Genomic DNA, 115,343 nt, shown 5'->3' with positions numbered 1-115,343 from the left:
CAACGAGCTGGAACGTATTTCGGCCGATACAGGATTAAAGGTTCCCGATAGCGGGACAGCAGATAAAAGCATTTTTGGCGTTCTGAGAGGCGTGTCGGAGGTGCTGGAAGGAGCAAGAGGCGAAGTGAAGGCTTTAGGTCCGGCGGCAAAGAAGGCGGCGGGAGCGGAGCTATGGGAAACCGGCGATCATCTTGCAGTGCCGCTAATAGGAGCTGGGGTTCCCGAGGAGGATGCCAGACATTATCATGATGAGGTTGCCAAGGGACGGTTTCTTGTGCTTGTCCAATGCGGCAGCGAATCGGCCGGAGAAGTAAACGAACAAATGAACAAATACCATAGTTTGCCGATAGACTAAAAAAGAAGGGGAGTACGGCTTGTTGACAGGCCTTTAGTTCTTGGAAATTAAAAAAATAACCCGGATCTCAGGATCCGGGTTATTCGGCTTACAGCAGACTGATGGCCAGCAGCTCATAAAGGACAAGCGGAAGAATAAAACGACCGGGATTATAAAACGGGTGCACATAAGGGTAAAATGGGGGACGCGGAAATCCAAACAGGGCTCGCTTGCCCGTGTAAGGATCGATAGCTGAGGACTGAGGAACAACACTTAAATACAAGTGTCCACCGTCCAAAGCCATGATGTTTCCTTCGAAGACATGGCCGTCCATCGTCTGCACGCTGACATTATGGTTCAAATATTTGCCGCAGCACTGATGAAGCTGTTCACGGATTCCTTGCATAGAGTTTGCCGTGTCGGGATGGAGCTGATAAATCACGGATGGGCCATTGGTTTGGGCTGACATCACAGATAACCTCCAGAGATATATTTATTCACTAGATATTACAATCTATGCGTCTGCCCACTGAAATGTCATAACCGTGCGTTACGTCGACTCAGTTATTTTTTCTTGCGGTTTTTAGCTCCACGGGATTTGGATTTGGAGATGCCGGCGCGTGGACCAACCAGGCCGGGACCAGGACCGAATTCTGGTCCTACTTCTGTTGTGTTATAAGTAAAACATTTCTGGTACACAGGTACGCAGTGGTGTTTCTGAACAATTTCAATCGGCTGGATGACAGGCACCAGTTGAGGATGGTAGAAATCTTGCACTGAAACGATGGGGTCCAGAACAATCGGGCTTACAGGAGGGCAGCAAAATTTATTCATGATGAAATTCAACTCCTTAAACATTAGATTTGATGCAGTATATTTTCGAACTGGAGCATTGTCCTGTTCTTTTGTCCCATACCCAGGAAATTTTATAGGGAAATTTATCAGGTACAGCTGCCGAAAGCTTCTCTAATGCATGTAAAACAAGGAAAAAGGGGAATGTTAGGGGAGGAAGGAGGTGCGAGGATGAAGAAGGTAAAAGAAATCATGACCCAAAGTCCGGTGACGGTGACTCCGCTGGATAATATTTATGAAATCGCGGTTAAGATGAAAGAGCATGATACGGGCTTCATACCGGTCGTGGACAATCCGGGAAGCGATCGTCTGATCGGGGCGGTAACGGATCGTGATTTGGTTGTCCGCGGCTACGCGGAGAAACATTCCGGCTCCACGGCGGTGGATAAGGTAATGACCAAAAACCTCCAGACAGCGACAGCCGATATGTCCGTAGACGAGGCTGCCGAGCTAATGGCGAAACAGCAGATCCGCCGTTTACCGGTCACCGAAGGCGACCGCCTGATCGGTGTTGTTTCTCTCGGTGATATGGCAGTTGAGCATATTTTCGCGGACAATGCAGGCGATGCGCTCAGCAACATTTCTGAGCAGCATTTGCACTAAAGATTAAAACCAAGACCAGGGGAACCTGGTCAGCTCGAAGCAGCCCTGGCGGGCTGCTTTTTCGTTTTTACAGAAAAGGAGACCGAAGCAGGCAAGTTGAATACATATAGAGTAAGCATTTTTCTGATCTAATCAGGAAAAAAGGAGCTGAATCATTGATGCAAAACAACCGTAATCTGACCAGCAGGATCCTATTTTGGATTGGCATCTTGGTTTTAGCGTTTGGTTTTGTAAGCGGTTTTGTCGCAGGCAGTATAAACACGGACGAAGATACCGGATTCCATTTTACAGTTACTTTATCGATCTGGGCCTCCTATATGATTCCGGGCTTTCTGATTATCGGCTTCTCGGAGGTCATTCGGCTGCTCCAGGACGTCCGTGACGATTTGATCCGGTTTAGAAGGAATGGAAAGCTGGCCCCGCATCAGCCAAAACAAGGTTTTGAGGGGATAAATGAGGCTGCTTTTTTCCCGAGTGAGGGTATATCGGAAGACGGAAACTTTAAAGCCGGCCATGCTGCACGGCCGTTTCCCCGATTGAGCAAAGAGCCCCTGTTCGCAGACGCTAACAAGGCCGCCCAATATTATAAATTGATTAAACGAATCAATGCTTTGGAGTTTTATTTTGAGGTAGAAGATAAATTAATGATCGAAGCCAAGCTAGGGGATGTCAAAAGACTCTACTTTGAAGTCAAACATCTGGTGTTCAAAGCCGGTCTGGAGCATCATCCAATTTGGTTGAACGTGGTTGAAGCCGTCCGTTATATTGAGGATGAATTTGCGCGGATGGATGGGAAATGAGAGAGTGCTTATAAAGGTCACATACCCCTATACCAATCCAGCCTCTCTTTAAAAGAAAAGCACGGAACCTCCCATAAAAAACAAAGAAACCTTGATCTCTCAAGGTTTCTTCTTTATAGGACGGATGGGGATCGAACCCATGACCCCTACCCTGTCAAGGTAGTGCTCTCCCGCTGAGCTACCGTCCTTCAGTGAGATTTATAATATCATATATTTCTCAGTAATGGCAAGACAATTTATTTAGCAGAGCTGGTGGCAGTTGGTCTATTTCCTCCTTCAGCTGAAGCCGTGTATAAACCCCCTTTCTCATGCAAACACTGGAAATACGAGAAATTGGAGGGGGATCCATGAAACGGGAGAAGTTGTTAAGGATTAAAGACCTTAAACTTGGGCGACTGGCTTGTATGCTGCTGCTAAGCTCGGTGATCTTGAGTATCACCGGCTGTGAGCCGATGGTTCCCAGCCAGGAAACGCTGCTAAGGCAGACTGAAAATGATTTGATGGATGACGGTGAGGATTCCGACCTGCCTGTTGTTGAAGATGTGTACCACCAATCGGTGCATGACGATGTCTATGGCTCGGATCAGCTAAAGCTTCCTTAAACCGGGCTAAACCGGTATACAAACTATACATTTTTATGTATAATAATTCGACTCGGGATGGAGAAGCGCAAGGAATCTTTTGGCGAGGTTCGTATGTGCTGCTGACTTGGGTAGAACCTATTTTAGGAGGCTTTTTGTCATTATGGCTGCAGTAATTATTCCAGTAAAGTCTGAAGACCGTTTGCAGAACTGTCTGGACATCAGAAGAGAAGTTTTCGTAGAAGAACAAAAGGTGCCGATTTCCCTGGAGATCGATGAATTTGATCATATCGCGGACGACGCCCATCATCTGCTGATCGAGCAGGACGGAAATTATGCGGCGACAGGCCGGATTACTTATTATAAGGATAATGCCGCCAAAATCCAGCGGGTTGCCGTACGCAAAGCTTTCCGCTCCAAAGGCATCGGCAAAGTGCTGATGATTGGTCTTGAAGAGCTGGCCCGCGAGCTGGGTTTCGAGAAAGCGGTGCTGGACGGGCAGCTTCACGCTGTGCCTTTCTATGAGAAGCTAGGATATGTTGTGACAAGCGAGGAGCCATTTGACGACGCAGGCATCCTGCATCACCGGATGGAGAAAAAGCTGTAAAGAGCCGCATAAACTGGCACCTTTCGGACAGAATAAAGTCATCCTTCATCCAAGGAAATTCCACATCAAGGAGAGATGATGATGGCATTACCTACAAGAGAGACTTTTATTGCTGTTCAGAAAAATGGTGACGGCGATCTGACCGCCTTCAAAACGTCAAGCGGCCGGGTATTGAACTATGAAGAGGCGCTTCGTGAAGTCCAGGCCGGGGCTATTGCCGGTGTGAACACATTTAAAGGCCGGGACGGCGAGTTTTATATCCGAGGGGACGCCGACGGTGATCCAACGAACAATTTGGATGCGCTGCCGGGTTTTTAAACCTTGTGAAATTAGAAATGGATGTAATTAATAAACAAGAAGCAGGCATTTTCGACTCGGTCGGAAATGCCTTTTTTATGAGCTGAAATGGTCCTTATGTCTGCACTGATTTTGACATCAAGGGTTGATTTTTGGCTTGCTTCTTCTTATAATTATCAGAAATATTTGGAAAAGTCGTAGATCGGGAGAGTAACCGAAACGCCGATGTTCAAGCGAGCCGGGAGGGTGGAAGCCGGTACGGAGGTTTTTGGCGAAGCGGACCCGGGAGACGGGCAGCTGAACGTGCATGAGGTAAGCTGCCACGGCGCAAACCGTTATTTGTTCAAGCGGCCTGACCGGCACGTAGGGTTCTTCCTACACAGTTTTTCCGGTTACGGCAACAAGAGTGGTACCGCGAGTCCCTGTCCTCGTCTCTTATCAAGAGACGGGGATTTTTGCTTTTTCAATAGGCATGAAAGGGGATTTGTTATGTTGAACACTTGGGTACAGCAATTCGTGGAATTTGGGGTGAAAGAGGTGCTTCACGTCTCGGGCCAGGAAGACCAGCTGGAACAAACGGAAGGAGACGCGTCTGGCCCGCTCTGGACCGTACAAATCGAGCAGCCAGCAAAGCTGGAGCACGGCGATTTCTCAACGAATATCGCCATGCAGCTGGCGAGGCTGCTGAAACGCCCGCCTATGCAGATCGCGGAGCAAATCCGCGCCGAGCTGTCGACCCGGATTGAGGGGCTGATCGCCAAAGTGGAGGTTGCGGCTCCGGGCTTTATTAATCTGTTCGTGAACTGGGGGGAATGGGTCAAGTTGGGGCAGCCGGCCAATCCGCCGGCTTCCCTGAAAATTGTTGTGGAGCACACCTCGATAAACCCCAACAAATCAGCGCATATTGGCCATCTGCGCAACTCCTGCATCGGGGATACGCTGGTCAGAATGCTTAGAAAGAGCGGGGCTGAAGTCGAGGTGCACAATTATATTGATGATCTCGGGAATCAGCTTGCGGATACGGTGGTCGGCCTGCTGCATACCCCGGCAAGCGGCGATCATAAGAGATTCGGCGACTTTTGCTGGGATGTTTATTCAGGCTTGCACAAGCAGGGGCAGGACAGCCCGGGGCTGACCGCAGAGCGCACCAAAGTGCTGCACGGTTTGGAGCAGGGAACCGGGAACCTGGCCTGGCTTGGTTTCATTACGGCCTCGCAGATTGTGCGTGAACATTTGCAGGAGATGCGGGAGTTTGGCATTGGCTACGACCTGCTGGTCTGGGAGAGCAGCCTTGTCCGCGAGGGCTTCTGGGACGCTGCGTTCCAGCGTCTTCAGCAGACGCCGAATTTTATGCAGGAAACATCAGGTAAGCTGGCCGGTTGCTGGGTGCTGAAGCCCCAGGTGCAGCTGAGTGAGGCAGGGGCGGAACAACAGCAGGACGAAGCGCCCGAAGCGGATGGAGAAGAGATGTTGGACTCGGAATCCGTTCATACCCAAGACAAAGTCCTGGTACGCTCCAATGGCATTTTGACCTATACGGCCAAAGATATTGCTTATCATTTATGGAAATTTGGGCTGCTGGGCAGGCAGTTCCGGTATACGCCATTTGCAGATGGGATCTGGTCGACAACAAGACAGGGAACGGGAGGAACTTTCGGCCAAGCTGACAGAGTGATCAATGTAATTGATCGCAGGCAGGAATATCCGCAGGCGATGGTTCGTCAGTCGCTGGAGCTGATGGGGTACGGAGAGCAGGCCGCCAATCTGCTTCATGTCAGCTACGGCGTCGTGTCGCTCAGCCGAAATGCCGCTAAGGAGCTGGGTATCGATATTTCGGACGGGAAAGCTTCTTATGCCATGTCCGGCAGACAGGGAATCGGCATGAAAATATCCACGCTGCTGGACCGGATGGAACAGGTCATTGCGGGCAGCCGTCCGGATCAGGATGGACTGCCCAGCCGGGTAATTGCAGCAGCAGCTATCCGGTACTATCTGCTGCGCTTTAATTTGCAGACGGAAGTCGTGTTTGACCTGCAGCAGGCGACCGAAGTTTCCGGGAACACCGGCGTGTACCTGCTGTATACCTATTCGCGTTCGCTCAGCGTGCTTAACAAAGGAGAGGAGCAAGGCCGTGCTGGAAAGGCCGGGTTAAGGCTGGATTCGATTCAGGGAGAATCCGGCGACCATGGACCGTCCTCTTCACCACCTTATCGTTCCTGTGCCGTAGACGTAGACACCATGTCCGATGTTCCATCTGACTGGCCGGAATCCCTGGAGCCGGCTGAGCATGCTCTGCTGCGGCAGATCGCAGCGTGGCCCGATTTGCTGCAGTCCGCCTGCAGCGGACTGGCACCGCACATGATCTGCGGTTATGCGTATGAGCTGTGTTCGCTGTTTAACAATTTTTACGGCGCGTGCCCGATCATCAAAGCCGCTTCAGGCAGGAAGGAATTCCGCCTGTGGCTGACCGGCCGGTTCAATGCCGTGCTCAAGGAGGTGCTGGACAGCTTGGGGCTCCCGGCACCCGAGCGGATGTAGAAACTGCAAATCGGCGGCGGTTATTTTTCTGGACCCTTATACTTCCCAATCCTGTAAGCTCTCCACCTCCCTATTAATGGTAGATTTCCCGGAAGGTAGGGCGTAAAACCGCCTTATGGGCGCCGATGCTGAAAAATTGAGAACTTTTCCCTCGTTCACCGCAACTCGTATCCTCTTGGACTCGTATAATTAAGCAGCAGCGAAGATAGATAGGAGGATGACGGTATGGGTTGGAAAAGAACGGCAGCGTTTGTGCTTTTATTTTCCCTGGCGAGCAGCACGCTTTTGTATGCGGACGGCACCTCGCAGAAGATCAAGGTTCTGTTTAACAGCCATGAGCTGACCGACGGGGCTTACATCATTGACGGAAAAACTTATGTACCCATCCGCGAACTTGGCGGTATGGTGACTTACAATGACGATTCCAAAACGGTTAAATTCAACAAACCGAATGTGCATATTTTTCTATTTAAGGGGGACACCCCTTTCGGCAATGTCAATGTCGGCAAATTGAAGTTTAATGTCTTCTGCCAGATCGACAGCTTGACGGCGGACATCAGTTCGGTGAAGGTGGCGATTACAGCGCCGGACGGCTCGGTTAAATCGATTCAATCCCAGGAGATAGGCAATGACCAGAAAGATAACTTCTGGTTCCGCACAGAGGATTTTACTTACGAGTTTAAATCTGCGGGGAAATATTCGGTCGGTTTTTATATGAAGGTAGCCGGGGAGGATAACTATACTCTGATCTCTCAAAAGGTCATAACAGCTATAGGCAATTAACCCGCGGCAAAATTGACCTTAATGATGGAAAATGTTACGATACGGTGGTAAACCATAGACTGTTTATCAAATGACCGAAAGTAGGTAGAATCCATGAGCGATCACAATCATGTACACGGCGAGAACTGCGATCATGATCACGACCACGAGCACGAAGAGTTCGTGTTAACTTTGACTGACGAAGACGGCAACGACGTTGAAATGGTATTGGTTGAAACCTTTGACGTTGGTGAAAATGTCTACGCCTTGCTGCTTGAACGCAACAACCCTGAAGCCGACGGCATTATTTTGCGTCTCGAAGAGCAAGACGAAGAAATGGTGTTGACCAACATCGAAGACGAAGAAGAGTGGGCCCGTGTAGAAGAAGCTTACAACGAGCTTGTATCTGCACAGGACGAAGGTTAATTTTCTAAATTCATTTAACCATGAGAAAGGCTCCCCAACCGGGGAGCCTTTTGTGCGTTCACTTTGTTTCGCTGTTGCGTTTATCTTTCGTTCTCTTATAAACGGATCAGAAGATGGGGTCGGCTTCGATGATGACCTTCACGTTGTTGATGTAACGATCTTCCGGACCTTTAACCGGCAGTCCGACCTCAACATGATCCACAATATAATCGATGTTCTCCTGAGTAATAACTTCCCCAGGCAGCAGAATCGGAATGCCTGGCGGGTACACGTAAATGAACTCGGCGATAATCCGGCCTGCAGATTCCTTAAAAGGTATTACTTCCGTATCGGCATAAAAAGCGTTGCGCGGAATGAGGGACAGCTGCGGGATTTCCGGCGTCTTGACAATGAGTTCCTTGACCTCGCCTTTCTGATGATAAGCCTCGGACAATTCACGCAGCGCGCCAAGCAGGGTGTCGATCGTCTCGCGCGAATCCCCGGTAGTAACCAGGCACAAAATGTTATACATATCCGAAAGTTCGACTTCAATGTTGTAATGCTCGCGAAGCCAGTTTTCCGTCTCATAGCCGGTTAGGCCCAAATGGCGGACATGGATGGTCACCTTGGTCGGATCCATCTCATAAGCGGCTTCACTGCCCAGAATTTCCTTGCCGAACGAATACAGACCGTCGATTTTGTTCACTTCTTCGCGAAGGTATTCGGCCAGCTTGATGGCCTCCGTCAACAGATCATGGCCGTTTAAGGCCAGATTGCGCCGTGCCGCATCCAGGGAAGCGAGCAAAGGATAAGACGTGGAGGTCGTCGTCAGCATGCTGATGATCGTTTGAACCCGCTGCGGGTTAATCAGTCCGTTCTTCGCGTTGATGTTCAGCACGGAGCTTTGAGTCATGGAACCGCCAAGCTTGTGCACACTGGTGGCGGCCATATCGGCGCCGGCCTGCATAGCTGATACCGGAAGATCCTCATGGAAATGAATGTGTACGCCGTGCGCCTCATCCACAAGCACCGGGATGTTGTGGCTGTGAGCCAGCTCCACGATTTCTTCCAGATGGGCTACCACTCCAAAGTAGGTAGGATTGATAACCACAACCGCTTTGGCGTCCGGATGACGTTTGAGCGCACGGGCGACAGAGGAGGTCGTAATGCCATGATCGATGCCTAAATTATGGTCTTGAGCAGGCGATACAAAGACTGGCTTGGCACCAGCAAAAATAATAGCGGACATAATCGATTTATGGATGTTCCGCGGCACAATGATTTTGTCGCCGGGAGAACATACGGACATAATCATCGTCATAATCGCACCGCTTGTCCCCTGTACGGAGAAAAAGGTATGCGTAGCGCCAAACGCGTCGGCGGCGAGTTTTTGAGCTTCTTCAATTACACCCGTAGGCTGATGAAGGTCATCCAGGGGAGCGATGTTGATCAAGTCGATGGACAAGGCGTTATCGCCGATAAATTCACGGAATTCTTCGTCCATTCCGAGTCCTTTTTTATGCCCCGGAATGTGAAATTGTACGGGATTGCCGGCCGCATGGGCTTTCAATGCGGTGAAGAGCGGCGTGCGGTTGTGATCCATTGTGGCCGTCACTGCCTTTCTGAAATGAAATATAAACAAAGTTGAGTATAACAAAAAGAGTCTGGAATGCAAGCATAAGCTTGTCCCCGTGTTTGTGACGGCCCTTCTTTTGCACCCGTATGGGTTAAAATTCCTTGCCGGAAGGGCAGACTGTATAGCAGGAAGCCCCTTTTATTCTACGCAGCGGGAGTTGGACAGAAGATGAAAATGGAGGTCAAAGGTTTTGAAAGAAAAGTCCTGACACCGACATTCATTTGTTTATGGCTGATTATGTTCCTGATCGAAGTGGTTAAGAGCGCTCTTCTGGTCACGATTTTGCCAGTTTATATGGGGAGTGTGCTGGGGCTGTCGGCTTTTGCGATCGGCGTTTCTCTTTCCCTGCAGTACATAGGGGATAATTTCTTCCGGAGTCCGGCCGGCTGGCTGGTTGAAAGGGTGGGATTCCGTCTTACGATGCTGGCGGGTCTGGTCCTGTCTTTGGGGGCCGTCGCATTGATTGCCTGGGGGGAGCGGTCTTTGATCATCGGCCTGGGCTGCACGCTGCTTGGTGTCGGAACGGCTCCTTTGTGGCCGTGCGTCCTGATGGGAATCACGGAAATGACGGAAGGCAAGCAAAACTTTGGCACAGCTATGGGCATTATTCAAATGTCTACACTGGGCGGCACCGGCGTGGGACCTGTGGTCATTAACCTGTTTATCCGCAGATCCTATGAAGGCGTGTTCTGGATTCTGCTCGGCTGCCTGGCAGTCGCCCTGCTGCTGGCCATGCTGCTCCCGGGAGTTAAGTTGGAACGGGGAAGGAAAGAAGAGGCACTGAAGAAGCCGTCTGTTTCAGCAGGAGGGCTCCGAAAGCTGGGAGCGAATTTAAAGCAGACCTTCACGGAAATCCGAAATAATCTGCAGGTGAGCCGCCTGCTTTATCCCGCTTTATTTCTGCAATCCTTTGCAATCGGCCTGTTAACGCCGATCATTACGCTTTATATCCGGACCGTGCTGATGTTGTCCCCGGCTATGTTCAGCGTACTGCTCGTTACCGGAGGTGCGGTGACGGTGCTCGGATTGATTCCAATCGGCAAGCTGGCAGATAAATACGGGACCCGGTTGTTCCTGAACACCGGCTTTCTGCTGGCCTTTCTGTCCATATTGGGCCTGGCTTTATTCCGCGATATGACGGCTGTCTGGATTCTTGTCATCTGCATCGGGGCCAGCTATGCGTTTATCCTGCCGACTTGGGATACGATGATTGCCAAACAGCTGCCGGAAGGCGAGAAAGGGACGGTGTGGGGATTTTTCCTAACGATTCAAGGCTGCGGCATGGTGGTCGGTCCGGTCATCTCCGGCAAGCTGTGGGACCTCTTTGGCCCGTCAGCTCCGTTTCTGGTGAGTGCAGGCTCGATGGGCGCGCTGCTGCTTATTCATCTCTGGATTTCCAGACCGGGCCGCAGAACCCATCAAGGGCCCGCCATCCGTCAGAAGACGGGCGGCAGACCCTTGAATGACAGAAGCGGGCCCAAGGCCCGACTTCGTTAAATGGCTTTAGAAAGAAATTTTATACAGTGGGAGAAGTGCTTCAAAGGTGCTGCGGATGAGCTCGGCAAGGTTGTCGCCGTCCCTTAATGGCTCCGACGAACGCGGCAGACTGAGACCGCACAAAATTTCCGATTTCTTCACCTTTTGCAGCTTCCGGCCCATTTCGGACAGCTCCTGCTCCGTGATTTCGCTGTTCAGCTTCCCGCCCGGCGTCATATGGTCCATCGACCAATAGTATTCGCCCGGAACCTTCGCTTTAACTTCAGAAGCGTGCTGCTCCAGATAACGGCCGATAATTTCTTTGTTGGAGCTTTCGTAAATGACAGCCATCACGATGAACAGATGGGTTGAGAACAAGCCGACCTGAAAATGCGGCAGCGCCTTGTAGCCGCGTTTGCTGCTGCTCCAGGCGACCCAAGTATCGTTTGGCGGATTAATCGTTCTTCGTGCGTGTTTGGCAACGTGCGGGAACATTTCATCTCCGGTTAATGCAGAAAGAAACGGTTTGATTTCGGTTCCGATCTCTTCCAGCTTGGGACGTACGTTGGCAATTAAGCTTTCCATACGGGGCTCCAGCCCCGGAATGGCCATCGTATCAAAATCCTGCGTCGTAAAACCTGCTATTGACATGGGACAAGCCTCCTGATTGCGTTAAAAATCGGCTCGAACTTCAGCGAGCTTATCCCGATTATAACACAAGCCCTGGGGTGGAGGACTACCCTGCACCCCGGACCATCGGCCGGAGGACAGTTATGGACGGTCTTTTCTGGGCCTGCCGGAGGGGGTCCGCCTGAATGAATCCGTTCTGCTGCGTCACAGGGGCCTTATACCGGGTAAAAATAATCATTAATCCAAGTTACCTTCACATAGGATGGAGTATAAGATAATGTAAATTCTGTTAAATGAGCTGTGAGCAAACCATGGTTTTGCATCCCTGCAAAACGCCAGAGGAGGGCGTGCCGTGAACAAGAGCTACGAGGTCGAGTACTGCAATCTGGATCTGCGTTTCGAGCGCCGGCACCTGCAGCAGTTAATCCGCGACCTGATTCAGGACGGATATTCGCTGTATTGGAGCGAAAACGAATCGATTTTTATTATTTCCGTAAGAACCGGACGCAAGCTGACCAAACTTCGTTTCGAACGGGTAGGCCAGGGCTACAAGCTTGTCGGGGACTATGTAATTAAAGATGCAAAGCTGGCGGACTGGCTGGAGAAGCTGATCGGAGATCTACGGGGTCATGCCGTCGTGAAGCGTATTAAGGACAGACAGATTCTGATTGAAAATATTCTGTTCGGCGAGGTGATCCGCCAGGTCGAAATCTCGGGGTTGGAGCACAAGGTGCTTTACCAGAAGGAGCCGCTGCCGAGTCTCGCCAAGATGAACCGGATGTTTCACTCCAGACAATCGGAGCAGCGGACGGAAGAGCTGCTTGAGGAGCTGGATGAACAGCTGGAGAAGCTGCATCAGGCGCTGGAGTCCGGTGATACAGAAGAAGCGGAAGCGATCAAGAAAGTTTTGGAGCGCATTCGGCGTAACCTTATGGAGCTGGAATGGAAATAGTACCGCTTGCCCGGTTAAAGGGGACATTGCTGAAAATTGCAAGCATAAACACCTCGGAAATGTAAAATTCCAGGGGTGTTTATGTTGATTTGATGAAGCCTTGCCAGTCAAGTGGATATTGCCATTTGAAGATGATATATTGGAATCGAATTGGAATCCCCAAATTTGTTTGCAAAGGATGGAGAAAAAATGTCTAAACAGCAAATTGGCGTTGTCGGACTAGCCGTAATGGGTAAAAACCTTGCGCTTAATATCGAAAGCAAAGGGTTCACCGTGTCGGTATTTAACCGTTCCCCACAGAAGACACACGACCTGCTCGAAGAAGCAAAAGGCAAGAACCTGGTCGGCACTTTCTCGATTGAAGAGTTTGTTGCATCCTTGGAATCTCCGCGCAAAATTCTGATTATGGTACAAGCCGGTCCGGCTACGGATGCTACCATTGAACAGCTTGTTCCGCATCTGGATCAAGGCGATGTCATTATAGACGGCGGCAACGCCTTTTTCCCGGATACACAGCGCCGCAGCAAAGAGCTGGAAGCCAAAGGCCTTCGCTTTATCGGAACCGGCGTATCTGGCGGCGAAGAAGGAGCTCTGCACGGTCCTGCTATCATGCCGGGCGGTCAGGAAAGCGCCTATAAGCTCGTTGAGCCGATCCTGACGGCGATTTCGGCCAAAGTAAACGGCGACCCTTGCTGTACATATATTGGTCCCGGCGGTGCCGGCCACTATGTGAAAATGGTGCACAACGGCATCGAATACGGCGACATGCAGCTGATCGGCGAAGCTTACCATCTGCTCAAAGATGTGCTTGGCCTTGATGCCAAAGAGCTGCACGAAACGTTCTCCGAGTGGAACAAAGGTGAACTCGACAGCTATCTGATCGAAATCACCGCCGACATTTTCTCCAAATATGATGAAGAAACCGGCAAACCGATGGTGGATGTCATCCTTGATGCTGCGGGACAAAAAGGCACCGGCAAATGGACAAGCCAAAGCGCTCTGGATCTGGGCGTGCCTTTGTCGATGATTACCGAGTCCGTGTTCTCCCGTTTCTTGTCCGCGATGAAGGAGGAGCGTGTAGCCGCCAGCAAAATTCTGAGCGGACCTGCTGCGAAGTCCTTTGACGGCGACAAGGCCGAGTTTATCGAAAATGTGCGTAAAGCTTTGTTCGCAAGTAAAATCGTTTCCTACGCCCAAGGCTTCGCCCAAATGCGCAGCGCTTCCGACGAATACGGCTGGGATTTGAAATACGGTAACATCGCGATGATCTTCCGCGGCGGCTGCATCATCCGTTCGCAGTTCCTGCAGAACATCAAAGACGCTTACGACCGCGATCCGCAGCTTAAGAACCTGCTGCTGGACTTCTATTTCAAGAACGTCGTGGAAAGCTATCAGGACGCTTGGCGCAAAGTAATCGGTACAGCCGTTTCCTACGGTATTCCTGTGCCTGGCTTTTCCAGCGCGCTCTCTTATTATGACAGCTACCGCACGGAACGTCTGCCGGCGAACCTACTGCAGGCGCAGCGCGACTATTTCGGCGCCCACACCTTCAAGAGAGTGGACAAGGAAGGCGTCTTCCACCATCAGTGGTTCTGATTGCCCTAGCCCTAGATTCCCCTTGATTGCCCTAAATCGAGCATGACAGCAAATGCCCGCTTTTCAAAACGGGCAAGGATAAGCGTCAGGAGCGGCCGTAAGGCCTTCCCTGACGCTTTTTTGTGCATGCGGACCAAGGCCGGTTATCGGCAGGAGGGAACAAGCCGGGAGCCCCTTCAGTACTCTCTCACCTGTCTCTATCGGCAAAAGGATGCCAGCTTTCAAGACATGTGATATGATATGAAAAATGTTAACAGCAGAAGGTAGGTGCGTCATATTGCCGGAGCAGGAGAATTGGATTCTTATCGGCATGATGGGAACCGGCAAATCCACGGTGGCGGAGCTGCTTGCGCATAAGACCGGCAGAAAGCTGGTCGATCTCGACGCGGAAATCGTCAAGGCTGCAGGCTGCCCGATTCCCGAAATTTTTGAACGGCAGGGCGAAGCCGCATTTCGTCAGCTGGAGTCTGTCGTGCTTGCCCGAATATTGGAGGACAAACCGGTCATCCTCGCTACAGGCGGCGGTGCGGTGCTGAATCCGGACAACTGCAGGCTGATGCTTGACAAGGGCTGGGTGGTGGCGCTCAAGGCCGACGCCGACACGATATTGAGGCGGGTAGGGGAAGACAGCAATCGTCCGCTGCTGGCCGGCGGGGCGAGGGAGAGAATTCTCCGTTTGCTGGAAGAACGCAAGAATGCGTACGACTTTGCCCATTGCACAGTCGATACGTTTGCATTGGAGCCCGAACAAGTGGCAGCTCACATTTTAATGCTTCAACGCGTTTAATCACATTGGTGGAAGGGGCTTTTTTTACTATGGATATTATTGTAAGGCCAACCCCGGAGCTTAAAGGGGAAATACAGGCGCTCTCATCTAAAAATTATACGACCAGATACCTGCTTGCAGCAGCGCTGGCGGAAGGGACAAGTATTGTCCGTTATCCGGCCCACAGCCAGGACAGCGACGCGATGCGGCGCTGTATTGCCGATTTGGGTGCCGTGCTGGAAGAGACCGACGAACAAATCGTCATTACCGGCTTTGGCGGCAAGTTAAGTCCCGTTAAAGAACTGAACGTTGGGAACGCCGGAGCTGTGCTTCGCTTCCTGATGGCCATTGCCGCATTATCACCGGAAATCACGTTCGTAAATGCTTATCCGGATTCCTTGGGCAAACGCCCGCACGATGATCTGATTACGGCGCTGGAACAGATGAATGTTCAGGTCGAGCACAAGAATGGCCGTTTGCCGATCACCATTCGCGGCGGCCAGCCTAAAGGCGGGAAAATCACGGTCTCCGGCGAAGTCAGCTCCCAATACCTCAGCGCGCTGCTGTTCTTGACGCCGATGCTTGAAGAGGACAGCGAAATTACGGTGACTGGCGATCTGAAATCGAAGGTCGTTGTCGGACAAACGCTGGAGGTGCTGGAGCAGGCCGGTATTCAAGTGGAGGCCGATCCGGATTATACCTTGTTTAAAGTTCCGGGCAAACAGAAGTACCAGGCACGCACCTATGTTGTACAAGGCGATTACCCGGGATCGGCTGCCATTCTGGCCGCAGCTGCAGTAACCCGTTCCGACGTGACGGTTCACCGTCTGGAGGAGCGCAGCAAGCAGGGCGAACGTGCCGTCGTAGACGTGCTGCAGATGATGAACACGCCGCTGCGTCACGAGAACGGCAGTGTCCGTGTGCAGGGCAATCATCAGCTCCGGGCGGTCGAATTCGATGGTGACGCGGCAACGGATGCGGTACTGGCCATGGTGGCGGCAGCTGTGTTTGCGGAAGGCACCTCACGTTTTTACAACGTGGAGAATCTTCGTTATAAGGAATGCGACCGCATTACCGACTTCGTTACGGAACTCAGAAAAGCCGGCGCCGACGTGGAAGAGAAGCGGGACGAAATCATCGTTCACGGCAAACCGTTTGGCGTGGAGGGCGGTGCCACGATCGACGCACACTATGATCACCGGGTGATTATGGCGTTAACGGTTGTCGGCCTCCGTGCCCGCAATCCAATTATTATCAAGGACGCCCATCATGTGGCGAAATCTTATCCGCAGTTCTTTGAGCATATCGCCGCGCTTGGCGGTTCCGTAGAATGGGTAAAAGAATAATTAGAAACAGCCCTTGAATCTATGTCTCAAAATCAGGAAAGGCGGGATAATGAATGGCTTTTGCAAATCCGGATCGAGAGCAAATTAAAGCTATTTTGGAACAGGCCGGCACGATTGCCGTGGTCGGATTATCGGGCAAGCCGGATCGGACCTCTAATATGGTAGCCCGGGCCATGCAGAAGCGGGGATACCGGATTATCCCGGTCAACCCGTCTGTGCAGGGGGAGATACTAGGGGAGCGTTGTTATGCTTCTTTAAAGGACATCGAGCAGCCGATCGACATCGTCAATGTGTTCCGCCGCAGCGAATTTACGCCGGACATTGCCAAAGAAGCGGTCGAGGTAGGAGCAACCACCCTGTGGCTTCAGCAGGGAATCGTCAATGAGCAGGCGGCGGAGATTGCCGCCGAAGCCGGTTTGAACGTAATTATGGACCGCTGCATCAAGGTGGAAGACGCCGTTTTGAAGCCGGAGCGGCAGAACAAGCAATGACAGGTCTGGTCAAATGTTTCCCGTTCCATGTTGATTTCAGAACCCTTCGGGGTTCTTTTTTTTGGACTTTTTTCCGGGGACGCTGGATAAACTAGTTACAATCTCCGTTACTTTTTCCTTTGACAATTAACAGGTCCAAAGTTACCATAACTAGGGTAGAAAGAGATAAACATCTAACAACTGCAAAGTTGAAGGGGTCTGAGTGCATTATGATACAAGGAATTGGCGCTGCTGCTGGTGTAGCCATTGGCAGAGCTTTTGTGCTGCCTGCATGGGAAATGGATATTCAGGACCGGCAATTGGAGACGATTGATCTCGGCAGGGAGTTCGACCGGTTGCAGGAAGGCATTGTGACCTCCAAGCATGAAATTGAAGAGATCCGCAACGAAATTCAGCAGATGGTGGGCAAAGAAGAGTCGACGATTTTTGATGCGCATCTGGCGATTTTGGAAGATCCGGTCTTTATGAGCGAGATTCGCGGCATAATCGAACGGCAGTATAAAGCGGCCGAGGTTGCCGTCAAGGAAGCCATCGACCATTTTGTCACCATGTTTGATCTGCTGGACGATGAATATATGAAAGAACGGGCATTGGACATCAAGGATGTTGGCAATCGCCTGCTGAAGCATTTACTAGGGACGCCTGAAGTGACTTTGCCTAAAAATAACGAGCCCTACATATTGGTTGCGCATGAGCTTTCTCCTTCCCAGCTGGTGCATTTGAATCCGAACCATGTGCTGGGCATGGTGACGATGGTTGGCGGCAAATCCTCTCATTCAGCCATTATGGCAAGAGCGCTGGGGATACCGCTCGTGTCGGGCTTTGAGAACCGGCTGGATCCGATGATTCAGACCGGCGACCTGCTTGTACTAGACGGGAGTACGGGAGCTTTGTATATTAACCCGGCCTCGGAAATCATTGAGCGGCATACGCTTGTAGCCGAGAAGCAGAAGCGCCGGAAGGAGCAGCTGCAGCTTCTGGCCGCAGAGGATGCGGTAACGCTGGATGGCATGCATTTTCATTTGGCCAGCAATATCAGCTCCTCGAAAGAATTCGAGCTGGCTATCAAACACGGCGCCGAAGGTGTAGGGCTGTTCAGAACGGAGTTTATTTATATGGACCGGGCGGCGCTGCCTTCGGAGGAAGAGCAGTATGATATTTACCGCCGGGTTGTGGAGCATGCCGGTCTTCATTCTGTGGTTATACGGACGCTCGATATTGGCGGAGATAAACAGCTGGAGTATTTCCCGCTGCCGGAAGAAGAGAATCCGTTTCTCGGCTATCGGGCCATCCGGATCAGTCTGGATCGGCACGATCTGTTCAAGACGCAGCTTACGGCTATTTTGAGAGCAAGTGCCCACGGCAGTGTCAAAATTATGTATCCCATGATTACGTCGGTGGAAGAAATCCGCAGCGCGAACCAGATTCTTGCCGAAGCTATGGCCGATTTGGACCGCCGGGGGATTTCGTACGACAAAGAGATTCCCGTAGGGATCATGATCGAGGTGCCTGCAGCAGCGGCTTCTGCCGAACTGCTGGCCGCCGAATGCGACTTCTTCAGCATCGGCACCAATGATCTGGTGCAATACGTGCTGGCGGTGGACCGGATGAACGAGAAAATCGCCCATCTTTACCGGCCTTTTCATCCGGCTGTGCTGCGCATGCTAAAAATGACCGTGGATGCTGCTCGCGCGCATCATATTCAGGTTAGCGTCTGCGGTGAGATGGCGGGGGATGAACGGGCGCTCCCGATCTGGTCTTATCTCGGAGTCAGCCATCTGAGTATGTCCCCGCAGGCTCTGCTCCGCGTCAAGCATTCGATTTTGAATATTTCGGCTAAAGAGGAAGCGGACATTGGCCGCAGCTGCTTTACTTGCCGGACTACATCTGAAATCGAGGAGCTGTTATCTGCACGGACTCATTTAGAGGTCTGAGGATTAAGCTTATATCCTTCATATATTTAGGTATTTAGGGCTTGTCATCCATCCGGAGGCAGGCCTTTTCTGCGGGCGGCTTATGACGCCGCACAGTCAGTTTACGTTGCATGCTCCGATGTACTTTTTACCTTTCCAGGACCAGCCAGAGCGGCTGCAGCGCTGTCCCTCCCTACCGTCAGACCAGCCATAGAGCTTCTAATCCGCGTATTCATCCTTCCTTGGTATTAGAATGATACACCAGATAATCCCAAATTTGAATTCGCCTGTATAATTTATCTATTGACGAAAGCCGTTTTCAATTATTTAATGGTATCGACAAGACTAGAACTGACACAAAGGATGAGGTGGTACGGTGGACACCCCTTGCAACTGCGGACAACATAAAAGTTTAGGATTCAGAACGGTAATTCATGGCAAGACAACAAAAATCAAACGTGTTCCTGTCTGGGAATGTGAGCAATGCGGCCTTTATGAGCTGTTCCCGTGTATTAAACAGGATCTGCGCGAGCTCCTCGTACAGCTGAAGGATGAGGGCGGCGTTTGCGTGTCCTTTAGCGAATATAATGAACTCGCGGATGTCATGTATGAGGTTTATAAGGAAACTCGTTTCAAGGAAAGCGAAGCCGATGTTTATTTAATGGAAGTAGAAGCACGCTGCAAAGAGCGGATTAACCTGCTGCTTGATGTATACGGATATGCCAAACAAAACGAAGACCACAAATGGATGAAGCAGTTGATGACAAGGCTGTCCCAGCTGACTTTTACGCCGGCGGAAACTACATAAAGTCCCTTTTTCCGGCATAGAAAGCGTTTGATCTGTATAGTTCTACAAAAGAATTTGAACGTTTGTGAAAAATTTTCATGAAAATTGGCTTTTTTCTTTTCTTTTTGATAAAATAATTTGAAAGTTCGTTTATTTATTCGTTTTATATTTTCGGAAAGGGGTTCAATTCTATGTCTGCATTGACAAAAATCACTTCTACCGAACAACTTCAAAATGTTTTAAATTCTTCTTCTGACCGACCTGTATTACTGTTTAAACACAGTACACGCTGCCCGATCAGCGCGCGTGCAAATCAGGAAGTGTTGAAATACTTGGGCGAGCAGCCTAATGAAAACGTAACCTACGGTTTGATTCATGTCGTGGAGGATCGTCCGGTTTCTCTGAAAGCCGCCGACTTGCTCCAGGTCAAGCATGAATCTCCTCAGGCGATTCTGATTGAGGATGGAAGAGCGGTTTGGAATACCTCCCACTCCGGAATTACGGCTAACGTATTGAAGGAAATTCTCCAAAAGTGAAGCGTTATCATTGCGGATTGATGATTTTTGTCGTATCATAAAACCTAATTAAACTCCTTACGAAACCCGAAGAACGAATGAAAATTTATTGGCAATGGAGAGAAGAATGTGACGGTTACCATTTATGATGTGGCACGCGAAGCAGGAGTCTCGATGGCCACGGTTTCCCGGGTGGTCAACAACAATCCGAATGTAAAACCGCAGACCCGCAAGAAAGTTTATGAAGCAATTGAACGTTTGGGTTACCGTCCAAATGCGGTTGCGCGTGGTCTAGCGAGCAAGAAGACAACTACGGTGGGTGTAGTTATCCCTGATATCTCGAACTCGATTTTTGCGGAAATTGCGCGGGGGATCGAGGATATCGCCAACATGTACCACTACAACATTATTTTGTGTAATGCCGATAAGAAGAAAGAGAAAGAGATCCGTGTCATCAACACGCTGCTTGAGAAACAAGTGGACGGGCTCCTTTTCATGGGCGGAACGGTTACGGAAGAGCATATTCAGGCTTTCCAAACCTCTGCGGTTCCTATCGTGCTTTGTGCAACAAGCGATGAGAACGGTCTGATTCCTTCCGTCGATATTGATCATGAAGCAGCTGCGTTTGATGCTGTAAGTACCCTGATCCGGCATGGACACCGCGAGATCGCGATGATCAGCGGAACGCTGCAGGATCCTGCGAACGGCTTTGCCCGCTTCCAGGGTTACAAGAAAGCACTCGAGAAAGCTGGTATCCAATATCAGGAGGACCTCGTGCGCATCGGTAACTACCGCTACGAATCCGGCGTTGAAGCGATGAAATATTTCATTGGTTTGAAGAAACGCCCGACGGCTATTTTTGCCGCTACGGATGAGATGGCGATCGGCGCGATTCACAGCATCCAGGACGAAGGGCTGAAAGTGCCGGACGACTTCTCGATTATCAGTGTGGATAACACTCGAATGGCTTCTATGGTACGTCCTCAGCTGACAACGGTTGCACAGCCGATGTATGATCTGGGCGCAGTAGCGATGCGTTTGCTCACCAAATTGATGAAGAAAGAGAACGTCGAGAATACGCGGGTTATTTTGCCGCATGAAACGATTCTCCGTTTGTCTGTAAGTCACTTGTAATTCAGCCAGTGTTTCAGTTGACTGTATTTTAGTTAACCATATATATCAATTGAATAAACGGCTCGGAAAAAAGCTCCTGTTCAGGGGCTTTTTTTTGAGACCAGAAAGAGCTCGATGAGCAGTAACTTTCAATCAGAAAGGAGCAGGGAATAACATGACTTATATCGGAATTTTGGGAGCCATGGATGAGGAGATTAAACTTTTGCTTGAGCAGATGGAAGAGAAGGACACGCAGGTCCAAGCAGGAATCCGCTTTATTACCGGAACACTGCTCGGAAGGAATGTTGTAGTCAGCAAATCAGGTGTCGGCAAGGTCAATGCGGCCGCAACGACCCAGTTAATGATCGACCGTTTCCAGGTCTCATCCGTGTTGTTTACAGGCGTGGCAGGGGCGGTAAATCCGAAACTGCAAATTGGCGATATTGTCATTTCCTCCTCCTGCCAGCAGCATGATATGGATGTAACCGCGCTGGGCTATGAACGGGGAATAATTCCCTATCAGGAGATTTCGGATTTCCCTGCGGATGATTCGTTGGTGAAGCTTGCGATGGAGGCGTGCGAAAAGGTGTGCAAGGATCATCAGTTCCTTGTGGGCCGAGTGCTTTCAGGGGACCGCTTTGTGGCAGATCGCGATGTGGTACAGGATTTGTACGAGAGCATGCATGGGGCTTGTGTAGAAATGGAAGGAGCGGCTGTTGCCCAGGTATGCCATATGAACAACGTCCCTTATGTGGTGCTTCGGTCGATGAGCGATAAAGCCGACGGCTCGGCTCATGTGAATTTTGCGGAATTTACAGTAGAGGCGGCCAACCGTTCCTATGCCATTCTGAATGAAATGATCGGCAGCCTCTAATACATAAACCGCTGATGGAACCGGATGCGGTCGAACTGTTCCTGCGAGGATAGCGGCACATCCCGGCCCATACGGACCATCAGGCAGTTGGCCGGATGCGAGCAAATCTCCGGATCATCCGTAGCATACCAGACCATGTTTACGGTCTGCATCAGTTTCTCCATCATCCGCCGGTATTCCCAGACGGAGAGACCGCTCTTTTTCAAATCCCAATGCCAGTAGTATTCTGTCGTAAATACAATATAAGATTCAAGCTGCTCCTGTTCGAAGGCCGTGCGCAGCATAGCGGAACCTAGTCCGCAGCCGCGGTAGGCATCCGCTACCTCAATAGCGCCAAGCTCAAGAAGATCCTCCATGCTGCCTTCAGACCACCTTTCCATTTCATCGGGATAATGAAAGGTGACGTAACCGAGGATAACATTGTCCTGTCTGGCGATTATGATTCGACCTTCCGGCAGGCCGGCAATTTCCAGCAAAGCTTCAAGCTGCTCCGAGGGGGGACGAAAGGCGTCAAGGTCAGGGTGCATGACAAGCCTCCGCAGCTGATCTGGGGCCACAGGGCCTTCCACAATGACATATCCCGTTTTCTCGGACAGATCGTTTATAGACGGCAGTGGCTGCTCTTGACGAACATGGATTTTATAATGGATCATGCCTAATCGTCCCCCTTCCACCCTTTGACTCACTTATAACAGAAAATCGAAATTTTGAAAAGTTGTAGCGCTTACATTTTGGGTATGCTATAATGCTTTTGACATAAAAAATTCACAATATTTGGTTAGTCCAAATAACCTCATTTTATTTTTCATGCCTTTCTTCTTTCATTTGTAGAATTAGCCGCACTTTATTTCTAACCACTCATCGTACTTCTGTTTTCTTCAATTGGAAATTCAAGAACCTTAATTTTAGCCTGAATGTATCTCCTGGTGTCATTATTGTCTTAATAGTGTTCGTTATGCAGCAAGCTGCTGTTTCTTCTCGGAGAAACATGTGAACCAGCTGTACTATAAATATAGCATTGAATTAAATCCGTTTTCATTTGAGAGATTGCCTTGTGTAATGAACATTTGAGGAGGATGAAGAGATGAATTCCATGCAGGGAGAGCTTATTCCGGCTACAGATGCAAACACAAACCTGGGGGATTATGAAACCGCCCGCCATTCTTTTCAATGGGAGGAAGTTGAACAGCAGTTCAGCTGGCACCGGACCGGGTTCATTAACTTGGCTTATGAAGCCATCGACAGACATGTGGAAGAAGGTCGAGGGGACAAGACGGCGCTGATCTACTGTGACGCCGAGCGGGAGGAAACTTATACTTTCGCGGAGCTGCAGTCCTGGTCGGCGAGGTTCTCCAATGTGCTTCGCAAACATGGCGTAACCAAAGGAGACCGGGTTTTTGTTTTTATGCCGCGTTCTCCTGAGCTTTATATTAGTATTTTGGGAGCCATCAAGGCAGGAGCGGTGGTCGGACCTTTATTTGAAGCCTTTATGGAGACGGCCGTGAAGGATCGTCTTGAAGACAGCGGCGCTTCCGTTCTGGTGACTACACCAGCGCTGTTAAAGCGCGTGAAACGCGAGGAACTGCCGGAGCTGCGGGCGATCTTTGTTGTCGGAGCTACCGCGGAGGAAGCGGAAGCTGAAGGGGCAGGCGTATACCCTTTTGAGCAGGAAGTGGTTTCGGCCTCCGCAGATAATGCGATTGAATGGGTGGAACTGGAGGACGGGCTGATTCTCCACTATACCTCCGGTTCAACGGGGAAACCTAAAGGCGTTTATCATGTGCATAATGCCATGATCCAACATTATTATACAGGCAAGGTAGTGCTGGATTTGAAGGAAGATGACATTTACTGGTGTACAGCAGATCCTGGCTGGGTAACAGGGACTTCTTACGGGATTTTTGCCCCGTGGCTGAACGGGGTCTGCAACCTCATATTGGGCGGACGTTTTGATCCGGGGGCTTGGTATTCGGCGATTGAGAAATATAAAGTGACCGTCTGGTACAGCGCTCCAACGGCTTTTCGCATGCTGATGGGTGCAGGGGAGGAAGCAGCGGGAAAATATGACCTGTCCAGCCTGCGGCACGTGCTTTCCGTGGGCGAGCCGCTTAACCCGGAGGTCGTACGCTGGGGGCTTGCCGTCTACAAAAGACGCATTCACGATACATGGTGGATGACGGAGACAGGCGGACAGCTGATTTGCAATTACCCGTCCATGGCGATCAAGCCAGGTTCTATGGGCAAACCGCTGCCGGGAATTGAAGCGGCTATCCTTGATGATCAAGGAAATGTGCTGCCGCCAAACCGGATGGGGAATTTAGCGGTACGTACACCATGGCCTTCGATGATGAGAACGATTTGGAATAACGAAATGAAATATGAAGAATATTTCCGGATCCCGGGCTGGTATGTATCTGGCGATTCGGCTTACCAGGATGAAGACGGCTATTTCTGGTTCCAGGGCCGCATTGATGACGTCATCAATTCCTCTGGGGAACGGATTGGACCGTTTGAAGTGGAGAGCAAGCTGGTAGAGCATCCGGCAGTAGCCGAAGCGGGAGTAATCGGCAAACCCGATGCTGTACGCGGAGAGATTATTAAAGCCTTTGTGGCGCTGCGGGACGGCTATGAGCCGACAGAGCAGCTGAAGGCGGAGATTTCCCGCTTTGTCAAAGAAGGGCTTTCCGCCCACGCGGCTCCTCGCGAAATCGAGTTCAAAGACAAACTGCCCAAAACCCGGTCAGGCAAAATCATGCGGCGCGTGCTCAAAGCCTGGGAGCTCGATCTGCCAACCGGTGATTTGTCTACGATTGAAGATTAACCGGAAGGAAGCATCGGAAAGAAACTATAAGTAAGAAGAACAATTGAGAACAACAGGTTATCTACTCTGATTTGAAATAACAACAGCCCCTCTGGCAGTTTAGCCGAAGGGGCTGTTTCATGTGTGGGGAATCAGCTGCTAGAGATTATTTCCTCTCAATCCTTAGTGGACTGGAAGGAGGCGATTCTCCAGTGCTGTTTACGGCTGTAATACAGACAAAACCGCTGATGTTTTGTCCCTGGTAATCAAACTGTGTTTGATCAGTCGATCCGACCAGCACGTAATTTCCGTTTTGTTTGTCAGAGAAATAAATATTGTAGCTGCTAACCTGTTCCTCAGCTGCGTTAGCACTCCAGTTGATCGTAACCCCGGCAGGTGTAATAGTGCCTTGAGGTTGACCCGGAGCCGATGGAGCCGTCATTGTGCCTGCCGCAGGATCTCCAGGCTGTCCGCCTAGATCTCCACCGTTTAAAGGATCGCCCGGAAGTCCAGGGCCGCCAGGCGCAAACACGCCATTAGCAACAACAATATTGCTAGGTGCAGATTCTTTGCCGGCAACGTCAACGGCTGTCACATAGAAGGCATAACTTTCCTGTGAGGAGACCGGCACATTAAACTGGGTGCCTGATCCCAGCAGCCTGGATTGGTCATAAGCAAAGGCGCCTCCGTTAACCGACTTGTAGAGACGATATCCGACCACATCAGCTTCGCTGTTGTTATTGAAGGAAACGGCCGCCTCTCCGGTGACAGAGCCGAGAGCGACGCCCTGAGGCGCTGCCGGGGGTGCTCCGTCATCTTTACGGGGATCTACTTCATAAGGAGCATCCTCACCCGCATCCTTCGGTATATAATAATCGAGCGTTTTATGACTGCCTTTCATGTTCGCAAAAGCGTTCTCCAGCTGTTTGATCAGCTCGGAGATCGGCGGATCACGCTTCAGAACCACTTTCTCCTGCAGCATATCCGCAGGTGTTCCCTCTTGCGGAATATAGTTGACGTTGTTGTAAGTAATATACTTGGCGCGAATAAGCACATCATCCGGTTTGGTTGGTACATATTTCTCGTTGAAGATGTCCGTGTTCGTTTTGCCTGCCTGCTCGGTCAAAGCTGTAGGCAGCAGGCCACTGTATCCGGAAACGGTCTTCTTAACGATGCCGTCCGGTTTGGCAAATTCCTTAGTTTTGAACAGCTCCGGTTTGGCTTCCGTCACTTCGTTCATGACCTTGGCCCAAACCTTGCGCGCTCGTGCCTTGCCGGCATCGGAAAGGGTGTTTGCAGGCTCGGAATAACCGACCCAGATGCCGAGCGTAACGTCAGGCGAATATCCTTCAAACCAGACGTCTGCATAGTTCTGGGTGGTACCGGTTTTGCCGACAACCGGGATTTTGCCGTATTGCTTAAAGTCGCTTGCAATCGAGTGGCCCGTCGATCCGCTGGCCGAAACTACGGTGCGCAGCATATCCGTCATCAGGAAAGCCGTTTGAGCTGAGAATACACGTTTAGGTTCGGCTTTGTGCTGATAGACGACGTTTCCTTTGGCATCTTCAATTCTTTCAATCATATAAGCATCGTTAAAAATGCCCTGGTTGGCGATCGCGCCGTAGGCGTTGGTTATTTCCTCCACGCTTACGCCGTGTGCCAAACCGCCGAGTACGCCGGTGGTAGCCTGGTAATCCGAGTCTTCAATGGTCGTGATGCCGAGATTCTTGACAAAGGCCCAGGCCTTATCGATGCCGACCACGTTGTTGAAGAGCTTCAAGGCGGGAACATTTCTCGACTCATTAAGCGCAGTCCGGGCGGTAACGAGGCCCTTATAACCGCCGCTGGAGTTCACCGGAATATGATAGCCCTTCTGGTAGTCCTTCAGAATAATCGGCGAATCGTCAATGATGCTGGCCGGTTGAATCAGCCCTTCCTCCAAAGCGGGGAGGTAAGCGGCCAAAGGTTTCATCGTGGAGCCAGGCTGGCGAACCATCTGCGTCGCATAGTTCATCTGCTCCGTATAGAAATCACGGCCTTCAATCATGCCTAGGATAGCTCCTGTTTTATGATCGATCATCATGCCGGCTACCTGCTCAAGCCCTTTGGTTTTACTTTCCGGCGAGAAGTTGTCCTTGTTGTCGGACACTTTATGCATCGCACTATATACTTTCTTATCGATCGTTGTGAAGATCCGGTAGCCGCCGGTCATCAGCTGCTGTCTGCCTTCCTCAAGCGCTTGAGCATTCTCCTTGCTGGATAAGTCCTCTTCGGTTAAGGTTGGGTCTTTCAGCATAGCCATAATTTGGGCGCCCTGCCGCTCCGTTTCAAGCATGAGATAAGGATAAGTGTCGTATGCTTTTTTGGTTGTTGGGGCAAGGGCTGACTTAATATCGAAATTAAGCGCTTCGTCGTATTCAGTCTGATTGATTTTGCCTTCCTCCAGCATGCGCTGAAGCACGAGATGCTGACGCTTGACTGCGCGGCTGAAATTATCAGGATTAAATTCCCCTTTGCCGTTGAAGGCCGAATAGGAACTCGGCAGCTGTGGCAGTCCAGCCAGATAAGCGGATTCGGCGATGTTCAGCTTGCTCAGGTCGCTGATGTTAAAGATGCCTCTGGCAGCGGCCTTAATGCCATACAAATTGTAACCGCTAGATCCGTTCCCGAAAGGAACCTTGTTGAGATAGGCGGTCATGATCTCCTGCTTGGACAAGAAACGTTCCAAACGGAGCGCCAGCAGAATCTCTTTGAACTTGCGGTCTTCTGTACGATCAAGGCTCAGAAATACACGTCTTGCAAGCTGCTGAGTCAGTGTACTTCCGCCGGTCTGGACGTCTTCCTTGAGAACACGCTGCTTCACAGCGCGGAGCGTTCCGTTCAGATCGACGCCTTTATGCTCGTAAAAATTGTTGTCTTCAATAGAAATGACAGCGTCAATGACGGAAGAGGGAATTTCCTTGAATTCTACAGGCCGTCTGTCCTCTTCAGAACGGAGCTGTCCAATTCCCGAACCATCTCTAAAATAAGCAAAGGTCGTCATGTCATTATGATTGATCTGCGCTTCAATATCGGCGCGTGATCGGACCGGGTCGTCCTTGACGATGGCGGACACATACCCGAACGCAGTGCCAAAGGTAAACAGCACACCGGCCAAACCTGCAAGAAACAACCCAATAATCACGTTAAGTATGATCCGTCCAGTCCTTCTTCGTTTGGGGGGCGTGACTTGCTGTTCCGGACTGTTGTCTTTATCTAAAGCCATGAGCATCCTCCTTTTTAACAAGCAACATTATAGCACAAATTACGGGCTTTGAACCCTCATTTCGACCGAATTCCATAGGAATGAAGGCAGTTCGGAGGTCCCTTTCTTGACTTACTGATTTGATCTGTGTTATAAACAAGCTTAAAGCTGCATATTTGAAAAGCTGGGAAGGACAACAGTAAAAGGCGGATACTCTGCTGCTCAGAGAAACGGTGGTTGGTGCGAACCGGGAAAGCGGGCCCCTTTGAATTACAGTCTGGAGCTGTCCGGGGGAAAGCATGCATTGCAAGTAGTCCGGTACCGGGGAACCGTTATGGAAATGAAGTGAAAACCGATGCCGCAGGCAGGGTATGGCGTGAAGTCATCGGTTTTAATTAGGGTGGTAACGCGAGCGCTCCTTCTCGTCCCTTGGGATGAGAAGGAGCTTTTTTGTGTTTTTTGCCTCTGCGGTGCACCCGCCGAAAGCGAACTTTGCAATTCGGAGCGAGCTGCATGTTGAGGCTATTTTACCCGGGTTTAGCGGGATAAATAACTATTTTTGAGGGGGACAACAAGTGAAGTGGGATGAATTGACACTGCCGCAGCGTGAAGAAGTAGAACGCCAGCTGGCCATCTTGGGCAGAGGTGTTGTCGAAACGGTTCCTGAAGAAGAATTGAAGCAGAAAATCATGAAATCGGTGGCAACGAATACGCCGCTCAAAGTAAAGCTGGGGCTTGATCCATCAGCTCCGGACATTCATATCGGCCACACTGTGGTTATGCAGAAACTTCGCCAGTATCAGGAGCTTGGCCATCAGGTTCAGCTGATTATCGGGGATTTTACCGGGATGATCGGTGACCCGACGGGTAAATCCGAAACCCGCAAACAGCTGACTAAAGAAGATGTGCTGCTGAATGCCGAGACTTATAAGAAACAAATTTTCAAAATCCTTGATCCAGAGAGAACGCAGGTCTTCTTTAACTCTGAATGGCTTGGTCCTATGACTTTTGAAGACGTGGTCAAGCTTGCAGCTAAAGTGACGGTAGCCCGTATGCTCGAGCGTGATGACTTTACGAAACGGTACCAAAGCGGCCAGCCGATCAGCATTCATGAATTTTTCTATCCTTTGATGCAGGGGATGGATTCGGTTGCGCTGAAGTGCGATGTCGAGCTTGGCGGAACAGATCAGAAATTTAACCTGCTGATGGGCCGTACACTCCAGAAGGAATATGGCCAGGAGCCGCAGGTTATCATGATGACGCCGCTGCTTGAAGGTTTGGACGGCGAGAAGAAGATGAGCAAGAGCCTTGGCAACTACATCGGCATCGATGAAGAGCCTAACGAAATTTACGGCAAAGCGATGTCGGTGCCGGACGAGCTGATGGTCAAATACTATGAGCTGGTAACGGATTTGACAAACGAAGAGTTGGAAGTGCTGAAGCAGGGGCTGAAGGAAGAAACGATGCATCCTCGCGACGCTAAAATGAATCTGGCTTACACGCTGGTACGCATGTACCATGGCGACGAGGCGGCAGCCGCTGCACAAGAGCATTTCGTTACGGTCTTCCAGCAGCGTGCGCTTCCGGACGACATTCAAGAGGTCGAGATCGATTCGTCTGAATTTACGGACGGAAAAATCCGCCTGATCAAGCTGCTCACGCTGCTTGGCTTTGCAGCTTCCAACGGCGAAGCGAAGCGCAGCATCCAGCAGGGCTCACTCAAGATCAACGAAGAGAAGCTGACGGATTTCAACGGCGAAGTGGCCTTGCAAACCGGCGACATTGTTCAGGTCGGAAAGCGTAAATTTGCCAAGCTGATCGTAAAATAAAAAGAATACCGAGGCATCTCGGCAGTGATCTGCTGTCGGGGTGTCTTTTCGTTTTCCTGTCGATCTGAATTGAAAACGAAAAGGCGCGGGAAACAAAGAAAGCCCCTCCGAAGAGGGGCTTTCTTGATTCCAACCTAATCTTAACGGTTGTAGAATTCGACGATTTGTTTCTCGTCGATGTCTTGGGACAACTCGGAACGTTCTGGAAGACGGATGTACTTGCCTTCTACAGCGCTGTCGTTGTACTCCAGGTAAGCTGGAAGGTGAGTGCGGTTCTCAAGAGCTTCTTTAACGGAAGTCAAGGAACGGCTTCTTTCACGCAAACCGATAACATCGCCGATGTTTACTTGGTAAGAAGCGATGTCGACTTTTTTACCGTTTACAGTAACGTGACCGTGGGATACCAACTGACGGGCACCTGCACGGGAGTTCGCGAAACCAAGACGGTAAACCAGGTTGTCCAGACGGCTTTCAAGCAGGAACATGAAGTTCTCGCCCGCAATACCGGACATTTTGTGCGCTCTGGAGAACAGAGTGCGGAACTGCTTCTCTCCCAAACCGTACATGTGACGCAGTTTTTGTTTCTCTTGAAGCTGCATACCGTAGTTGCTGATCTTTCTGCGTTGGTTAGGACCATGTTGTCCCGGTGGGAAAGGGCGTTTCAATTCTTTGCCAGTACCGCTCAGGGAAATTCCAAGACGGCGGCTGAGTTTAAATTTAGGACCTGTGTAACGTGCCATTGTATAAGTAGACTCCTTTAAAATAATTTAGTTAGGGGGCTACACTATTTGCGCCGGTTTTGTATTGACGAATGGAAGGGATAGAAAAGAAATCCGCTCTACTGCCAGGAAAGTTCAGCCGCTGTCCTGACAGCAACAAAGCCGTGAGGGTGACACAATTCATTACGCCCAAATAAGACTCTATCCAGTCTTTTTCAACTCTAAATGATATAGAAGTGTTAACCCAAAGTCAAGTGGAGGGATTTTGAAGAAAACGTAGAAATTTGTCGATAGGTCTTTTGAACTAAAAAATTACCTTAAAATAGGTAAATTCTAGTGCAAATTGTTTATAGAAATAGTAGAATATACGATATCAATTAACTACAGGCGGAAATTTTTGGATATAGCGGGGAATGCGGGTATCACAAGCCGAGGGTTGAACGGCAAAAGGAGCTTTCTATGGCTGAATATCTAAGAGAGAACCAAACAGAACATCACATAAATGCTTGGCTGAGAATAGGTGATCTGCAGACTGCCGGAGAAGCAGCATGGTTAAACGACATTGACATCACCCGATATGACTTCCCTTATATAGAGGGACTTTTGCAAAGAGCTTACTCCCATTGGACGGAAGAAGCCCTCCCCGTCTTCGGCCTTGAGGATGCGAGCTGGTATCTAATTGATCATACTGGGAAAATGGTGGCCGCAGCGGCGGACAGGCCGCAGGCAGAGAGAGTGGCCGCTACAGCGGCGGCCGAACAGATGCTGACGCTGGGAGAACCGGGCACGATTGCCGCGGACGGCTATCATCTCGCGGCTGCCCCGGTTAAAACCCGTCAGTTGAGGGAAGTTTTTGCAGTCCTGGTAAGCCTGACGGACTCGGAATCTGCTTCTGCTCACCTGGCTTTGACCGTGCAGGCAGCCAAGCATTTCGGGACTTGCTTTTACCACCAGCTGAATCATGTCTTCCTCAGTGACCTGTATAATTTACGCACCCAAAATGAACAGGAGTCCGCCCGTTGGACGGCTTTGCTGCAGATCGTCAAGCGGATTCATGACAAGATCGATGTCGGCGGGGTGCTGAATGAAGTGTTTGAAAGCATGAGCGACATTTACCCTGGCGCCCATCTTGAACTGCTTATGACCCAGGATTATCAAAGCAGCAATTTGAGGGTCAAGCCGCTGCATATGCAGGCCTCGGAGGGGGAAGACAAGCTTTGTATCCGGGCGTATACGGAGAACATGATGCTTTCGCGCGAAAAGGTTTCGGAAACCGGCGCGCGAACCCTTGAAATCGCGGTACCGCTCAGCGGTAAACAGGGTGTATACGGGGTGTTTCATTTTCTGATTCCGGGCGAACTGGGCAAAGATATGGATCTTCAGCTGGTCGGGATGCTGGCCGATACGGCGGGGAACGCCTTTGAGAACGCCAAGCTGTACGAGCAGTCCAATCTTCTGATTCATGAGCTCAGACTGATTAACGAATTGTCTAGAGAACTGAGTCAAAGCTTGCAGCCCGCTGAGGTGTTCGAGTTTGCAACAAAAGAACTGCTCGAGATTTTTAAAGCGGATTACTGCTGTATTACTGAGCTGACGCCCGGGGAAGACCAGTTCAGAATCATGTCCACCAATATCGAGAGCATAGACAAGGATCCATTCCCGGCTCATTATGGCATTTGCGGACTGGTGTACAGTACAAGGGAACCCTTAATCCTGTCAGATTATCAGACTTTTAAAGGCGTAAGATCAAAAATTATGGAGACCACCAGCTCCAGGTCGCTGATTGCCGCTCCTGTGAAGCTTCGCGGTGAAGTTAATGGCACCATTTTATTAACGCACCGGGCACCGCATTATTTTTCCTATGAGAATTATAAGCTTCTTCAGGTGCTGGCCACCCATATTGGACTTGCGATCGCGAATGCTTCTCTTTATGAGGCGGTTCAACACATGGCGAACCGGGATATGCTGACCGGCCTTTACGCCAGGCATTATCTCAACAGCTGCGTTCAGAAGCGGCTGTCAACCGATCCGGTCGGCTCCCTACTTGTCGTGGATATCGATAAATTCAAGCAGATTAATGACAGCTACGGGCATCAGGTGGGAGACCGGATTTTGAAGCAGGTATGCGACATTATCAAAAGCTCGATTCGCAGCGACGACATCGCCGCCCGGTGGGGCGGGGAAGAGCTGGCGATTTATTTCCCTTATATGACCGCTGAGGATTGCCTTAAAGTGGCGGAGCGAATCCGGGAGCGGGTGAAGGCCGAAACCGATCCGAAAGTTACTGTTTCCTGCGGCGTAGGCGGATGGAGGCAGGATCAGGACCGGATCAGCGTGGAGTCCCTGTTTTTCACGGCGGATATGGCATTGTACCGGGCCAAAAATGGGGGCCGAAACCGGACAGAGATCGGTGGTTTCGACGGAACCTCGGAACGCATAACTCCTTAATCAATCGCAATTCAACTGCCCACAAAGGCGCTCCAAGCGAGCGTCTTTGTTTTCTTCTGTTGTTAACATTTGAATAAGGATATGCATACAGGAAAATCTAAAGGGGAGGCCCGCTTGTGGGAGCCGCTCCTTTCTGAATGTATAGCCCTCCATGAAGAAGCTGCTGAATCATAAGCGTGTTTAGAAGCCTCTATAAAGGAGGTAACGTTTAGATGAAGAACTTTTTCATGAAGGGTGTTTGCCTGGGTTTACTGATTTTGCTATTAAACGGCTGTCAGGAGCAAAGAACCCCGCAGCAGTGGTTTGATTTAACATGGGCCGGTTTGGCTGGTGTGGATGCTTTTCATATTCAGGGGCAGGCCGAGGTGGCTGCGCTGGATCCGTCCGTGAGCCAGGTCCCGTATACATTTACTTATGAAGCCGAATTAAAACATCACACCGAATTATCCGTAAAAGCAGCACCGGGCCAGCAGGCTTTATCCGGCTATGGCACTTATGCCGCGGCTGAATCGGGGAAACCGGCTGCGCTGACCCTTCAGGATGGCAGCCGCTGGACCATGCAGCAGGAAGACAATCCGGTTAACGCCTGGACCTCCGCCGCAGCCGGCAGGGTGAATCCGCTGGCCATCATTGAAGATCTCCGCCAAATGAAGAAAAACGTTCGTTTGGAGCACGGGGCCGCCCGGGGAACGCAGGTGCTGCGAATTGAACCGGATTCGGAACAGGAGCTGCTCCGCCTCAAAAATGAGCTCTTTGCCGAAATGGACCGGACTCAGGCGCTTTGGAGAAGCCGAATGACCAGTCAGCAGGGGAAATCCGGGTCGGAGGCTGTTAAGGAAGGGAATGCGCTCATTAACGGCAGCCGTCAGCAGCTGCTGAAAGTATTAAGCACAGCTGATGTGAATACCGTTTATCATTTGACGATAGATAAGCACACCAATTTACCTGTAAGGCTCACTTCGGAGACTCGGATCACCTATCCCTCCTCCAATGGGCAGCCAAGAACCGAATCGCTTTGGAATGATGCCCATTTCACCAATTATCGTTGAGACAGGGCGGGGAACGAGGGAAGAAACGGCGGAAGATCGCTGACTTTATTTCAGGGTCATGCTACAATGAGACAGGAATTTGCTTTCAAATCGCTGCCTGACGGTTTCTGTCTGACCGTTTATTGTACGGGCAGCTCAGCATAAGGAGGAGTAAGGAACCATGAAAGATCCAAGAATTCAAAAGCTGGCGCAAAATCTGGTCGGTTATTCCGTCAACGTCCAGCCGGGGGAGAATGTACTGATCGAAATGATCGGCAGCGAGCGCGATCTGATCAATGCGATTGTTGAAGAAGTAGCTAAAGCAGGCGGACATCCGTTTGTGCAGCTGACCGACAAAACGACGCAGCGGGCCATGCTGATGAATGCCACCGAAGAGCAGATCAAAACCTGGGCGGCTATCGATCTGAACCGGATGAAACAAATGCAGGCTTATATCGGCATCCGCGCCGGGGAGAACGTCAACGATCTGGCTGACGTGCCTGAGAAGAACATGAAAATGTATAATGCTTTATACAATCATCCTGTACATAGCGAACAGCGCGTCAAACATACGAAATGGGTAGTGCTTCGTTACCCGAATGCAAGTATGGCGCAGCTTGCCAATACCAGTACGGAAGCATTCGAAGATTTCTACTTCGACGTCTGCAACCTGGATTATGCCAAGATGGACCGCGCGCAGGACGCTTTGGCCGACTTGATGAAGCGTACCGACAAAGTTCGCATTACAGGACCGGGAACCGACCTGCAGTTCTCCATTAAAGGCATCGACGCCATTAAATGTTCCGGTCAAGCGAACATTCCGGATGGAGAAGTGTACACAGCTCCGGTTCGCGACTCCGTTAACGGGGTAATCAGCTATAACGCGGCTTCTCTGTACAACGGGGTGACGTTCGAGAACGTGGTTTTCCACTTTGAGAACGGTAAAATCGTGAAGGCCAGCAGCAATAACGATGAGCGCATTAATGAAATTCTGAATTCGGACGAAGGAGCCCGTTATATCGGCGAATTTGCGATCGGTTTTAATCCGTACATCCTTCATCCGATGAAAGACACTTTGTTTGATGAAAAAATCGCAGGCAGCCTGCATTTCACGCCAGGGCAAGCCTATGAAATTGCCGACAACGGCAACCGCTCTTCGATCCACTGGGATCTGGTGCTGATCCAGCGTCCGGAGTACGGCGGAGGAGAGATTTATTTTGATGACGTTTTGATCCGTAAAGACGGGATTTTTGTCCTGCCGGAGCTTGAGCCTTTGAATCCGGAGAACTTGAAATAATACCCGCAATGGTCTTGCTAGGAAAGCGGATTCATTGTATGATTAAAACGTTAATTCATAGCTGAATTCGGAGGGATTTTTAATGGCTACGAACAATCAGGCGGTTGTGGAAATTGCCCAAACGGCATCGAAGTTTTCTTCTTCCATTGTCCTGCAAGCCGAGAATAAGTACATCGATGTTAAGAGCATCCTAGGTCTTTTCACAACATTGGTAAGCGGCCATAGTTATGAACTTCATGTTCATGGACCGGACGCCGAAGAAGCGAAAGCGGCAATGACAGAAATTTTTGAGAAGCATGGACTTCATGTGACGCTTGTTTCCGAGTAAATGCTAACCCCAAAGCACCCTCTCCGTACGGAGAGGGTGCTTTTAAATAAGCTCGGAACAGGAACCGGGGGTAAATTCACTTGACTTAATAGGTCCAAAAACCTTATGATTCAAGCTTTGGAGTTTTCCGGGTTATTTCAGCGAAGTCTTGTATTGCGAAGCATTATAGACTAATATTAAAGGTAAATAGGTGGACTTAGGTCACTGATACAGAGAGGGGGAGAAGATACATGACTTCATCTGATTTGCAGGAACAGCTGAATTTAAAAGCGTTGAATCTGCTGCAGGAAGACGCTTATAAAATAGAAAAATTAATTGAAGTGCAGATGGAGAATTTGGCTACACGCTACTGCCCACTCTATGAGGAAGTACTGGATACGCAAATGTTCGGATTTTCCAAGGAAGTTGATTTTGCCGTAAGAGCCGGTCTTGTGAATGAACTGGTCGGTAAGCAGATTCTTAGTAAATTGGAGCGGAATCTGGCTCTTCTCTACGAAGCACTGAACCAAAAGGCGAATCAGTCCGAAGACGGAACTCTATAGATAGCCAAATTGAAGGGGACGGACCCGGTCATCATGGAAGATGAATCAGGTCCGTCCCCTTTTTTGCATGCGATTTGATATTAAACGAGATAAAAGGATACGCCAAGAATAATGTAGACAGCAAGTAACAGCAAACCTTCATACCAGTTGGTGGAGCCGTCCTGGGTAATCGATTTGGCGATAAATACCGCAACGCCAATAGCCGCCAGTTCAATAACCGTAAAGACGATATCCATCGGTCCGGAGGCGAACAGATGGCTGATGAAGACCAGCACAGGAGCCACAAACAAGGCAATCTGCAGGCTGCTGCCGACGGCAATTTCTACAGCTGCGCCGATCTTATTCTTCATCGCAAGCATGATGGCCGCCGAATGTTCGGCAGCGTTGCCGACAATGGCCACCACAAATGCGCCGACAAAGATTTCGGAGAGACCGAATCTTTCTGTCATCGGATCCAGCGTATGCACCAGCCATTCACTGACAAAGGCAACCATGACCGTAGCGATAACCAGATACAGGATTGAACGTCCTTTGGACCAGGCTGCTTCTTCATGAACGGGATCGGCAGGTCCGCCGTCCGATACGTCGGCGAGATAATCTTTATGCGTAATCATCGAGAAGACGAGCCACAGCAGATAAGCTGCAATGAGGACGCCTGAGACGATCAAGCTGAGCAGATTGGTATCGGCCGGATCAAGCGCTTTTGTATGTAAAAAGATAGCGGGCACAAATAACGCGATAATTGCCAGAATCATCAGCGAGCCATTCAGACCTGCCAGGGAGATATTATAGTTCTGGATTTTGTATTTGATACCGCCTGCGAGTACGCTTAGGCCGAGTACGAGCAGCAGGTTACCGATAATGGAGCCGGTGATACTGGCCTTAACCATTTCAAAATGCCCCTCTTTGACGAGCAAAATGCCGATAATCAGCTCGGCGGCGTTGCCGAATGTGGCGTTAAGGAAACCTCCAAGCCTCTGTCCGGCATGATGAGCTACACTCTCCGTTGCTTTACCCAGAAATCCGGCTACAAAAATAACCGATACGGCTGAAATAATGAATTCCAGCGTGTAGGGGAATCCGGCGTAATGGCCGATTGCACTGAAAATAAAGCTGATAATGAGTACTGCGGGAAACCACCATTTCTTCAATGAATACACCTCTTTTTTCGAATTAAATTGCCGGCCAGGTCCCAACTCCCGACAAAACATTACAAATTCAATATAACCAATATGAGGGAAATTATAAACGAATATTTTAAAGCAGGTCCACATTTGCTTTCCTGGGCGGTTACATTTACAATTGTAAATAAATGAGCTTGTGACGGATGCTTTGCAAAAAGTGTCGTCAGCAAGGTAGGGAGGAATAGCCATGACCGAGCAACTGGGGCTCGAAACGGGCGCAATTCGGATCGCGGATGACGTGGTTGCCAAGATCGCAGGAATGGCTGCCCTTGAAACACCCGGAATTGCTGCCATGTCCGGAGGTTTGTCTGAAGGATGGGCCAAACGGCTGAGCGGCAAGAATATGCAGAAGGGTGTAACCGTCGAGGTTGGCCAGCTTGAAGCCGCCATCGATCTGCGCATTTTGGTTTTGTACGAAACTCCTATCCATGAGGTTTGCCGGATGCTTCAGCAGAATGTGCGGGTAGCCGTGGAAAGTATGACAGGTCTTAAAGTTGTTGAAGTGAACGTGAAGGTAGAAGGCGTAGCGTTCAAGAACGACGAATTTTAAGAACTGGAAAGACGGGCATGCAGCCCGAATTACATAGCCTCTTTCCTGCTCTACGCTGCAAGTCCGTGTTAGACCTTTAAGAGGGGACAGCAAAAAGTCCGGCCAGAATGATCTGTTGCCGGACTTTTTGCTGTGCGCGGCTGGCAAGCGTCAACGGGTTTCATACCGTCCATAACGCTGCCTGCGGCCGTTTAATTCATCTTCCCGAATCACAACGGATTTGGTTACTTCACGTTTCTGGATGATGACGGATGACCGGGATATGCTGAGCACGATCCCCATACTGGCCATCATCACGAGCAGCGAGGAGCCGCCGTAGCTGATAAACGGCAGTGTAACCCCCGTAATCGGAATGGTTCGCGTAACCCCTCCGATGTTAACGAATGCCTGAATAGCGATAAGCCCCATAATGCCGACTCCGACCAGAGTTCCGAACGTATCCTGGCATCGGAGTGAAACCAGCAGCCCGCGCCAAATGAAATATACATAAACAATCAGGAACAGCAGCGTTCCGATGAAGCCGAATTCTTCGCCGATGACCGAGAAAATAAAGTCATTATAAGGGTTCGGCAGGTAGTGCAGCTTCTGAATGCTTTGTCCGAAGCCTGTTCCGGTCATTCCGCCATGACCGATTGCCGTCAAGGATTGGAGCAGGTTCCATCCATAGCCTTTCGGATCTTTGAAAGGATCGATAAAGGCCTGGAAACGGCCGGCTTTATAACCGGAGGTGATCGAATCGGCAGCTCCGGAGGAGTGCAGCCCGTCAATGAGGGCTTTGGCGCCCAGCACGATGCCGGCCCCAATCGCAAGAAGCAGCAGTGAAGCCATGATATGCTTCAGATTGGCGCCACCTGTAAATATGATCAATCCGGAGGTAGCGACCAGAATCAGGCAGGAACCGAAATCGGGCTGCAGCATGATTAATCCGGCCACGAAACCGACGATCAACGTTACGGGGATATAGCCGGTCCGCAGATCCCGGAACCGTTCCCCTTTCTTCGTAATCAGCGCCGCCAGATATAAGATGATCGTGATTTTGGCAAATTCCGTAGGCTGGATACTGATCGGACCAAGGATCAGCCAGCTACGGGAGCCGTTGCGCAGCGAGCCGATAAACGGCATAAGCAGCAAAATAATGATGACCACAATAAAAACCGGCACGAACAGCTTTTTATACCGTTGAAACGGAATGTTCATCGTAATAAACATTGCGATTACGCCGCCTATGGCAAACAGCAGCTGTCTTTTGACAAAATACATCGAATCATTATTAAAATCACTGTTAATAACGGCGATACTGGAACTCGAACTGAACACCATAACCAAACCGAATCCGACAAGCAGCAAAGTCAAGACCAGCAGCTGAAAATCCGGTGTTCCGCGTTTGCTTTCGTTTAGCTGTTCAGGCTGTCTTCTAGCATCGTTATTTGTATTTGTACGTCTCATCTGTTTATCCACCCGCCGAACTTGCTCCCGGAATGTTCATGATCAGTCAAGCGGCTGGAATGAGAGCCGCGCAGCGGATCGGTAGAGCCAGTGCTGTAAGTCGTGATCTTGTCTGAATCTCCGTTCCCGTTATCCATGTGCATGAACATCCTCCTAACTATTAAACTAGCAAATACCATAAGTTTTCATTAATTACCATGATAGTATGTTTATCAGGCTTGCGCAAGCATGGACCGGGCTGGACGAAGCGGCTTTTGCAGCGTGATGGTGCGGATTTTTGCTATCGTGTCCTATTGCTTTGGATTTCTGTTACAATATTAGAAAAAAGCCGGGCCAGGACGGCCGGCTGCCAGGCGGAGGTATAAGCTATGGGACGGGGAGAGATCGAGCACTTGTATCCGGTGATGGTAGAGCGCAGACGTTATCTGCATCGTCATCCCGAGTTATCTTATCAGGAACAGGCAACTTCGGCATACATAGCGGATGTGCTGAACAAGGCAGGTATCGAACACAAAACGCAGGTTGGCGGCCATGGAGTAGTTGGAATCATTAAAGGCAGCCGGCCGGGACCGGTGGTTGCGTTAAGAGCGGATATGGATGCGCTGCCGATTCAGGATGAGAAAGAAGTCGAGTACAAATCCGAGGTCCCTGGCATAATGCATGCATGCGGCCATGACGGACATACGGCTGTTCTATTGGGGGTAGCCGAATATTTTGCCGCCCGCAGGGAGCAAATTCAAGGGGAAATCCGGCTGCTGTTTCAACCGGCGGAAGAGGTTTGCCCGGGCGGAGCCCTGCCCATGATTAAAGACGGTGCGCTGGATGGCGTAGATGTTGTTTACGGCGTACATTTATGGACGCCCATTCCTGTAGGAACTGCAGCTTCGGCCCCCGGGCCGATGATGGCTTCGACGGATGAATTCTTTGTAAACATTCATGGACGCGGCGGACATGGCGGTATGCCCCACAAGACCGTGGACAGTGTCGTGGTCGGCTCGGCGATGGTCATGCAGCTGCAAAGCATCGTGAGCCGTTCGGTGAACCCGCTTGATCCGGCGGTGGTCACCATCGGTTCTTTTCAGGCGGGGACTGTGCAAAATGTAATCGCCGAACGGGCGCGTCTGGCCGGAACGGTTCGCTGCTTTAGTGAAACGGCCAGAAAGCTGATTCAGAAACGGATTGCTTCCGTTGTAGAATTCACGGCCCAGTCTTACGAAGCGGAAGTGGTGCTGGAGTACATTCCGGGATACCCTACGCTGGTTAACGATGAAACCGAAACAAATCGTTTCTTCAAGGTGGCCGGACAGTTGGAAGGATTAAAGACGGAATTAACTCCGCCGATTATGCCGGCCGAAGATTTTGCTTATTATTTACAGCAGGTGCCGGGCTGCTTCATTCTGGTTGGGGCCGGGAATCCGGAGAAAGGCGCGGAGTATCCGCATCACCATCCGAAGTTTGATCTGGACGAAGAGGCGATGGCCCATGCGGCCGCCATCCTGATTTCACTGACTGAGAATTATATGGACGAATGGGAACCCAAATAACCCGTCCGATGCATGACTGCCGCAAAATTGGGAAACTCTACTAATCAGGGCCAATTTGATTTTCGTGAGAGATACGGAAAATTAACGGCAGACATGCAGCACGAAAGCCCCCGCTACTTGCGGAGGGCTTTTTTTCTTTGCTCCGTTATTATTTCCATTAACGCCCTGCCATCTGGCGGCAAAGCGGAGGAGGTACAAGGATGAAAGGACAAGGCGCATGTATCGTACAAAATGATCACACCATTCTGCTCGAGACGGCGCATGCTGAATATGAAGCGGGCCGTCAAACGCTCGGGCAGATTGCCGAGCTGTTAAAGACACCGGCTCTGTTTCACACTTACCGGCTTACGCCGCTGTCGCTGTGGCACGCGGCGGCTTTAGGGGAGACGGAGGCAAGCGTATTAGAGAAGCTCCGGTTTTTATCCCGTTGGCCAGTTCCGGCTAAAGTTGAGGAGAATGTAAAGGTCTGGATGGACAGATACGGCCAATTAGAGCTGAAGTCTTCAGGTCCTGAGCAAACGATCCTCGTATTGGAAGCGCGGCAGGGGGCGGAAGAGATGCTGGGCCGGCTTCTGCAAAGTCCATCTCTGCAAGGGCTGGGGTTGTCCCCGGCGGACCAGGGAAAGGTGTACGTCCCGGCGGCCAGCCGCGGTTTGCTTAAACAGGAGCTGACCAGAATGGGGTATCCTGTGCTTGATAAAGTCGGCTACCGGAAAGGGACATCGCTTCCTTTGGAGCTGAAGCCGGTGCTGCCAGACGGAAGTCCTTTCCAGCTAAGGGATTACCAGCGGGCCTGCATAGAGGCGTTTGCCGGAAGCAGTAAAACAAGTTCAGAGCTTGCGGGAAGCGGAGTGCTTGTATTGCCGTGTGGAGCGGGGAAAACAGTCATCGGAATCGGGGCTATGCAGCGGCTTCAATGCGAAACGCTGATCCTTACCTCAAACATTACTTCAGTCCGGCAGTGGATTCAGGAGCTCCAGAATAAAACGACGCTGGTCCCTGAATTAATCGGCGAATATTCAGGAGAACGCAAGGAAGTCAGGCCGGTAACGGTCTCCACCTACCAAATCTTAACCCACCGGACGCGCAAGGAGGAAGGGTTCAGGCACTTGCCGCTGCTCAGCGGTCGTAATTGGGGCCTGATCATTTACGACGAAGTACACCTGCTCCCGGCGCCGGTGTTTCGGGCAACCGCCGATATCCAGGCGACAAGAAGGCTAGGACTGACGGCGACACTCGTCCGGGAGGACGGCTGTGAGCAGGATGTTTTTTCGCTTATTGGTCCCAAACAGAAGGAAGTCGCCTGGAAGGAACTGGAGGGTCAGGGCTGGATAGCGGAAGTCGACTGCCAGGAGATCCGCATACCGCTTCCCCGGGAAGTTCGAAATCTTTATGAACGGATGGGAAGGAAAGAGCAATACAGAACGGCTGCGGAAAATCCCGATAAGACAGCCGCCGTACGTCAGCTTATGAACAGGCACGAGGGCCGGCAAATCCTGATCATCGGCCAGTATGTAGATCAGCTGGAACAGTTAGCCTTGGAGCTAAAAATCCCGTTAATAACGGGAGCGTCTACGCAGCAGCAGCGGAGTGCTCTTTATACCGGATTTCGCGCCGGTGATATTCGCGTACTGGCCGTTTCCAAAGTTGCAAACTTCGCGGTAGATCTGCCTGACGCCTCCGTGGCCATCCAGATCTCCGGAAGCTACGGCTCAAGACAGGAAGAAGCCCAGCGGCTCGGGCGGATTCTGAGACCTAAAAGGGGAGATAACCGCGCCTTTTTCTACAGCCTTGTTTCCGCCCAAACCCGGGAAGAAGAGTTTGCAAGAAGAAGGCAGCTGTTTCTGGTCGAACAAGGATACGAATATACCGTGGTCAACATGGAGGAGCAGGAGCTTCAAGGGGAACGGCAGCAAACGCAAAGGGAGGCATAAATGTTGGACGAAAAGCTTATGGAACGAGTGCTGGAAATCCTTTTTATCCGGTTTGCCGCCCAGCCCTTTTCGATTGAACAGCTGGAAGGACAGGCAACGGCTTATTGCCCGGCTGCCGAGCTGGTTTACGGTCTTCATCTGCTTCGGCGGGCCGGTCTGGTGAATACAATGAGCAGAGGATGGGGGGAACCGCTTTATGCTCTTTCGCTTCAGGCTTATTTTGAAATTCAGCAAAAGTCATTTTTGCTGCTTGAAGCGGACCAGAGCCGGAACGAGCGCCTGCAAGGCCACGTCAAGCTTCTAAAGGAAGCTAAACGCGGGCTAGCTCATGATTTGCTGCGGGTACTTTCCGGCATTGCCAAAGGGGCGCTGCCTCTAACGGCCAAAGGCAGGGTGCAGCAGCGGGCGCTTTCTAAGTTTACAGGGCTGTTCAGTCTGTCGGATGAAGATTTGGGCGGCTTACAGCTGAGTTATCCCGAGCAGGATGATTATCCGCCTGCCGCCGCTGTACTGCTGGATATGGCGCTTGCCCTGGGGTTGACCCGCAAGGATGAACAAGCCTGGGCGGTCAATGAACATGAGCTCATCCGCTGGCTCAGGTCTGATGAAGCTTTAAGGGAAGGTTTATTGATGGCTGAACTGCTGGAAAGGTATGTGCCGGCCAATCCCTTCCTTCAGCATCTGGTTTGCGCGCTGCTTCATCCGGCTTTCCTGCCCGGGAAATGGGGCAGCATAGAGGGGATTCTCAGGCAGCTTCGCGCCAAAAGGATTCAATTGGACTCCCCTTTAGCTGGCCAAAGGCAGGAAGCTGACCGGCAAGAGACATCCCCAATAGGGTCCTGGCTGTTATCTTGGTTGAAAGCGTTGTGCGGCTTTGGCTGGCTGGAGCTGGGTTATGCCGATGAACAAGGCAGAGGAATTCCGGAAGCACTGGCTGCCGTGCTGGCGGCCGGGAACAATGGGCTGGACGACGAGAAGCCGCTGAAGGAACGGGAACGGGAACAGGGTCAGGATCTGGGTTTTCCTCTAGCCGGGCTGATGATCCGCTGGCTTCGTAAACCAGACCTTAAGGCGGTATTCTGCCGCAGAATGGCTGAGACTCAGTCCGGACGGCAGGGAGCATTAGCTGGATTTGAGGGGGAAGCCGCAACCAGCGCCAGCATCGGGACTAGTGACGGGACCAGTGAAGGGACCGGTGTCAGGACTGATGCCAGGTGCGGTCTAGGGAATCCGCATGAAGCGGCCTTTTTCGTCCAGCCCGATTACGAAGTTTTGGTTCCACCGAATACGCCTTATACGATCCGCTGGGAGCTGGAGCTCTGTTGTGAACTGATTTCGGCAGATGTTATGACGACTTATCGGCTTACCCGTGAATCGGTGGAGCGGGCGGCTGAGAACGGGCGGAAAGCAGGAGAAGTTCTGGCTTTCCTCGAACGCCATGCTTTAACGGGAGTGCCCGACGCTGTAAGCCTTGCCGTCCGTGAGTGGGGAGAGCAGCGGAAGCACACCTCCCTGTTCCATGCAACCCTGCTGCACTGCGCCGATGAACGGACAGCGGACCGGATTGCCGCGGAACCGGCCGCTGAAGGGGCGCTGGAACGGATCGGATCTTGTCACTTTATCGTCTCGGCCAATGAGAGGATGCCCGTTGTTCAAATGCTGGAGCAGCTTGGAGTAACGCTGTATAATCCGCTTGAAGAAGCAGCAGCGGCGAACGGCGTGCTTTATCCCCGTGTAAGCCCGGCATTGAGCGGGAGCGGTACGCGAGGCTCTGAAGCTTCCAAGGACCGGAATGAGGCCGTTCAAGCACCGCAAGCCTGGATTTACGCAGGCAAACCGGTCCGGATTCAAAAGGCGGACGCTTCTATCCCTAATTTGGAGGAGCTGTTTCCGGGGCTGCGGCGCATTCCGGCGGCCTGGACAAGCGAGGTAAGGACTTATCATGCTTCCACGGTGAAATTGATGCTGCAGCAGGCGCTGGAATGGAAAGCGGGCGTTGAGCTGCGGCTAAACAACGGCACCTTCACCGCCGTGCCCAGATGGATCAAAGGCAGCGGGGACTGGAGGGTGGGAGCGGAGCTGGCCCCGAAAGACAATAGCAAGGCTGAAGAAGGAAATAGTAAAGAAGGGAAAGGCAATAGTAAGGCTGGAGAGGGTGAGGGTTTCCATGCAGGGACGTACACGGAGCTTATTCCGGCGGACATTGAGGGGATTCGTATCCTGCTCCCTGCCGAAAGGTGAAGGGATTAGCAGTCAGCCCGGGAACCTCCTCCTTTCTCCTGTCAGCTCCCTCCAGCGGAGCCAAAAGTTGATTTTATCTTCTGCTCGGGGCGCGTTTATGATATGATAAAATAGTCTACCAATGGAAATAAATTTGGTGGAACTTCTACAGAATAGAGATGAATGTTCATGAGCGTATCTGAATTGCGAACGGTCGATATGGCCCAAATGCTGACATACGCCTATGAATTGGGCGATATGATCAACCATTCGGTTTGTGTGACCGACTACTTATATTGGAAGCAGAAGATCGAGAACGATGAGCAGATTCAAAGCTGCGTTCGCAAGCTGGCTTCCAAAAAAGAACTTTTCGAGGAGACCCAGCGTTTTGGTCACTTTCATCCCAACTATCATGAAGCAAAGGATAAAGTGGCTGAGGTAGAGCAGGAACTGGAGCAGTTTGAGGCGGTAAGGAGATTTAAGCTTGCCGAGCAAGAGCTGGACGGTATGCTGCATGAGATGTCGGAGATGATTGCTTACTCCGTTTCTCAATCGATCAAGGTGCCAAGCAACGATCCGAATCCGAAAGGCGGATGCGGAGGGGGCGGTTCTTGCGGCTGCGGCGGCTAGAATCGGACGGATTTCATCAGAAAGCGGGGGAAGCGGCGGACATGTTTCCGGAACGAGCGGGATTTATTATTTGGGTCAGTGATTTGAAAGCGGCCAGAAACCTGGATAAATACGGTAATGTCTTGTATCTGTCCAGAAGAATGCATTATGTGGTCATGTACGTGAATGCCGACCGGGCAGAGGATATTATGAAGAATGTCCGCAAGTTATCCTACGTGCGCAAGATCGAGAGATCTTATCGCAACGAGATCAAAACCGAATACAACAAAAACGTGCCGGACAAGACCCAGTACTACGGGCTTTAGGCTTTAGAGTCCCTCGAGCATAAGCGGGCGAGAGGATCTCTGATCAGACGTTTTGTTATCAAAGAAGGAACGGCGCTGCCGCCCCTTCTTTTTTTTATTTTCCTAGTCAGAGAGGAATATTCCCGTTAATCGGTTAATAGATTTCAGAAAAGAGAGAGTTGTATGAGACTTGCGCATCAAAACGGGATATTATACTATTATAGGAATAAATACTTAGTCAATAAGTACCAGATCGGGAATCGGAGAACTCCAGGGAAGGGGGGAACACCGTGAAGGATAGGGCTACCCAGCGTTGGAATACTTATGAATCCTTCAATATAGCGCTTGGCGAATACAAGGTTGCTGATGTCGTAGTTACTCATCATGCGGCTCTGCGTTACAAGGAACGGGTAAGCTCGGCTGCAGCACAACCCGAAGCTATCGCGACTTTTTTGTGGGATTGCCTCAAGCAGGGGCGGATTACGAAATATTACCGTAATGAAGAGGATGTATATCTGATTGACCAGGATTTGGTGTTCATTGCGGAATTTACCGAGCTGGCCGGGGAGACGGATTTGCTGGGTCAGCCGCTTTATAAAATGATCATTGTAACCTTCCTGGGCAGAATGTCGGAAACGATGGAACTGAGAGATTTAAAAACCTATTATTCCTGGCTGAGACATTCGAGAAGGATAACGCTGCTGAAGAATGGCCGCAAACGGAAATAGGAAATCGGAATGATCCAGCATGCACCGGCGAAGCCGGAGGCGTGCTTTTTTTATAATAAAAGCTTTAGAGTCTCGGGGTTATTTAAACCTAGCTGCATTTAAATGGTAAAGGCAGTTTAAAACGGGGGCTGCCTCATGGTATTGTATGGGTAGAGGAAGGAATGGATGGGAATGGCGCTTAACTATCATCAGCTTCATATATTCTATAATGTGGCCAAGCTCGGGAGCTTCTCAGCAGCGGCCCAGTCGCTCCATATGACCCAGCCGGCGGTAACGATGCAGATGCAGTCCCTGGAAGAACACTTTGGATGCAAACTGCTAATCCGTTCAACGAAAGGCATTGAGCTGACGGAGGCGGGACAAACGCTGCTGCCGTTTGCCGTTCGCAGCCTGGAACTGATGAGGGAAACGGAGGACGCGATGTCCCGGTTCACACATCAGTTGGAAGGACGGCTGCACCTGGGCGCCAGCCTGACGATCGGCGAATACATTTTGCCAAGGCTGCTCGGCCCTTTTGGCCACCAATACCCGCATATTCAAATTATGCTGAAAGTGATGAACACCTCGCAAATTGTGGATTACATCCTGCAGCATCAGCTCACATTCGGGCTGGTTGAGGCGCCGGTTGATCATCCTGATATTCAAATAGAACCGGTAATGGAAGACGAACTGAAGCTTGTTGTTCCGTCAGGTCATGAACTGGACCTCCCGGACGGCGTTGAGCTGGAGCAGGTCGTCAGATATCCGTTTGTACTTCGGGAGAAAGGCTCGGGGACCAGACAGGTTATGGAAGAGGAAATGCAGCGGTGCGGAGTGGGTGCCGGGGATTTGAACGTAGTGATGGAGCTGGGAAGTACCGGAGCGGTAAAATCAGCGGTAGAAGCGGGATTCGGCATCACGATGTTATCCCCCTCCTCCATCAAACATGAACTTGCGTTAGGTTTGCTGCGGGTGGTCCCCATCCGGAATGCTTCGTTCAAGCGGAGATTCTTCTCCATACATTTGAAATCTACGCTGCTGCCTATTTCGGCCGTAACGTTTCTGAACTTTATAAAGCAGCCCATGACTGAGGTTAAAGGAGGAGTCTAAATGAATCAGCAGCAGAGCCGGGCCGATTTGCATACGCACACCACTGCTTCAGATGGACTGAATTCTCCTGCCGACAATGTCCGGATGGCCAAGGAGAATGGGCTGGCCGCTATCGCCATTACGGACCATGATACGGTGGCCGGCATCGATGAAGCCTTGGAGGCCGGAAAGAAGCTTGGAATGGTGGTCGTTCCCGGCATAGAAATCAGTACCCGGGTTGATGACACTGATATTCATGTACTTGGCTATTTCATTAATCACCATGATCCGGTATTGAAGCAGCGGCTTAGTGAGCTGAGAAATGCGAGAGAGCAGCGGAATGAAGCTATTCTGACTAACCTGCAGAAGCTCGGCATTCCTCTCGGGAGGGGGGACGTGCTCAAGGAGCTGGGGCGGGAGCTTCAGGAAGGAGAAAGCCTGGGGCGCCCCCATATCGCAGCGGTATTGGTGGCTAAAGGTTATGCGGCCGATATCCGCGACGCTTTCGACCGTTACTTGGCAGAAGGTGCTGCAGCTTATGCCAACGTGCCGAGAATTGCGCCGCAGCAGGCCTTTGAATGGATTCGGGAGGCAGGAGGCGCTCCAGTGATTGCGCATCCGGGGATCTACGGCCAGGATGCTTTAATCCAGTCTCTTCTGGAAAGCGGCAAACCTGCCGGCCTCGAAGTGTTCCATTCGGATCATTCGCCGGAGGATGAACAGCGTTACGGGGAATGGGCGGCTCGTTACGGCCTGATTGCGACCGGCGGTTCCGACTTCCATGGCAGCCGAAACGGGACTGTTTTCCATGGGGAGCTTGGCAGCCGGACGGTGACATTACAAGTTGTTAAATTATTGAAGGAGGTGTAGCGTTGGAAGATCGTTTGCATCTTGAAGACCCTGAAGCGTTCCTTACTGCTTCGGAGTTCATGAAAGCTATCGAAAGAATGGGAATCGGCTTAATTGTTACGAATCCCAATCTCCCTGACAATCCTGTAATTTACGTCAATCAGGGATTTACCCGTCTGACGGGATATGAAGCGGAAGAAATCTTAATGCGCAGCTGCCGTTATCTACAGGGGCCCGACACTAGCACCGAGGCTCTAAAAGTTGTTAAGCAGGCGCAGCTTGAACAACGGGCTGAAACGGTCACACTCAAAAATTACCGCAAAGACGGAAGCTACTTCTGGAATCAATTGACGATCAGTCCGGTATTCGGGGAATCCGGCGAGCTGATGTATTTCATCGGCCTGCAGTTTGACATCACCCAAGAGGTTGAGGAGCGGGAGAAATCGTCCATGCGCATCCGGGAGCTGGCTTTCTTTGATCCGCTTACCGGACTTCTGAACATGAGCCGCTTTAAATTGGAGCTGGAACGTGAACTGCAGGAGGGGCATCACTGCGCCATTATCCGGATCAATATCGACCGGTTCCGTTATCTTAATGAAAGTTATGGCGATAAGGCCGGAGACCGTCTGCTGCTGGAAGCCGCGGAGCGTATGAAACGCCTGCTCGGCCCTGACGGCATTTTGTGCCGCAGTTTTGCGGATAATTTTATTGTGCTGCTGAAACCCCAGGATTGCTCACGCTACAACATTCATAATCAGGCGCTTATGCTGGCAGAAGCGCTTCACAAGCCTTATTTTATAAAAAAAGAAGAGGTTCGGCTCAGCTTCAGCTTCGGAATCAGCATGTATCCGGAACATGCCGAGGAAGGGCCGCTGCTGCTTAACTATGCCGATCTTGCCTTGAAGAAAAGCAAACAGGCCAGCGTGGGTGAACCCTACTGGTTCGAATATTCACTACTGGATGAAATACATAAACGAATTGAGATCGAGAAGAAACTGCCGAAAGCTTTAGAACATGGAGAGTTTGAATTATATTTTCAACCGAAAGGAAACATCAGCTCGACCCCGTCCCTGGCCGGTCTTGAAGTGCTGCTGCGGTGGAACGACCCGGATCAAGGGATGGTGCCGCCGATGGAGTTTATTCCGGTAGCCGAAGAGAATGGATTCATTATCCGTTTAGGGGAGTGGGTCCTGAGGGAGAGCTGTCGCTTGGCCAAACGGTGGCAGGATGAAGGTTACCCGAAAGTGACGATTTCCGTCAATGTGTCGGCCGTGCAGTTCAGACATCCGCAGTTTATAGATGTAGTAGAGAATGCCTTGAGGGATTCCGGTCTGGAGCCGGGTTACCTGGAGCTGGAAGTTACGGAGACCATGCTGAACGACCCTGTTGTGATCAAAGAGAAGCTGGAGAGACTCAGAAGTCAGGGAATTAAAATTTCCATTGATGACTTTGGAACAGGTTATTCTTCTATTCATTATTTAAAAACACTCCCTATCGACATCTTGAAAATCGATAAGTCGTTTGTACAGGAAACGCCGCTGTCTGAACAGGACAGCACTCTGCTTGTCTCGATTATTCAGCTCGGCAAATCGTTTGGGCTGACCGTCCTGGCCGAAGGAGTGGAATCGAAGTCGCAGCTGGAATTTCTGGCGGGCAGCGGCTGCGATCTTATCCAAGGCTATTATTACAGCCGGCCGTTAAACCGCGCGGCAATGGAACAAATGTTCAAGGACAGCATGAACAGCGGCCTGATAGCAGGATTATCCTGATCGCAGGATTATCCTGATTGCAGGATTGGATTATAATGACAAAGAGCAGCCAAGACCGGATGGACCGGCGCGGCTGCTCTTGTGTTTTTTTACAGGACTACTCGTCCTATTTACTAACGATTCTGGTTATTTAGATTTCGGTTATTTAATTGCGCTCGGAAGAGACTTGACGAGCTGTTCATCAGGCGTAACGAACAGCGTTCGCTGATGATCATAGATAACAAATCCGGGTTTGGCGCCGCTTGGCTTTCTTACATGCCGGATCAGCGTGCAGTCGACCGGAACGCTGCTCGATTCCTTGGCCTGGCTGAAATAAGCGGCAAGCTGCGCGGCTTCCTCCAGAGTGGCGTCGGAGAAGGAATGCGCGCGGATCAATACGTGTGAGCCCGGAATGTCCTTCGTATGCAGCCAGGTATCATTAGGCGTGCCAAGCCGGTTGGTGATGTATTCGTTCTGCAGATTGTTTTTGCCGACGACCATCTCGATGCCTTCGGAAGAAGTGTAGACATGCAGGGTTGGACGATTGTCCTTTTTCTTCTTCTTCCCGTTCTTCCGACCGCGATCACGCAAATAACCTTGGGAAGTCAGCTCCTCGCGAATTTCCTCAATATCGTTCATACTGGCAAAAGACAGCTGCTGCAGCAGTTCGTCCATATAAGCGATTTCCTCATGGGTTTTCTTGAGCTGCTCGTCGATAACGGCGAGACTGTTCTTGAATTTGTTGTACTTCTTAAAATAACGCTGCGCGTTCTCCGAAGGAGTCAGTAGCGGATCGAGCGGAACCCGGATCATTCGCTGTTCTTCATCGTAATAATTGACGAGCTCGACCTCGGTTTGGCCTTTGGTAATCAAATACAGCGAAGGCAGCAGCAGCTCGCCCCAAATTTTGTATTTCTCCGCATCTTCGGCGTCATCCAGATCCTTCTGCAGATTGGACAGCTTTTTGATGTTTTTGCTCCGCTCGTTCTGCAGGAAACGCAGCAGATCGCTGACCTTTTGCTTGACCGTATCCCGTTCGGCTTTGTCTCCGTAATAATCTTCCATACAGACGCTAATTGTCTCATAGCTGCGTTTGGTTTCCGGTTTGACGATCGTCAGATCAACGGCTGAGAAAATGCTTTTTCCTTTGGCGTTCTCCCCCGAAGTCGGCTGAAAGCGGCCGCCGCGAATCTGTTCCATCATCTCTGAAAAAACGCTCCACAGGCTCTGCTCAAACGCTTCCTCGGCTTGGGTTCCTTCTGCAGCACCTGTAGCTCCTGCAGCCTGGCTCTGGCGCTCAAGCGCGGCCCGGTTAAGCAGCTCCTGGCCGAGCAGCGGGCTTAAGCCGCTGAATGTTTCAACCAGCCACTGAGGCTCCGCAGGTTCAGCCGCGCTCTGAAGATGCTCCAGAAATTGCGGTTTGTCCGTTTCAAGCGGATTCCGTTTGTTCTGCTGGGGCGGCTCGGTATAAGCGAAGCCGGGCATGACCACGCGGTAGCTGCTGATCGACGGAGTGACGTGATGAATGCCGTCCAGCTGCGTGCCTGTAGCGGGATCGACGAGAATAATGTTGCTGTGTCTGCCCATCAGCTCAATGATGATTCTCTTTCGCGAGGTGTCGCCAAGCTCGTCCCTTTGTTTGAGATCCAGGTGGATGATCCGTTCCATGCCGACCTGGCTGACCTGTTCGATCACGCCGCCTTCGCAGTGTTTGCGCAGCAGCATGCAGAACATCGGGGCCTCCTGCGGATTGAGAAATGAAGCTTCGGTGAAGTGCACCCGCGGGTAGGTTGGGTTGGCCGAAAGCAGCAACCGCTGATTGCCGCTGCGCGTTCTTAAATGCATGACAATATCGTTATCCGATGGCTGATGAATTTTATTAATGCGAGCGCCGATGCAGGCCTGAAGCTCATGTACGATAGCGCGGGTTACAATGCCGTCAAGTGCCATAGTTATGATTCTCCTAGTATCCATGTATTGTCTTCCTAATGTCTTCTTTCCCTATGATGCCATACTTAGAGCAAAAACTTAAGTGCCTGTGATATTTCGGGACGGGCCTGAATACATTTACCCTAGGTGGAAAAGCCTTCACGCGGTCAAAAACGCAGAAATTACGGGAGGGAAGAAGGAGCATGGAACAAAATAGTTGGCACCGCCTTGAACCAAAAGAACTGCTGGAATGGTTTCAGGTGAAGCGGGATCAGGGGCTGTCCCCCGAGGAGGCGGACAAGTGGCGGGAGACGGCAGGCTGGAATGAGCTGAAGGAAGCCAAGAAGGTATCCCCGCTGCTGCTGTTTTTGAATCAATTTAAAGACTTCATGATGCTGGTGCTGATGGGAGCTACTCTCATCTCGGGCCTGCTCGGCGAATATCTGGATGCGATTACCATTGTGGCGATTATTGTGCTGAATGGATTTTTGGGATTTATTCAGGAGTTCCGGGCGGAACGGTCCCTGCGGGCGCTTAAGCAGCTGTCGGCTCCAAGTGCAGTAGTGCTGCGCGGGGGCAAGGAAATCGTCATTCCTGCCAGGGAAATCGTTCCGGGGGATATTGTGATGCTGGAGAGCGGCGACCGGATTCCGGCTGATATTCGCTGGCTGGAGACGACCGGCTGCGATGTAGAGGAATCCGCTCTGACGGGTGAATCCCATCCGGTGGGCAAATTCCCTAAAGCTATTCCTGACGAAGATGTGCCGCTGGGCGACCAGAAGAACATCGGCTTTATGGGTACGATGGTCACCCGCGGAAGCGGCAAAGGGATTGTCATCCGCACCGGCATGGATACGGAAATGGGCAAAATCGCCGATCTGATTCAAAATACGGAGAGCCAGGAGACGCCGCTGCAGCGGAGACTGGAGCAGCTTGGGAAGATCCTGATCGTTTTGGCGCTGGCTTTGACGGTGGTCGTCGTATTGGCCGGTATTTTGCATGGACAGCCTCCGGGCAATATGTTCTTCGCCGGTGTCAGTCTGGCCGTAGCCGCTATTCCGGAAGGACTTCCGGCTATTGTTACCATTGCGCTGGCGCTTGGCGTTCAGCGGATGATCAAACGCAAGGCGATCGTGCGCAAGCTGCCGTCCGTCGAGACTTTAGGCTGCGCATCGGTTATTTGCTCGGACAAGACGGGAACGCTGACCCAGAATAAAATGACGGTAACCAAAGTCTGGGCCGATGGCCGGGAATTTAAAGTCACAGGCGAGGGCTATGAACCTCGCGGCGATATTTGGGATGGAGGACGCCCCGTCGATTTGCGCAAGGAGCAGGGACTGCAGCGTATCCTGCAGATCAGCGCCTTGTGTAACAATGCTGAAATTATAGAAACTACCGAGGAAGAAACGCCGAACCGCAAACGTTCGGGAAGTGAAGAGAAGGAATCCAGATGGGTGCTGAAGGGGGATCCGACTGAAGGAGCGCTTATGGCTTTGGCTTCGAAAATGGATCATTCCCCTGCCGCGCTGTCTGCGTATACCAAAGAAACGGAATTTCCGTTTGACGCCAAACGCAAACGGATGTCGGTCCTGGTTTCTCATCAAGGCGGACGCCTGCTGTTTGTAAAAGGCGCTCCGGATATGCTGCTGGACCGCTGCTCCCATATTTTGTGGGACGGTAAGGTTGTTCCGCTTACCGGCACGCTGCGTCAAAAGGTTGGCGCTGCCAATGAATCGATGGCGCGGGGAGCGCTGCGCGTCCTGGGCCTGGCTTATCGCGAGGTACGGCCGCATGATCAGGTAAAAGATGAAGATTCCGCCGAGTCCCAGCTGATCTTTGCCGGGCTGACCGGCATGATTGACCCGCCGCGCCGCGAAGCGCGCGATGCGATTGCCGTCTGCCGCAAGGCCGGCATCAAAACCGTCATGATTACCGGCGACCACGGTCTTACAGCGGAAGCGATCGCCCATGAGCTGGGCATTATCCCCCGCGGCGGCCGGGTGATGAGCGGCCAGCAGCTGGGGGCGTTAAGCGACGATGAGCTGGATAAAGTCAGCGACGAGGTTTACGTATATTCCCGTGTGTCTCCGGAACACAAGCTGCGCATCGTCAAGTCTTTGCAGCGCAGAGGGCATGTCGTGGCCATGACCGGCGACGGCGTCAATGACGCTCCTGCGATTAAAGCGGCTGACATCGGCATCGCGATGGGCATCACCGGTACCGACGTCTCCAAGGAAGCCTCTTCGCTGATCTTGAGCGACGACAACTTCTCTACCATCGTGTCCGCCATCGAAGAGGGCCGTAATATTTATGAAAATATCCGCAAATTCATCCGTTATCTGCTGGCCTCCAATGTCGGCGAAATCTTGACGATGTTTTTTGCCATGCTGGCAGGCCTGCCGCTGCCGCTGCTGCCGATTCAGATTCTGTGGGTCAATCTGGTGACCGATGGACTGCCGGCTATGGCGCTTGGCGTCGACCAGCCGGAGAAGGATCTGATGGAGCACAAGCCGCGCGGGGCCAAGGAAAATATTTTCGCCCGCCGTCTAGGCTGGAAAATCATGAGCCGGGGTATTTTGATCGGCGTTTGTACGCTGGGCGCTTTCTGGCTGACGCTGCAAATTTCGCCGGATGATCCAGGGCAGCTTATGAAGGCGCAGTCCGTTGCTTTTGTTACGCTGGTGATGGCTCAGCTGATTCACGTGTTTGACTGCCGCAGCTCCCGTTCGATCTTCCATCGCAATATGCTGCAGAACAAGTTTCTGGTGTTTGCGGTCTTGTCTTCGGTTCTTATGACACTGGCCGTGATGTACATCGAACCGCTCCAGCCGATCTTCAAGACGGTTCCGCTTGGCGTCCGCGAATGGGCTATCTCCTTTGTGGCGGCTGGCATACCGACCTTCCTGATGGGCGCCGGAAGCGTCTGGTCCAGCAGCCGCCGCCGTCCTGCAGGCACAAACGGCCGTCCAGCAGCGGCGAATAGTACAAATATTCGTGCATAAAATGAATAGCCATCCGGGTTTGCAAAGCATACACTATCCGTTACAATGAGGGTAACAGTACATGCTTTGAGGAGTGGAAGCGGATGGAATTTACGAAAATGCACGGACTTGGCAACGACTTTCTCGTTTTTTACGGGATGGATCAGCTTCCGCAGGGGGCAGCCGAGCTTGCCGTTAAATATTGTGACAGACATTTTGGCGTCGGGGCTGACGGGCTGGTGTTCATTCTTCCGTCTGAACGTGCGGACTTCCGGATGGTAATCATTAACTCGGACGGCACCGAAGCAGAGCAGTGCGGCAACGCCATCCGCTGCGCGGCCAAATACGTTTATGATAACGGGCATATAAACCGTACGGACATTACGATAGAAACGCTGGGTGCCGGCGTGCAGCCGGTAACGCTCACCGTGGAGAACGGTAAAGTGAAGACGGTGAAAGTAGATATGGGCGCTCCGATTCTGGAGGGCCGGCTGATTCCAACGACGCTGGACGGCAGCGAGGTCATTGACCGGCCTGTGGAGGTAGAGGGCGAAACGTTCCGGTTTACCGGCGTTTCCATGGGAAATCCCCATGCGGTGATCTATGTGGACGACGCTCCCGCGTATGATCTTCATACCTGGGGACCGAAGCTGGAAACCCATCCGCTATTTCCGCGGAAAACGAATGTGGAATTCGCGACCGTTACCGGTCCGGAGCGCATCGAAATGCGCGTCTGGGAACGCGGCGCCGGCCCGACACTCGCCTGCGGCACCGGTGCCTGTGCGACACTGGTGTCGTCCGTGCTGAACGGGCTGATAGGGCGCAGCGCCTGGGTTGGCCTCGCCGGAGGCGACCTGTTTATCGAGTGGAATGAGGCGAACAATCACGTTTATATGACAGGGCCGGCGGAGACGGTTTACAGAGGCGAGCTGTCTGTTTAAGAGGCATTTAACTGAACGTTCGGCGGACAGGGAAACCTGCTTGCCGAACGTTTTTGTTTAGAGCTGAAAGAATCTCTTATTTTTCTATCAAATTTATGGTACATTAAATAAAATTTCAGCCCGGAAGAAAGAGGGGAGTTTATGACGGATCTGCGCAAGGCATTAGAGAGCAAAGTATTAATAGGCGATGGGGCCATGGGAACCTATTTATCTCAATTAGGCCACCCCGTCGGAATTTCCTATGACGAACTGAATCTGGTCTCTCCGGAAGCCATCCGCGAGGTGCACACCCAATATATTCAGGCAGGAGCAAACGTCATTGAAACCAATACGTTTTCGGCGAATGCTTATAAATTGTCCAAATTCGGACTGGAGTCCAAAACGGCCGAAATCAACCGGGCAGGCGTGCGGATCGCCAGAGAAGCGGCCGCGGGTGCTTCGGCTTATGTCATCGGTGCGGTAGGTTCGATCCGCAGCGGCCGCCGGATCAATGTTTCGGCGCGGGAGCTGGGCTTGTATTTCGGACAGCAGATCGACGCGCTGCTGGAAGAAGGCGTGGACGGTATTTTGCTGGAAACCTTTTTTGACCTCGAGGAAATGGAAATTGCGGTTAAATGCATACGGGAACGCGGAAATGTTCCGATTATCTCGCAGTTTGCCGTCGATCAGGTGGGACGTACGCTGGACGGTTACGCGATTACGGATGCATTCAGCATTCTGAAGCAGGAAGGCGTTGATGTCGTCGGCTTTAACTGTCATTCCGGCCCTCAAGGCATCATGAGCGTCATTCAGCAGCAGCTGCCTGTGCCGCTTGAGATTCCTTTGTCCGTTTATCCGAACGCAGGTTTGGCCAGCTTTGTGGATGGGAAATATGTATACCGTGCAACGCCTGCTTATTTCGGCGAACGGGCGAAGGATTTTGCAGCGGTGGGAGTGCGGCTGCTCGGCGGCTGCTGCGGGACAACACCGGAGCACATCGCCGAGATGGCGAAAGCGCTGGCGGATTTTGAAACGCAGCCGCTGGCAGAGACGCCGAAGCTTTCCGGGGAATCGGTTTCCGTTATCCGCCACTTGAATGGTAAAGAAGAACGGTCGGCCGGCCGAACGGGAGATCCTGAGTCCCCTACTCTAGTGGACCTGGTTAAACAGCGTCATACCTTGATTGTGGAGCTGGATCCTCCCCGCGATTTGGATATCACCAAATTTATGGAGGGTGCAGCTGCATTGAAGGAAGCCGGCGTCGATGCAGTCACCATGGCGGACAACTCCCTCGCCGTAGCACGAATGAGCAACATGGCGCTGGGCCACCTGGTACAGGATAGGATCGGGCTGCGCACACTGGCGCATATCGCCTGCCGGGACCGGAATTTGATCGGAACCCAGTCGCATATGATGGGATTTGACGCCCTGGGCATCAACCATGTGCTTGCCGTTACGGGCGACCCTTCAAGGTTTGGCGACCTGCCGGACGCCAGTTCGGTTTATGACCTTACCTCGTTCCAGATCATCAAGATGATCAAGCAGCTGAACGAGGGGATTGCTTTTTCGGGTAAACCTTTGAAACATAAGGCCAATTTTGTTGTAGGTGCTGCCTTTAATCCTAACGTCAAACATTTGGACAAGGCGGTTCAGCGTCTGGAGAAGAAAATTGCTTCGGGAGCCGATTACGTGATGACTCAGCCGGTCTATGATCCAGAACTAATCAAGAGAATCAAGGAAGAGACTGCGCATCTCGATATTCCGATCTTTATCGGCATTATGCCGCTGGCCAGCGGGAAAAATGCCGAATACCTGCACAATGAGGTGCCGGGCATTGAGCTGCCGGAGTCTATTCGGGCGCGGATGAGCGGTCTTGCAGGAGAGCAGGGCAGACTTGAGGGAGTCGAAATTGCCAAGGAGCTGCTGGATGCTGCTATGGAGCATTTTAACGGAATCTATCTGATGACTCCATTTTTGTTCTACGAAATGAGCGTCGCTTTGGCAAAATATGTGCAGGAGAAGTCGAAAGAGCGCGCGTCCTACTTGTTTCACTCTTGATTTTCAATTACAATAGTGTAACGGATGTGATGCCGATGTCATTTAGTATGACCGGATTCGGTCAATCCGTTCTGCGTTTAGGCGGTTATGTAATCCAATGTGAAGTCAAATCTGTCAACCACCGGTACTGCGAGATTGTGGTTCGCGTGCCGAGAGAGTGGACATGTTATGAAGACGGATTGCGGCGGCTGGTGCAGAGCCGGGTTAAACGGGGACGAATTGATGTTTATATTAGCAAGGAAAGGGAAGATGAGAGCTCTGCATCCCAGAAGCTCAATCTTTCTGCGGCCCGGGATTATGTGCAATCCGCGAAAGAATTAATGGAAGCCTTCGGACTAGAGGGCATGCCGACGGCTGCCCAGCTTTTGACGATGCCAGGCGTTATGATGCCGGCCGACCAGGCCGAGGATCATAACACCGGCAGTCAAGAGGAGTGGGAAGCCGTTCTTCGTCAGGTGCTTGGACAAGCGCTGGATGGGCTTTCCGCTATGCGTCTCAAGGAAGGAAATCATCTGGCGGAGGATTTATCGCAGCGGTTCAGCCGGCTGGGAATGCTGCATGCGGAGCTGCTTAAGCTGGCTCCCGATGCAGTAGACGAGTACCGGGTCCGGCTTAGAAACCGGCTTGCCGACTTGTTGGAGGGCTCTTTCGATGAGCAGAGATTCAACATGGAGGTAGCGGTGTTTGCCGATAAATCCAATATTGACGAAGAACTGACAAGGCTGAGCAGCCATTTGGCCCAGTGCCAGGGACTGCTGTCCGGGAGCGAGCCTGCCGGAAGAAAGCTTGATTTCCTGATCCAGGAAATGAACCGGGAAGTGAATACGATTGGTTCCAAAGCCAATCATCTCGCAATCGTTAACCTTGTCGTAGAGATGAAAGCCGAACTTGAGAAGATCCGCGAACAAGCGGCGAATCTGGAGTAGCAGCTATGAAGCTCGCGGCACTAAATTAGGGGGAACAACCTGTACATGGCAATCAAACTTATTAATATTGGCTTCGGCAATATCGTGTCAGCCAATCGTATCATTTCCATCGTAAGTCCCGAATCGGCGCCGATTAAACGGATCATTCAGGAAGCCAGAGACCGGCATATGCTGATTGATGCTACATACGGCCGCAGAACGCGGGCGGTAATTATTACGGACAGCGATCATGTGATTTTGTCGGCTGTCCAGCCGGAAACGGTGGCGCATCGTTTATCTACCAAAGACGATGACAATGATGAGTAAAATGGAGAGAACAATGTCTAAAGGGTTATTAATTGTATTATCCGGTCCGTCCGGTGTAGGGAAAGGCACGGTGTGCAAAGAGCTGCGTCAGCGCATGCCGGAGCTCGTATACTCCGTTTCGGCTACGACACGCCAGCCGCGAGTGGGCGAGGAGCATGGCGTGAATTATTTTTTCAAAACGCATGAGCAATTTCAGGAAATGATCGCTAACGACCAGCTGTTGGAGCATGCTCGTTATGTCGATAACTATTATGGCACTCCGCGGGATTTCGTGGAGCAGACGATCAACAGCGGCAAGGACATCATTCTTGAAATTGAAGTGCAGGGCGCGCTCAAGGTCAAAGAGAAATTTCCGGAAGGCGTATTCGTGTTCCTGCTGCCTCCTTCGATGGAGGAATTGAAGGACCGGATCGTAGGCCGCGGAACGGAGAATCAGGCGACGATCGACCACCGCTTGTCAGTGGCAGTTGATGAAATGGGTCTGCTTGAGTATTATGATTATGCTGTAGTTAATGATCAAATCGATCTGGCATGCAAACGAATAGAAAGCATCATTGTCGCCGAACATTGTAAAGTGCATAAATAAAAGGGCGGAAGGCGCCGCCCGAAGAAGAGGTGTAGAGAGTGCTGTATCCATCTATTGATAAAATGCTCGAGAAAGTTGACAGCAAATATTCGCTGGTCGTTGCGGCATCCCGCAGAGCAAGACAGCTCAGAGAAGGCGAAAAGTCCGAGCTTAAGGGGCCTAAATCCCACAAGCAGGTTGGCGTTGCCCTTGAAGAAATCTACGGTGATTTTGTAAAAATCAAACGCGACGGAAACGAGTTTTCCGAAGACGGAAACGAACAGGAATAATCTGCAGCTTTGCTGATAATGACAACCGTAAGGTTGTTATTTTTTTAAAAGAGAAGCGAGTATAAGCCATACACCCTCAAAGAAGGAACGCGGTAACTCCGGTTAGGCCGGGTGCGGCGTTTCTTCCTGTCTGTGGGGATTTTTGCCTGGGAGTTCCGGATATCCAGATTGAAAGCGGGGGAAATAAGATGTTGACCGGCAAAAAAATTGTGCTGGGCGTCACAGGGGGAATTGCGGCGTTCAAGGCCGCTTCCCTGTGCAGCAAGCTTGTCAAACAGGGGGCCGAAGTACGGGTCATTATGACGGAGTCAGCCAAGAAATTTATCGGGGAGCTTACTTTTCTGGCTCTGTCGAAAGCCCCGGTGTACTCGGATACCTTTGACGAAAAAGATCCATCGGTGATCGCGCACATCGATCTCGCCGATTGGGCCGAACTGGTGCTGGTTGCTCCGGCAACCGCCAATATGATCGGGAAGATGGCCGCGGGGCTGGCGGATGATATGCTGTCCACCACATTGCTGGCTACCGAAGCGCCGATTATGGTCGCCCCGGCGATGAATGTACATATGTACCAGCATCCCGCAGTGGTTCGCAATATGAACGAGCTGGTGGAGCGCGGGGTTATGTTCGTTGAGCCCGGCAGCGGACTTCTGGCTTGCGGATATGTCGGAAAGGGACGTCTTGAGGAACCAGAGGAGATTGTGGCTGTTGTGCAGCAGTTCTTTAACCGGGAAGAGGCCCGCACAGCAGGGCCGTTAGCCGGGAAGAAAGTCGTGATCACCGCGGGCGGAACGGTCGAGCGCATCGACCCGGTCCGTTATATTACCAACGATTCTTCGGGAAAAATGGGCTTTGCCCTGGCGGAAGCCGCGCGCGAGCTTGGCGCGGAGGTTGTGCTGATTGCCGGAAACACGCAGATTCTGCCGCCTGCCGGAAAAGGCATCGAGCTGGAGCGCGTCCAGTCCGCGCAAAATATGTACGATGCCGTCATGAGCCATTTTGACGCCAGCGACATCATTATTAAAGCGGCGGCCGTCGCTGATTACCGGCCAGCGGTTCAGGCAGATCGTAAGATCAAAAAAAGCGGGGACACGCTGACCCTTGAACTGGTCAAAAACATCGATATTCTGGAGCAGCTGGGCCAAAGAAAAACCAGGCAGTTCTTGATTGGTTTTGCGGCTGAAACTCATGATCTGGAACAGTATGCCCTAGATAAACTCCGCCGTAAAAACTGCGATCTGATCGTAGCCAATGACGTTACGTCTGAGGGAGCCGGATTCGGCACCGATACGAATATCGTTCATATTTATGATGCGAACGGGCTGGTGCAGGACCTGCCGCTGCTCTCCAAACAGCATACCGCCCGCCGGATTCTCGAACTGGCCGCACAGCGTCTTTCAGGAGCGCAGGCCTGATGTATACGATAGCCAAAGTAATTGTGGATGTGCCGAGCCGCGATACCGACCGGCCGTTTGATTACCGGATTCCGCCGGAGATGGCCTGCTGGATTGAAGTCGGCAGCCGGGTTGGCGTGCCATTCGGACGCAGAACCCTGCAAGGGTTCGTGGTAGGATTGGAGAAACAATCGGATATGGATCCGGCGAGGATCAAGCCGATTCAGGAGCTGCTCGATCATCTGCCGCCACTGTCGCCGGATCTGGTGGAGCTGGCAGGCTGGATGAGCCGCAAATACGCCTGCACGACGATTGCTGCGCTGCAGGTCATGATTCCGTCGGCGCTAAAAGGCAAAGCTGAACGATACATCAGCGTTCCCGATTCGCTGCCTGGACATTTGGAGGCTGCTGCCGGAGCCGGTGTTCCTGCATCAGGCAAAGCGAACAGCCCGGACTTGTCCTACCCGGTTGACGAGTCAGGGAGAGGTGAACAGGGAGAGCTGTTTGCCTTAACGGCGGCGTTGCCTCCCGAAGCCCGCTTGATCCTGGAATTTGTTCGGAACGCCGGTCCTGTCCCGCTATCGCAGCTGGGCAAACGGTATCCCGAAGAAGGAGAATCGGTTAAAGCACTGCTAAGTCAAGGTTTGCTGGTAGAGACTCAGCAGATCAAAGACCAGATGCGCAGAAAGACGGTCAAAACGGTAGCCGCGGCCGTATCCGGCGAGGCGGCGGAAGCGGCGCTTGCTTCGTTTACAGCTCAGGCCCGCCGTCAGAAGGAAGTGCTGGAGTTTCTGCTTGAAGTCGGGATTCCGATTTCACAGCAGGAGCTGCTGTCGACCCTCGGCGTTACGGCAGGAACGGTCAAGAAGCTGGCGGAGAAAGGGTATGCGGTCATTGAGGATGTCGAGGTTTACCGCGACCCTTACGCCGACCGCCGTTTTAAACCGACGGCTCCGCTGGAGCTGACCGAAGAGCAAAGCTATGTATTCGCTAAAATCAACGGAGCCCTTCAGGCCCGTGTTCATGATACCTTCCTGCTGCATGGCGTAACGGGCAGCGGGAAAACTGAGGTTTACCTGCAGACGATTGAACGTTGTATCGCCCAGGATCGTCAAGCCATTGTGCTGGTGCCTGAAATTTCACTGACACCGCAGATGGTAGAGCGGTTTAAAGGACGATTTGGCAACAAGGTGGCGATTCTGCACAGCCGTTTGTCGGGCGGAGAACGTTATGATGAATGGCGCAAAATCCGTGAAGGCAAAGTCCAGGTTGCGATCGGCGCACGTTCGGCTGTGTTTGCTCCTTTTGAACGTCTCGGCCTGATCGTGATGGATGAAGAGCATGAAACCTCCTACAAACAGGAGGAAACGCCCAAGTATCACGCCCGTGATGTCGCCGTTCGGAGAGCGCAGCAGCATGGGGCCGTTGTCATTCTCGGCTCGGCAACGCCATCGCTGGAAAGCTACCATGCGGCGCGTTCCCAGTCTGATGACGAGTTTGCGCCGATGCTGCTGGAAATGCGGAATCGCCCTTTAGGCAGCAGCCTGCCCAAAGTCAACATCGTGGATATGCGGGAGGAGCTGAAGGAAGGCAACCGCTCCATGTTCAGCCGCCCGCTGCATCAGGCGATTGCTGACCGGCTGGAGCGGAAGGAGCAGTCCGTTCTGTTCCTGAACCGCCGGGGCTTCTCGACTTTTGTCATGTGCCGCAGCTGCGGTTATGTGGCGAGTTGTCCGGATTGTGATATTTCACTGACCTATCATGAGAAATCCAACAATATGCGCTGTCATTACTGCGGCCATGCGGAGCCTGCTCCTTCGACCTGCCCGGAATGCGGAAGCGAGCATATCCGCTACTTCGGAACGGGAACCCAACGTGTCGAAGGAGAGCTGGCCAAGCTGTTCCCGGGCATCCGCGTGATCCGGATGGATGTCGATACGACAACGGAAAAAGGCTCGCATGAACGTCTGCTGCAGGCGTTCCGCGAGCAAAAGGGCGACGTTCTGCTCGGCACGCAGATGGTCGCAAAAGGTCTGGATTTCCCGAATGTCACCCTCGTGGGGGCGATTGCGGCGGATTCGGCTTTGAATCTCCCGGACTTCCGCGCGGCCGAGAAGACGTTCCAGCTGCTGACGCAGGTGGCTGGGCGGGCGGGGCGGCATCAGCTGCCGGGTGAGGTTTTTATCCAATCCTATATGCCGGAGCATTATTCAATCGTCCATGCCAGCAGGCATGATTATCTGTCGTTTGTTCGTGAGGAGCTCCAGCACCGCAGGGGGCTTGGCTATCCGCCTTACTGCCGGCTGATCCTGATCACGCTGTCTCACGAGCATATGCCGGTGCTGGTGCGCATGGCTGAGAATTTTGCGGCCGAGCTGCGCGGCAATGCCGTCAAGAAGGGGATATTCGGCAGCCTGGACCGCTTGTCTGCGGAAGCGCTGGACATTCTTGGGCCTATTGCCTCCCCGATGCCGAGGTTAAAGAAACGCTATCGTTTTCAATGTATGGTAAAATATCGGGGAGACATCGACGCGGTTGAGCTGGTGCGGCAAACCGCCGACGGCCTGCTTGGCGGAACCAAAGATCCCCTGTTCCAGATTAGTATCGACGTAGACCCGCAAATGTTGATGTAAGAATGGTGGGCAAGGAACCTCCCATTTTATTCTTGGCATATACTAAAAATATACAATTGACTCCGTGATGTGAAGGAAGGGAATTTATATGGCATTAAGAATTATTGTGCTTGAACCGGATGAAGTGCTCCACAAGAGAGCGAAGGAAGTTACGAAGATTACCCCTAACGTGCAAAAGCTGCTGACCGATATGGCCGACACCATGTACCACGCTGAAGGCGTTGGATTGGCTGCTCCGCAGGTCGGTATTTTGAAACGGATGATCGTGGTGGACGTCGGCGACGAAAACGGGCTGATCGAGCTGATTAACCCTGAGATCGTGTCCAAAGACGGCGAACAGTTTGGCCCTGAAGGCTGCCTCAGCATTCCCGGCTACCGCGGCGATGTTAAACGCGCCCAGACGGTGACTGTGAAAGGCCTGGACCGCAACGGCAAGGAAGTCACTTATACCGGCTCCGATCTGCTGGCTCGTGCGTTCCAGCATGAAATCGATCATCTGGACGGCGTTCTGTACACAGATATTGCTGAACGGGTATACGAAACTCCTCGTGAAGAAGAGGAACGAGAGTGAGGCTGATGGCATGAATATAGTATTTATGGGGACTCCGCAGTTTGCGGTTCCGTCTCTCGAGATGCTTTTGGCCGAAGGCTATAACGTCGTGGGTGTCGTGACGCAGCCGGACCGTCCGCAGGGACGGAAGAAAGTGCTGACTCCAACTCCCGTGAAGGAAGCGGCTTTGAAGCACGGGATCCCCGTGCTTCAGCCTTCTCGTCTGCGTGCTCCTGAAGCGGTTGCTGAAGTGGCGGCCCTGAAGCCGGATCTGATCGTGACCGCCGCTTACGGGCAGATTTTACCGAAAGCTGTACTGGATCTGCCGAAATTCGGCTGTCTGAACGTGCATGGTTCACTGCTGCCGAAATACCGCGGTGGCGCGCCGATTCAGCGCTCGATTATTAACGGCGAGAAGGAAACAGGCGTTACGCTGATGTATATGGCTGAAGGATTGGACACCGGCGACATGATCGCCAAGGTAGTCGTTCCGATTGAGTATATCGACACATCGGGCACGATTTTTGACAAGCTGAGCACGGCGGGGGCCGAGCTTCTTAAGGAGCAGCTTCCGCTGATTATTGAAGGCCGGGCTGACCGTATTCCGCAAAACGATGCCGAATCGACCTATGCGCCGAACCTGACCCGGGAGGATGAGAAAATCGACTGGAGCGCCGATGCCGAAAGCATCCGGAACCGGGTGCGGGGGCTGCTGCCTTTTTCCGGTGGATTTACGACCTGGAACGGGGATGTGTTTAAGGTTTGGGAACTCTCGGTAGCCAAGGAAAGCGGCGGGGGTTCGGGCCAGGCTCCGGGCACGGTGCTGGCATTGTCTGACAAAGGCATCGAGGTGCAGACCGGCAGCGGTACGGTGCTGCTTACGCGCGTGCAGCCTGCAGGCAAAAAAGCGATGCCCGCGGCTGAATTTCTGCGAGGCGGCCAAATGAAGACGGGCGAGGTTTTGTCATGAGCGGCGGAAGAAACGAAGGCGGAAGTTCCGCATCCAAGGCTAGTTCGGCATCAAAGGCCGGAGGACAAGCTCCGGCTTCCAAGCGGGCAGGCCAAGCTTCGATCTCAAAAGTTGCAGGACAAGCTCCGGTCTCAAAAACGGCTGGACAAGCTTCCGGCAAAGCAGGCGGATCAGCTTCTGGCAGAAGCAAATCTGGAAAAGGCAAAACTACGGGGCAAACACCGGATAAAGTCCAAGGACCTTCATCCGGCAATGCCGGTGGACGAGGGCCCCGCTCCAAGTGGAAAGGATCGATTGCAGGTGGCCGCGGCATGTCTACCGCACGCGAAACGGCGCTTTATGTGCTGACGGAAGTGGAAACCGAAGGCGCCTATAGTAACTTGCTGCTGAACGGAGCCATTCAAAGCGCCGGTTTGTCCGGCCCGGACGTTGGGCTTGCTACCGAGCTGGTTTACGGCACGATTTCTAGACGGTCGACGATCGATTATTTTCTCGGTAAATTTGTGTCCAAAGGATTGGGCAAGCTGCAGCCATGGGTTCGCAATCTGCTGAGACTCAGCTTCTACCAGCTTTATTATTTGGACCGGATTCCTGCCCATGCGGCGGTTAACGAGGCGGTCAACATTGCCAAGAAACGCGGTCATCAGGGCATTTCCGGCATGGTGAACGGCGTGCTGCGGAATGTGCTCCGCCAGAAAGAGACGCTGAAGCTGCCGGAAGATCTGCCTGCAGCGCAGCGGATTGCCCTTGCGGAATCCCATCCCGAGTGGATGGTCGAGGGCTGGATCCGGCAGTACGGTGCCGACACGGCCGAGGCGATCTGCCGGGCCGACAACGAACCGCCGTCTGTCAGCGTCCGGGTCAACCGGACGAAGACGGACCGGGAGGGCCTGCTCAAGGAGATGACTGCTCAAGGGTTTGAAGCGGCTGCGTCCCCGCTGTCGGGGGACGGCATTATTGTGCAGGGCGGCGGAAACATGGCGCTATCGGCCTGGTACCGGGAAGGCTTGCTGTCCGTCCAGGACGAAAGCTCCATGCTGGTCGCCGAGGCGGTGGATGCCCGGCCCGGTATGAAAGTGCTGGACTGCTGCGCGGCTCCCGGCGGGAAATCCTGTCACATAGCGGAACGGATGGAAGGCAGCGGAACCGTCATCGCCAATGACGTGCACGCGCATAAGGCGAAGCTGATCCAAGACCAGGCCGAGCGGCTTGGCCTGCCCAATGTCCATATCCGGATCAGCGACGCCCTGGAGCTGGCCGGGCAATACGAGCCGGCTTCCTTCGACCGGATTCTGCTCGACGCCCCGTGTTCGGGGCTTGGTGTGATCCGGCGGAAGCCGGATTTGAAATGGACCAAATCCCCGCAGGATTTGGCCGAAATCGCGCAGCTGCAGCAGCGGCTGCTTGATGCGGTCTGCGGCCTGCTGAAGCCGGGCGGTGTGCTGGTTTACAGCACGTGCACGATCGAGCGGGCCGAAAATGCCGGGGCGGTCGAGGCGTTCCTCGCCCGCCATCCCGAATTCGCGGCGGATGAGACGCCGCAATTGTTCCGCCGCCTTACCGCGGCGGCGGACCGAGAGTCCGTCGGCCTGCAGGTGCTGCCGCAGGACGCGGGCTCGGACGGCTTCTACATCGCCAGGCTTGTTAAACAAGCCTGAGGGAAAATAGATGAAGCCGCCATTCCCTTTGGGGCTTCAAAATCTGCTCTTTAACCCGCCGCTTTGTGCTGGCGGGTTATTTCCTCTTTAGACTATCCGGGTTTTATGCTAAAATGGGAAGAATGAGTGAGCATGGCATCCCAGATGGCAACATACATTAATTTAGAACAGGTGTGTGAAAATGAAACCTTTTATATATGATTTTACGCTGGAAGAACTGCAGGCATGGGCCGTAGAGCAAGGCGAGCCGGCGTTCCGCGGCAGCCAGATTTTTGAGTGGATTTATGTGAAACGGGTGAACTCCTTTGAAGAAATGACGAACCTGTCCAAAGCTCTGCGCCAAAAGCTGAACGATCAGTTCCAGTTTGTTACACTGAAGGAAATCACGAAATTCGAGTCCAAAGACGGCACCGTCAAATTCCTGTTTGGTCTTCATGACGACCACGCGATTGAAACGGTTATTATGAAACACAACTACGGCAACAGCATCTGCGTAACCACTCAGGTGGGCTGCCGGATCGGCTGTACGTTCTGCGCTTCGACCCTCGGCGGCTTGAAACGGGATTTGACCGCGGGTGAAATTGTCGCCCAGGTTGTGAAAGCCCAGCAGATTCTGGACGAGCGCGGTGAACGCGTCAGCAGCATCGTGATCATGGGTACCGGGGAACCTTTCGAGAACTATGACAACACGATGAAATTCCTGCGTCTGATGATTCATGAGAAGGGACTCAACATCGGCCAGCGCCATATTACCGTATCGACCAGCGGCATCGTGCCGAGCATCTATAAATTTGCGGATGAAGGAACCCAGATCAACCTGGCGATTTCCATCCATGCGCCGAATGATGCTCTGCGCTCGAAGCTGATGCCGGTTAACCGCCGTTATCCGTTCGATGATGTGATGGAAGCTCTGCGTTATTATCAGGCGAAGACCGGCCGCCGTATTTCGTTTGAATATGCGCTAATCGGCGGCGTCAACGACCAGGCCGAACATGCCGAAGAGCTGGCTTCCGTTCTCAAGGACATGCTCTGTCATGTCAACCTGATTCCGGTTAACCATGTTCCGGAACGTAAATATGTGCGTACTTCACGGAATGATATTTTCAAATTCCAGCGGACTCTGGCGGATCAAGGCATTAATGTGACCATCCGCAGGGAGCAGGGCCACGATATTGCCGCCGCCTGCGGACAGCTACGGGCTAAGCATATGGAGTCTAATGCGAGGTGAGATCAGTTGATCAATAGTGTAAGTGTAACCAATATCGGTCATATCCGATCCGTCAACGAAGATTCTTTCTCCGTTGTTAAACTGGAGCAGGGTTATACGCTTGGCATTGTAGCGGACGGCATGGGCGGCCATCAGGCCGGAGATACAGCCAGCCGTCTGGCTGTCGAGACGATTGCATCGGATCTGTATGAAGTTTCTCCCCATTTGAATCCCGAGGCTTGCGGGGTGGCGCTTAAACAGGCCATTTTGCATGCCAATAGGGTCATTTATGAGACGGCCTCCGCGCATGAGGAGCTGCACAGTATGGGCACAACGGTTGTTGCTGTCCTGCTTGGGCCTTCCGGAGGCGTTATTGGCCATATCGGGGACAGCCGGGCGTATAAGTTCAAGAACGGGACAAGCGTTCAACTGACCGAAGATCATACGCTTGTGAATGAACTGGTCAAGAACAACCAGATCAGTAAAGAGGAAGCAAGCGTGCACCCCCGCAGAAATGTCATTATGCGGGCTTTGGGCACCGATGCGGAAGTGGAAGTGGATCTTTACCCTGTAACCTTGGAAGAAGAAGAAATCCTGCTCGTTTGCAGCGACGGCCTCAGCAGCTATGTTTCAGCTCAGGATATTAACCGGACGCTGGGGATGCAAGGGGTCTCCCTGAAGGAACGAGCCGAACGTCTGGTATCGCTTGCTCTTGATGCGGGCGGAGAAGACAATATTACTGTGGTACTGCTGGAACTTCAGTCCGAAGCACCTGGGTCAGGCACAAAGGAGTTGAGCTTATGATCGGTCACGAAATTGGCGGCCGCTATCAGATTCTTGAGCGTATAGGCGGAGGTGGAATGGCCCTGGTCTATAAGGCTCAGGATCTGCTGCTAAACCGTCACGTCGCGATCAAGGTGCTGAGGCAGCAGTTCGTTAACGATGAGGAATTCATCCGCCGCTTCCGCCGGGAAGCACAGTCGGCGGCATCGCTTTCTCACCCGAATGTAGTGAGTATTTATGATGTGGGCGAAGAGGACGAAGTTCATTACATCGTTATGGAGTACGTCGAAGGCCAGAATCTGAATGAAATTATTAAGGAGCGCGCTCCGCTGCAGGTAGATGAAGCCATTCGAATTGCGGCTCAAATCTGCGATGCGCTGGACCATGCCCATCAGAATCAAATTATTCACCGGGACATTAAACCGCATAATATTTTGATAGGCCGCAACGGACGGGTGAAAGTGACCGATTTCGGGATTGCGCGGGCAGTCACTTCAGCGACCATTACCCAAACCGGTTCGGTTATGGGTTCTGTGCATTATTTCTCGCCGGAGCATGCGAAAGGCGTTGCTGCGGGGGAGAAATCGGATTTGTATTCCCTGGGCATCGTGCTCTATCAGATGCTTACGGGCAAACTTCCTTTTCACGGCGAAAGCCCGATCAGCGTAGCGCTTAAGCACCTGCAGGAGGACTTTGAGGAGCCCCGGCTGGTCAACCCGATGATCCCGCAAAGCGTTGAGAATATTATTTGTAAATCGATGCGGAAAAATCCTGGCGAACGTTATAATTCAGCCCAGGAAATGCTGCTGGATCTGGAGACTTGTCTGCTCCCGGAGCGCAGAACGGAGCCGAAGCTGGCGTTTGGTCCCGAGGATGAGGACAACACGCTGATCATCCCGGCGATCAAACCACAGCCTGCTGCTGCAGCTGCAGCGAAGAGCAGAAGAAACCGCGATTACGAAGATTCCGATGTGCCTGATGAGGCGTCTAAGGAACCTGAGAGTAAGAAGAAATCAAGGAAACCGTTGATTTGGGCAGGTATTGTTCTTGCTATTATTGTTATTCTTGGAGGCATGGCGTGGTATTTCAAGAACCAGTTTGAAGTGCCGGATGTAACGGTTCCGAATCTGATAGGGATGACTCAGGACGACGCTAGAACGAAGCTGACAGAGCTGGGCCTTGCGGTCGGCAGCGTCAAGCAGGCTTATAACAAGGATTACGATCCTGACGTCGTCTATGAGCAAAGCAAGCCGGAGGGGACGGATGTCAAGGAAGGCGCTCTGATAGATCTGACGGTCAGCATAGAGAAGCCTCTTCAGCAAATGATCGACCTGAGCGGGATGACGCTGGAGGAAGCCAAACAGCAGCTCGTGAATATGGGCGTGAACGGCGACTCTATCTCCAGTACCGAGGACTTCAGCGACACCGTTGAAGCCGGCAAAGTCATCAGCCAGGATCCGGCGCCGAACAGTGAGTTTGATCCGGAAGTGGCTTCGGTTCATTTGACGGTCAGCAAAGGCAAAGAATCGGTAGCGATGCCGGACTTGACCGGACTGGACGAGAAAACGGCTAAAAGCAAGCTCGACGATCTGGGCCTGTCGATGGTGACGAAACAAGAGTCAAGCTTTACGGTTGACAAAGGTTTGGTCATCGAGCAGTGGCCTTACAAGCCAGGTGATTCTGCAGAACCAGGCGAAGAAGTGACCCTGACGATCAGCACCGGTTATCCGGAGGAAGCGGTCAACTATTCTTACGGTGTTCCTGTTGCTCCGGCGCAGGCAGATAAGAACAGCAAAATCCGTATTGTCTTCAGCGATGCTCGCGGAGATAACCAGGATTGGGGCACCAAAACGATCAACACGGTTCAGACGTTGTCTGTAGACCTGGTTCTTGCCCCTAACAAAGATGCTTCGGTCAGCGTGTACCGGGATGGACAGCTGTTTGATACTTATCGGGTATCGTACATTGACGCGAAACAGGGGACGGTGCCGACTCCGGAACTGCCGGTTACCGCTCCTCCTGAAACAAGCGACCCGGGAGAATCCTTCATCCCTGGTGAATCGGACGAAGATGGTTCGGGGAATGATGATACGGGTTCGAACAATTCCGGCAATTCTCTTTCCTCTTTTGACACCAAGCATGGTCATGACAAAGGCAAGGACGGAGACGGACGGTAATCATCCAAACCCGGACAACAACCCTAGATAGATAGATGAAAGCGAGGAACCTCATGCCTGAAGGTTTAATCGTTAAAGCATTAAGCGGCTACTATTATGTAAAACCTGACCAGGCGGGAGTGGACACCATAGTCCAATGCCGTGGACGGGGGATTTTTAAGAAAAAAGGATTAACTCCCCTTGTCGGAGATCGTGTCATTTATACGCCAACCGAAAACGGGGAAGGCACAGTAGACGAGCTTTTGCCGCGGGAGACGGAATTGATCCGTCCGCCCGTGGCAAATGCCAGTCTTGCCGTCCTGCTTTTTTCTGTGAAAGAGCCTGACCTGAATTTGCAGCTGCTCGATAAATTTCTTGTACATATTGAGCATGCGGGTCTCCGTGCGCTCATTTGTTTGACCAAACACGATTTGATGGACGCGCAGGAAGACGAACAGGTTGCCCGTGCAGTAGAGCTATATGAACAGGTCGGCTACAAGGTGCTTGTCACCAGTTCGCTGAAAGGCGAGGGCATGGAACGGGTTAAAGAAAATCTGGCTGGCCATATCAGCGTCTTTGCCGGACAGTCAGGCGTTGGGAAATCTTCGCTGCTGAATGCGATGCTTCCCGGTCTGACGCTTGAAACGAGCGAAATTAGCATGCGCCTGGGCCGCGGCCGTCATACGACCCGGCATGTGGAGCTGATCGAGCTCGAAAACGGCGCTTATGTCGCGGATACGCCGGGCTTCAGCCAGCTGGATTTCCTGGAACTCGGCGTGGACGAGCTGTCGATCTGTTTTATTGAATTTGCTCCTTTGGCGGAGCAGTGTAAATTCCGGGGCTGCAGTCACCTGCATGAACCCGGCTGCCGCGTGAGAGAAGCGGTAGAAGCCGGGGGCATTGCTGCCAGCCGGTATGAGCATTATGTGGAATTTTTCCAGGAAATGAAAGATAAGAAGCGGAGGTATTAAAACTATGGTATTAATTGCACCCTCTATTTTATCGGCTAGCTTTGACAAGCTGGGCGCGGAAATTGTGGAAGTAGAAGCTGCGGGAGCGGATTGGATTCATGTGGATGTCATGGACGGCCATTTTGTGCCGAACCTGACTTTTGGTCCAATTGTCATGGATGCTATTGCTCCAATCGCAAAGAAACCGCTTGATGTTCATTTAATGATCGAGAATCCGGAAAATTATATCCCGGCCTTCGCTAAAGCTGGAGCCCATGTGATTACCGTTCACGCAGAGGCCTGCGTGCATTTGCACCGTGTACTGCATTTAATCAAGGAGCATGGAGTCAAAGCCGGTGTAGCGATTAATCCGGGAACTCCGGTATCGGCGATTGAACAGGTGCTTGAAGACGTGGACCTGGTGCTGGTGATGACCGTGAACCCTGGTTTCGGCGGACAAGCGTTCATCCCGACGACAGTACGTAAAATTGCCGAAATCAGAAGACTGCAGCAGGAGCGGGGCATTGCCAGCTTGCATATTGAAGTAGACGGCGGTATTACGTCTGAAACCGCTCCGATCGTAGTAGAAGCGGGCGCAGATGTGCTGGTAGCCGGAAGTGCGGTATTTGGCCGCAGCGACCGTGCTGAGGCGATTCGTGAGATTCGCTCCAGCGTGGCTATTTCCCAGGGCTGATTTACGAAAAGGACAAGCAAGGTCAAAGATCGAATGGAATAGGCGGAGTCCACTTCGCATAGAAATGGTTACATGAGCAGGCGTTTTCTCATGTGGCCATTTTTTTTGTGCGCGAAAGCGGGACTCGGGCACTCAGATCCGCATATGGTAATGGTGAGAATGATGGGGAGGGTGAATGATGAAATTTTACACATTTAAGCTGCCGAAGTTTTTGGGAGGATTTGTGAAGGCTGTTTTGAATACATTTCAAAAGAATTAAACAAAACCGGCTGCCGGAACCGAGCGTAGGGAACCGGACCCCCTGCGCCTTCCGCACCAGGACATGAAAAAAGCACCTCTATAATCAAAGGTGCTTTTTGTTTATATGCGTATGTGATTAAACGCGTGTTACCTTGCCGGATTTCAGCGCGCGGGTGCTGACATAAACGCGTTTTGGTTTACCGTCTACCAAGATCCGTACCTTTTGCACGTTTACGCCCCAAGAACGGCGGTTACGGTTGTTTGCATGGGAAACATGGTTACCGGTGCTTGGTTTCTTGCCAGTTACATAACATTTGCGGGACATTGATTACACCTCCTTATTCCAAGACTCTCATCTTGAAAACACAACACTTTTAATATAATATCACAGCAAAAAAAGCTACGTCAACAGCTGTGTAAACATTATTTCCGGCTGCACGGCATCTTTTATTTATTTCTCTTTGTTCTTATAGTACAATGTTGTTTAAAGCCGGGCATCCCTGATGCGGTTTGGCCGCTGTTTGGGGATGCTTGCACACGGGCGGATCCTTCAGGGCGATTGGCCACCTGCGATCCGGGGACTGTTGTTTGACCTGACCATCCATTTTGATTTCATACTTGATTTTGCGATAAGAAGAAGCGGAGTCAGGGGAGTTCCGGTATCGGACCGGTTTTTATAGACCAAAATGAAGCATAGGAGCCGCAGAGAAGCCGGCTGAATAACAGGCCGTTTATTTTACTGCGCAAAGCGTATTTAAGCTAGGAAGGGGAATTCTCATTGAGTAAGCGTTCTCTAAATGGAACAGATTTCAGCGCGATGGTTCTTGCCGGAGCGGAGCAGCTTCACAGACATGCCGAGCATGTCAATTCACTGAACGTATTTCCGGTCCCAGATGGTGACACCGGAACCAACATGAATTTGACGATGACAAACGGGGTAACGGAGCTGCGTAAACAGAATACCGGAGGTGTGGGAACCAGAGCTGCCGTTCTTTCCAAGGGACTGCTGATGGGGGCCCGCGGCAACTCGGGAGTTATTTTGTCCCAGCTGTTTCGCGGGTTTGGCCGCTATGCAGCATCATTTGAAGAATTAAACGCTGTGCAATTTGCATCAGCGCTGCAGAGCGGTGTCGATACTGCTTATAAAGCCGTTGTTAAACCGGTCGAGGGAACGATTTTGACGGTGGCGAAAGAGGCGGCGAAACAGGCCGTTTATTTCTCGCGCCGCACAAACGACGTAACCGAACTTATGAACGAGGTGCTGAATAAAGCGAAGGAGGCTTTGGCCCAAACGCCGGAACAGCTGCCCGTGCTTAAGCAGGTCGGAGTCGTGGACTCGGGTGGACAAGGGCTTGTATATATTTATCAAGGCTTTGCCGATTATTTGAACGGAATGACGCTGCAAACGTCCGGAACGGTTCTGCCTGAAGGACAAGCTGTCGTTAATCCGGCGAACGTGACGGTGCCTGAAGAGCAGTCTGTACAACCTGTACAGCGGCCGTTTGCGGAAGTGCCAATGTCGGCGCAAGCGAAGCTTGAGACGGAAGATATTGAATTCCTGTATGACATGGAATTTTTCATTAACCGCAAGCTTGGGGGCGGCCAGTCCGAAAGCTTCTCGGAGGACGCCTTCCGCAGCGCCTTGGCCGTTAACGGAGATTCGATTATTGTCATTGCGGACGACGAAATCATCAAGGTGCATGTCCATTCCAAGGCGCCTGGCGAAGTGCTTAACCTCGCGCTGAAGTATGGAGAAATTACGCAGATTCATATTTTGAATATGCGGGAGCAGCACCGGGATCTGCTGACGGCAGGCATGGATATCGCTCCGGCTCCCGAGCTGTTTGCCGATATACCGGCCGAACCGGTAAGGCATGAGGATCCGGCGATTCTGCCGGCCGATGAACTGGCTCCATATGGTTTTATCGCGGTGGCCTCGGGCGACGGCATTACGGAGATCTTTAAAAGTCTCGGTGTAGACATTGTCTTGTCCGGCGGACAAACGATGAATCCGAGTACGGAAGATTTCGTAAATGCGGTTAAGTCGATTACGGCCCAGCACATCTTCATTCTGCCGAACAATTCGAATATTGTACTGGCGGCCCAGCAGGCACGTGATTTGCTGGAAGGCGAGCGTAGCATTACGGTCATTCCGAGCAAAAGTATTCCGCAGGGCATGGCAGCGGCGTTTGCTTTCCAGGAGGAAGATGACATTCAGCTCAACGAAAGCCGTATGAATGCGGCGGTCAGCGAAGTCAAAACCGGACAGGTGACTTATGCGGTCCGCGACACTTCCTTTGACGGGCTGGAAATCCGGGCGGGACATTATATCGGCATTGCCGATTCCAAGATTGTGGCTACGGAAGAAAATATGATTGCCACCTGTCAGGAGCTGCTGTCCCAAATGCTCGTAAACGGCGATGAAATCGTGACGATTCTGACCGGCGAGGAGGCCAAAGAGGGAGAGACGCTGCAGTTGACCGGATGGATCAATGAACATTATCCGGATGTAGAGGTCGAAGCTCATGAAGGCGGTCAGCCAATCTATTATTATTTGTTCTCGGTGGAAGGATAACTGAACCGCGAGCATAGTCAGGAGGAGAAAGATGGCGAAACCCGTTATCGTAACAGACAGCACAGCCGATGTGCCTAAATCAATCGTCGAAGCTTACGGGATTCACGTCATTCCGATGGTTGTCCGGTTTGGTGAAGACTCGTACCGCGAAGGAATCGATATGACCGCAGGCGAATTCTACGAACGGCTGGAGAATGAGAAAGAGCTGCCGACCACGTCACAGACGTCACCTTCGGAGTATATGGAGGTGTTCCGGGGGCTCCTGGAAGCGAATCCGAGCAGTGCGGTGATTTCGATTCACCTTTCTTCCGGGATGAGCGGCACTTACCAGGCTTCTATGCTTGGTAAAGATATGCTCGAAGAAGAGCTTGGACATCCGGTAGACGTGCATGTGGTCGATTCCAGATGTGCAAGCTACGGCTTCGGCATGTTGGTTACGGCAGCGGCCCGTTTGGTGGAAGAGGGGGCGGATACGGCGGCGATTCTGAGGGAAGTTGAACGCCTGATCCAGGTCCGGCATTTGTATTTCATGGTCGACACGCTGGAATATTTACAGAAAGGCGGCCGGATTGGCCGGGCAACGGCGCTTCTTGGTACTTTGCTGAACATCAAGCCAATTCTTTCGGTCGGCGAGGACGGCGTGATCTATTCGGTGGACAAAGCTAGAGGACGGAAAAAAGCGATTGCCCGCATGATGGAGCTGTTCCGCAAAGACTTTGGCGACGTGAAGGATATTCATGTGGCGCTCGCCGATTCGGCCAATCCGGAAGGAGCCGAAGAAATTTTGGCGGAGCTGCGGAATCATTTTACGCTGCATGAAGTAGTCCGAACGGATATTGGCGCCGTGGTTGGCGCTCATGTGGGGCGCGGGACGGTTGCTGTATTTTGCTGGCCAGCGAGGGATTAAACATGTTGTTAAATGAAATTCCGGTAAAAAAAGTCAGCGGCGTGAGTGCTCTCAAAGAAGGAGAGCTTCACGCCTTTCATATCTTTACGGTGAACGATTTGCTCGAATATTACCCGTTCCGTTACGAGGATTACCGGCTCCGGCCGCTCAGCGAGGTACAGGATGGCGAGAAAGCGACTGTGCAGGCTAAAGTGTTCGGTGTACCTGTTCTGCAGCGTTACGGCAAGAAGTCCAGGCTGACCTGCAAAATGATGGCCGACGACTGGATGTTTTCGGCAACCTGGTTTAACCGCCATTTTCTGAAGGAGCAGCTGACGCCTGGGCGGGAAGTGACGCTGACCGGCAAATGGGATATGCGCCGGATGCAGCTGACGGTTTCCGATTCGGAATTCCCGGATCAGGGGGTAAGCCGCAGCGGCAGCCTGCAGCCGGTTTATTCGGTAGGCGGGAACATTACGCAGGCGTGGATGCGCAAGACGATCAAGCAGGCGCTCATGCAGTACGGCGAGATGATCCCGGAAATTCTGCCGCAGGAGCTTGTGCAGAAATACGGTCTGATGGCCCGCAGCCGGGCGATTCAGCGCATCCACCAGCCGGTGGACAACGAGGAAGGTCAGCAGGCGCGGCGGCGGATGGTATATGAGGAGCTGTTTCTGTTTCAATTAAAGCTGCAGGTATATCGGGCGATGAACCAGCAGCGTCAGGACGGGGTGCAGCATACGGTCGATAATGCGACCATGCGCGAATTTGTGCGCAGCCTGCCCTTTGAGCTGACGGATGCGCAGAAGAAGGTGGAGCTAGAGATCCTGCAGGATATGCGCTCCCCTTACTGCATGAACCGCCTGCTGCAGGGCGATGTAGGCTCCGGCAAAACAGTGGTAGCGGCACTGGCGCTGTATGCGGCCGTCAAATCGGGGTACCAGGGCGCACTGATGGTCCCGACGGAAATTCTGGCGGAGCAGCATGCCCGCTCGCTGGCGAAATTATTTGAGCCGTTTGGCATTATGGTGGGGCTGCTTACAGGCAGCATTACGGGGCGTAAAAGAAAAGACCTCCTGGCTTCACTGCAGATGGGATTAATCGATATTGTGGTCGGCACCCATGCGCTGATTCAGGAGGATGTTTTCTTCCGGTCGCTGGGCCTCGTAGTTACGGACGAGCAGCACCGCTTCGGGGTAAACCAGCGCAGCATCCTGCGGCGCAAAGGCTACAACCCGGACGTGCTGACGATGACGGCAACGCCGATTCCGCGCACGCTGGCGATTACCGCCTTTGGCGATATGGATGTCTCTACATTGTCCGAACGTCCGGCAGGCCGGAAGCCGATCTCGACTTATTGGGTCAAGCACAGCATGATGGACCGGGTGCTTGGTTTCATTAACCGGGAGATCAGTCAGGGGCGGCAGGCTTATCTGATCTGCCCGCTGATCGAGGAATCGGACAAGCTGGACGTGCAGAATGCGATCGACCTGTTCGTTTCGATGCAGCAGGCTTTCCCGGACTTTAAAGTAGGGCTGCTGCACGGGCGGATGACGCCGGCGGAAAAGGAAGAAGCGATGCGTCTATTCTACGCGAATGAAACGCAGCTGCTCGTTTCGACGACGGTCGTCGAGGTTGGCGTGGACGTGCCGAACGCAACGCTGATGATCGTCATGGACGCCGACCGGTTTGGGCTGTCGCAGCTGCATCAGCTGCGCGGCCGGGTCGGCCGGGGGGAGCACGCGTCTTATTGCGTGCTCATTGCGGATCCGAAGTCGGAGGTAGGTCAGGAGCGCATGCGCGTGATGACCGAAACGGACGACGGCTTCGAGGTGGCTCGGCGGGACCTGGAGCTGCGCGGTCCCGGCGATTTCTTCGGCACGAAGCAGAGCGGCGTGCCGGAGTTTCGAATCGCGGACATGGTCAGCGATTTCGCAGTGCTGGAGGCGGCGAGGGACGACGCCGCCGCGCTGGTGCGGGAGCCGGCGTTCTGGACGTCGCCGGCTTATCTGCCGCTGCGGGAGTATCTGCAGCGGGAGCAGATTTTACAGGGCGAGCTGATCGACTAGTGTACCGCCGCGGTTAGCGTGCCTTGTTGACTGCTGCGGTCCGTTCCCATAGGTAAGCAGACAAGACAGACAAGGACAAGACCGGACAAGCCGGATGGTTCGGCAGCGATTTTCCTGGCACTTGGGACAAGTGCACCGTCATATACTGGGAAAGACGACAGTTTTGACGGGAGGTGCCATAGAACTTGGGTTATCAGCAGTTTGGAATTAGCCCTCAGCTGGTGCAGCGGGTGAAGCTGAAGATGAAAAATCCGGCAGTAAAGGACCGGATCAAGAAGCTTGTGGAGAATGTGACTAAAGCCGATCTGCAGGATCCTGCCAAGGTCCGCCGGCTTGTGAAAAGCGCTTCGGTTATACTTAACGAACGGTTGACCAGTGTGCAGGAAGAGCAGATGACGCAATTTGTGCTTGCGCAGCGGATCGATCCAAAGAATACGTTCCATCTGATCAAGTTGTGGGGCATGTTCCGCTAAGAGCCAAGAGGGTGGCTCGGCCTACTCTCTAACCCCAAATCGGATACCAAGCGTTCAGGCCTGCCGGGGAATCCCGGCGGGTTTTTGCTGTTTGGACTTGATCAAATGTCCGGGCTGATCGATACTCATCGCCCGGAGTTGAGGCGGGTGAAGGCTTCACGTCCCGGCGCCAAATTTGCATTTTATAAACCGTAGGTGTAGTTTGAGTAGAGAGCAAAAGGGGGATAACACCATGATTCGATTAAAAAAGCCGGAAGAGATTGAACAAATGAGAATGGCGAACTATATTGTAGCTGACTGCCACCGGGAAATTGCGAAGCTGATTGAGCCGGGCATCACGACGCTGGAAATCAATGATTTTGTAGCCCGTCATATTACAAAGCTTGGAGGCCGGCAGTTTACGAAAGGTTATAACGGATTTCCTGCTGAAACCTGCGCTTCGGTTAATGATGTGATTGCCCACGGATTCCCGAATCGTACCCCGCTGAAGGAAGGGGACATCGTCAAGATGGATATCGTAGCTGAATATGACGGCTGGTTTGGGGATTCCGCCTGGTGTTACGCAGTGGGCAATATTAGTGAGAATGCCCGAAAGCTGATGGAGATCACCAAGGAGTGCCTGTATCTGGGCATTGAGCAGGCGCTTCCTGGCAAACGGCTGGGCGATATTGGACATGCCATTCAGGTTCATGCGGAAAGCAGCGGCTTCTCCGTAGTCCGGGATTTGCTGGCCCACGGAATCGGCCGTGCGCTGCATGAGGATCCGAACTTTGAACATGTCGGCCAGCCTGGCAAAGGTCTGCTGCTGAAGGAAGGCATGGTATTGACGATTGAACCGATGATTAATGAAGGCACGTTCCGGATTACCATCGATGAGGACGAATGGACGGCCCGGACGGCAGACGGCCGCTTGTCCGCCCAATATGAGCATACGGTCGCGATCACGGCGAATGGACCGCTGATTTTGACCGCTCAGTAACCGGTATAGAGCTTGGCGGCGGCTGGACCTATACACAGACAAGAGCCCGGACAGAGGTCCGGGCTCTTTCGCTTCTCAAGCGCTTTTGGCATATACTGCTGCTAAGTATACCGTGAAACCGTATGGCTTCACGGAAGACATCTGGACCTGCAAGATTTACGACGAAACAGGAGCAAGGCAAGGGTACGTCGTATCGTACAAATTTAGTCTGATGTCAGGTTGTTAATCAGTTATTAGAGGAAAAATGTGCGGGAAATGATGACAAGAAGAATGAACAATACCAAAATTACGCCTGTAGAAGTCCAAAGTCCGCCACCTACTGGTCCACAACCTACGCCTGCTACTTCACCCATGGAAAATTCCTCCTAATCGAATTTAAATTTGAATTTCATTTTTTAAAAATCGTTACCTTTCCGGCCAGGCCGGACGAGCGCAGTTTAGTAAACAAATCCGAAGCTGCGAGTGATAATTACGAGGAGAATGAACAGAACCAAGATCGCTCCTGTGGAAGTCCAAAGTCCGCCGCCCACTGGGCCGCAACCTGCTCCATATCCCATTGTTGTTTCCTCCTTTTAAGGAATTGTTACTTTCTGAATCATTGTATGAAGGGGCGGGTTATTCGTTATGGACATATACCCAGACGATGCGCCCAAATCCTCCATCCCCCGGTGGGGCCGAACTGGGTGAAATAACCATTGCATAACGAACGTACATTCGGTATATAATGAAATACGAACATACTTTCGGTTTTGTTGATGGGGAGTGAGAGAGTGAAGACGGAACGGGTCATTATGCTGGCAGACGGACAGTCGTTTTATGCTTCGGTGGAGAAGGCGGGAAGGCCGGATTTGAAAAATAAACCGGTAGCGGTAGGGGATCCCTCCCGCCCCTCAGGCATCATCCTCGCGGCCTGTCCAATCGCCAAATCACGGGGCGTAACTACCGCCGAACGGGTGGGGGAGGCGCTGGCGAAGTGTCCCGACCTGGTGGTAATCCGTCCGCGGATGCAAACGTATATCGCCGTCTCTCTATTGATTACGGAAATTTTTGAATCGTTTACGGATCAGGTTGAACCTTATTCGATCGACGAACAGTTTCTGGATGTAACAGGGTCCATTCCTTATTTTGGCCCTCCGGAGGAAATGGCCCGGCAAATTCAGACGCGAGTGCTGCTCTCCACCGGCGTCTGGACCCGGTGCGGAATCGGCCCAAGCAAGATTTTGGCTAAGATGGCAACGGATAATTTTGCGAAGAAGAGACCGGAGGGCATTTTTAAACTGGATGCTGCCAATATCGAAACCGAGCTGTGGCCACTGCCTGTTCAGCAAATGTTTATGACGGCATCCCGGATGACCCGGCATTTCAAGCGGATGGGCCTGCATACGATCGGAGACATCGCCCGGCTGGAGCTTCCCGACTTCAAGCGCCGCATGAGGCAGGAAATGGGCAGGCAGAGTGATATTCAGGCGGAATATTATTGGCAGACTGCAAGGGGGATTGACCCGAGCCCTGTAGTTGCCGATATACGCGGCAAGCTGAAATCGATCAGCCACGGCAAAGCGCTCCGAAGCAGCTTATACAGGAATATTGAAGACATCGAGGTAGTGCTGCTGGAGCTGGTGGTAGAGGTATGCCGCCGCTGCAGAAGATGGGGCTACATCGGGCGGGTAGTTACGGTAGGCGCGGCCGAGACGGATGGGCGGCGTTCTTCATCGTTCAGCCGCCAGATTACGCTCCCGGAGGCGACTTCCCTTTCCCATGAAGTAGCCGCAGCTGCCCGGCGGATTCTCCGTCAGTATTGGAAAGGAATGCCCCTCAGCCGTTTGCATGTATCGCTTACGGATCTGACTGACCCTGCGCTTATGCAGCTGACCCTTTTCGAGGATCGTTTCAAGGCTTACAGACTTGAACAAGCGGCCGACCAGATCAAAGACCGATACGGCAGCGATGCGGTCGTGAGAGCATCTTCTTTGCTGGAGTCCGGGGTCGCCAGGGAAAGAGCCGGACAGATTGGGGGGCATTTTAAATGAGTAAACTAGATGGAAATGAGCGATGGAAATCCAAAATGCTGCTGACCGAACATCAGGAGCAGTACGAGCAGCGGCATGCCCATACGGCAAAGGTGCCTCCGTCTCGGCCTACAGAAGCTGAGCTGATCATGATCCGCGATTATATTTTGCTGCCCTACATGCTGAGCATGGTGGAGAAAAGCTTGGATGACATTGAGCATCGGGCCAATTTGCTTAAACCTCTTTATTTAATGGCGGGGAAGGTCGTGAGGAGTAAAATCAGCGAGGATCTGTACCTTTTGCGGCGGGAGCTGGCCAAGCGGAACATCCGGGTGTTTCGTGATGAACAAGAAGATCTGATAGTTTACCACCGTTTTATATGCAGGGGGTATGAAGACCGGTTGGGTCTGGTGCGCGACGTAGTCCGGTCGGAGATTAGCGTTCGTTTATCCAGATACCTTAAAGAAATCGCTTCACGTTTGGCTTCTGGCGAGTGAACTTGCAGGGCTGGGGAGAAGGCGGAACCGTAAGAGATGGAACAATCGTAAGAGATAAGGGAAACATAGGAGTTAAGGGGACCATAAGGGATGGGCAGACTATAATGAGGCAGCTCAGATACTTTAACAGACACATGGACTAACGCTTTAGGGCAGAAAAGTTAACGCCATTTTCGGAGAAAAAGCGGAAAATCGGGTGATCTAGAGGTTCTGCCGTATTTTTCATGTTCGGATATGTTCCAACTGTACGCCTTCTCATGTAATATATAGGAGTAGTCTGAGAAGAACGGTTGCCAGAGCTGCAGCTGCCTATCATTCGAGGAAGGGAAGTCTTGGATATGCGGGTAGGAATTCCGAAGGAAATCAAAAACAATGAAAATCGTGTTGCCATAACTCCGGCAGGCGTAGATACGCTTGTTCGGGCCGGTCATGAAGTCTGGATCGAAACCTCCGCGGGCGCAGGCAGCGGGTTTACGGATGAAGAGTATCAGGGCAAAGGCGCTCATGTGGCGAACTCGGCAGCCGAGGTATGGTCCAGCGCCGAAATGATCATGAAGGTTAAGGAGCCTATGACGGCGGAATACGGCTTTTTCCGTGAAGGTTTGATTTTGTTCACCTACCTCCACCTTGCCCCGGAGCCCGAACTGACGCGTGCCCTGGCGGAAAGCGGCGTACATGCGGTAGCTTATGAAACGGTGCAGCTTGAAGACGGCTCGCTGCCGCTGCTTACCCCGATGAGCGAGGTAGCCGGACGGATGGCGGCGCAAATCGGAGCCCAGTTTCTGGAGAAACCTTACGGCGGTAAAGGCATTTTGCTTGGCGGCGTGCCCGGGGTAGCTCCGGCGGAGGTTGTGATCGTCGGCGGCGGCGTGGTAGGGACCAATGCAGCCAAAATCGCGCTGGGCATGGGAGCCCGGGTAACCCTGCTGGATCTTAACGCGAGCCGTCTGCGCTACCTGGATGAAATTTTCGGCGGACGGTTGACGACAGTAATGTCCAGTCCCTACAACCTGGAGCAGGCCGTAGCGAAAGCCGACCTCGTCATCGGAGCCGTATTGATTCCGGGAGCCCGGGCGCCGAAACTCGTCAAGGAATATATGGTACAGCAAATGAGCGAAGGTTCGGTGATCGTCGACGTGGCTATTGACCAGGGCGGTTCGGTGGAGACGATAGACCGTGTAACGACCCATGCTGATCCAACTTACACTAAACATGGTGTAATCCACTATGCCGTAGCGAATATGCCGGGAGCGGTCGCACGCACGTCTACGTTGGCACTGACCAACGTCACGATGCCATATGCTCTGCAGATCGCTAATTTTGGCCTGGCGGACAGTGTTCGCAGAAACCCTGCTTTGGCGAAAGGCGTCAATGTTTCGGTAGGAAAAGTAACAAATGAAGCCGTGGCGCTCAGCCTGGGATACGAATACAAGCCGGTTGGCGAAGTTCTGGATGCTCTGAAAGCTTAAAAAAGTCCTGTTCTCACCCGTTTATCCGATATTTCGTTGAAATGTCACGGGTTTGATGGCAGATTTTGTGACATTTTAATGGGCTAAATATTATATTGTATAGAGAAGAAAACTAGGATAACGGATGACAACAGGAGGATGACGGATGAGAAAAGGAACAAGAAGAGTAGCCGTGGTAGGGGCGGGCATGGTTGGCGCAGGATGCGCTTATTCCATGATCAACCAGTCGATCTGCGATGAGATCATGATTGTTGACCGGACCTACGACAAGGCGGTGGCACAGGCGCTGGATTTATCGCATTGCATGGAGTTTACCTCTACCCGTACCAAAGTTTATGCGGGCACGCTGGAGGACTGTGCGGACATGGATGTGATCATTTTAACGGCGGGCCGGAATCCGAAGGGCATGCAGTCACGCCTCGCTTTGCTGGAGGATGCCAAAGCCATTACGGAGGACCTTGTAAGCCGGATTATGGCCAGCGGGTTTGACGGCGTGTTTGTCGTGGCGGCCAATCCGGTGGATATCGTGACCTATCTCGTACGCGAGGTTTCGGGACTGCCGCGTGGACGCGTCCTCGGCACGGGTACCTCGATCGATTCCTCGCGGCTGAAAACACTGCTGTCCGAGGTGTTTTCCGTCGATCCGCGCAGCGTTCAAGGTTATGCGCTCGGCGAACACGGCGATTCCCAGTTCGTGGCCTGGTCGCACGTTACTATTGGAGGAAAGCCGATTCTGCATATTTTGGAGCAGCATAAGGAACGTTTTAAAGACCTCCATCTGGAGACGATCGAGCAGCGGACGAAAGATGCGGGATGGGAAATTTTTACGCGCAAAGGCAATACCCAGTTCGGCATCGGCAATGCCCTGGCTTACATTACCCGGGCCATTCTGAATGACGAGCACAAAATCATCGCGGTTTCCGCGATTCTGGACGGCGAATATGGGCAAAAGGAGCTTTGCACCGGCGTACCGGCGATTGTCGGCAAAGGCGGCATCCAGGAAATTCTGGAGCTGAATCTCTCGGCGGACGAGGAGCAGAAGTTTCTAAAGTCCTGCGGCATTATCAAGGAAAATATCGTCAAGCTGGTAGAGACCGTTTAAATATCCTATCAGCCGAGAAACGGAAAAGCCGTCCCGCGTGAACGGCATCCGGCAGTTGGATTTCATCCAGCCGCCGGGTGCGGTTCGCGTGAAGGGGCGGTTTTTGCTTTTTCATCACTCGGGAAGCAGGGGAAGGGGGGATATGAAGCAAATAGCGGCCTTCCAAGAGATGCTAGTATTTCCGGCTGTCTGCTTATATACTGAATGTAGTTCAAAATGAAAACGCTGCCTTATTACTAAATGAATCGAAAAAGGGGAAAACCATGACCATTCATTACGACTCTGGCAATCAAATTTTTCATTTGCAATCCAAAGATTCCAGCTACATCTTTCAGCTTGTGCAGGCCGGTTATCCGGCTCATTTGTATTGGGGACCGAAGCTGGACGTTTCCCGCTTTCATACCGATTACCTGACAATCGAGCGCTGCTCGTTCAGCCCGAATTTTATTCGCGAGGACCGCACTTTTTCCTTTGATACGCTGCCGCATGAATATCCTTCCTATGGAACGGGGGACTTCCGCGAGCCTGCGCTGGAAATTCGTTTTGCAGACGGATCGGCAGTCAGTGACTTCCGCTACGAGGGACATGCCATTAAGGCGGGCAAACCCGAGTTGACCGGACTTCCGGCCACCTATGCGGAAACCGAAGGGGAAGCCGATACGCTGGAGCTATATTTGAAAGACGAGCCAAGCGGGCTGTCGGTGGTGCTGGCTTTTACCGCCTTCCGCGATATCGATGCCATTACGCGTTCCGTACGGATTGAAAATAAGGGGACAAGCCCGGCCGTTCTGGAGCGGGTGATGAGCGGCAGCGTGGAATTCGCCGATGCGGATTATGAAATGCTGCAGCTGTCCGGCACGTGGACGCGGGAGCGCCATATGCATACCCGTCCGCTGGTGCCGGGCATTCACCGGATTGACAGCAAACGCGGCTCCAGCAGCCATCAGCAGAACCCGTTTATCGCGCTGCTTGAGCGGAATGCGGGCGAGGATTTCGGCGAGGTTTACGGCTTCAGCCTCGTGTACAGCGGCAGCTTTATGGCCCAGGCGGAGGTGGATCAATACGCCACGACCCGGGTCATGCTGGGACTGCAGCCTTTTGGCTTCAGCTGGCAGCTTGAGCCTGGAGAGACATTTCAGACGCCGGAGCTTGTGCTGGTCCGGTCCTCGGAAGGGCTTGGCGGCATGTCGCGCACTTATCACAAGCTTTACCGGACCCGCCTTTGCCGGGGCGTTTACCGCGATCAAAGCCGGCCGATTCTGATCAATAACTGGGAAGCGACCTATTTCAACTTCAACGAATCGACAATCAAAGAAATCGCCGCTGCCGGCAAAGAATTGGGGCTGGAGCTGTTTGTGCTCGACGACGGCTGGTTCGGCCGCCGCGACCGCGATGATTCTTCGCTGGGCGACTGGAAGGAAGACCGCCGCAAGCTGCCGAACGGTTTGAAGCAGTTAGGCGAAGACATTACGGGAACCGGCATGCAGTTCGGACTGTGGTTCGAGCCGGAAATGGTGTCCCCGGACAGCAATCTGTACAGGGCGCATCCGGACTGGTGCCTGCATGTGGAAGGCCGCAGCCGCACATTGGCCCGGGAACAGCTGATTCTGGATCTCAGCCGGCCCGACGTCTGCGATTATATCGTGGAATCCGTAAGCAGCGTTCTGGCCTCTGCGCCGATAACGTATGTGAAATGGGACATGAACCGCAACATGACGGAGATCGGCTCCGCCCTGCTGCCGCCTGAACGCCAGCGCGAAACGGCCCACCGTTACATGCTCGGCTTGTACGATGTGCTGGAACGCATAACCTCGAAATTCCCGCATATCCTGTTCGAAAGCTGCTCCGGCGGAGGCGGAAGGTTTGATCCGGGTATGCTGTATTACATGCCGCAAACGTGGACCAGCGACGATACGGATGCCGTGGAACGATTGAAAATCCAATACGGCACCAGCATCGTCTATCCGGCCAGCGCCATGGGCGCGCATGTGTCCGCCGTGCCGAACCATCAGGTGCACCGCAGCACGCCGTTTGAAACCCGCGGCCATGTGGCGATGTCCGGCAACTTCGGCTATGAGCTGGATCTGACCAAGCTGACGGACGAAGAGAAGCACAGCGTCAAACTTCAGGTCGAGCAGTATAAGCAGCTCCGGGGGTTGATCCAGTTCGGCGACTTTTACCGGCTGCTCAGTCCGTTCGAAGGGAATGAAACCGCCTGGATGTTTGTGTCCGAGGATAAAAAAGAAGCGTTCGCCGCGTATTTCCAGGTGTTAGCCGGCCCGAACGCGCCGCTTCGCCGCCTGAAGCTGAAAGGGCTGGATCCGGCCAAAGCTTATCGTTTGGAAGCGGACGGCAAAGTGTACGGCGGCGACGAGCTGATGTACCGGGGCCTGCATTTTAAGCCGCTTGATGGAGATTTCAAGAGCTTACTGTTCATCCTTCGCGAAATTTAACGGCCTATGCCGGTTTAAAACAGCGGATGCCCGTATAAACGGGTGTTAAGCTGTTTAGTCATCATTTTTCCTGTGTTATAATAATATTAGGAAAAAAGGAAGCAGAACCGGCTGATCGGCTTTTGCTTCAAATCAAATAAGGAAAGGATCAGGATACCATGAGTTCCCGAAGGACGAAATCCGAAAGGACGATTTGGAAACGTTGTGATCTCTCTTATACTTAGCTCCCTTTCGTAGTGGCATGCCGGATAGGCTAATTCCCTGCGAAAGAAGCGTGTAATCATGCGAAGGATAAAAGCTCGAAGGACCTTCTTTGCAGGGCGTTGCCGAAAGGACAACAAAACTGCGATAAGAGGGATACCTGATGAGAACAGAAAACACCAACCATGTCAGACAGATTTTAATGATTTTAACGGGCTCGATTTTGCTTGCATTGACGTATTACCACATTAACTTTCAGAATCATTTGGCGGAGGGCGGATTTGTCGGGATAGCTCTGCTGGGGAAATACCTGTTTAATCTGCCGCCCGGCCTGATGACGATTCTGCTGGACCTCCCCCTGATGGTGCTTGCTTTTTACCTGAAAGGACGCCGTTTCATCGGCTATATGCTGCTGGGCTCGGTTTCCTTCTCGGTTGCGTACGAAGCATGCGAACGGTTTTCGCCAATAACGCTGAATCTGCACCATAACCTGCTCGTCGTTGCGATCCTTTCGGGATTGCTGACCGGGATAGGAGCCGGTCTTGTTCTGCGCGGAGGCGGAGCCTGCGGTGGGGACGATATATTGGCTTTATGCGTAAGTAAATGGACCGGCATGAAGATCGGTACGGTATTTATTTTGCTTGATGCTGTGGTCCTGCTGGTTTCACTCATTTTCCTGCCGCTGCCGGAAACGCTGTTTACGGTTCTGGCCGTGTTGATCGCGGGGAAAATCATCACCTGGATCGTCGGTTTCCAGAAGAAAACCAAACCTGTCAAACCTGTCTCCGTCTCTTACGTCGTGGAACGGGTGGACGGCAAAACCGCACAAGCTTAAGACTTGGGGCGCTTCCTCTTTTCGGGGAGCGCTTTTTTTACATAGTGAAACGAAAGGCGAAAAGAAAGGCGAAACGAAGGAATTCAAAACAAAAGTCGAATTTCATTGAATGGCTGAGAGGAGCATAACGGATGAACGAAATGAACAGAAGCATCAACAAAAGCATTAACAGAAGCGGGGAGGCTTTGATTGAGGAAGTTCAAAACACGGAGGTGCCGTACGGCTGTCTGGCGGTCTGGTTTCTGGGCCAGGAAAGTGTCATTATCAAAGGTGGAGGAGTGACGGTTTACGTCGATCCTTTTGTATCCGAGTTTGAGGCGCGGACTTACCCGGCGCCGATTCGCCCGGAGCATATCACGGGGGCCGATCTGTGCCTGATCACGCACGAGCATATCGACCATATGGACCCGGCCACGCTGTCGGTTATGGTCGGCAGCAATCCTGCCATGAAAATGGTAGCACCGGCCTGGTGCCGCAAACCGCTGCTGGAGGAAAGCGGCGTCCAGGAGGACAAGCTGCAAAATGCCGAAACCGGGGTTTGGATTTCTCCCTTGGAGGGACTTCGCCTTCAGGCCATCCCGGCCGCGCATGAACAATTGGAGCAGGACGGGCAGGGTTTTCACCGCTACGTCGGCTACATCCTTGAGCTGAACGGGGTTGCGCTGTACCATGCGGGGGACACGGTCATTTACGACGGCCTGCTGGAAAATGTGCGGCAGCATAATGTAGATTTGGCGATGCTGCCGATTAACGGGCGCGACTATTTCCGGACCAGCCGGGATATCGTCGGTAACATGGATTACCGGGAAGCGGCCGAATTCGCTTATGCTGCGGGGTTTGAAACCGTCATTCCGCTTCATTATGATTTGTTTGCCGGCAATGCCGAAAATCCCGGTTATTTCGCCGACTATCTGTACCGCCATTTTCCGGAACAGAAGTTTCATATCATGGCGCGCGCCGAACGGTTTGTGTATGTATCGCCGCGGGCGTTTCTGTGCTGATACAAAAGTTGCTCATGCAAAAAGCAAAAGCACCTTCAAGTTGTCTTCCACCTCTTACAGCGCAGATGGATTTCTTGAAGGTGCTTTTTTAGATCCAATAGAAGGCAGAATAGAAAGAGAAAAGCATTAATAGACCGGACAACGCCGGGGAAACGGCATCAGACAGAGCTTTAAGGTTTCTCCGGGGAACTACCTACCGTAAAGGTGGAAGATTCCCGTACAATCAGTTCGGAATCCACGACAAAAACCCGCTTGTTCTCGAACTGGTTCTCGTTCATCTGATCGATGAATTTCTCCACCAGAATGGAGCCCATCGTATACTTAGGCTGACTAACGGTACTTAAAGTCGGATTGATGTATTTGCTGATCCGATTGTTGTCGACCCCGATCACCGCAAGCTGGTCCGGGATGCGGATGCCAAGCTCCGCACACGCCCGGTAAACACCAAGCGCCATCTCATCATTGGCAGCGAAGACAGCGGTGAAGGACAGCTTCTTCTCGACCAGACGTTTGAGCGCTTCATAACCGCCGATCTCACTGAAATGACCATTCTCTACGAATTCAGGCCGGAACGGAATTTGATAATCTCTTAGCGCCTTCAAGTACCCCTCCAGCCGTTCGAAGCTATCAACAGCATCCGGGTATCCGTTCAGGAACACAATATCCCGATGTCCCTGCTGAACAAGATGTTTGACAACTTCACGGGAAAATTTGACGTTATCGGTATAAACACAGGGGATACGCTCGTGTTCGATATGGCGGCCGACTACGGCTACGAAATACCCTTTATCGGCCAATTCGATAATTTCCTCATCCGCAATGAGCGGAGCGATCAGAATCAGGCCGTCGATGGTCCGGTCCAGTAACAGGTTCAAATATTCCTGTTCTTTCTCCTTCTGGTTCTCGGAATCGCAGATGATCACCCTGTAGCTCTGTGCATAGGCCATATTTTCAATGCCTTTGATAATTTCAGTGAAATAAGTGCTGTTGATGTCCTGAGCGATCACTCCGATCGTTTTTGTCTTTTGGGAACGAAGATGTTTGGCGGCGGCATTGGGATGATAACCTAACTCTTCGATAGCTTTCATAACCTTTAACCGTGTCTTCTCCGTCACACCGCTCGACCGGTTCAGCACCCGGGACACTGTGGCAGGGGACACCCCCGCTTTAGCAGCAACGTCGACAATTTTGGCGTCCATAATAACCTCAACCTTGGAAATTTATTTGTTTGATAAAGTATAGGTTTAATTATATTTCAAAATGAAATCGATTACTATAACCTTTGAAATTCAGGTCGACAAGGCACTAAAGATAAACAACACATGCCTTATTTAGCTGCCTGATTCTGAATTGCGAGAAATCGATTTCATTTCGGAGAGTTGTATATATTAAATAGGCAGAAGAAGAGGCATAAATACTGTTACAGACTCCGACTTAGAAAACGATTTCAGGGTGTTTTAACCCTGCCGGGGGATTGGGCGATTAAAAATGGACCAACACTGGGGCACGATAAACCGCCTTCATGAGAAAACCCATGCTGCCCAAACTTCAAGGATAGGGCAGCATGGGTTTCATTCTCCGTTCTAATCGTTGTTGATGCTATCGTCATAACACGGAATTATTTGTCTTTCGGATGGTCTTTATCCCATTCCTCCGCTTTGGCGGTGCCAATGGCGATAGCTCTTCCTTCTTCATAACCGTCCTCAAGCAGCGCGTTGGCGATTTCGACCGCTTTGCGGCGAACGCGGGGATCAAGATTTTTCATGGATGGCGGGTAATCATTTTTGCTCCAAGGCATTTGCAATCCTCCTCGAATACAAACAGGAGAGTATAACGTTTGCCGTTTGTACTCTCCTGAATGAAATCCGGACGCGGGCCCGAAAGAAGAGACCACTCCGGTTGTTTATTTAATTACCCTTCGTTGGCTTATTCAAACAGCGCAAGATATTCGCCGTAGCCTTCTTTCTCAAGGTCCTCTTTGGGCACAAAACGGAGTGCGGCCGAATTGATGCAGTAGCGCAGGCCATTTGGTCCAGGGCCGTCATCAAAGACGTGGCCCAGATGGGAGTCGGCTTCCCGGCTGCGAACCTCGGTCCGGACCATGAAATGGCTGGTATCAAGCTTCTCCTTGATGCTGTAGTCGCGGATCGGACGGGTAAAGCTTGGCCAGCCGCATCCGGCATCATATTTGTCCTTGGAGCAGAACAAAGGTTCGCCGGAGACGATGTCTACGTAAATACCTTCTCCTTCGTGATCCCAATATTCGCCGGTAAACGGACGTTCTGTCGCGCTGTTCTGCGTAACTTCGTATTGGATCGGCGTAAGTTTGCTCTTCAGCGTCTGCTGATCGATAAGAGGTTTGGACCAGTGGGTTTCAATGAAATCCGCGCGGCCCGAGCCTTTGCGATACCGTTTATAGTGCATCGGATTTTTCTTGTGATAATCCTGATGATATTCCTCTGCTGCATAAAACGGTTTGGCCGGTAAAATTTCCGTTACGATTGGTTTGTCAAAACGCCCGCTGTCCGCCAGTTCCTGTTTGGAAGCTTCGGCTTCCTCACGCTGGGATTCGTTGTGATAGAAGATGGCGGTCTGGTAGGACTGCCCGCGGTCATGGAACTGTCCGCCTGCATCTGTTGGATCGATTTGCTGCCAGAACAGTTCAAGAAGCTTGCGATAAGGGAACACATCTGGATCAAATGTAATTTGCACCGCTTCATAATGACCGGTGCCGCCGGCGCATACCTGTTCATAGGTTGGATTCTCCACATGGCCGCCGGTATAACCGGATACGATGCCTTTAATGCCCGGAAGTTCTTCAAAAGGAGTAACCATGCACCAGAAGCAGCCGCCTGCAAACGTAGCCAGTTCGGTTTTGCCTTGTATATGATTCATAGCGTTTCGCCTGCCTTTACTTCAAAATTTGAATATTGCAAAAAATAATGTTCAATAAATTCATTATAATAGATTCATGTCCAAAACTAAAATCAAACCGTGACCCGTAAATACAAAATTATCCGGCTTCACGTCTGTTTCTTCTTTTATATCCCCAAACCACTGCCAAAACAAACATGACATATAGGGCCAAAACCTCCAGCGCCAGCAGAGGATGGGAGAACAAGGAGCTTCCGAGGTAAGCATAAACCAAGATGCCGGGCAGTTTACCTAAAACGGAGGCCGACAAATAAATAAGAAACGGTATAGAGGCCGCGCCGGCGTACACATTAATCGCCCATTGGGGGACGATAGGCAGCAGCCGGTACAGCAGAACCGATTCAAAGGGATGCCCATGGACATAAGAAGCAAAGCGCTTAAGCCCGGAATATCGGTTCAGCCACCGTTCGGCGTCCTTTCGGTACCAGTAGGCTCCCGCGGCATAAAGAAGAATACCGGATAAGGTAGAGCCTGTTGCGGTTAAGAGAGCCCCGATCGAGGGACCGTAGAGAAGACCAGCTGCGGCAATCACCAGCTTGTAAGGCATAATCGGAAACGCTCCGAGCAGGGTGGCAAGCAGCAGCATCGCTAGCGGAGAAGGCCGGTGGTTTAACATCAGACTAATCTGATCCTTATAGGCAAATGCAGCTGCCATAATCAATATATAAATAACGGGCGCGAGCCATTTCTTCATTATGCATCCGATCCTTCCTGATTCTACTCCAAATCATATATAATCTGCGGTCAAGAAACAACGGGCAAAGGAGAGGGCGCGTCTTATATCCTTTTTTCCTTCCACAGAAAAATAAGTATGCCATGGACATAGCTTTTTCAAGAGGCAGATGCTATAATGAGAACAAATGAATAGTTCGGTTCCCAAAGGGGAGTAGCTTAACACAATAAAGTCGTCATTACGGGATAGTATCCCCGGCTTTATCGGCAACAATTCGAATTGTTGTTAGCGAGACCTTTGCCTGCTTGTATTGCTGCGGGTAAAGGTCTCTTTTTGTGCGATTTTCTGGACAAAATAGCGCCTTTGCCTGAAGTCAGGCAAGGCGCTTTTGTTTTACGGGGCGTTTTTTTCAATTATTTGAGAAAAATAACGTTCCGGCAGCGCGGATCCGGCCATATCGAAAAAAGGAGGTTATCATTTGGATTTAATGAGTATGGAGTTTTGGACGGCCTTATTCTCTATCATTCTGATCGACTTGGTGCTGGCAGGGGACAACGCAATTGTCATCGGACTTGCCGCTCGAAATGTACCGAAAGCGGATCAAAAGAAAGTGATTTTATGGGGCACGGTAGGCGCCATCGTGGTCCGGGTAATTATGACGGTGCTTGTCGTACAGCTGCTGAATATTCCGGGTTTGCGTTTGGCAGGCGGCCTGGCTTTGATCTGGATTGCCTATAAGCTGCTGGTTGAAGAGAAGAAACATGATATCAATGCGGGAACCCGCATATGGGCGGCCATCCGTACTATCATCATCGCGGATACGATGATGGGGCTTGACAACGTGCTGGCCGTAGCGGGAGCTGCACATGGCGACATGACGATGGTCATTATCGGACTTGCCATTTCGGTACCGATTATGGTGTGGGGAAGCACGATGATTCTGAAGCTGACGGAACGATTCCCGATAGTTATCACCATCGGTTCGGCTGTACTGGCCTGGACGGCAGCGAAAATGCTGGTTGAGGAGCCGCTGATTCACGATTGGTTTGAACTCGGTGTTGTCAAATACTTGTTTGAGGCGCTCGTTATCATTGCGGTAGTCGGTCTGGGAATGTTGGTCAAAACAAAACGTAAGAAGCATCAGGAACCCGAGAAATCTTTTTCTTAAATAAAACAAGATTCCTGAAGCAAAGAAAAGGATGAAGCAAGCGCATTGGCGGCAGCTTCATCCTTTTTGTTTTGCGGGCATCTGCTGTTGAAGCGGACGTCCATCGGATACTCGGTTATTCAGTTATTCGGTTATTTGGTATTCTCCCGGCTGGCCAGACGAAACTGCTTCGGAGACATGCCGAATTTGGAACGAAACACTTTGTGGAAATAGTTGTAGCTTGGAAAACCGGAGCTCTCCGCGACATGCTCCAGGGACAGCGGACTGAAAATAATCCGTTCACGGGCCATGTTCAGCCGAATATCGGTTGCATACTGGATGATGCTCTGTCCGAAGGTGGCTTTAAACAGATGCACCGCTCTGGACACGCTGATGCCGACATGGGCGGCGGCGTCTTCCAGGCGGAAGCTGGTGGCGGCGTTCTCCTCCACGAAATGCTTGAGCTGATAAGCCAGATAGGATCGCTGTCCGTCTCTGGGCTGCTCTTCCAGCTGGCGGTCGATTTCCAGACATAAAATTTTAATGTAATGGGCTGCGATTTCGTCTTTAAGCTGTGAAACACGCTGCTGCTCAAGCGATATTTGCCTGAATAAGTTGATAAACGCGTCTGTCATCGGCATCCGGATTTTGTTGGGTCTGCTTTTGGCTGCCCACCAGTTCCGGATCCAGCTGCCGTCAATGAAGATATAATAATCTCCGCTTAAAATCGAAGAGGTTTTAGACTGGGCAGCGGGATCGATATATAATTCGTATGGCTCGCTGGGGGAGAAGAGGAGCACATCTCCCATCTCGACATCTACCAGATCGCTGCCGATGCGCGTTCGTGCTTTACCTTCAGTCTGAAGCCGGATCAAATAATGATCGGGACCGTTGGCATCGTTGGAACCATAAGCTTTACGGTGAACGGAATAACCCGCCGCCAAAATAACCAGGTGCTCTTCGGCGACCATACTGCGACATCCTCCTGCACATTCAAAAATAAAATAATGACCAGATTGTTCATGTTTGAATCATATTATTCATTTTACTTTAATTCGAATCATATTACTATAAAGCTAACTTAAGGAAGCGCAACCCAATAAGCTGCTCCTTAAGAACCGAGTAACTTGCAGCAAAATTGAATAGCTCAAGGAGTGATTCCGTGACCCCGTTAAAGGTTGGTGTGATTGGCTGCGGCAATATCAGTCCCGCTTATTTTACTTATCTGCAGAACAGCTCCAAGGTTTCCTTGGTTGCCTGTGCAGACATGCTCCCTGAGAAGGCGCAGGAGCGGGCCAAGCAGTTCGGTGTTGAAAGCGTATACACCGTCGAAGAAATGCTGGAAAGCAATGTAGATGCCATTCTGAATTTGACCATTCCCTCTTCCCATGCCGCAGTCAGTCTGGCTGCGCTCGAGCATGGAAAGCATGTATATACGGAAAAGCCGCTGGCTATTTCTCTTTCCGACGGAAAGAAAATGCTGGAGCTGGCGGCCAGAAAAGGGCTTGTAATCGGTTCGGCCCCAGACACCTTTATGGGATCAGGTCTTGAAACGGCTCGTCAGGCTTTGCTGGAGGGAGTCATCGGCAGACCGGTTGCGGCCACTGCTTTCATGATGGGAGCCGGACCGGAAGGCTGGCATCCGAACCCTGCCTTTTTCTATGCGGTCGGGGGCGGTCCTATGTTCGATATGGGACCTTATTATTTGACCGCGCTTGTCCAGCTGCTCGGGCCGATTGCCCGGATCAGCGGCTCTGCAGGCAGCCAGATTCCGGAGCGGAAGGTCGGCTCCGGTCCTGACGCGGGGAAACCGATTCCGGTTCAGACACCGACGCATTACAGCGGTACGCTGGATTTTGCCAGCGGCGTCATCGGCACGATGGTAACCAGCTTTGATATCCGGGGAGGAAGCACGCTTCCGTGGATCGAGATTTACGGAACGGAAGGAACGCTGCGTCTGCCGGATCCGAATTATTTTGAAGGCGAAGTTAAGCTGCGCAAGGCAGGCAGTGAGGAGTGGACGGTTCTGCCGCCTGTATTTGAGAGCCATGGCAATGAGCGCGGAAGAGGTCTGGAAGAAATGGCTGAGGCTATCGCTCAAGGCCGTGAGCCAAAGGCGTCCGGACTGGTGGCTTATCATGTGCTGGAAGCGATGCATGCTTTCGGCAGATCCTCCCAGGAAGGCCGGCATATTGCGCTTGAAAGCGCTGCGGAACTGAGCGCGGCTCTGGCGCCGGGTCAATCGGGACAGCTGGGCCAATCCTGAAAGGCCGATATGGGACAGTCGCCGGCCATAACTTGTAATACTGAAGGATAAATCTATAACAAGGAAGAGGAGAATCGATATGGCTAAAATAGCACTGCAATTGTATACGGTTCGCGAACAAATGGAACAGGATTTTGAAGGAACGCTCCGCAAAGTAGCGGAACTGGGATACCAAGGCGTCGAGTTTGCCGGCTTCTACGGCAGAACCAAAGAGCAGGTGAAAGCGCTGCTTGAGGAAAACGGGCTGACAGCTGTTGGCGCGCATACTTCACTGGATCTGCTGCTGAACCATCTGGATGAACAGATTGAAATCAACCAGTTCATCGGCAACAACAAGCTGATTGTCCCTTACGTCGCTGAACAGGACCGCAACCGCTGGCCGGAAATCATTGCCGACATTAAACGCGTAGCCGAAACCTGCTCAGCCAAAGGCATCACTCTGATGTACCACAATCATGATTTTGAACTGACGCAGCAGCTTGACGGCGAAACGGTGCTGGATACGATTTTTGAAGCGGTGCCTGCTTCGCTGCTTGAAGTGGAACTGGACTCCTGCTGGGTCGAGTTTGCCGGTTTTGACGCCGTCTCTTACATCGAGAAATACAAAGGCCGCATGCCGCTTCTGCATCTGAAAGACGTGAAGAAGAAAGAAGACGGCTCACCGGAAACGGTCGAGCTGGGCGCAGGCGAGCTGGATATTAAACGCATTGCGGACGCCGCCATCGAAGCTGACGTGGAATGGCTGATCGTGGAGCAGGATTACACGGCGAACGGTGCAATCAACTGTATTACAACCAGCATGGACTGGGTTAAAAATTACGTGTCTCAGGGAGGAAAATTGAATGTCTAAGCAACTGAAAGTAGCAATTATCGGGTGCGGAGGAATTGCCAATGGCAAACATCTTCCGAGCCTGGCTAAACAACCTGAAGTGGATTTGGTCGCATTCTGCGACATCGTTGAAGAACGTGCCCGCAAAGCGGCCAAGGAATACGGCACGCAGGACGCTAAAGTCTTTACTGATTACCGCGAGCTGCTGGCAAACAGCGACATTGATGTTGTGCATGTCTGCACGCCAAACGATTCCCACTCCGAAATTACGGTAGCTGCGCTCGAAGCGGGCAACCATGTGATGTGTGAGAAGCCGATGGCCAAAACGGCCGAGCAGGCCCGTGCTATGCTGGAAGCCGCTAAACGGACCGGCAAGAAGCTGAGCATTGCTTACCAGAACCGTTTCCGCAACGACAGCCTGTATTTGAAGGAATTGTGTGAGCAAGGTGAATTGGGCGACATTTACCTGGGTAAAGCTTTGGCGATCCGCCGCCGTGCGGTTCCAACCTGGGGCGTATTCCTGGACGAAGAGAAGCAAGGCGGCGGCCCGTTGATCGATATCGGCACACACGCCCTGGATCTGACCTTGTGGCTGATGGATAACTACGAGCCTAAGAGTGTTATGGGTTCCGTCTTCCATAAGCTCGGTCACCGCGAGAATGCAGCGAATGCATTTGGTTCCTGGGATCCTGCCCAGTTCAAGGTTGAAGATTCTGCATTCGGTTACATTACGATGAAGAACGGCGCTACGATCATTCTGGAGTCCAGCTGGGCCCTGAACGTAGTTGAGACCGGCGAAGCCAAAACGCTGCTGTGCGGAACAGAAGGCGGAGCCGATATGAAAAATGGTCTGCGCATCAACGGCGAGAAGAACAGCCGTCTCTATGATACGCAAATCGACCTCAGCTCCGGCGGCGTAGCCTTCTTCTCTGGTGAAGAGGAAACGGACGCCTACCGTGAAGCCAAAGCCTGGGTACAGGCGATTCTGGAAGACAAAGAGCCGCTCGTGAAACCGGAGCAAGCCTTTGTGGTAACGCAAATTCTGGAAGCGATCTATGAGTCGGCCAAAACGGGCAAAGCGGTTTATTTTGACTGATCAACAATGCGCTAATAAGCTAAAAGAGGCTAACACGCTAAACATGTAACGCTAAGTAGCCGAATATGCTGACACGTTGAATATGCTAAAAATTGAATTGTGGCAGCTTTTGCCTAGAAAGCATGTTTATAATAAGATAAGCATTCCATAATAAGGGTTCAGGGAGGAATTGGTGTGAAATTAGGCATTTTTATGGTTCTGTTTGGTGGACGTCCCCTTGAGGAAGCACTTGACTATGTAGCCTCAAAAGGCATCCAGGCTGTAGAAATCGGTACAGGTGGCAATCCGGGCAACGCACACTGCAAACCTGACGAGCTGCTCGAAAATAAAACCAAGCTGAACGAGTTCAAGCGGGCGGTTCAATCCCGCGGTTTAACCATCAGCGCACTGAGCTGCCACGGTAATCCGCTTCATCCGCAGAAAGCGCTGGCCCAGGCCGATCATGACGATTTCGTCAAAACCGTCTTGCTGGCGGAGCAGCTTGAAGTACCGGTGGTCAATACATTCTCCGGCTGTCCGGGAGATCATGAAGACGCCAAATATCCAAACTGGCCGGTAGCTCCTTGGCCAAACGATTACCAGGAAATCCTGAAATGGCAGTGGGAGAACAAAGTCATTCCTTACTGGACAGAGTGGGGAAAATTCGCTGCCGAACATCATGTGAAGATCGGTTTGGAGCTGCACGGCGGTTTCTCGGTACATACGCCAGGAACACTGCTGAAGCTGCGCGAAGCGGCAGGCGAAGTCATCGGTGCCAACCTCGACCCAAGCCACATGTGGTGGCAGGGGATTGATCCGGTTGAGGCGGTCAAAATTTTGGGTCGTGAAAATGCGATCCACCATTTCCATGCGAAGGACACAACCATTGATCCGGTTAACGTCAACAAATGGGGCATTACGGATATGCAGACCTATGACAAAATGATGGACCGCGCTTGGCAGTTCCGCACCGTAGGTTACGGTCATGACCTCAAAACCTGGGCGGACATCATCAGCACGCTGCGCCTCGTCGGCTACGATTATGTGGTCAGCATCGAGCATGAAGACGGCCTCATGTCTGTTGAAGAAGGCTTTACCAAAGCGGTCGGCAACCTGAAGCAGGTGCTGATCGAGGACTCTGCTGCTGATATGTGGTGGCTGTAAGCTGTCTGGTCTGTCAGATACATCTTAGAGCAAAAAGAAGCAATCCTGAACTTTTGTTTAAGGATTGCTTCTCTCTTTTTAGGGGAAATTAGAATAACAAAGATAAGGTTTTTTTGTCGAAAAATTAAGATTCCATGAATAGCCCGTTTTCAAATCGCCAAAACTATGTTAAAATGATATGTACTAACTTAATGTAAGCAAAATCCGGAACCATCTGCTCCGGATCATTAAAGAGGTGATAAGCAATGGCAGATAAGGATTTCAGCATGTGCCCCCGCTTTGAAACCGCATTTTCTTTCCTGGGGAAACGGTGGAACGGATTGATTATTCGAACTTTGATGAGTGGTCCCAAACGCTTTAAAGATATTTCGAATCTGATTCCGTCAATGAGCGATAAGATGCTGTCCGAACGGATGAAGGATCTGGAGTGCGAGGGGATTTTGACCCGGCACGTCTATCCGGAAACGCCGGTAAGGATTGAATATGAGCTGACCGAAAAAGGAAAGGCGCTCCGCCCCGTGATGGATCAAATTCAGTCTTGGGCGGAAGATTGGATCGAGTAAACGTGGATCGAGTAAACATGGCCTTAGTTGCAAAGGTTTCAACTCAGGCGGCCATTCAAGAAACGGATAGAACAGTAAATGATGAATAAGCAAATGCCGGATCCGGAACGCGGATTGCGGCATTTGCTTTTTTTGTGGTTTTTTTACCTTATCACTTGGCCGCATTACGGCGGAAATCCAGCGGGGCCTGGTGGTAGAACTTTTTGAATTGGTGGTAGAAGTGACTGACATTGTCAAAGCCGGATTCGAGAGCAATATCGACAACTTTCCATTCCGTGGTCAGCAGCAGATTGCGTGCGATATTCAGCTTCAGCTGGTTCACATATTCGGTCGGTGTTTGCTGCAGGTATTGCCGGAAGGCTCTATTCACGTGACCGACACTCCTTCCAGACAGTCTGTATAAGGCCTGGAGGCCGCCGAGCAGGTTCTCTTTGAGCTGCATTTGGGACAAGGTTTGCTCCAGCCACAGCGGAATGTCCGGCTTCTCCACGTTATCGGGCTTCAGGAAATATTGGGTCAGGATGTCGGTCAGCAAACCTTTGGCATACAATCGGGCTTTGATCTTGTCCAAGGTGGCCAACAGAAGAAACCGTTCAAAATGGCGAACCACATCCAGCATCTCAAGCTGCGAAAGCAGGGCGACAGGGGGCTCCGCTCCCGACAGCAGTCCTTCCTTAAAGGCAGGCTCATCTAAATATGCTAAAGCTTGCTCCACCGCCTTGTACCGACAGGCGATATTCAGAAAGCGGCAGTCTTCATCCCCGAGACGTTCATATTTATGGATGTCGGAGGGCCGCATGAATACGAGACATCCCGGCTTCAGGAGCTGAGTTTGCCCGTTGGCGACATGCCGGCATGTCCCTTCACGGATGATAAAGAACTCATAGAAATCATGCGTATGCTCCGGAGAAACCTGGGACAAGGATTCCACCCAGAACGGATTCATCAGCAGCTCGGGATCAATATGGCCGGCTTCGGTAAATTTAAGCATCGCTTGCTCCTCCTTCATTCGAGCTGATGTTAAAATAGCACAAGGTTTGGGTGAACACAAGACAAGAATGAAAGCCTTTTCCTTGTTACAATAACACCCGTAGGATCCACAAAAATCAAGAGTGGGGGATTCAGAATGCTGCTGCTGGATTTGAACGGGAAATGGCAAATGAGAAGAATGGACCGGAAGGAATGGCTGGAGGCTTCCGTTCCGGGTTCGGTTTATAACGACCTGCTGAATACGGGGAGGATGCCGGATCCATTCTATCGGGATCAGGAAGATGAAGTGCTGGAGCTGTCCAAATACGACTATGAATATAAACGTACGTTTGAAGCTGATCCGGCCATGCTGGATCATGAACGTCTTGTGCTGTTATGCGAAGGGCTGGACACGCTTTGCGAATTATTTTTGAACGAAGCCCCTGTCCTTCAAGCGGACAACATGCACCGGATTTATGAAGTGGACATCAAACCTTATTTAACGCCGGGGGAAAATACGCTGCGCGCGGTCTTCCATTCACCGGTCGAATATGTGCTTCGCAAACACGCGGAAAGGCCGCTCATCAATTCGACGGATGCCTTGCCCGGCATCTCCCACCTGCGCAAGGCCCATTCCATGTTCGGCTGGGATTGGGGACCAAAGCTGCCGGATATGGGCATTTGGCGCAATATTTCAATTCGCGGGTACGACCGGTCCAGGATTGACGACGTTTATGTCACTCAGGCCCATGCAGTCGGCGAGGTCACCCTGGATGTACGGGTCCGGACGGACAGCTGGTCTGAGGGGGATAGAGCGATTGTGGTCAAGCTTACCTCACCTGAGGGAAAAGAGCAGCTCGTCTCCATGGCGGAGCAGCCCGCTCATTCTGGTCACGCTCCGATTTCAGAACACCATCTCGAGCTGAAAGTAGACGAGCCGCAGTTGTGGTGGCCCAATAATTTGGGTGATCAGCCGTTGTATGAGGTAGAGGTCAGCCTGGAAGAACAGGGGCACGAGCTGGACCGGCATAAGCTGAGAATCGGGCTTAGAACGTTAACCGTGAAGAGGGAGCCGGATGAGTGGGGCGAATCATTTGAATTCGAGGTCAACGGGATTTCGATTTTCTCGATGGGAGCAGATTATATTCCCGAGGATAATATTTTGGCCCGCTGCAGCCGGGAGCGGACGGAGAAGCTCATTCAAAGCTGCGTGGAAGCGAACTTCAATACGATCCGGGTATGGGGCGGGGCCCACTATCCCGACGATTCTTTTTACGACCTGTGTGATGAATACGGTTTGATTGTCTGGCAGGATCTGATGTACGCGTGCGGCGTTTATGAGCTTACTGAGGCATTCAAGGAGAATATTACGTTTGAAACGATCGACAACATGAAGAGAATCCGGCACCACGCTTCGCTCGGTTTATGGTGCGGCAACAATGAACAGGAGATGGCCTGGGTGGACTGGGGCTGGAGCAAGACGGAGTCTCCGAAGCTGAAAGCGGACTACATCAAGCAATATGAAGTGCTGCTTCCGGAACTTGCGAGGGAATACGATCCCAATACCTTTTATTGGCTGGCTTCTCCTTCTTCCACAGGCAGCTTCGATAAACCGAACGATGAGAATTACGGGGATATGCACTACTGGGAGGTTTGGCACGGGAAAAAGCCATTCACGGCTTACCGCAGCATTTTTCCGCGTTACATGTCCGAGTTTGGCCTGCAGTCGTTCCCGGGTCTTAAAACGGTGGAGACGTTCACGCTGCCGAAAGACCGCAACATCTTCTCCCATGTGATGGAGTCTCACCAGAAGAACGGTACAGGTAATGAAAAAATTCTCTATTACATTGGGGAAACCTATAAATATCCGAAGGACTTTGACTCCCTGCTGTATGCTTCGCAGCTGATTCAGGCCGAAGGCCTGCGGTATGGCGTCGAGCATTGGCGCAGAAACCGTGGACGCTGCATGGGGGCGGTGTATTGGCAGCTGAACGACTGCTGGCCGGTCGCCTCATGGTCCAGCATCGACTATTACGGCCGGTGGAAGGCGCTGCATTATGCGGCCAAACGTTTTTTTGCGCCGGTTCTGGTGTCGGCCTGCGAGGAGGGGACTTCGGTTTCCCTGCATGTCTCGAACGAAACCAAAGCAGCAGTAACAGGCAGGCTGGTCTGGAAGCTCATGAATGTCTATTCGGAAGTGCTGCAGCAGGCTGAAAGGGAAGCGGAGATCGGCGCCTTTACTTCGGCTGAGCTGGAGCAGCTGGATTTTGCGACACTCCTGGATACGGAAGCTAAGAAACGGGAGACCTACCTGGAATACGCCTTTGAGGTAGGGGGAGAATGGGTGAGCTCCGGTACGGTGCTGTTCGTTAAGCCCAAACATTTTGAATTTGTAGATCCGGCTTTGGAGACGGTTCTGGCGGAGGAAGAGGAGTATTTCACGGTGGATGTCAAAGCCCAAGCGTTTGCCCGTTCGGTTGAGCTGGACTTCAGGGAAATCGATGCGGTCTTCAGCGATAACTGTTTCGATCTGTCCGCAGGTAAGGTACGGACGCTGAAGATCAATAAATCCTCACTCAGCCGTCCTGCCGCGCTTGAAGAGTTGCAGCAGCAGCTCAGAGTCCGCAGCATTTATGATCTGGATGAACAGAACGTCTGATAGAAGCAGGGATCTTTGATAGAAGCCGGGGCGTCCCATTAGGGGCGCCTTGTTGACCTGAAGTGTTTGAAACGGACGAAGATGTCCGGTATGCTTAAAGGAGCAACCATACCAGGAAAGGGGGAGGAAAGGTGAGCTGGACAAGCTGGATCGGCCGCCTTCTTTTAGGGTTATTGGCCTGCTCGCTGCTATTATTCTCGGCTGCCTGTTCATCGCAGCCCTCTGCAGAACCTCAGCCTTCTGTAAAGCTGCTTGACAATAAGATCAGGCTGAGAATTGACGGTGAAAAGCTGATTCCGGATATTACCCGGACCTTCCCGGTGGATGAGCTGAAGCAACCGAACCTGAGAGAAGTCCTTCGCAGCAGCGGCATTATTGTATTAAATGATGAGCAAGACGGCATTGTCTCCGTTGGCGATATTTCGCTGGATAACGGGTTATCCTGGGCGGTTAAAGTGAACGGGTCCGATGCAGAAGCTGCTTCATGGGACAAAACAATGCATAGTGGCGACGAAGTGCTGGTGTATTTGAAAGGCAAAGACGGAGCTACGGCCTCGTCATTAACCCCTGTGGTGCTCAATATTTCAGGCGGATTGTCCAAGCCGAGCCTGCAGTATTACTTCGTTAATATCTACCAGGCCAATCTGACAGTTAGAAGCGTTCTCAAGCAGTGCGGTTTGATTCAGCTTAATGAAGGGAGCCGGCTTGTGGCGTCTGTCAATGGATATACCGGAAGCATCAATGAGCGATGGGTCGTCAAGCTGAATAATAAAAAGCTGCTGCAAAGCGGTCTGGATATTTCGCTTCAGCCCAGCGACAAACTGGAGGTCGTGCTGAGTAAAATTTAAGGCCAGCAGCAAGACATTTAGAAACAACAAAGAGGTTTCGAGCGAAAGTCTAGTGAGCGCCTAGCGAATGTCGAGAGTATGTTGAGAGTAAGTTGAGTGTAAGTCGGGTGTAAATTAAAAAAGCTCTGTCCGTGTAAACGGGCAGAGCTTTTTGTGAGTACAGAGGGAAAGGGATAAAAATGATTAGAAAATGTGGTAGTAAAATAGAAATTAGATCCGGCAAATTTCATTTGGACAGAGCTCGCAGTGGCAGATGTCCTGCAGCATGACGAGGTCTTTAATGACGATCATGCCGTTTTCGTATTCCAGCGCGTCTTTCTTGCGCAGATCGCTCAGCATCCGGTTGACGCTTTCGCGCGTGGCGCCGATCATGTTCGAAAGATCGGTGTGCGTAATCTTTTTATTAATGAGGATCGTGTCGCCTTGCTGTTCCCCATAAGTATTGCTGAGGCGGATCAAGGTCGAGCAGAGTGCCCCCGGTTTGCCGTACATCATCAGGTCTCTGAATTTGGTTTGGGTCAGGCGGTGATGAATGCCCATCCATTTCATGAAGTCGATTGCGAAATCGCAGTGCTGGCAGATGAGAACTTCCAGGTCTTTATTTTCCACGATGCCGACTTCGCAATCCTCGAGGACTTCCGCTGTAAAACCGTGCTTCGAGCTGAAGAATGGATCGGCCTGGCCGATCAGGTCTCCACGTCCGTACATATATAGGATGAGTTCTTTGCCCTCATCTGTCGACTTGGTCATTTTAACGCGTCCGCGTTTGATGTAGAATAATTTATCCGACACATCACCTTCCCAGAACAGATGGGAGCCTTCGGCGTAGTTTTTGTCTTTCATGATGACAAGCAGTCGATTGAAGTTCTGTTCCGAAAAACAATTTGTATTCCCTTGGGTTTCAACGCTGTTCATTTGCTCGCTCATTTTTGGTTTCCCCTTTGTACTCCAAATTTTTCTCAAATTTTTAAATTAATTATAACCTGTATGACATGGAAAAGGGGGCTTTCCAAAGCTTAAAAAGTGGCAAAATTTTAAACATTGTGACTATTTTCACTTAAAAGAGGGCAGCAGATGAATATTTGTGAGTAGTAAACGATAAAACGATCTAGTTATCCTTGATTTAGAAATAGACAGCTTAAGCTAGGCGTGTTTTCAAATTAGTCAAACATTGTGAAATAATTCACTACCAAAAATAAAATGGTTGTGCTATGATAAATCCGTAAAGAAGAACGGTAAGGCGATTCGGCGCGGCATACTTTGTAACAAAGTGTTACAAAGTATCGTAAAGACAAAGCAAGGCCGCCGGGCTGCTCCGCCCGACCTATAAAACTTGTTCAATTATCAGGAGGATGAGAGAGATGGCCGTAAAAAATGAAGCAGCTTCAAACGTAAAGCAGGCCGTACAGCCTGCACAGGAGTACATCCAGGGTTTGATCGACAAAGCGAAAAAAGCTTCCGAAGCTTTCATGAGCATGGATCAGCAGCAAATCGACGACATTGTGCAGGCGATGGCTCTGGCCGGGCTCGACAAACACATGTATCTCGCCAAGAAAGCCGTTGAAGAAACGGGCCGCGGGGTATACGAAGACAAAATCATTAAAAACATGTTCGCTACCGAATACATCTGGAACAGCATCAAATATGACAAGACGGTTGGCGTAATTGAAGACAATCCTTACGAAAGCTTCCAGAAGATCGCTGAGCCGGTCGGCATTATCATGGGGATTACGCCGGTGACAAATCCGACTTCCACCACGATCTTCAAATCGCTGATCGCCATCAAGACACGCAACCCGATCATTTTCGGCTTTCACCCTTCCGCACAGGAATGCAGCCGCGAAGCCGCTAAAATCCTGCTGGAAGCCGCTGTGAAACATGGCGCTCCCGCCGATTGCATCCAATGGATCGAACAGCCTTCCATGGACCGCACCAACGCTTTGATGAATCATCCTGACGTAGCCTGCATTCTCGCCACCGGCGGTTCCGCCATGGTGAAAGCAGCTTACAGCTGCGGCAAACCGGCTCTCGGCGTAGGTCCTGGTAACGTACCTTGCTTCATTGAGAAAAGCGCTGATTTGGATCAAGCGGTCAATGATTTGATCCTGTCCAAAACGTTTGACAACGGCATGATCTGCGCATCCGAACAAGCGGTAATCATCGAAGAGCCCGTGTTTGATCAAGTGAAGAAGAAAATGATCGCAAACGGCTGTTATTTTGTCAACAAAGAAGAAGCCGCCAAGCTGACGGCCGGAGCCATTGTGGCCGAAAAATGCGCCGTTAATCCGGCAATCGTCGGTCAGCCAGCCGTTAAAATCGCCGAAATGTGCGGCATTCAGGTGCCGGCAGGAACCAAAATCCTCATCGCTGAAATTGACGGCGTAGGACCTAAATTCCCGCTGTCCGCCGAGAAGCTCAGCCCTGTCCTGGCCTGCTACAAAGTAAAAACCGCTGAACAAGGCATCGACCTTGCGGAACAGGTTGTTCACTTCGGCGGCATGGGACACTCGTCGGTCATACATTCGAACAATGATGAAATCATCCAGAAATTTTCGGACCGTCTGCCAACCTGCCGGATCCTGGTGAACCAGCCTTCTTCGCAGGGCGGCATCGGCGACATCTACAACACGAACCTGCCATCGCTGACGTTGGGCTGCGGCTCTTATGGACGCAACTCCACTTCGTCGAATGTGACCGCCGTCAACCTGATCAACGTGAAAAGGGTGAACCATCGTACCGTGAACATGCAGTGGTTTAAAGTACCTTCCAAAATCTATTTTGAAAAAGGCGCAACCCAGTACCTGACCAAAATGCCGGACATTACCCGTGTCATGATCGTTACCGACCCTATGATGGTGAAACTGGGTTACGTTGAAAGAGTGGAGCATTATCTCCGTCAGCGCCAAACGCCTGTAGCGATCGAAGTGTTCTCCGACGTTGAACCGGATCCATCGACTACGACCGTTGCCCGCGGTACGGAAATGATGGCGAAATTCCAGCCGGACTGCATCATCGCTCTCGGCGGCGGTTCGCCGATGGATGCCGCCAAAGGCATGTGGCTGTTCTATGAATATCCGGACACCGATTTCCACAACCTGAAACAGAAATTCATGGATATCCGCAAACGGACCTACAAATACCCTAGCTTGGGTCAAAAAGCAAAATTCGTAGCGATCCCGACAACATCCGGTACAGGTTCCGAAGTTACGCCGTTTGCAGTTATTACTAATAAAGAAGTCGGCAACACCAAATATCCTTTGGCCGATTACGAGCTGACGCCGGACGTTGCGATCATCGACCCTGAATTCGTCTACAGCCTGCCTAAAGTAGCCGTTGCCGATACCGGCATGGACGTGCTGACTCATGGTATCGAAGCTTATGTATCCGTTATGGCAAACGATTATACGGACGGCCTGGCGATCAAAGCGATTCAGCTGGTGTTCCAATATCTCGAGAAATCGGCTTTGACCGGCGACAAACTCGCCCGCGAGAAAATGCACAACGCTTCGACTCTGGCCGGTATGGCCTTCGCCAATGCGTTCCTGGGCATCAACCACAGCTTGGCGCATAAATGGGGTGGTCAATATCATACCGCTCACGGCCGTACCAACGCGATCCTGCTGCCGCATGTCATCCGCTATAATGCGAAGAAACCTACGAAATTTGCAGCTTGGCCTAAATACACCAACTTCGTAGCCGACCAGCGTTATGCCGAAATCGCCCGCATCCTGGGGCTGCCTGCCCGCACCACGGAAGAAGGCGTGAAGAGCCTGATCAACGCCATCCGCGACCTGAACAAAAAGCTGGGTATTCCAGAGTCGTTCCAGGCGCTCGGATTTGATCCAAAAGATTTTGAATCGAATGTAGATTATCTGGCAGACCGCGCTTTCGAGGATCAATGCACAACCGCCAATCCTAAACTACCGCTGGTGACCGAGCTTGCGGAAGTTTACAGAGACGCCTTCTACGGACGTTTCGAAGAGTAAACGGAAACCAGGTCTTACAGGTTTAATCGACATCAATAGAGACAAAGCTGCGATAACGGACCAAACTCGCTAGAATTGTGAAAAAAGTGACAAACATCACGGCGATTGTGATGTTTGTCACATCCTTTTTACCGGGGATAAGCTATGATGAAACCATAAAAGATCCCGTACGAAAGCGGTGGGGCAGCTGAAGTAAACCTTGAACTGGCCTCATCAGACTCTGAATTGTGAAATCTATCACAAATTTTAGGGATCTCGAGGCGGAGGATAACCTTCAAGCCTTCGTACTCCAAACTATATAAATGGAGGGATTACAAATGTCGGTGATTGAAAAAGAAACAGCAGCTACGCAGAATGCCTGGAGAGGCTTTAAACCGGGCAAATGGATGAGAGAGGTCAATACGGCCAATTTCATCGATACCAACATCAAACCTTATGAAGGAAACGAATCCTTTCTGCAGGGCGCAACGGCTAACACCAAAGCTTTGTGGGAAATCGTATCCGACCTGTCCAAGAAAGAAAGAGAAGCTGGCGGTGTGCTGGACGTAGACGTTAACACGCCTTCGACGATCACTTCCCACGCTCCCGGATTTCTGGATAAAGACAAAGAACAAATCGTAGGTGTGCAGGGCTCCGCTCCGTTCCAACGGACGATTCGTCCAAACGGCGGCGTGAGAATGGTCATTACGGCTTGTAAAGCTTATGGCTTTGACCTTCCGCCAGAAATCGTTGACTTGTATACGAATGTACGTAAAACGCATAACCAAGGTGTATTTGATGCTTATACCGCTGAAATGAGAGCAGCCCGTCATACCGGCATCATCACCGGCTTGCCCGATGCTTACGGCCGCGGCCGCATTATCGGCGACTACCGCCGCGTAGCTTTGTACGGGGTAGACTTCCTGATCAATCAAAAACAAGATGAACTGAAAGATATGGAAGTAGACGTGATGGACGTCGATGTTATTCGTCTCCGCGAAGAGCTGTCCGAACAGATCCGCGCTTTGGGTGAATTGAAGCAGCTTGGCGAAATGTACGGCTTTGACATCTCCAGACCGGCCAACAACGCCAAAGAAGCTTTCCAATGGCTGTATTTCGGTTATTTGGCAGCCGTTAAGGAACAAGACGGCGCGGCAATGTCCCTTGGCCGTGTATCTTCTTTCCTTGATGCTTATATCGAACGTGACCTTGCCGAAGGTACAATGACAGAAGAACAAGCACAGGAACTGGTTGACCATTTCGTGATGAAGCTGCGGATCGTGAAGTTCCTCAGAACTCCTGAATATAACGAGCTTTACAGCGGCGACCCTACCTGGGTAACGGAATCCATCGGCGGCATGTCCGTAAATGGAACCACCAAAGTCACCAAAAACAGCTTCCGTTTTCTGCATACTCTGTACAACCTGGGTCCTGCACCGGAACCAAACCTGACGGTTCTCTGGTCCGACAAGCTGCCTGAAGCGTTCAAAAAATATTGCGCCAAGGTATCCATCGAAACCAGCTCGATCCAATACGAAAACGACGATCTGATGCGTCCGATCTACGGCGACGATTATGGCATCGCCTGCTGTGTATCCGCTATGCGCATCGGCAAACAAATGCAGTTCTTCGGAGCACGTGCCAACCTGGCCAAAGCTTTGCTGTACGCCATCAACGGAGGTAAAGACGAAAGATACGGCACACAAACCGCGCCGGAATTCCCGGCCATTACTTCCGAATATCTGGACTACGACGAAGTGATGAAGCGTTTTGTGCCGATGATGGAATGGCTGTCCAAACTGTATGTGAATACGCTGAACGTGATCCACTACATGCATGACAGATATGCTTACGAACGGATTGAAATGGCGCTGCATGACCGCGACATCCTCCGCACGATGGCTTGCGGCATCGCCGGCTTATCGGTCGTTGCGGACTCCCTGAGCGCGATCAAATACGCCAAAGTCAAACCGATCCGAAACGAAAACGGCATCGCCGTTGATTTTGAAATCGAAGGCGACTTCCCTTGCTACGGCAACAATGACGACCGTGTCGACAGCATTGCGGTCAACCTGGTTGAAACCTTTATGAGCATGATTCGCAAACATAAAACGTACCGCAACGCTTTGCCAACCCAATCGATTCTGACCATCACCTCCAACGTGGTGTACGGTAAGAAGACAGGTACAACACCTGATGGCCGCAAAGCCGGCGAACCGTTTGCACCGGGCGCAAACCCTATGCACGGCCGTGACAAGAAAGGCGCTCTCGCTTCCTTGAGTTCGGTAGCCAAACTGCCTTATGAACACAGCCTTGACGGTATTTCCAACACGTTCTCGATCGTCCCTAAAGCGCTGGGTAAAGAAGCGGAAACACGCAAAAACAACCTGGTAGCGATGATGGACGGCTACTTCGGCAGCGACGCGCATCACTTGAACGTCAACGTATTCGACCGCGAACAGCTGCTGGATGCGATGGAACATCCAGAGAACTATCCGCAATTGACCATTCGCGTATCGGGTTATGCGGTTAACTTTATCAAGCTGACCCGCGAGCAACAGCTGGACGTAGTCAACAGAACGTTCCACGAAGGCATGTAAGAAATAAACATTTCCCTGCAGTCCCTGCAGAAAGGATGACGTAACATGATCAAAGGGCATATACACTCACTAGAAACCTTCGGAACGGTCGACGGCCCCGGAATTCGTTTCGTACTCTTTATGCAGGGCTGCTTGTTGAAATGCCAGTATTGCCATAATCCCGACACCTGGAATCTCGAGGGCGGCAAGGATATGACACTGGAGGAAGTGCTGGCCGAGATTGAGCCCTACATCCATTATTACCGTTCTTCGGGGGGCGGCTTGACGGTATCCGGCGGCGAGGCAACGCTGCAGGCTCACTTTGTGGCAGATTTGTTCCGCGCCGTAAAGGACCGCTGGAATCTTCATACCACCCTCGACACAAACGGTTATAATGAAGGGGATAAAATCAAGGATTTGCTTGATGTGACGGATCTGGTTCTGCTGGACCTGAAGCATATCAACAACGAGAAGCATATCAAGCTGACAGGCAAACCCAATGACCGGATGCTGGCGATGGCAAAATGGCTTTCCGATCATAACCGCCCGATGTGGATCCGGCATGTGCTGGTTCCGGGAATCAATACGGACGAAGAGGATTTGCTTGCGCTTGGGCGGTTCATTGGCGGTTTAAACGGCGTAGAGAAATTCGAGATTCTTCCTTATCATCAAATGGGCATTTACAAATGGGAAGCACTGAAATGGACCTATCCGCTTGAAGGCGTACCGAGTCCTACCCCTGAAGAGGTAGCCAGAGCGTACGAATTGGTAGAGCAGGGCATGAAAGAGGCGGCGGCCGACAAAGCCGTCATGGGTTGAAATCCCTGATAGATTAATGTGATATAAAATAACACAAAAGCGGTCAACTTACAGTATATGTGAGGTTGAACCGCTTTCTTTTGTGTTTTTGGATGATATTATCCCCCCATTAGAAAAATATCCTCCTTTCTAGGGCAGATGACCTAAATCTATAATAAGATTGTAAAACAAATCAATTATTCGGGGGGATTTGGAAGATGAAGAAAAGCATGGTCATGCTACTAACGTTGTTCATCGCGGCCACGACCCTGTTGTCTGCCTGCGGCAGCGGCAATGGTAACGGCAACAACAATTCGGCTGCAAGCAATGCCTCAAATGACTCCGCATCAACCACACAGCCTAGCGAATCCACAACAGATACTTCTCCATTTGAATTGACTTTGCGTCATACCCAGGTGGGAGCCGACAAACAGAAACGTCTTGCCATCCTTAACGATGTTGTCAAGAAAGTAGAAGCGGATGTTCCGGGCCTCACGATCAAGCTGGACGGAGTAGAATCCGACGTTAACCGTAAAGAGAAGCTCCGCGGGGAAATGGCTGCGGGCAACCCGCCGGATATTTTTGATTTGTTCGGCAGCCCGGATTCCCAGGTTTATGCCAAAGAGGGCATGCTGCTTAACTTAAGTCCGATTCTGGATGAACTTGGTCTGTCGGACAGCTTCTCATCCCTGGAACCATTCACTTACGAAGGCAACGTCTATGGCCTGCCGATCGGCGGATCGGGCGAAGGATTTTTCTATAATAAAGCTTATTTCGAGGAAAAAGGTTTGAAAGTCCCTACTACGTGGGCCGAACTGGAAGACCTGCTGGCCAAAATCAAAGCGGACGGCAAGGTGCCAATGGCGGCTGCCTCCAAAGCGGGCTGGGTGCCGCTGATGCTGGCCAACCATCTTTGGGCCCGGTATGCCGGACCTGACGTAACGCAGAAATTCGTGTCCGGTGAAGCGAAGTGGTCGGATCCGAACGTGGTGAAGGCTTTTGCAAAATATCAGGAATGGGAAGACAAAGGGTACTTCAAGAAAGGCGAACTGGGCTTTGAATACGCAGAATATACTACGCAATTCACGAGCGGTGAAGCGATTCTGATGTATGACGGTACCTGGAAATCCTCCGTATTCAAGGAAGGTCAGTCCGGCGAAGGTTTGATCGGCAAAGTTGGCTTCTTTAACCTTCCTCCGGTTGACGGCGGTGTGGGCGACCAAACGGCGCTGATGCGCGACGTCAACAACGGTTACGGCTTCTCGGCTGCCGTGGAGAAGGATCCAAGAAAACTTCAAGCTGTTAAGCTGTTCATCAAATACATGTACAACGAAGAAATGCAAATCCGCGGTCTCGTTGAAGACGGCGTGCTTCCGTCGATGAAGCTGAGCGAAGACGTGCTTTCGGCAAACATCACGGACGACCTGATGAAAGAAATCGTCAACGTGCTGAACAATTCGAAATCTTCTTTCCCGGCGTTCGACTCCCTGGTGCAAGGTGACGTCACTACCGAAATCAGTAACATTCAAATTCAGAAGCTGATTGGTAAGCAAACAACGCCTGAGCAGATGGGCAAAGAACTTCAGGCTGTGCAGGAAGAAGCTAACGCGGATTCGGAATAAAAGCGGCGTGACCCGGGATGCGGGGATGCGTTTCGCCGACAAAACGGGCGAAACGCATCCTTGCTTTTCTTACAGCAGCGACATTTACAGCAGTGGCTCTTACAGCAGCGACTCTTGCAGGAGCGGTTCTTACGGTACCTGCTCGTACAACAGCTGCTCTTGAGCATCGACTCATGCAGTAACCCCGGCTGCAGGCCGGTGAAATTGCCGGTTGGTTCCGATCAATTTGCCCTGCTAGGATGAACGAAAACGTCTTGTGGAGGTCCTCATGAATAAAGCGTTAAGAAGCCCAACGATCTTTCTTTTATTTATCCTGCCGGCTCTGATCTTGTTTGTTATGTTTTTTATTTATCCGATCTTTTCCTCCATTTACTACAGCTTTACAAGCTGGAATGGGGTTTCCACACATGTGAAAGGGATCGGGCTCGACAATTACACGAAAGCATTGGAACAGAAGCGGTTCTGGGTTTCGGTTCAGAATAACGGCTGGTTTATCGTCTTCTCCGTCTTTATCCAGGTGCCGCTAATCGTGCTGTTCTCCCTGCTGATCGCCCATGTCAAAAAGCTAAAGGGTTTATACAAGACGACCGTCTTTCTGCCTTCCATTATGTCTACGGCGGTCATCGGCATTTTATGGGGTTTTATCTACGAACCGGATATCGGGCTGCTCAACCAGATTTTGGGCACCTTCGGCATTCAACCGATTTATTGGTTGTCTGACGAACGTTTTGCTATGTTATCCATTCTCATTACCAATGCCTGGCAGTGGACAGGGTTTTACATTGTGATGGTGCTTGCGGCGATTTTGTCCATTCCGGGCGAACTTGATGAAGCGGCCGCCATCGACGGTGCAACTGCGTTTCAAAGAGCAACGCAAATTACTTTACCCCTGATCAGACCGATTATTTCCGTGGTCATTATGCTGTCGATTGCCGGTGCCATGAAAGCGGCTGATATCGTCCTGGTCATGACCAAGGGAGGGCCGGCCGGCTCAACGGAAGTCATGGCGACTTATATGATCAAATATGCGATTACCAACTTCAAATACGGCTACGGGAACACGATCGCTGTGCTTATCTTTATCTTTACTGTCATCATTACGGTGTTGTACCAGCTGCTGATTGCCCGTCGCAACGAAAGGATTGAATACTGATGGCCCATACATGGAAAAAAGGACTGCCGCATTTCTTTCTGCTCTT

The 115,343-nt window shown here is 51.7% G+C and carries 101 protein-coding genes, 1 tRNA gene and 2 other annotated features (2 of these 104 only partly in view); of the genes, 81 read left to right on the top strand and 21 right to left on the bottom strand.

Features of this window, described 5'->3' with window-relative positions:
- A protein-coding gene (locus CBE73_RS06370) for a general stress protein (RefSeq protein WP_094093514.1) crosses the window boundary here: on the top strand, window positions 1–355 show its 3' portion. The gene continues 116 nt to the left of window position 1, outside the view; only the last 355 of its 471 coding nucleotides appear in the window; its start codon lies beyond the left edge, outside the window; its stop codon occupies window positions 353–355.
- Window positions 356–443: 88 nt separating this feature from the next.
- On the opposite strand, the gene CBE73_RS06365 is transcribed toward CBE73_RS06370, so the two are convergent.
- On the bottom strand, window positions 444–803 hold the full coding sequence (locus CBE73_RS06365) for a hypothetical protein (RefSeq protein ID WP_094093513.1): 360 nt from the start codon (window positions 801–803) through the stop codon (window positions 444–446).
- Window positions 804–898: 95 nt separating this feature from the next.
- Complete coding sequence (locus tag CBE73_RS06360; RefSeq protein WP_174704673.1) at window positions 899–1,192, bottom strand: hypothetical protein; 294 nt, start codon at window positions 1,190–1,192, stop codon at window positions 899–901.
- A 165-nt stretch (window positions 1,193–1,357) separates the two neighbouring features.
- Here CBE73_RS06360 and CBE73_RS06355 point away from each other — a divergent pair, with 165 nt between their 5' ends.
- Together CBE73_RS06355 and CBE73_RS06350 are read left to right on the top strand one after the other, a co-directional pair.
- Window positions 1,358–1,789 (top strand): CBS domain-containing protein, encoded by a 432-nt coding sequence (locus CBE73_RS06355; protein ID WP_094093511.1) that lies wholly within the window; start codon window positions 1,358–1,360, stop codon window positions 1,787–1,789.
- A gap of 158 nt (window positions 1,790–1,947) precedes the next feature.
- A complete protein-coding gene (locus tag CBE73_RS06350; protein ID WP_094093510.1) occupies window positions 1,948–2,589 on the top strand; it encodes a hypothetical protein in 642 nt (213 codons plus the stop codon).
- 116 nt (window positions 2,590–2,705) lie between these two features.
- On the opposite strand, the gene CBE73_RS06345 is transcribed toward CBE73_RS06350, so the two are convergent.
- Window positions 2,706–2,777: transfer RNA gene (locus tag CBE73_RS06345), tRNA-Val, on the bottom strand.
- A 159-nt stretch (window positions 2,778–2,936) separates the two neighbouring features.
- On the opposite strand from CBE73_RS06345, the gene CBE73_RS06340 reads away from it, so the two are divergent.
- From CBE73_RS06340 to CBE73_RS06315, 6 genes are all read left to right on the top strand, one after another.
- Window positions 2,937–3,191 carry a hypothetical protein gene (locus tag CBE73_RS06340; protein ID WP_094093509.1) on the top strand — a complete coding sequence of 85 codons (255 nt, stop codon included), beginning with the start codon at window positions 2,937–2,939 and terminating at the stop codon, window positions 3,189–3,191.
- A 142-nt stretch (window positions 3,192–3,333) separates the two neighbouring features.
- The gene (locus tag CBE73_RS06335) at window positions 3,334–3,777 is read left to right on the top strand and encodes a GNAT family N-acetyltransferase (protein WP_094093508.1); all 444 of its coding nucleotides are present in this window, start codon (window positions 3,334–3,336) and stop codon (window positions 3,775–3,777) included.
- Window positions 3,778–3,858: 81 nt separating this feature from the next.
- Window positions 3,859–4,095 (top strand): DUF3892 domain-containing protein, encoded by a 237-nt coding sequence (locus CBE73_RS06330; protein ID WP_068696307.1) that lies wholly within the window; start codon window positions 3,859–3,861, stop codon window positions 4,093–4,095.
- 168 nt (window positions 4,096–4,263) lie between these two features.
- Window positions 4,264–4,513 (top strand) — a binding site (T-box leader).
- A gap of 50 nt (window positions 4,514–4,563) precedes the next feature.
- The gene (locus CBE73_RS06325) at window positions 4,564–6,612 is read left to right on the top strand and encodes an arginine--tRNA ligase (RefSeq protein ID WP_094093507.1); all 2,049 of its coding nucleotides are present in this window, start codon (window positions 4,564–4,566) and stop codon (window positions 6,610–6,612) included.
- Window positions 6,613–6,837: 225 nt separating this feature from the next.
- Window positions 6,838–7,395, top strand: a complete 558-nt coding sequence (locus CBE73_RS06320; RefSeq protein ID WP_094093506.1) for a stalk domain-containing protein — start codon at window positions 6,838–6,840, stop codon at window positions 7,393–7,395.
- 93 nt (window positions 7,396–7,488) lie between these two features.
- Window positions 7,489–7,800 carry a DUF1292 domain-containing protein gene (locus CBE73_RS06315; protein ID WP_094093505.1) on the top strand — a complete coding sequence of 104 codons (312 nt, stop codon included), beginning with the start codon at window positions 7,489–7,491 and terminating at the stop codon, window positions 7,798–7,800.
- 106 nt (window positions 7,801–7,906) lie between these two features.
- Here the strand turns inward: CBE73_RS06315 and CBE73_RS06310 are convergent, their stop codons facing one another.
- Complete coding sequence (locus tag CBE73_RS06310) at window positions 7,907–9,382, bottom strand: aminotransferase class I/II-fold pyridoxal phosphate-dependent enzyme (protein WP_094093504.1); 1,476 nt, start codon at window positions 9,380–9,382, stop codon at window positions 7,907–7,909.
- Between the two features lie 201 nt (window positions 9,383–9,583).
- Between CBE73_RS06310 and CBE73_RS06305 the strand changes: the two genes are divergently transcribed.
- The gene (locus tag CBE73_RS06305) at window positions 9,584–10,912 is read left to right on the top strand and encodes an MFS transporter (RefSeq protein ID WP_094093503.1); all 1,329 of its coding nucleotides are present in this window, start codon (window positions 9,584–9,586) and stop codon (window positions 10,910–10,912) included.
- A 6-nt stretch (window positions 10,913–10,918) separates the two neighbouring features.
- Here the strand turns inward: CBE73_RS06305 and CBE73_RS06300 are convergent, their stop codons facing one another.
- A complete protein-coding gene (locus CBE73_RS06300; protein WP_094093502.1) occupies window positions 10,919–11,542 on the bottom strand; it encodes a DUF1054 domain-containing protein in 624 nt (207 codons plus the stop codon).
- A gap of 331 nt (window positions 11,543–11,873) precedes the next feature.
- On the opposite strand from CBE73_RS06300, the gene CBE73_RS06295 reads away from it, so the two are divergent.
- The 10 genes from CBE73_RS06295 to CBE73_RS06250 all read left to right on the top strand — a co-directional run bounded on the left by CBE73_RS06295 (window position 11,874) and on the right by CBE73_RS06250 (window position 21,874).
- The gene (locus tag CBE73_RS06295; RefSeq protein ID WP_094093501.1) at window positions 11,874–12,473 is read left to right on the top strand and encodes a hypothetical protein; all 600 of its coding nucleotides are present in this window, start codon (window positions 11,874–11,876) and stop codon (window positions 12,471–12,473) included.
- Between the two features lie 189 nt (window positions 12,474–12,662).
- Entirely contained in the window at window positions 12,663–14,069 is a 1,407-nt protein-coding gene (gene gndA, locus CBE73_RS06290; RefSeq protein WP_094093500.1) for an NADP-dependent phosphogluconate dehydrogenase, read from the top strand.
- Between the two features lie 247 nt (window positions 14,070–14,316).
- Window positions 14,317–14,856 carry a shikimate kinase gene (locus tag CBE73_RS06285; RefSeq protein WP_094093499.1) on the top strand — a complete coding sequence of 180 codons (540 nt, stop codon included), beginning with the start codon at window positions 14,317–14,319 and terminating at the stop codon, window positions 14,854–14,856.
- Window positions 14,857–14,885: 29 nt separating this feature from the next.
- Window positions 14,886–16,181, top strand: a complete 1,296-nt coding sequence (aroA, locus tag CBE73_RS06280; protein ID WP_094093498.1) for a 3-phosphoshikimate 1-carboxyvinyltransferase — start codon at window positions 14,886–14,888, stop codon at window positions 16,179–16,181.
- Window positions 16,182–16,234: 53 nt separating this feature from the next.
- Window positions 16,235–16,672, top strand: coding sequence for a CoA-binding protein (locus CBE73_RS06275; RefSeq protein WP_094093497.1), 438 nt, complete (start codon window positions 16,235–16,237; stop codon window positions 16,670–16,672).
- A gap of 209 nt (window positions 16,673–16,881) precedes the next feature.
- Window positions 16,882–18,606 (top strand): phosphoenolpyruvate--protein phosphotransferase, encoded by a 1,725-nt coding sequence (gene ptsP, locus CBE73_RS06270; RefSeq protein ID WP_094093496.1) that lies wholly within the window; start codon window positions 16,882–16,884, stop codon window positions 18,604–18,606.
- 355 nt (window positions 18,607–18,961) lie between these two features.
- Complete coding sequence (locus tag CBE73_RS06265; protein WP_094093495.1) at window positions 18,962–19,393, top strand: YgiT-type zinc finger protein; 432 nt, start codon at window positions 18,962–18,964, stop codon at window positions 19,391–19,393.
- 170 nt (window positions 19,394–19,563) lie between these two features.
- The gene (ytxJ, locus tag CBE73_RS06260; RefSeq protein WP_094093494.1) at window positions 19,564–19,908 is read left to right on the top strand and encodes a bacillithiol system redox-active protein YtxJ; all 345 of its coding nucleotides are present in this window, start codon (window positions 19,564–19,566) and stop codon (window positions 19,906–19,908) included.
- 108 nt (window positions 19,909–20,016) lie between these two features.
- Window positions 20,017–21,021 (top strand): catabolite control protein A, encoded by a 1,005-nt coding sequence (gene ccpA / locus CBE73_RS06255; RefSeq protein WP_094093493.1) that lies wholly within the window; start codon window positions 20,017–20,019, stop codon window positions 21,019–21,021.
- Window positions 21,022–21,175: 154 nt separating this feature from the next.
- A complete protein-coding gene (locus CBE73_RS06250; RefSeq protein ID WP_094093492.1) occupies window positions 21,176–21,874 on the top strand; it encodes a 5'-methylthioadenosine/adenosylhomocysteine nucleosidase in 699 nt (232 codons plus the stop codon).
- On the opposite strand, the gene CBE73_RS06245 is transcribed toward CBE73_RS06250, so the two are convergent.
- Window positions 21,871–22,527 (bottom strand): GNAT family N-acetyltransferase, encoded by a 657-nt coding sequence (locus CBE73_RS06245; protein WP_094093491.1) that lies wholly within the window; start codon window positions 22,525–22,527, stop codon window positions 21,871–21,873. The genes CBE73_RS06250 and CBE73_RS06245 overlap by 4 nt on opposite strands.
- 431 nt (window positions 22,528–22,958) lie before the next feature.
- Between CBE73_RS06245 and acsA the strand changes: the two genes are divergently transcribed.
- A complete protein-coding gene (gene acsA, locus CBE73_RS06240; RefSeq protein WP_094093490.1) occupies window positions 22,959–24,695 on the top strand; it encodes an acetate--CoA ligase in 1,737 nt (578 codons plus the stop codon).
- A gap of 145 nt (window positions 24,696–24,840) precedes the next feature.
- Here the strand turns inward: acsA and CBE73_RS06235 are convergent, their stop codons facing one another.
- Window positions 24,841–27,939 carry a transglycosylase domain-containing protein gene (locus tag CBE73_RS06235; RefSeq protein WP_094093489.1) on the bottom strand — a complete coding sequence of 1,033 codons (3,099 nt, stop codon included), beginning with the start codon at window positions 27,937–27,939 and terminating at the stop codon, window positions 24,841–24,843.
- A 156-nt stretch (window positions 27,940–28,095) separates the two neighbouring features.
- Window positions 28,096–28,351, top strand: a binding site (T-box leader).
- Window positions 28,352–28,493: 142 nt separating this feature from the next.
- Between CBE73_RS06235 and tyrS the strand changes: the two genes are divergently transcribed.
- Window positions 28,494–29,747 carry a tyrosine--tRNA ligase gene (gene tyrS, locus CBE73_RS06230; RefSeq protein WP_094093488.1) on the top strand — a complete coding sequence of 418 codons (1,254 nt, stop codon included), beginning with the start codon at window positions 28,494–28,496 and terminating at the stop codon, window positions 29,745–29,747.
- 140 nt (window positions 29,748–29,887) lie between these two features.
- Here the strand turns inward: tyrS and rpsD are convergent, their stop codons facing one another.
- Complete coding sequence (rpsD, locus tag CBE73_RS06225) at window positions 29,888–30,487, bottom strand: 30S ribosomal protein S4 (protein ID WP_094093487.1); 600 nt, start codon at window positions 30,485–30,487, stop codon at window positions 29,888–29,890.
- Window positions 30,488–30,925: 438 nt separating this feature from the next.
- Here rpsD and CBE73_RS06220 point away from each other — a divergent pair, with 438 nt between their 5' ends.
- The 5 genes from CBE73_RS06220 (at window position 30,926) to CBE73_RS06200 (ending at window position 36,109) form a co-directional block, all read left to right on the top strand.
- Window positions 30,926–32,914 carry a sensor domain-containing diguanylate cyclase gene (locus CBE73_RS06220; RefSeq protein WP_094093486.1) on the top strand — a complete coding sequence of 663 codons (1,989 nt, stop codon included), beginning with the start codon at window positions 30,926–30,928 and terminating at the stop codon, window positions 32,912–32,914.
- A gap of 212 nt (window positions 32,915–33,126) precedes the next feature.
- On the top strand, window positions 33,127–33,963 hold the full coding sequence (locus tag CBE73_RS06215; RefSeq protein WP_094093485.1) for a hypothetical protein: 837 nt from the start codon (window positions 33,127–33,129) through the stop codon (window positions 33,961–33,963).
- A gap of 160 nt (window positions 33,964–34,123) precedes the next feature.
- The gene (locus tag CBE73_RS06210) at window positions 34,124–35,239 is read left to right on the top strand and encodes an aminopeptidase (RefSeq protein WP_094093484.1); all 1,116 of its coding nucleotides are present in this window, start codon (window positions 34,124–34,126) and stop codon (window positions 35,237–35,239) included.
- A gap of 82 nt (window positions 35,240–35,321) precedes the next feature.
- Window positions 35,322–35,567 carry an HPr family phosphocarrier protein gene (locus CBE73_RS06205; protein ID WP_094093483.1) on the top strand — a complete coding sequence of 82 codons (246 nt, stop codon included), beginning with the start codon at window positions 35,322–35,324 and terminating at the stop codon, window positions 35,565–35,567.
- A gap of 230 nt (window positions 35,568–35,797) precedes the next feature.
- Window positions 35,798–36,109 carry an Fpa/YlaN family protein gene (locus CBE73_RS06200; RefSeq protein WP_068696252.1) on the top strand — a complete coding sequence of 104 codons (312 nt, stop codon included), beginning with the start codon at window positions 35,798–35,800 and terminating at the stop codon, window positions 36,107–36,109.
- A gap of 80 nt (window positions 36,110–36,189) precedes the next feature.
- On the opposite strand, the gene cax is transcribed toward CBE73_RS06200, so the two are convergent.
- Entirely contained in the window at window positions 36,190–37,260 is a 1,071-nt protein-coding gene (gene cax / locus CBE73_RS06195; RefSeq protein ID WP_094096169.1) for a calcium/proton exchanger, read from the bottom strand.
- Between the two features lie 220 nt (window positions 37,261–37,480).
- Between cax and CBE73_RS06190 the strand changes: the two genes are divergently transcribed.
- The gene (locus tag CBE73_RS06190) at window positions 37,481–37,843 is read left to right on the top strand and encodes an Asp23/Gls24 family envelope stress response protein (RefSeq protein ID WP_094093482.1); all 363 of its coding nucleotides are present in this window, start codon (window positions 37,481–37,483) and stop codon (window positions 37,841–37,843) included.
- Window positions 37,844–37,993: 150 nt separating this feature from the next.
- Here the strand turns inward: CBE73_RS06190 and ftsW are convergent, their stop codons facing one another.
- Window positions 37,994–39,289, bottom strand: coding sequence for a putative lipid II flippase FtsW (gene ftsW, locus CBE73_RS06185; protein ID WP_094093481.1), 1,296 nt, complete (start codon window positions 39,287–39,289; stop codon window positions 37,994–37,996).
- Window positions 39,286–39,432 carry a hypothetical protein gene (locus CBE73_RS21860; RefSeq protein ID WP_157739422.1) on the bottom strand — a complete coding sequence of 49 codons (147 nt, stop codon included), beginning with the start codon at window positions 39,430–39,432 and terminating at the stop codon, window positions 39,286–39,288. Before CBE73_RS21860 ends, ftsW begins: the two co-directional genes overlap by 4 nt.
- Before the next feature lie 225 nt (window positions 39,433–39,657).
- Here CBE73_RS21860 and CBE73_RS06180 point away from each other — a divergent pair, with 225 nt between their 5' ends.
- The 9 genes from CBE73_RS06180 (at window position 39,658) to CBE73_RS06140 (ending at window position 50,315) form a co-directional block, all read left to right on the top strand.
- Window positions 39,658–40,833, top strand: coding sequence for a M20 metallopeptidase family protein (locus CBE73_RS06180; RefSeq protein ID WP_094093480.1), 1,176 nt, complete (start codon window positions 39,658–39,660; stop codon window positions 40,831–40,833).
- A 200-nt stretch (window positions 40,834–41,033) separates the two neighbouring features.
- Window positions 41,034–42,767 (top strand): DNA repair helicase XPB, encoded by a 1,734-nt coding sequence (locus CBE73_RS06175; protein WP_094093479.1) that lies wholly within the window; start codon window positions 41,034–41,036, stop codon window positions 42,765–42,767.
- A gap of 18 nt (window positions 42,768–42,785) precedes the next feature.
- A complete protein-coding gene (locus CBE73_RS06170) occupies window positions 42,786–45,008 on the top strand; it encodes a helicase-associated domain-containing protein (protein ID WP_174704672.1) in 2,223 nt (740 codons plus the stop codon).
- A gap of 168 nt (window positions 45,009–45,176) precedes the next feature.
- On the top strand, window positions 45,177–45,617 hold the full coding sequence (locus tag CBE73_RS06165) for a YlbF/YmcA family competence regulator (RefSeq protein WP_094093477.1): 441 nt from the start codon (window positions 45,177–45,179) through the stop codon (window positions 45,615–45,617).
- Window positions 45,618–45,658: 41 nt separating this feature from the next.
- On the top strand, window positions 45,659–45,922 hold the full coding sequence (locus tag CBE73_RS06160) for a YlbG family protein (protein WP_094096168.1): 264 nt from the start codon (window positions 45,659–45,661) through the stop codon (window positions 45,920–45,922).
- 269 nt (window positions 45,923–46,191) lie between these two features.
- Window positions 46,192–46,629, top strand: coding sequence for a hypothetical protein (locus CBE73_RS06155; protein WP_094093476.1), 438 nt, complete (start codon window positions 46,192–46,194; stop codon window positions 46,627–46,629).
- 171 nt (window positions 46,630–46,800) lie between these two features.
- Entirely contained in the window at window positions 46,801–47,718 is a 918-nt protein-coding gene (locus CBE73_RS06150) for a selenium metabolism-associated LysR family transcriptional regulator (protein WP_094096167.1), read from the top strand.
- Window positions 47,719–48,567 carry a PHP domain-containing protein gene (locus tag CBE73_RS06145; protein WP_094093475.1) on the top strand — a complete coding sequence of 283 codons (849 nt, stop codon included), beginning with the start codon at window positions 47,719–47,721 and terminating at the stop codon, window positions 48,565–48,567.
- A gap of 2 nt (window positions 48,568–48,569) precedes the next feature.
- Entirely contained in the window at window positions 48,570–50,315 is a 1,746-nt protein-coding gene (locus CBE73_RS06140; protein ID WP_229752479.1) for a putative bifunctional diguanylate cyclase/phosphodiesterase, read from the top strand.
- 141 nt (window positions 50,316–50,456) lie between these two features.
- Here CBE73_RS06140 and CBE73_RS06135 read toward each other — a convergent pair whose 3' ends face one another.
- Window positions 50,457–52,244 (bottom strand): Rqc2 family fibronectin-binding protein, encoded by a 1,788-nt coding sequence (locus CBE73_RS06135; protein WP_094093474.1) that lies wholly within the window; start codon window positions 52,242–52,244, stop codon window positions 50,457–50,459.
- Window positions 52,245–52,426: 182 nt separating this feature from the next.
- Here CBE73_RS06135 and CBE73_RS06130 point away from each other — a divergent pair, with 182 nt between their 5' ends.
- The 18 genes from CBE73_RS06130 to spoVM all read left to right on the top strand — a co-directional run bounded on the left by CBE73_RS06130 (window position 52,427) and on the right by spoVM (window position 73,523).
- Window positions 52,427–55,225 carry a calcium-translocating P-type ATPase, SERCA-type gene (locus CBE73_RS06130; RefSeq protein ID WP_094093473.1) on the top strand — a complete coding sequence of 933 codons (2,799 nt, stop codon included), beginning with the start codon at window positions 52,427–52,429 and terminating at the stop codon, window positions 55,223–55,225.
- A gap of 83 nt (window positions 55,226–55,308) precedes the next feature.
- Complete coding sequence (dapF, locus tag CBE73_RS06125; RefSeq protein WP_094093472.1) at window positions 55,309–56,145, top strand: diaminopimelate epimerase; 837 nt, start codon at window positions 55,309–55,311, stop codon at window positions 56,143–56,145.
- Window positions 56,146–56,286: 141 nt separating this feature from the next.
- On the top strand, window positions 56,287–58,182 hold the full coding sequence (locus CBE73_RS06120) for a bifunctional homocysteine S-methyltransferase/methylenetetrahydrofolate reductase (RefSeq protein ID WP_094093471.1): 1,896 nt from the start codon (window positions 56,287–56,289) through the stop codon (window positions 58,180–58,182).
- Between the two features lie 35 nt (window positions 58,183–58,217).
- The gene (locus tag CBE73_RS06115) at window positions 58,218–59,108 is read left to right on the top strand and encodes a YicC/YloC family endoribonuclease (protein WP_094096165.1); all 891 of its coding nucleotides are present in this window, start codon (window positions 58,218–58,220) and stop codon (window positions 59,106–59,108) included.
- Window positions 59,109–59,153: 45 nt separating this feature from the next.
- Window positions 59,154–59,414 carry an extracellular matrix/biofilm regulator RemA gene (remA, locus tag CBE73_RS06110; RefSeq protein ID WP_005548256.1) on the top strand — a complete coding sequence of 87 codons (261 nt, stop codon included), beginning with the start codon at window positions 59,154–59,156 and terminating at the stop codon, window positions 59,412–59,414.
- Between the two features lie 13 nt (window positions 59,415–59,427).
- Window positions 59,428–60,000, top strand: a complete 573-nt coding sequence (gene gmk / locus CBE73_RS06105) for a guanylate kinase (protein ID WP_094093470.1) — start codon at window positions 59,428–59,430, stop codon at window positions 59,998–60,000.
- A 38-nt stretch (window positions 60,001–60,038) separates the two neighbouring features.
- Window positions 60,039–60,269 (top strand): DNA-directed RNA polymerase subunit omega, encoded by a 231-nt coding sequence (gene rpoZ, locus CBE73_RS06100; protein ID WP_094093469.1) that lies wholly within the window; start codon window positions 60,039–60,041, stop codon window positions 60,267–60,269.
- 188 nt (window positions 60,270–60,457) lie between these two features.
- Window positions 60,458–61,684, top strand: coding sequence for a bifunctional phosphopantothenoylcysteine decarboxylase/phosphopantothenate--cysteine ligase CoaBC (gene coaBC, locus CBE73_RS06095; protein WP_094093468.1), 1,227 nt, complete (start codon window positions 60,458–60,460; stop codon window positions 61,682–61,684).
- On the top strand, window positions 61,684–64,296 hold the full coding sequence (gene priA, locus CBE73_RS06090; protein WP_094093467.1) for a primosomal protein N': 2,613 nt from the start codon (window positions 61,684–61,686) through the stop codon (window positions 64,294–64,296). The genes coaBC and priA overlap by 1 nt, the downstream gene beginning before the upstream one ends.
- Before the next feature lie 88 nt (window positions 64,297–64,384).
- Window positions 64,385–64,867, top strand: coding sequence for a peptide deformylase (gene def, locus CBE73_RS06085; protein WP_094093466.1), 483 nt, complete (start codon window positions 64,385–64,387; stop codon window positions 64,865–64,867).
- A gap of 10 nt (window positions 64,868–64,877) precedes the next feature.
- A complete protein-coding gene (gene fmt, locus CBE73_RS06080) occupies window positions 64,878–65,816 on the top strand; it encodes a methionyl-tRNA formyltransferase (RefSeq protein WP_094093465.1) in 939 nt (312 codons plus the stop codon).
- The gene (gene rsmB, locus CBE73_RS06075) at window positions 65,813–67,474 is read left to right on the top strand and encodes a 16S rRNA (cytosine(967)-C(5))-methyltransferase RsmB (RefSeq protein WP_094093464.1); all 1,662 of its coding nucleotides are present in this window, start codon (window positions 65,813–65,815) and stop codon (window positions 67,472–67,474) included. The genes fmt and rsmB overlap by 4 nt, the downstream gene beginning before the upstream one ends.
- Window positions 67,475–67,655: 181 nt before the next feature.
- A complete protein-coding gene (gene rlmN / locus CBE73_RS06070; RefSeq protein ID WP_094093463.1) occupies window positions 67,656–68,702 on the top strand; it encodes a dual-specificity RNA methyltransferase RlmN in 1,047 nt (348 codons plus the stop codon).
- Window positions 68,703–68,708: 6 nt separating this feature from the next.
- A complete protein-coding gene (locus CBE73_RS06065) occupies window positions 68,709–69,485 on the top strand; it encodes a Stp1/IreP family PP2C-type Ser/Thr phosphatase (protein ID WP_094093462.1) in 777 nt (258 codons plus the stop codon).
- Complete coding sequence (gene pknB / locus CBE73_RS06060) at window positions 69,482–71,641, top strand: Stk1 family PASTA domain-containing Ser/Thr kinase (protein WP_094093461.1); 2,160 nt, start codon at window positions 69,482–69,484, stop codon at window positions 71,639–71,641. The genes CBE73_RS06065 and pknB overlap by 4 nt, the downstream gene beginning before the upstream one ends.
- A gap of 53 nt (window positions 71,642–71,694) precedes the next feature.
- Entirely contained in the window at window positions 71,695–72,591 is an 897-nt protein-coding gene (rsgA, locus tag CBE73_RS06055; protein WP_094093460.1) for a ribosome small subunit-dependent GTPase A, read from the top strand.
- Between the two features lie 4 nt (window positions 72,592–72,595).
- Window positions 72,596–73,264: a ribulose-phosphate 3-epimerase gene (rpe, locus tag CBE73_RS06050; RefSeq protein ID WP_094093459.1), complete on the top strand. Its 669-nt coding sequence runs from the start codon at window positions 72,596–72,598 to the stop codon at window positions 73,262–73,264.
- Window positions 73,265–73,442: 178 nt separating this feature from the next.
- Window positions 73,443–73,523, top strand: coding sequence for a stage V sporulation protein SpoVM (spoVM, locus tag CBE73_RS06045; protein WP_055107596.1), 81 nt, complete (start codon window positions 73,443–73,445; stop codon window positions 73,521–73,523).
- Window positions 73,524–73,640: 117 nt separating this feature from the next.
- On the opposite strand, the gene rpmB is transcribed toward spoVM, so the two are convergent.
- Window positions 73,641–73,829, bottom strand: a complete 189-nt coding sequence (gene rpmB, locus CBE73_RS06040; RefSeq protein WP_068696193.1) for a 50S ribosomal protein L28 — start codon at window positions 73,827–73,829, stop codon at window positions 73,641–73,643.
- Window positions 73,830–74,282: 453 nt separating this feature from the next.
- Here rpmB and CBE73_RS06035 point away from each other — a divergent pair, with 453 nt between their 5' ends.
- The 5 genes from CBE73_RS06035 (at window position 74,283) to map (ending at window position 80,486) form a co-directional block, all read left to right on the top strand.
- Window positions 74,283–76,079: a DAK2 domain-containing protein gene (locus CBE73_RS06035; protein WP_094093458.1), complete on the top strand. Its 1,797-nt coding sequence runs from the start codon at window positions 74,283–74,285 to the stop codon at window positions 76,077–76,079.
- Between the two features lie 31 nt (window positions 76,080–76,110).
- The gene (locus CBE73_RS06030) at window positions 76,111–76,986 is read left to right on the top strand and encodes a DegV family protein (RefSeq protein WP_094093457.1); all 876 of its coding nucleotides are present in this window, start codon (window positions 76,111–76,113) and stop codon (window positions 76,984–76,986) included.
- 2 nt (window positions 76,987–76,988) lie between these two features.
- Window positions 76,989–79,034, top strand: coding sequence for an ATP-dependent DNA helicase RecG (recG, locus tag CBE73_RS06025; protein WP_094093456.1), 2,046 nt, complete (start codon window positions 76,989–76,991; stop codon window positions 79,032–79,034).
- Window positions 79,035–79,219: 185 nt separating this feature from the next.
- The gene (locus tag CBE73_RS06020; protein WP_094093455.1) at window positions 79,220–79,507 is read left to right on the top strand and encodes a stage VI sporulation protein F; all 288 of its coding nucleotides are present in this window, start codon (window positions 79,220–79,222) and stop codon (window positions 79,505–79,507) included.
- A 232-nt stretch (window positions 79,508–79,739) separates the two neighbouring features.
- A complete protein-coding gene (gene map / locus CBE73_RS06015; RefSeq protein WP_094093454.1) occupies window positions 79,740–80,486 on the top strand; it encodes a type I methionyl aminopeptidase in 747 nt (248 codons plus the stop codon).
- A gap of 437 nt (window positions 80,487–80,923) precedes the next feature.
- Here map and CBE73_RS22360 read toward each other — a convergent pair whose 3' ends face one another.
- Complete coding sequence (locus CBE73_RS22360) at window positions 80,924–81,043, bottom strand: sporulation protein YjcZ (RefSeq protein WP_094093453.1); 120 nt, start codon at window positions 81,041–81,043, stop codon at window positions 80,924–80,926.
- 213 nt (window positions 81,044–81,256) lie between these two features.
- Between CBE73_RS22360 and CBE73_RS06005 the strand changes: the two genes are divergently transcribed.
- The 7 genes from CBE73_RS06005 to CBE73_RS05975 all read left to right on the top strand — a co-directional run bounded on the left by CBE73_RS06005 (window position 81,257) and on the right by CBE73_RS05975 (window position 90,053).
- Complete coding sequence (locus tag CBE73_RS06005; RefSeq protein WP_229752480.1) at window positions 81,257–82,516, top strand: DNA polymerase IV; 1,260 nt, start codon at window positions 81,257–81,259, stop codon at window positions 82,514–82,516.
- Window positions 82,513–82,992 (top strand): YhjD family protein, encoded by a 480-nt coding sequence (locus CBE73_RS06000; RefSeq protein WP_094093451.1) that lies wholly within the window; start codon window positions 82,513–82,515, stop codon window positions 82,990–82,992. The genes CBE73_RS06005 and CBE73_RS06000 overlap by 4 nt, the downstream gene beginning before the upstream one ends.
- Before the next feature lie 338 nt (window positions 82,993–83,330).
- A complete protein-coding gene (gene ald, locus CBE73_RS05995) occupies window positions 83,331–84,461 on the top strand; it encodes an alanine dehydrogenase (RefSeq protein WP_094096164.1) in 1,131 nt (376 codons plus the stop codon).
- A gap of 145 nt (window positions 84,462–84,606) precedes the next feature.
- A complete protein-coding gene (locus CBE73_RS05990; RefSeq protein WP_094093450.1) occupies window positions 84,607–85,563 on the top strand; it encodes an L-lactate dehydrogenase in 957 nt (318 codons plus the stop codon).
- A 263-nt stretch (window positions 85,564–85,826) separates the two neighbouring features.
- A complete protein-coding gene (locus tag CBE73_RS05985; RefSeq protein ID WP_094093449.1) occupies window positions 85,827–88,016 on the top strand; it encodes an alpha-galactosidase in 2,190 nt (729 codons plus the stop codon).
- 364 nt (window positions 88,017–88,380) lie between these two features.
- Complete coding sequence (locus CBE73_RS05980) at window positions 88,381–89,052, top strand: YitT family protein (RefSeq protein WP_094093448.1); 672 nt, start codon at window positions 88,381–88,383, stop codon at window positions 89,050–89,052.
- Between the two features lie 131 nt (window positions 89,053–89,183).
- On the top strand, window positions 89,184–90,053 hold the full coding sequence (locus CBE73_RS05975; protein ID WP_229752481.1) for an MBL fold metallo-hydrolase: 870 nt from the start codon (window positions 89,184–89,186) through the stop codon (window positions 90,051–90,053).
- A 170-nt stretch (window positions 90,054–90,223) separates the two neighbouring features.
- On the opposite strand, the gene CBE73_RS05970 is transcribed toward CBE73_RS05975, so the two are convergent.
- The 4 genes from CBE73_RS05970 to CBE73_RS05955 all read right to left on the bottom strand — a co-directional run bounded on the left by CBE73_RS05970 (window position 90,224) and on the right by CBE73_RS05955 (window position 93,681).
- Window positions 90,224–91,252, bottom strand: coding sequence for a LacI family DNA-binding transcriptional regulator (locus CBE73_RS05970; RefSeq protein WP_094093447.1), 1,029 nt, complete (start codon window positions 91,250–91,252; stop codon window positions 90,224–90,226).
- 419 nt (window positions 91,253–91,671) lie between these two features.
- A complete protein-coding gene (locus CBE73_RS05965) occupies window positions 91,672–91,851 on the bottom strand; it encodes a DUF2188 domain-containing protein (RefSeq protein WP_094093446.1) in 180 nt (59 codons plus the stop codon).
- Window positions 91,852–91,979: 128 nt separating this feature from the next.
- Window positions 91,980–92,948: a peptide-methionine (S)-S-oxide reductase MsrA gene (msrA, locus tag CBE73_RS05960; protein WP_094093445.1), complete on the bottom strand. Its 969-nt coding sequence runs from the start codon at window positions 92,946–92,948 to the stop codon at window positions 91,980–91,982.
- 118 nt (window positions 92,949–93,066) lie between these two features.
- Window positions 93,067–93,681 (bottom strand): TVP38/TMEM64 family protein, encoded by a 615-nt coding sequence (locus CBE73_RS05955; protein ID WP_094093444.1) that lies wholly within the window; start codon window positions 93,679–93,681, stop codon window positions 93,067–93,069.
- Between the two features lie 457 nt (window positions 93,682–94,138).
- Here CBE73_RS05955 and CBE73_RS05950 point away from each other — a divergent pair, with 457 nt between their 5' ends.
- Complete coding sequence (locus tag CBE73_RS05950) at window positions 94,139–94,828, top strand: TerC family protein (RefSeq protein ID WP_094093443.1); 690 nt, start codon at window positions 94,139–94,141, stop codon at window positions 94,826–94,828.
- A 131-nt stretch (window positions 94,829–94,959) separates the two neighbouring features.
- Here the strand turns inward: CBE73_RS05950 and CBE73_RS05945 are convergent, their stop codons facing one another.
- Window positions 94,960–95,778: an AraC family transcriptional regulator gene (locus CBE73_RS05945; protein WP_094093442.1), complete on the bottom strand. Its 819-nt coding sequence runs from the start codon at window positions 95,776–95,778 to the stop codon at window positions 94,960–94,962.
- Between the two features lie 191 nt (window positions 95,779–95,969).
- Between CBE73_RS05945 and CBE73_RS05940 the strand changes: the two genes are divergently transcribed.
- From CBE73_RS05940 to CBE73_RS05920, 5 genes are all read left to right on the top strand, one after another.
- Window positions 95,970–97,073, top strand: coding sequence for a Gfo/Idh/MocA family protein (locus tag CBE73_RS05940; RefSeq protein WP_094093441.1), 1,104 nt, complete (start codon window positions 95,970–95,972; stop codon window positions 97,071–97,073).
- A 79-nt stretch (window positions 97,074–97,152) separates the two neighbouring features.
- The gene (locus CBE73_RS05935; protein WP_094093440.1) at window positions 97,153–97,923 is read left to right on the top strand and encodes a sugar phosphate isomerase/epimerase family protein; all 771 of its coding nucleotides are present in this window, start codon (window positions 97,153–97,155) and stop codon (window positions 97,921–97,923) included.
- Window positions 97,916–98,998, top strand: coding sequence for a Gfo/Idh/MocA family protein (locus CBE73_RS05930; protein WP_094093439.1), 1,083 nt, complete (start codon window positions 97,916–97,918; stop codon window positions 98,996–98,998). The genes CBE73_RS05935 and CBE73_RS05930 overlap by 8 nt, the downstream gene beginning before the upstream one ends.
- A gap of 174 nt (window positions 98,999–99,172) precedes the next feature.
- Window positions 99,173–100,141 (top strand): sugar phosphate isomerase/epimerase family protein, encoded by a 969-nt coding sequence (locus CBE73_RS05925; protein ID WP_094093438.1) that lies wholly within the window; start codon window positions 99,173–99,175, stop codon window positions 100,139–100,141.
- Between the two features lie 245 nt (window positions 100,142–100,386).
- On the top strand, window positions 100,387–100,704 hold the full coding sequence (locus CBE73_RS05920) for a winged helix-turn-helix transcriptional regulator (protein WP_068696152.1): 318 nt from the start codon (window positions 100,387–100,389) through the stop codon (window positions 100,702–100,704).
- A 151-nt stretch (window positions 100,705–100,855) separates the two neighbouring features.
- Here CBE73_RS05920 and CBE73_RS05915 read toward each other — a convergent pair whose 3' ends face one another.
- Entirely contained in the window at window positions 100,856–101,695 is an 840-nt protein-coding gene (locus CBE73_RS05915; protein WP_174704671.1) for a helix-turn-helix domain-containing protein, read from the bottom strand.
- 135 nt (window positions 101,696–101,830) lie between these two features.
- Between CBE73_RS05915 and CBE73_RS05910 the strand changes: the two genes are divergently transcribed.
- Window positions 101,831–104,332, top strand: a complete 2,502-nt coding sequence (locus tag CBE73_RS05910) for a beta-mannosidase (RefSeq protein WP_094093436.1) — start codon at window positions 101,831–101,833, stop codon at window positions 104,330–104,332.
- Between the two features lie 131 nt (window positions 104,333–104,463).
- Window positions 104,464–105,180 (top strand): hypothetical protein, encoded by a 717-nt coding sequence (locus tag CBE73_RS05905; protein ID WP_094093435.1) that lies wholly within the window; start codon window positions 104,464–104,466, stop codon window positions 105,178–105,180.
- Window positions 105,181–105,390: 210 nt separating this feature from the next.
- Here the strand turns inward: CBE73_RS05905 and CBE73_RS05900 are convergent, their stop codons facing one another.
- Window positions 105,391–106,107 carry a Crp/Fnr family transcriptional regulator gene (locus CBE73_RS05900; protein WP_094093434.1) on the bottom strand — a complete coding sequence of 239 codons (717 nt, stop codon included), beginning with the start codon at window positions 106,105–106,107 and terminating at the stop codon, window positions 105,391–105,393.
- 434 nt (window positions 106,108–106,541) lie between these two features.
- Between CBE73_RS05900 and adhE the strand changes: the two genes are divergently transcribed.
- From adhE to CBE73_RS05870, 6 genes are all read left to right on the top strand, one after another.
- Window positions 106,542–109,166, top strand: coding sequence for a bifunctional acetaldehyde-CoA/alcohol dehydrogenase (gene adhE / locus CBE73_RS05895; RefSeq protein ID WP_094093433.1), 2,625 nt, complete (start codon window positions 106,542–106,544; stop codon window positions 109,164–109,166).
- Window positions 109,167–109,483: 317 nt separating this feature from the next.
- Window positions 109,484–111,745 carry a formate C-acetyltransferase gene (pflB, locus tag CBE73_RS05890; protein WP_094093432.1) on the top strand — a complete coding sequence of 754 codons (2,262 nt, stop codon included), beginning with the start codon at window positions 109,484–109,486 and terminating at the stop codon, window positions 111,743–111,745.
- Window positions 111,746–111,790: 45 nt separating this feature from the next.
- Window positions 111,791–112,543, top strand: a complete 753-nt coding sequence (gene pflA / locus CBE73_RS05885) for a pyruvate formate-lyase-activating protein (RefSeq protein WP_094093431.1) — start codon at window positions 111,791–111,793, stop codon at window positions 112,541–112,543.
- Window positions 112,544–112,740: 197 nt separating this feature from the next.
- The gene (locus tag CBE73_RS05880) at window positions 112,741–114,144 is read left to right on the top strand and encodes an extracellular solute-binding protein (RefSeq protein WP_094093430.1); all 1,404 of its coding nucleotides are present in this window, start codon (window positions 112,741–112,743) and stop codon (window positions 114,142–114,144) included.
- Between the two features lie 268 nt (window positions 114,145–114,412).
- Window positions 114,413–115,297, top strand: a complete 885-nt coding sequence (locus CBE73_RS05875) for a carbohydrate ABC transporter permease (protein WP_094093429.1) — start codon at window positions 114,413–114,415, stop codon at window positions 115,295–115,297.
- Window positions 115,297–115,343, top strand: partial view of a carbohydrate ABC transporter permease gene (locus CBE73_RS05870; protein ID WP_094093428.1) — the beginning only. 784 nt of this gene lie beyond the right edge of the window; only the first 47 of its 831 coding nucleotides appear in the window; it begins with the start codon at window positions 115,297–115,299; the stop codon falls past the right edge of the window. Before CBE73_RS05875 ends, CBE73_RS05870 begins: the two co-directional genes overlap by 1 nt.

The sequence above is a fragment of the Paenibacillus physcomitrellae genome, from assembly GCF_002240225.1.
Lineage (GTDB): Bacteria > Bacillota > Bacilli > Paenibacillales > Paenibacillaceae > Fontibacillus > Fontibacillus physcomitrellae.
Note: the sequence above shows the minus strand (reverse complement) of the source record. Positions and strands in the feature narration are given on the sequence as shown.

What these genes read in the sequence shown, in the direction of transcription:
- CBE73_RS06365 (WP_094093513.1), bottom strand. Translation starts at nt 803, where the DNA reads ATGTCAGCCCAAACCAATGGCCCATCCGTGATTTATCAGCTCCATCCC.
- CBE73_RS06360 (WP_174704673.1), bottom strand. Translation starts at nt 1,192, where the DNA reads ATGTTTAAGGAGTTGAATTTCATCATGAATAAATTTTGCTGCCCTCCT.
- CBE73_RS06355 (WP_094093511.1), top strand. Translation starts at nt 1,358, where the DNA reads ATGAAGAAGGTAAAAGAAATCATGACCCAAAGTCCGGTGACGGTGACT.
- CBE73_RS06350 (WP_094093510.1), top strand. Translation starts at nt 1,948, where the DNA reads ATGCAAAACAACCGTAATCTGACCAGCAGGATCCTATTTTGGATTGGC.
- CBE73_RS06340 (WP_094093509.1), top strand. Translation starts at nt 2,937, where the DNA reads ATGAAACGGGAGAAGTTGTTAAGGATTAAAGACCTTAAACTTGGGCGA.
- CBE73_RS06335 (WP_094093508.1), top strand. Translation starts at nt 3,334, where the DNA reads ATGGCTGCAGTAATTATTCCAGTAAAGTCTGAAGACCGTTTGCAGAAC.
- CBE73_RS06330 (WP_068696307.1), top strand. Translation starts at nt 3,859, where the DNA reads ATGGCATTACCTACAAGAGAGACTTTTATTGCTGTTCAGAAAAATGGT.
- CBE73_RS06325 (WP_094093507.1), top strand. Translation starts at nt 4,564, where the DNA reads ATGTTGAACACTTGGGTACAGCAATTCGTGGAATTTGGGGTGAAAGAG.
- CBE73_RS06320 (WP_094093506.1), top strand. Translation starts at nt 6,838, where the DNA reads ATGGGTTGGAAAAGAACGGCAGCGTTTGTGCTTTTATTTTCCCTGGCG.
- CBE73_RS06315 (WP_094093505.1), top strand. Translation starts at nt 7,489, where the DNA reads ATGAGCGATCACAATCATGTACACGGCGAGAACTGCGATCATGATCAC.
- CBE73_RS06310 (WP_094093504.1), bottom strand. Translation starts at nt 9,382, where the DNA reads ATGGATCACAACCGCACGCCGCTCTTCACCGCATTGAAAGCCCATGCG.
- CBE73_RS06305 (WP_094093503.1), top strand. Translation starts at nt 9,584, where the DNA reads ATGAAAATGGAGGTCAAAGGTTTTGAAAGAAAAGTCCTGACACCGACA.
- CBE73_RS06300 (WP_094093502.1), bottom strand. Translation starts at nt 11,542, where the DNA reads ATGTCAATAGCAGGTTTTACGACGCAGGATTTTGATACGATGGCCATT.
- gndA (WP_094093500.1), top strand. Translation starts at nt 12,663, where the DNA reads ATGTCTAAACAGCAAATTGGCGTTGTCGGACTAGCCGTAATGGGTAAA.
- CBE73_RS06285 (WP_094093499.1), top strand. Translation starts at nt 14,317, where the DNA reads ATGTTAACAGCAGAAGGTAGGTGCGTCATATTGCCGGAGCAGGAGAAT.
- aroA (WP_094093498.1), top strand. Translation starts at nt 14,886, where the DNA reads ATGGATATTATTGTAAGGCCAACCCCGGAGCTTAAAGGGGAAATACAG.
- CBE73_RS06275 (WP_094093497.1), top strand. Translation starts at nt 16,235, where the DNA reads ATGGCTTTTGCAAATCCGGATCGAGAGCAAATTAAAGCTATTTTGGAA.
- ptsP (WP_094093496.1), top strand. Translation starts at nt 16,882, where the DNA reads ATGATACAAGGAATTGGCGCTGCTGCTGGTGTAGCCATTGGCAGAGCT.
- ytxJ (WP_094093494.1), top strand. Translation starts at nt 19,564, where the DNA reads ATGTCTGCATTGACAAAAATCACTTCTACCGAACAACTTCAAAATGTT.
- CBE73_RS06250 (WP_094093492.1), top strand. Translation starts at nt 21,176, where the DNA reads ATGACTTATATCGGAATTTTGGGAGCCATGGATGAGGAGATTAAACTT.
- CBE73_RS06245 (WP_094093491.1), bottom strand. Translation starts at nt 22,527, where the DNA reads ATGATCCATTATAAAATCCATGTTCGTCAAGAGCAGCCACTGCCGTCT.
- acsA (WP_094093490.1), top strand. Translation starts at nt 22,959, where the DNA reads ATGAATTCCATGCAGGGAGAGCTTATTCCGGCTACAGATGCAAACACA.
- CBE73_RS06235 (WP_094093489.1), bottom strand. Translation starts at nt 27,939, where the DNA reads ATGGCTTTAGATAAAGACAACAGTCCGGAACAGCAAGTCACGCCCCCC.
- rpsD (WP_094093487.1), bottom strand. Translation starts at nt 30,487, where the DNA reads ATGGCACGTTACACAGGTCCTAAATTTAAACTCAGCCGCCGTCTTGGA.
- CBE73_RS06220 (WP_094093486.1), top strand. Translation starts at nt 30,926, where the DNA reads ATGGCTGAATATCTAAGAGAGAACCAAACAGAACATCACATAAATGCT.
- CBE73_RS06215 (WP_094093485.1), top strand. Translation starts at nt 33,127, where the DNA reads ATGAAGAACTTTTTCATGAAGGGTGTTTGCCTGGGTTTACTGATTTTG.
- CBE73_RS06210 (WP_094093484.1), top strand. Translation starts at nt 34,124, where the DNA reads ATGAAAGATCCAAGAATTCAAAAGCTGGCGCAAAATCTGGTCGGTTAT.
- CBE73_RS06205 (WP_094093483.1), top strand. Translation starts at nt 35,322, where the DNA reads ATGGCTACGAACAATCAGGCGGTTGTGGAAATTGCCCAAACGGCATCG.
- CBE73_RS06200 (WP_068696252.1), top strand. Translation starts at nt 35,798, where the DNA reads ATGACTTCATCTGATTTGCAGGAACAGCTGAATTTAAAAGCGTTGAAT.
- CBE73_RS06190 (WP_094093482.1), top strand. Translation starts at nt 37,481, where the DNA reads ATGACCGAGCAACTGGGGCTCGAAACGGGCGCAATTCGGATCGCGGAT.
- ftsW (WP_094093481.1), bottom strand. Translation starts at nt 39,289, where the DNA reads ATGAGACGTACAAATACAAATAACGATGCTAGAAGACAGCCTGAACAG.
- CBE73_RS21860 (WP_157739422.1), bottom strand. Translation starts at nt 39,432, where the DNA reads ATGCACATGGATAACGGGAACGGAGATTCAGACAAGATCACGACTTAC.
- CBE73_RS06180 (WP_094093480.1), top strand. Translation starts at nt 39,658, where the DNA reads ATGGGACGGGGAGAGATCGAGCACTTGTATCCGGTGATGGTAGAGCGC.
- CBE73_RS06175 (WP_094093479.1), top strand. Translation starts at nt 41,034, where the DNA reads ATGAAAGGACAAGGCGCATGTATCGTACAAAATGATCACACCATTCTG.
- CBE73_RS06170 (WP_174704672.1), top strand. Translation starts at nt 42,786, where the DNA reads ATGGAACGAGTGCTGGAAATCCTTTTTATCCGGTTTGCCGCCCAGCCC.
- CBE73_RS06165 (WP_094093477.1), top strand. Translation starts at nt 45,177, where the DNA reads ATGAGCGTATCTGAATTGCGAACGGTCGATATGGCCCAAATGCTGACA.
- CBE73_RS06160 (WP_094096168.1), top strand. Translation starts at nt 45,659, where the DNA reads ATGTTTCCGGAACGAGCGGGATTTATTATTTGGGTCAGTGATTTGAAA.
- CBE73_RS06150 (WP_094096167.1), top strand. Translation starts at nt 46,801, where the DNA reads ATGGCGCTTAACTATCATCAGCTTCATATATTCTATAATGTGGCCAAG.
- CBE73_RS06145 (WP_094093475.1), top strand. Translation starts at nt 47,719, where the DNA reads ATGAATCAGCAGCAGAGCCGGGCCGATTTGCATACGCACACCACTGCT.
- CBE73_RS06135 (WP_094093474.1), bottom strand. Translation starts at nt 52,244, where the DNA reads ATGGCACTTGACGGCATTGTAACCCGCGCTATCGTACATGAGCTTCAG.
- CBE73_RS06130 (WP_094093473.1), top strand. Translation starts at nt 52,427, where the DNA reads ATGGAACAAAATAGTTGGCACCGCCTTGAACCAAAAGAACTGCTGGAA.
- dapF (WP_094093472.1), top strand. Translation starts at nt 55,309, where the DNA reads ATGGAATTTACGAAAATGCACGGACTTGGCAACGACTTTCTCGTTTTT.
- CBE73_RS06120 (WP_094093471.1), top strand. Translation starts at nt 56,287, where the DNA reads ATGACGGATCTGCGCAAGGCATTAGAGAGCAAAGTATTAATAGGCGAT.
- CBE73_RS06115 (WP_094096165.1), top strand. Translation starts at nt 58,218, where the DNA reads ATGTCATTTAGTATGACCGGATTCGGTCAATCCGTTCTGCGTTTAGGC.
- remA (WP_005548256.1), top strand. Translation starts at nt 59,154, where the DNA reads ATGGCAATCAAACTTATTAATATTGGCTTCGGCAATATCGTGTCAGCC.
- gmk (WP_094093470.1), top strand. Translation starts at nt 59,428, where the DNA reads ATGTCTAAAGGGTTATTAATTGTATTATCCGGTCCGTCCGGTGTAGGG.
- coaBC (WP_094093468.1), top strand. Translation starts at nt 60,458, where the DNA reads ATGTTGACCGGCAAAAAAATTGTGCTGGGCGTCACAGGGGGAATTGCG.
- priA (WP_094093467.1), top strand. Translation starts at nt 61,684, where the DNA reads ATGTATACGATAGCCAAAGTAATTGTGGATGTGCCGAGCCGCGATACC.
- def (WP_094093466.1), top strand. Translation starts at nt 64,385, where the DNA reads ATGGCATTAAGAATTATTGTGCTTGAACCGGATGAAGTGCTCCACAAG.
- fmt (WP_094093465.1), top strand. Translation starts at nt 64,878, where the DNA reads ATGAATATAGTATTTATGGGGACTCCGCAGTTTGCGGTTCCGTCTCTC.
- rsmB (WP_094093464.1), top strand. Translation starts at nt 65,813, where the DNA reads ATGAGCGGCGGAAGAAACGAAGGCGGAAGTTCCGCATCCAAGGCTAGT.
- rlmN (WP_094093463.1), top strand. Translation starts at nt 67,656, where the DNA reads ATGAAACCTTTTATATATGATTTTACGCTGGAAGAACTGCAGGCATGG.
- pknB (WP_094093461.1), top strand. Translation starts at nt 69,482, where the DNA reads ATGATCGGTCACGAAATTGGCGGCCGCTATCAGATTCTTGAGCGTATA.
- rsgA (WP_094093460.1), top strand. Translation starts at nt 71,695, where the DNA reads ATGCCTGAAGGTTTAATCGTTAAAGCATTAAGCGGCTACTATTATGTA.
- rpe (WP_094093459.1), top strand. Translation starts at nt 72,596, where the DNA reads ATGGTATTAATTGCACCCTCTATTTTATCGGCTAGCTTTGACAAGCTG.
- spoVM (WP_055107596.1), top strand. Translation starts at nt 73,443, where the DNA reads ATGAAATTTTACACATTTAAGCTGCCGAAGTTTTTGGGAGGATTTGTG.
- rpmB (WP_068696193.1), bottom strand. Translation starts at nt 73,829, where the DNA reads ATGTCCCGCAAATGTTATGTAACTGGCAAGAAACCAAGCACCGGTAAC.
- CBE73_RS06030 (WP_094093457.1), top strand. Translation starts at nt 76,111, where the DNA reads ATGGCGAAACCCGTTATCGTAACAGACAGCACAGCCGATGTGCCTAAA.
- recG (WP_094093456.1), top strand. Translation starts at nt 76,989, where the DNA reads ATGTTGTTAAATGAAATTCCGGTAAAAAAAGTCAGCGGCGTGAGTGCT.
- map (WP_094093454.1), top strand. Translation starts at nt 79,740, where the DNA reads ATGATTCGATTAAAAAAGCCGGAAGAGATTGAACAAATGAGAATGGCG.
- CBE73_RS22360 (WP_094093453.1), bottom strand. Translation starts at nt 81,043, where the DNA reads ATGGGATATGGAGCAGGTTGCGGCCCAGTGGGCGGCGGACTTTGGACT.
- CBE73_RS06000 (WP_094093451.1), top strand. Translation starts at nt 82,513, where the DNA reads ATGAGTAAACTAGATGGAAATGAGCGATGGAAATCCAAAATGCTGCTG.
- ald (WP_094096164.1), top strand. Translation starts at nt 83,331, where the DNA reads ATGCGGGTAGGAATTCCGAAGGAAATCAAAAACAATGAAAATCGTGTT.
- CBE73_RS05990 (WP_094093450.1), top strand. Translation starts at nt 84,607, where the DNA reads ATGAGAAAAGGAACAAGAAGAGTAGCCGTGGTAGGGGCGGGCATGGTT.
- CBE73_RS05985 (WP_094093449.1), top strand. Translation starts at nt 85,827, where the DNA reads ATGACCATTCATTACGACTCTGGCAATCAAATTTTTCATTTGCAATCC.
- CBE73_RS05980 (WP_094093448.1), top strand. Translation starts at nt 88,381, where the DNA reads ATGAGAACAGAAAACACCAACCATGTCAGACAGATTTTAATGATTTTA.
- CBE73_RS05975 (WP_229752481.1), top strand. Translation starts at nt 89,184, where the DNA reads ATGAACGAAATGAACAGAAGCATCAACAAAAGCATTAACAGAAGCGGG.
- CBE73_RS05970 (WP_094093447.1), bottom strand. Translation starts at nt 91,252, where the DNA reads ATGGACGCCAAAATTGTCGACGTTGCTGCTAAAGCGGGGGTGTCCCCT.
- CBE73_RS05965 (WP_094093446.1), bottom strand. Translation starts at nt 91,851, where the DNA reads ATGCCTTGGAGCAAAAATGATTACCCGCCATCCATGAAAAATCTTGAT.
- msrA (WP_094093445.1), bottom strand. Translation starts at nt 92,948, where the DNA reads ATGAATCATATACAAGGCAAAACCGAACTGGCTACGTTTGCAGGCGGC.
- CBE73_RS05955 (WP_094093444.1), bottom strand. Translation starts at nt 93,681, where the DNA reads ATGAAGAAATGGCTCGCGCCCGTTATTTATATATTGATTATGGCAGCT.
- CBE73_RS05945 (WP_094093442.1), bottom strand. Translation starts at nt 95,778, where the DNA reads ATGGTCGCCGAAGAGCACCTGGTTATTTTGGCGGCGGGTTATTCCGTT.
- CBE73_RS05935 (WP_094093440.1), top strand. Translation starts at nt 97,153, where the DNA reads ATGGCTAAAATAGCACTGCAATTGTATACGGTTCGCGAACAAATGGAA.
- CBE73_RS05930 (WP_094093439.1), top strand. Translation starts at nt 97,916, where the DNA reads ATGTCTAAGCAACTGAAAGTAGCAATTATCGGGTGCGGAGGAATTGCC.
- CBE73_RS05920 (WP_068696152.1), top strand. Translation starts at nt 100,387, where the DNA reads ATGGCAGATAAGGATTTCAGCATGTGCCCCCGCTTTGAAACCGCATTT.
- CBE73_RS05915 (WP_174704671.1), bottom strand. Translation starts at nt 101,695, where the DNA reads ATGCTTAAATTTACCGAAGCCGGCCATATTGATCCCGAGCTGCTGATG.
- CBE73_RS05910 (WP_094093436.1), top strand. Translation starts at nt 101,831, where the DNA reads ATGCTGCTGCTGGATTTGAACGGGAAATGGCAAATGAGAAGAATGGAC.
- CBE73_RS05900 (WP_094093434.1), bottom strand. Translation starts at nt 106,107, where the DNA reads ATGAGCGAGCAAATGAACAGCGTTGAAACCCAAGGGAATACAAATTGT.
- adhE (WP_094093433.1), top strand. Translation starts at nt 106,542, where the DNA reads ATGGCCGTAAAAAATGAAGCAGCTTCAAACGTAAAGCAGGCCGTACAG.
- pflB (WP_094093432.1), top strand. Translation starts at nt 109,484, where the DNA reads ATGTCGGTGATTGAAAAAGAAACAGCAGCTACGCAGAATGCCTGGAGA.
- pflA (WP_094093431.1), top strand. Translation starts at nt 111,791, where the DNA reads ATGATCAAAGGGCATATACACTCACTAGAAACCTTCGGAACGGTCGAC.
- CBE73_RS05880 (WP_094093430.1), top strand. Translation starts at nt 112,741, where the DNA reads ATGAAGAAAAGCATGGTCATGCTACTAACGTTGTTCATCGCGGCCACG.
- CBE73_RS05875 (WP_094093429.1), top strand. Translation starts at nt 114,413, where the DNA reads ATGAATAAAGCGTTAAGAAGCCCAACGATCTTTCTTTTATTTATCCTG.